This is a genomic window from Geodermatophilus sp. SYSU D01105 (genome assembly GCF_054050095.1).
Genome location: NZ_JBJGYR010000003.1, coordinates 1 through 113,069, shown reverse-complemented (window position 1 = coordinate 113,069; position 113,069 = coordinate 1). Strand labels below are relative to the sequence as shown.

At 75.6% G+C, this 113,069-nt stretch carries 111 protein-coding genes, 2 tRNA genes, 1 pseudogene and 1 riboswitch (1 of these 115 running past the window's edge); of the genes and pseudogenes, 63 read left to right on the top strand and 51 right to left on the bottom strand.

Features of this window, described 5'->3' with window-relative positions; genetic code table 11:
* Both radA and ACI79I_RS03505 read right to left on the bottom strand, forming a co-directional pair.
* On the bottom strand, nt 1-1,310 hold the 5' portion of the coding sequence (gene radA / locus ACI79I_RS03510; RefSeq protein ID WP_456990878.1) for a DNA repair protein RadA. Its footprint begins 55 nt before the window's first position; only the first 1,310 of its 1,365 coding nucleotides appear in the window; its start codon is at nt 1,308-1,310; the stop codon falls past the left edge of the window.
* 67 nt (nt 1,311-1,377) lie between these two features.
* Complete coding sequence (locus ACI79I_RS03505; RefSeq protein ID WP_456990877.1) at nt 1,378-2,079, bottom strand: hypothetical protein; 702 nt, start codon at nt 2,077-2,079, stop codon at nt 1,378-1,380.
* Between the two features lie 206 nt (nt 2,080-2,285).
* On the opposite strand from ACI79I_RS03505, the gene ACI79I_RS03500 reads away from it, so the two are divergent.
* Nucleotides 2,286-2,876: an RNA polymerase sigma factor gene (locus ACI79I_RS03500; protein WP_456990876.1), complete on the top strand. Its 591-nt coding sequence runs from the start codon at nt 2,286-2,288 to the stop codon at nt 2,874-2,876.
* Nucleotides 2,877-2,886: 10 nt separating this feature from the next.
* Nucleotides 2,887-3,834: a hypothetical protein gene (locus ACI79I_RS03495; protein ID WP_456990875.1), complete on the top strand. Its 948-nt coding sequence runs from the start codon at nt 2,887-2,889 to the stop codon at nt 3,832-3,834.
* Between the two features lie 21 nt (nt 3,835-3,855).
* Here the strand turns inward: ACI79I_RS03495 and ACI79I_RS03490 are convergent, their stop codons facing one another.
* Nucleotides 3,856-4,713, bottom strand: coding sequence for a UbiA family prenyltransferase (locus ACI79I_RS03490; RefSeq protein WP_456990874.1), 858 nt, complete (start codon nt 4,711-4,713; stop codon nt 3,856-3,858).
* A gap of 122 nt (nt 4,714-4,835) precedes the next feature.
* Between ACI79I_RS03490 and ACI79I_RS03485 the strand changes: the two genes are divergently transcribed.
* Genes ACI79I_RS03485 through rlmB form a run of 5 tightly spaced genes read left to right on the top strand, consistent with a single transcriptional unit; the run spans nt 4,836 to nt 8,938 of the window.
* Entirely contained in the window at nt 4,836-5,318 is a 483-nt protein-coding gene (locus ACI79I_RS03485; RefSeq protein WP_097206868.1) for a CarD family transcriptional regulator, read from the top strand.
* Between the two features lie 48 nt (nt 5,319-5,366).
* On the top strand, nt 5,367-6,029 hold the full coding sequence (gene ispD / locus ACI79I_RS03480) for a 2-C-methyl-D-erythritol 4-phosphate cytidylyltransferase (protein WP_456990873.1): 663 nt from the start codon (nt 5,367-5,369) through the stop codon (nt 6,027-6,029).
* On the top strand, nt 6,026-6,535 hold the full coding sequence (gene ispF / locus ACI79I_RS03475) for a 2-C-methyl-D-erythritol 2,4-cyclodiphosphate synthase (RefSeq protein ID WP_456990872.1): 510 nt from the start codon (nt 6,026-6,028) through the stop codon (nt 6,533-6,535). Before ispD ends, ispF begins: the two co-directional genes overlap by 4 nt.
* Nucleotides 6,536-6,560: 25 nt before the next feature.
* Nucleotides 6,561-7,967, top strand: coding sequence for a cysteine--tRNA ligase (cysS, locus tag ACI79I_RS03470; RefSeq protein WP_456990871.1), 1,407 nt, complete (start codon nt 6,561-6,563; stop codon nt 7,965-7,967).
* A complete protein-coding gene (gene rlmB, locus ACI79I_RS03465; RefSeq protein WP_456990870.1) occupies nt 7,949-8,938 on the top strand; it encodes a 23S rRNA (guanosine(2251)-2'-O)-methyltransferase RlmB in 990 nt (329 codons plus the stop codon). The genes cysS and rlmB overlap by 19 nt, the downstream gene beginning before the upstream one ends.
* A 31-nt stretch (nt 8,939-8,969) precedes the next feature.
* On the opposite strand, the gene ACI79I_RS03460 is transcribed toward rlmB, so the two are convergent.
* From ACI79I_RS03460 to ACI79I_RS03445, 4 genes are all read right to left on the bottom strand, one after another.
* Nucleotides 8,970-10,250: a DUF445 domain-containing protein gene (locus tag ACI79I_RS03460; protein ID WP_456990869.1), complete on the bottom strand. Its 1,281-nt coding sequence runs from the start codon at nt 10,248-10,250 to the stop codon at nt 8,970-8,972.
* Nucleotides 10,251-10,291: 41 nt separating this feature from the next.
* Nucleotides 10,292-11,524 carry a S1C family serine protease gene (locus ACI79I_RS03455; RefSeq protein WP_456990868.1) on the bottom strand — a complete coding sequence of 411 codons (1,233 nt, stop codon included), beginning with the start codon at nt 11,522-11,524 and terminating at the stop codon, nt 10,292-10,294.
* A 108-nt stretch (nt 11,525-11,632) separates the two neighbouring features.
* Nucleotides 11,633-12,409, bottom strand: a complete 777-nt coding sequence (locus ACI79I_RS03450) for an ABC transporter permease (protein WP_456990867.1) — start codon at nt 12,407-12,409, stop codon at nt 11,633-11,635.
* Nucleotides 12,410-12,484: 75 nt separating this feature from the next.
* Nucleotides 12,485-13,390 (bottom strand): universal stress protein, encoded by a 906-nt coding sequence (locus tag ACI79I_RS03445; RefSeq protein WP_456990866.1) that lies wholly within the window; start codon nt 13,388-13,390, stop codon nt 12,485-12,487.
* 175 nt (nt 13,391-13,565) lie between these two features.
* Between ACI79I_RS03445 and ACI79I_RS03440 the strand changes: the two genes are divergently transcribed.
* The 5 genes from ACI79I_RS03440 (at nt 13,566) to ACI79I_RS03420 (ending at nt 16,606) form a co-directional block, all read left to right on the top strand.
* Nucleotides 13,566-14,273 carry a hypothetical protein gene (locus tag ACI79I_RS03440; protein ID WP_456990865.1) on the top strand — a complete coding sequence of 236 codons (708 nt, stop codon included), beginning with the start codon at nt 13,566-13,568 and terminating at the stop codon, nt 14,271-14,273.
* Between the two features lie 210 nt (nt 14,274-14,483).
* Nucleotides 14,484-15,071: a hypothetical protein gene (locus ACI79I_RS03435; RefSeq protein ID WP_456990864.1), complete on the top strand. Its 588-nt coding sequence runs from the start codon at nt 14,484-14,486 to the stop codon at nt 15,069-15,071.
* Complete coding sequence (locus ACI79I_RS03430; RefSeq protein WP_456990863.1) at nt 15,068-15,568, top strand: hypothetical protein; 501 nt, start codon at nt 15,068-15,070, stop codon at nt 15,566-15,568. Before ACI79I_RS03435 ends, ACI79I_RS03430 begins: the two co-directional genes overlap by 4 nt.
* A 216-nt stretch (nt 15,569-15,784) precedes the next feature.
* Nucleotides 15,785-16,429, top strand: a complete 645-nt coding sequence (locus tag ACI79I_RS03425) for a TMEM175 family protein (RefSeq protein WP_456990862.1) — start codon at nt 15,785-15,787, stop codon at nt 16,427-16,429.
* A gap of 104 nt (nt 16,430-16,533) precedes the next feature.
* A tRNA-Thr gene (locus tag ACI79I_RS03420) sits at nt 16,534-16,606 on the top strand.
* Nucleotides 16,607-16,688: 82 nt separating this feature from the next.
* Here the strand turns inward: ACI79I_RS03420 and ACI79I_RS03415 are convergent.
* The gene (locus ACI79I_RS03415; RefSeq protein ID WP_456990861.1) at nt 16,689-18,170 is read right to left on the bottom strand and encodes a M20/M25/M40 family metallo-hydrolase; all 1,482 of its coding nucleotides are present in this window, start codon (nt 18,168-18,170) and stop codon (nt 16,689-16,691) included.
* A gap of 201 nt (nt 18,171-18,371) precedes the next feature.
* Between ACI79I_RS03415 and ACI79I_RS03410 the strand changes: the two genes are divergently transcribed.
* On the top strand, nt 18,372-18,587 hold the full coding sequence (locus ACI79I_RS03410; protein WP_456947805.1) for a dodecin: 216 nt from the start codon (nt 18,372-18,374) through the stop codon (nt 18,585-18,587).
* Nucleotides 18,588-18,591: 4 nt separating this feature from the next.
* On the opposite strand, the gene ACI79I_RS03405 is transcribed toward ACI79I_RS03410, so the two are convergent.
* Nucleotides 18,592-19,002, bottom strand: a complete 411-nt coding sequence (locus tag ACI79I_RS03405) for a DUF5313 family protein (RefSeq protein ID WP_456990860.1) — start codon at nt 19,000-19,002, stop codon at nt 18,592-18,594.
* An 85-nt stretch (nt 19,003-19,087) separates the two neighbouring features.
* Between ACI79I_RS03405 and ACI79I_RS03400 the strand changes: the two genes are divergently transcribed.
* From ACI79I_RS03400 to ACI79I_RS03375, 6 genes are all read left to right on the top strand, one after another.
* Entirely contained in the window at nt 19,088-19,519 is a 432-nt protein-coding gene (locus ACI79I_RS03400) for a CBS domain-containing protein (RefSeq protein ID WP_456990859.1), read from the top strand.
* A gap of 66 nt (nt 19,520-19,585) precedes the next feature.
* A complete protein-coding gene (rarD, locus tag ACI79I_RS03395; RefSeq protein WP_456990858.1) occupies nt 19,586-20,503 on the top strand; it encodes an EamA family transporter RarD in 918 nt (305 codons plus the stop codon).
* Between the two features lie 89 nt (nt 20,504-20,592).
* Nucleotides 20,593-20,955 carry a DUF3263 domain-containing protein gene (locus tag ACI79I_RS03390; RefSeq protein WP_456990857.1) on the top strand — a complete coding sequence of 121 codons (363 nt, stop codon included), beginning with the start codon at nt 20,593-20,595 and terminating at the stop codon, nt 20,953-20,955.
* Nucleotides 20,956-21,488: 533 nt separating this feature from the next.
* Complete coding sequence (locus ACI79I_RS03385; RefSeq protein WP_456990856.1) at nt 21,489-22,838, top strand: LytR C-terminal domain-containing protein; 1,350 nt, start codon at nt 21,489-21,491, stop codon at nt 22,836-22,838.
* Nucleotides 22,839-22,930: 92 nt separating this feature from the next.
* Nucleotides 22,931-25,852, top strand: coding sequence for an alpha/beta fold hydrolase (locus tag ACI79I_RS03380; protein WP_456990855.1), 2,922 nt, complete (start codon nt 22,931-22,933; stop codon nt 25,850-25,852).
* A complete protein-coding gene (locus tag ACI79I_RS03375; RefSeq protein WP_456990854.1) occupies nt 25,849-26,781 on the top strand; it encodes an ABC transporter permease in 933 nt (310 codons plus the stop codon). The genes ACI79I_RS03380 and ACI79I_RS03375 overlap by 4 nt, the downstream gene beginning before the upstream one ends.
* 41 nt (nt 26,782-26,822) lie before the next feature.
* Here ACI79I_RS03375 and ACI79I_RS03370 read toward each other — a convergent pair whose 3' ends face one another.
* On the bottom strand, nt 26,823-27,278 hold the full coding sequence (locus ACI79I_RS03370) for a hypothetical protein (RefSeq protein WP_456990853.1): 456 nt from the start codon (nt 27,276-27,278) through the stop codon (nt 26,823-26,825).
* Nucleotides 27,279-27,325: 47 nt separating this feature from the next.
* A complete protein-coding gene (locus tag ACI79I_RS03365) occupies nt 27,326-28,147 on the bottom strand; it encodes an HAD family hydrolase (protein WP_456990852.1) in 822 nt (273 codons plus the stop codon).
* Between the two features lie 59 nt (nt 28,148-28,206).
* Nucleotides 28,207-28,335: riboswitch (SAM riboswitch) on the top strand.
* Nucleotides 28,336-28,347: 12 nt separating this feature from the next.
* Here ACI79I_RS03365 and thrC point away from each other — a divergent pair.
* The 3 genes from thrC (at nt 28,348) to groL (ending at nt 32,003) form a co-directional block, all read left to right on the top strand.
* Nucleotides 28,348-29,649: a threonine synthase gene (thrC, locus tag ACI79I_RS03360; protein WP_456990851.1), complete on the top strand. Its 1,302-nt coding sequence runs from the start codon at nt 28,348-28,350 to the stop codon at nt 29,647-29,649.
* Nucleotides 29,650-29,855: 206 nt separating this feature from the next.
* Nucleotides 29,856-30,056 carry a cold-shock protein gene (locus ACI79I_RS03355; RefSeq protein WP_091218572.1) on the top strand — a complete coding sequence of 67 codons (201 nt, stop codon included), beginning with the start codon at nt 29,856-29,858 and terminating at the stop codon, nt 30,054-30,056.
* A gap of 318 nt (nt 30,057-30,374) precedes the next feature.
* Nucleotides 30,375-32,003, top strand: a complete 1,629-nt coding sequence (gene groL, locus ACI79I_RS03350) for a chaperonin GroEL (protein ID WP_456946168.1) — start codon at nt 30,375-30,377, stop codon at nt 32,001-32,003.
* 344 nt (nt 32,004-32,347) lie between these two features.
* Here groL and ACI79I_RS03345 read toward each other — a convergent pair whose 3' ends face one another.
* Both ACI79I_RS03345 and ACI79I_RS03340 read right to left on the bottom strand, forming a co-directional pair.
* A complete protein-coding gene (locus tag ACI79I_RS03345) occupies nt 32,348-34,360 on the bottom strand; it encodes a fibronectin type III domain-containing protein (protein ID WP_456990850.1) in 2,013 nt (670 codons plus the stop codon).
* A gap of 377 nt (nt 34,361-34,737) precedes the next feature.
* On the bottom strand, nt 34,738-36,159 hold the full coding sequence (locus ACI79I_RS03340; RefSeq protein WP_456990849.1) for a glucose-6-phosphate dehydrogenase: 1,422 nt from the start codon (nt 36,157-36,159) through the stop codon (nt 34,738-34,740).
* A 78-nt stretch (nt 36,160-36,237) separates the two neighbouring features.
* Here ACI79I_RS03340 and ACI79I_RS03335 point away from each other — a divergent pair, with 78 nt between their 5' ends.
* A complete protein-coding gene (locus tag ACI79I_RS03335; RefSeq protein ID WP_456990848.1) occupies nt 36,238-37,017 on the top strand; it encodes a DUF72 domain-containing protein in 780 nt (259 codons plus the stop codon).
* On the opposite strand, the gene ACI79I_RS03330 is transcribed toward ACI79I_RS03335, so the two are convergent.
* Together ACI79I_RS03330 and ACI79I_RS03325 are read right to left on the bottom strand one after the other, a co-directional pair.
* Nucleotides 37,018-37,851, bottom strand: a complete 834-nt coding sequence (locus ACI79I_RS03330; RefSeq protein WP_456990847.1) for a hypothetical protein — start codon at nt 37,849-37,851, stop codon at nt 37,018-37,020.
* 86 nt (nt 37,852-37,937) lie between these two features.
* Complete coding sequence (locus tag ACI79I_RS03325) at nt 37,938-38,936, bottom strand: Gfo/Idh/MocA family protein (protein WP_456990846.1); 999 nt, start codon at nt 38,934-38,936, stop codon at nt 37,938-37,940.
* Between the two features lie 36 nt (nt 38,937-38,972).
* On the opposite strand from ACI79I_RS03325, the gene ACI79I_RS03320 reads away from it, so the two are divergent.
* Entirely contained in the window at nt 38,973-39,275 is a 303-nt protein-coding gene (locus ACI79I_RS03320) for a DUF4031 domain-containing protein (RefSeq protein WP_456990845.1), read from the top strand.
* On the opposite strand, the gene ACI79I_RS03315 is transcribed toward ACI79I_RS03320, so the two are convergent.
* Together ACI79I_RS03315 and ACI79I_RS03310 are read right to left on the bottom strand one after the other, a co-directional pair.
* The gene (locus ACI79I_RS03315; protein WP_456990844.1) at nt 39,220-39,873 is read right to left on the bottom strand and encodes an HD domain-containing protein; all 654 of its coding nucleotides are present in this window, start codon (nt 39,871-39,873) and stop codon (nt 39,220-39,222) included. The genes ACI79I_RS03320 and ACI79I_RS03315 overlap by 56 nt on opposite strands.
* Nucleotides 39,870-41,144, bottom strand: coding sequence for an ArgE/DapE family deacylase (locus ACI79I_RS03310; protein ID WP_456990843.1), 1,275 nt, complete (start codon nt 41,142-41,144; stop codon nt 39,870-39,872). The genes ACI79I_RS03315 and ACI79I_RS03310 overlap by 4 nt, the downstream gene beginning before the upstream one ends.
* Nucleotides 41,145-41,206: 62 nt before the next feature.
* Between ACI79I_RS03310 and ACI79I_RS03305 the strand changes: the two genes are divergently transcribed.
* The 4 genes from ACI79I_RS03305 to ACI79I_RS03290 all read left to right on the top strand — a co-directional run bounded on the left by ACI79I_RS03305 (nt 41,207) and on the right by ACI79I_RS03290 (nt 46,947).
* Entirely contained in the window at nt 41,207-42,016 is an 810-nt protein-coding gene (locus tag ACI79I_RS03305) for a phospholipid scramblase-related protein (RefSeq protein WP_456990842.1), read from the top strand.
* A gap of 264 nt (nt 42,017-42,280) precedes the next feature.
* Nucleotides 42,281-43,585, top strand: a complete 1,305-nt coding sequence (locus tag ACI79I_RS03300) for an MFS transporter (RefSeq protein ID WP_456990841.1) — start codon at nt 42,281-42,283, stop codon at nt 43,583-43,585.
* Nucleotides 43,586-43,720: 135 nt separating this feature from the next.
* A complete protein-coding gene (locus ACI79I_RS03295) occupies nt 43,721-43,852 on the top strand; it encodes a hypothetical protein (protein WP_456990840.1) in 132 nt (43 codons plus the stop codon).
* 107 nt (nt 43,853-43,959) lie between these two features.
* Entirely contained in the window at nt 43,960-46,947 is a 2,988-nt protein-coding gene (locus ACI79I_RS03290) for an ATP-binding protein (protein WP_456990839.1), read from the top strand.
* Between the two features lie 205 nt (nt 46,948-47,152).
* Here ACI79I_RS03290 and ACI79I_RS03285 read toward each other — a convergent pair whose 3' ends face one another.
* From ACI79I_RS03285 to ACI79I_RS03265, 5 genes are all read right to left on the bottom strand, one after another.
* Nucleotides 47,153-48,955: a DEAD/DEAH box helicase gene (locus ACI79I_RS03285; RefSeq protein ID WP_456990838.1), complete on the bottom strand. Its 1,803-nt coding sequence runs from the start codon at nt 48,953-48,955 to the stop codon at nt 47,153-47,155.
* 263 nt (nt 48,956-49,218) lie between these two features.
* Complete coding sequence (locus ACI79I_RS03280; protein ID WP_456990837.1) at nt 49,219-50,904, bottom strand: DNA repair helicase XPB; 1,686 nt, start codon at nt 50,902-50,904, stop codon at nt 49,219-49,221.
* Between the two features lie 124 nt (nt 50,905-51,028).
* Entirely contained in the window at nt 51,029-51,919 is an 891-nt protein-coding gene (locus tag ACI79I_RS03275) for a class I SAM-dependent methyltransferase (RefSeq protein ID WP_456991056.1), read from the bottom strand.
* A 27-nt stretch (nt 51,920-51,946) separates the two neighbouring features.
* Nucleotides 51,947-52,309 carry a hypothetical protein gene (locus ACI79I_RS03270; RefSeq protein ID WP_456990836.1) on the bottom strand — a complete coding sequence of 121 codons (363 nt, stop codon included), beginning with the start codon at nt 52,307-52,309 and terminating at the stop codon, nt 51,947-51,949.
* A 53-nt stretch (nt 52,310-52,362) separates the two neighbouring features.
* On the bottom strand, nt 52,363-54,621 hold the full coding sequence (locus ACI79I_RS03265; protein ID WP_456990835.1) for a helicase-associated domain-containing protein: 2,259 nt from the start codon (nt 54,619-54,621) through the stop codon (nt 52,363-52,365).
* A 75-nt stretch (nt 54,622-54,696) separates the two neighbouring features.
* Between ACI79I_RS03265 and ACI79I_RS03260 the strand changes: the two genes are divergently transcribed.
* The 3 genes from ACI79I_RS03260 (at nt 54,697) to ACI79I_RS03250 (ending at nt 57,230) form a co-directional block, all read left to right on the top strand.
* Complete coding sequence (locus ACI79I_RS03260; RefSeq protein WP_456990834.1) at nt 54,697-55,269, top strand: hypothetical protein; 573 nt, start codon at nt 54,697-54,699, stop codon at nt 55,267-55,269.
* 90 nt (nt 55,270-55,359) lie between these two features.
* Nucleotides 55,360-55,578: a hypothetical protein gene (locus tag ACI79I_RS03255; protein WP_456946151.1), complete on the top strand. Its 219-nt coding sequence runs from the start codon at nt 55,360-55,362 to the stop codon at nt 55,576-55,578.
* On the top strand, nt 55,575-57,230 hold the full coding sequence (locus ACI79I_RS03250) for an AMP-binding protein (protein WP_456990833.1): 1,656 nt from the start codon (nt 55,575-55,577) through the stop codon (nt 57,228-57,230). Before ACI79I_RS03255 ends, ACI79I_RS03250 begins: the two co-directional genes overlap by 4 nt.
* A 42-nt stretch (nt 57,231-57,272) precedes the next feature.
* Here ACI79I_RS03250 and ACI79I_RS03245 read toward each other — a convergent pair whose 3' ends face one another.
* Entirely contained in the window at nt 57,273-58,040 is a 768-nt protein-coding gene (locus ACI79I_RS03245; protein ID WP_456990832.1) for an endonuclease/exonuclease/phosphatase family protein, read from the bottom strand.
* Between the two features lie 75 nt (nt 58,041-58,115).
* Here ACI79I_RS03245 and ACI79I_RS03240 point away from each other — a divergent pair, with 75 nt between their 5' ends.
* Together ACI79I_RS03240 and ACI79I_RS03235 are read left to right on the top strand one after the other, a co-directional pair.
* Nucleotides 58,116-58,685 carry a nucleotidyltransferase family protein gene (locus ACI79I_RS03240; RefSeq protein WP_456990831.1) on the top strand — a complete coding sequence of 190 codons (570 nt, stop codon included), beginning with the start codon at nt 58,116-58,118 and terminating at the stop codon, nt 58,683-58,685.
* Between the two features lie 154 nt (nt 58,686-58,839).
* The gene (locus ACI79I_RS03235; protein WP_456990830.1) at nt 58,840-59,235 is read left to right on the top strand and encodes a cold-shock protein; all 396 of its coding nucleotides are present in this window, start codon (nt 58,840-58,842) and stop codon (nt 59,233-59,235) included.
* Between the two features lie 108 nt (nt 59,236-59,343).
* On the opposite strand, the gene ACI79I_RS03230 is transcribed toward ACI79I_RS03235, so the two are convergent.
* Both ACI79I_RS03230 and ACI79I_RS03225 read right to left on the bottom strand, forming a co-directional pair.
* Complete coding sequence (locus ACI79I_RS03230) at nt 59,344-59,841, bottom strand: DUF2771 family protein (protein ID WP_456990829.1); 498 nt, start codon at nt 59,839-59,841, stop codon at nt 59,344-59,346.
* Complete coding sequence (locus tag ACI79I_RS03225; RefSeq protein WP_456990828.1) at nt 59,838-61,364, bottom strand: MFS transporter; 1,527 nt, start codon at nt 61,362-61,364, stop codon at nt 59,838-59,840. The genes ACI79I_RS03230 and ACI79I_RS03225 overlap by 4 nt, the downstream gene beginning before the upstream one ends.
* A 165-nt stretch (nt 61,365-61,529) precedes the next feature.
* On the opposite strand from ACI79I_RS03225, the gene ACI79I_RS03220 reads away from it, so the two are divergent.
* Complete coding sequence (locus ACI79I_RS03220) at nt 61,530-62,339, top strand: DUF3027 domain-containing protein (protein WP_456990827.1); 810 nt, start codon at nt 61,530-61,532, stop codon at nt 62,337-62,339.
* A gap of 158 nt (nt 62,340-62,497) precedes the next feature.
* On the opposite strand, the gene ACI79I_RS03215 is transcribed toward ACI79I_RS03220, so the two are convergent.
* Entirely contained in the window at nt 62,498-62,719 is a 222-nt protein-coding gene (locus ACI79I_RS03215; protein ID WP_456990826.1) for a DUF2530 domain-containing protein, read from the bottom strand.
* A 153-nt stretch (nt 62,720-62,872) separates the two neighbouring features.
* Here ACI79I_RS03215 and ACI79I_RS03210 point away from each other — a divergent pair, with 153 nt between their 5' ends.
* The 7 genes from ACI79I_RS03210 to ACI79I_RS03180 all read left to right on the top strand — a co-directional run bounded on the left by ACI79I_RS03210 (nt 62,873) and on the right by ACI79I_RS03180 (nt 69,025).
* Nucleotides 62,873-64,399: an NCS2 family permease gene (locus tag ACI79I_RS03210; protein ID WP_456990825.1), complete on the top strand. Its 1,527-nt coding sequence runs from the start codon at nt 62,873-62,875 to the stop codon at nt 64,397-64,399.
* Between the two features lie 37 nt (nt 64,400-64,436).
* Nucleotides 64,437-64,871 (top strand): MarR family winged helix-turn-helix transcriptional regulator, encoded by a 435-nt coding sequence (locus ACI79I_RS03205; protein ID WP_456946141.1) that lies wholly within the window; start codon nt 64,437-64,439, stop codon nt 64,869-64,871.
* Between the two features lie 23 nt (nt 64,872-64,894).
* Nucleotides 64,895-66,220 (top strand): MFS transporter, encoded by a 1,326-nt coding sequence (locus tag ACI79I_RS03200; RefSeq protein WP_456990824.1) that lies wholly within the window; start codon nt 64,895-64,897, stop codon nt 66,218-66,220.
* 70 nt (nt 66,221-66,290) lie between these two features.
* Nucleotides 66,291-66,683, top strand: a complete 393-nt coding sequence (locus ACI79I_RS03195; RefSeq protein ID WP_456990823.1) for a hypothetical protein — start codon at nt 66,291-66,293, stop codon at nt 66,681-66,683.
* Nucleotides 66,680-67,258, top strand: coding sequence for an RNA 2',3'-cyclic phosphodiesterase (gene thpR / locus ACI79I_RS03190; RefSeq protein ID WP_456991055.1), 579 nt, complete (start codon nt 66,680-66,682; stop codon nt 67,256-67,258). Before ACI79I_RS03195 ends, thpR begins: the two co-directional genes overlap by 4 nt.
* Nucleotides 67,259-67,314: 56 nt before the next feature.
* A complete protein-coding gene (locus ACI79I_RS03185; RefSeq protein WP_456990822.1) occupies nt 67,315-68,139 on the top strand; it encodes a thioesterase family protein in 825 nt (274 codons plus the stop codon).
* Nucleotides 68,140-68,215: 76 nt separating this feature from the next.
* On the top strand, nt 68,216-69,025 hold the full coding sequence (locus ACI79I_RS03180) for a TrmH family RNA methyltransferase (protein ID WP_456990821.1): 810 nt from the start codon (nt 68,216-68,218) through the stop codon (nt 69,023-69,025).
* Nucleotides 69,026-69,061: 36 nt separating this feature from the next.
* Here ACI79I_RS03180 and ACI79I_RS03175 read toward each other — a convergent pair whose 3' ends face one another.
* The 4 genes from ACI79I_RS03175 to ACI79I_RS03160 all read right to left on the bottom strand — a co-directional run bounded on the left by ACI79I_RS03175 (nt 69,062) and on the right by ACI79I_RS03160 (nt 72,987).
* Complete coding sequence (locus tag ACI79I_RS03175; RefSeq protein ID WP_456990820.1) at nt 69,062-69,535, bottom strand: general stress protein; 474 nt, start codon at nt 69,533-69,535, stop codon at nt 69,062-69,064.
* A gap of 57 nt (nt 69,536-69,592) precedes the next feature.
* Nucleotides 69,593-70,513, bottom strand: a complete 921-nt coding sequence (gene sepH / locus ACI79I_RS03170; protein WP_456990819.1) for a septation protein SepH — start codon at nt 70,511-70,513, stop codon at nt 69,593-69,595.
* Between the two features lie 195 nt (nt 70,514-70,708).
* On the bottom strand, nt 70,709-71,821 hold the full coding sequence (serC, locus tag ACI79I_RS03165; protein WP_456990818.1) for a phosphoserine transaminase: 1,113 nt from the start codon (nt 71,819-71,821) through the stop codon (nt 70,709-70,711).
* A 35-nt stretch (nt 71,822-71,856) separates the two neighbouring features.
* On the bottom strand, nt 71,857-72,987 hold the full coding sequence (locus ACI79I_RS03160) for a citrate synthase 2 (protein ID WP_456990817.1): 1,131 nt from the start codon (nt 72,985-72,987) through the stop codon (nt 71,857-71,859).
* A 145-nt stretch (nt 72,988-73,132) separates the two neighbouring features.
* Here ACI79I_RS03160 and pdxH point away from each other — a divergent pair, with 145 nt between their 5' ends.
* Complete coding sequence (gene pdxH / locus ACI79I_RS03155) at nt 73,133-73,789, top strand: pyridoxamine 5'-phosphate oxidase (RefSeq protein WP_456990816.1); 657 nt, start codon at nt 73,133-73,135, stop codon at nt 73,787-73,789.
* The gene (locus ACI79I_RS03150; protein ID WP_456990815.1) at nt 73,786-75,201 is read left to right on the top strand and encodes an MFS transporter; all 1,416 of its coding nucleotides are present in this window, start codon (nt 73,786-73,788) and stop codon (nt 75,199-75,201) included. The genes pdxH and ACI79I_RS03150 overlap by 4 nt, the downstream gene beginning before the upstream one ends.
* Nucleotides 75,202-75,232: 31 nt before the next feature.
* Here ACI79I_RS03150 and ACI79I_RS03145 read toward each other — a convergent pair whose 3' ends face one another.
* Nucleotides 75,233-75,910, bottom strand: coding sequence for a UdgX family uracil-DNA binding protein (locus ACI79I_RS03145; protein ID WP_456990814.1), 678 nt, complete (start codon nt 75,908-75,910; stop codon nt 75,233-75,235).
* A gap of 127 nt (nt 75,911-76,037) precedes the next feature.
* Between ACI79I_RS03145 and ACI79I_RS03140 the strand changes: the two genes are divergently transcribed.
* The 4 genes from ACI79I_RS03140 (at nt 76,038) to ACI79I_RS03125 (ending at nt 80,191) form a co-directional block, all read left to right on the top strand.
* Nucleotides 76,038-76,655 carry a hypothetical protein gene (locus ACI79I_RS03140; protein WP_456990813.1) on the top strand — a complete coding sequence of 206 codons (618 nt, stop codon included), beginning with the start codon at nt 76,038-76,040 and terminating at the stop codon, nt 76,653-76,655.
* Nucleotides 76,656-76,912: 257 nt separating this feature from the next.
* Nucleotides 76,913-77,833: an ABC transporter ATP-binding protein gene (locus tag ACI79I_RS03135; RefSeq protein ID WP_456990812.1), complete on the top strand. Its 921-nt coding sequence runs from the start codon at nt 76,913-76,915 to the stop codon at nt 77,831-77,833.
* Nucleotides 77,830-79,014: an ABC transporter permease gene (locus ACI79I_RS03130; RefSeq protein ID WP_456990811.1), complete on the top strand. Its 1,185-nt coding sequence runs from the start codon at nt 77,830-77,832 to the stop codon at nt 79,012-79,014. Before ACI79I_RS03135 ends, ACI79I_RS03130 begins: the two co-directional genes overlap by 4 nt.
* 316 nt (nt 79,015-79,330) lie before the next feature.
* A complete protein-coding gene (locus tag ACI79I_RS03125; protein WP_456990810.1) occupies nt 79,331-80,191 on the top strand; it encodes a tetratricopeptide repeat protein in 861 nt (286 codons plus the stop codon).
* 95 nt (nt 80,192-80,286) lie between these two features.
* On the opposite strand, the gene ACI79I_RS03120 is transcribed toward ACI79I_RS03125, so the two are convergent.
* Complete coding sequence (locus ACI79I_RS03120) at nt 80,287-81,216, bottom strand: SMP-30/gluconolactonase/LRE family protein (RefSeq protein ID WP_456990809.1); 930 nt, start codon at nt 81,214-81,216, stop codon at nt 80,287-80,289.
* Nucleotides 81,217-81,272: 56 nt separating this feature from the next.
* Here ACI79I_RS03120 and ppc point away from each other — a divergent pair, with 56 nt between their 5' ends.
* Complete coding sequence (ppc, locus tag ACI79I_RS03115) at nt 81,273-84,071, top strand: phosphoenolpyruvate carboxylase (protein WP_456990808.1); 2,799 nt, start codon at nt 81,273-81,275, stop codon at nt 84,069-84,071.
* The gene (locus ACI79I_RS03110) at nt 84,064-85,176 is read left to right on the top strand and encodes an inositol monophosphatase family protein (protein ID WP_456990807.1); all 1,113 of its coding nucleotides are present in this window, start codon (nt 84,064-84,066) and stop codon (nt 85,174-85,176) included. The genes ppc and ACI79I_RS03110 overlap by 8 nt, the downstream gene beginning before the upstream one ends.
* Nucleotides 85,177-85,221: 45 nt before the next feature.
* On the opposite strand, the gene ACI79I_RS03105 is transcribed toward ACI79I_RS03110, so the two are convergent.
* Complete coding sequence (locus ACI79I_RS03105; protein ID WP_456990806.1) at nt 85,222-86,631, bottom strand: FAD-dependent oxidoreductase; 1,410 nt, start codon at nt 86,629-86,631, stop codon at nt 85,222-85,224.
* A 74-nt stretch (nt 86,632-86,705) separates the two neighbouring features.
* On the opposite strand from ACI79I_RS03105, the gene ACI79I_RS03100 reads away from it, so the two are divergent.
* Nucleotides 86,706-87,017 carry a putative quinol monooxygenase gene (locus tag ACI79I_RS03100; protein WP_456990805.1) on the top strand — a complete coding sequence of 104 codons (312 nt, stop codon included), beginning with the start codon at nt 86,706-86,708 and terminating at the stop codon, nt 87,015-87,017.
* Between the two features lie 3 nt (nt 87,018-87,020).
* On the opposite strand, the gene ACI79I_RS03095 is transcribed toward ACI79I_RS03100, so the two are convergent.
* The 4 genes from ACI79I_RS03095 to ACI79I_RS03080 form a co-directional block, all read right to left on the bottom strand.
* Nucleotides 87,021-87,842, bottom strand: a complete 822-nt coding sequence (locus tag ACI79I_RS03095; protein ID WP_456990804.1) for a hypothetical protein — start codon at nt 87,840-87,842, stop codon at nt 87,021-87,023.
* 61 nt (nt 87,843-87,903) lie between these two features.
* Nucleotides 87,904-88,713, bottom strand: a complete 810-nt coding sequence (locus ACI79I_RS03090) for an Fpg/Nei family DNA glycosylase (RefSeq protein WP_456990803.1) — start codon at nt 88,711-88,713, stop codon at nt 87,904-87,906.
* Nucleotides 88,714-88,797: 84 nt separating this feature from the next.
* The gene (locus tag ACI79I_RS03085; RefSeq protein WP_456990802.1) at nt 88,798-90,162 is read right to left on the bottom strand and encodes a cryptochrome/photolyase family protein; all 1,365 of its coding nucleotides are present in this window, start codon (nt 90,160-90,162) and stop codon (nt 88,798-88,800) included.
* Nucleotides 90,163-90,199: 37 nt separating this feature from the next.
* The gene (locus ACI79I_RS03080; protein WP_456991054.1) at nt 90,200-90,649 is read right to left on the bottom strand and encodes a GNAT family N-acetyltransferase; all 450 of its coding nucleotides are present in this window, start codon (nt 90,647-90,649) and stop codon (nt 90,200-90,202) included.
* An 88-nt stretch (nt 90,650-90,737) separates the two neighbouring features.
* Here ACI79I_RS03080 and ACI79I_RS03075 point away from each other — a divergent pair.
* Together ACI79I_RS03075 and ACI79I_RS03070 are read left to right on the top strand one after the other, a co-directional pair.
* Nucleotides 90,738-90,813, top strand: a tRNA-Arg gene (locus ACI79I_RS03075).
* Between the two features lie 274 nt (nt 90,814-91,087).
* Nucleotides 91,088-91,990 carry an anti-sigma factor RsbA family regulatory protein gene (locus ACI79I_RS03070; RefSeq protein ID WP_456990801.1) on the top strand — a complete coding sequence of 301 codons (903 nt, stop codon included), beginning with the start codon at nt 91,088-91,090 and terminating at the stop codon, nt 91,988-91,990.
* A 17-nt stretch (nt 91,991-92,007) separates the two neighbouring features.
* Here the strand turns inward: ACI79I_RS03070 and ACI79I_RS03065 are convergent, their stop codons facing one another.
* Genes ACI79I_RS03065 through ACI79I_RS03050 form a run of 4 tightly spaced genes read right to left on the bottom strand, consistent with a single transcriptional unit; the run spans nt 92,008 to nt 95,456 of the window.
* The gene (locus ACI79I_RS03065) at nt 92,008-92,847 is read right to left on the bottom strand and encodes an ABC transporter permease (protein WP_456990800.1); all 840 of its coding nucleotides are present in this window, start codon (nt 92,845-92,847) and stop codon (nt 92,008-92,010) included.
* Complete coding sequence (locus ACI79I_RS03060) at nt 92,844-93,815, bottom strand: ABC transporter ATP-binding protein (RefSeq protein WP_456990799.1); 972 nt, start codon at nt 93,813-93,815, stop codon at nt 92,844-92,846. Before ACI79I_RS03060 ends, ACI79I_RS03065 begins: the two co-directional genes overlap by 4 nt.
* A gap of 2 nt (nt 93,816-93,817) precedes the next feature.
* Nucleotides 93,818-94,894, bottom strand: coding sequence for a hypothetical protein (locus ACI79I_RS03055; RefSeq protein ID WP_456990798.1), 1,077 nt, complete (start codon nt 94,892-94,894; stop codon nt 93,818-93,820).
* Complete coding sequence (locus ACI79I_RS03050) at nt 94,878-95,456, bottom strand: sigma-70 family RNA polymerase sigma factor (protein WP_456990797.1); 579 nt, start codon at nt 95,454-95,456, stop codon at nt 94,878-94,880. The genes ACI79I_RS03055 and ACI79I_RS03050 overlap by 17 nt, the downstream gene beginning before the upstream one ends.
* Before the next feature lie 392 nt (nt 95,457-95,848).
* Between ACI79I_RS03050 and ACI79I_RS03045 the strand changes: the two genes are divergently transcribed.
* A complete protein-coding gene (locus tag ACI79I_RS03045; RefSeq protein WP_456990796.1) occupies nt 95,849-96,238 on the top strand; it encodes a hypothetical protein in 390 nt (129 codons plus the stop codon).
* Here ACI79I_RS03045 and ACI79I_RS03040 read toward each other — a convergent pair.
* The 3 genes from ACI79I_RS03040 to ACI79I_RS03030 all read right to left on the bottom strand — a co-directional run bounded on the left by ACI79I_RS03040 (nt 96,235) and on the right by ACI79I_RS03030 (nt 98,951).
* Nucleotides 96,235-97,053, bottom strand: coding sequence for an alpha/beta fold hydrolase (locus ACI79I_RS03040; protein ID WP_456990795.1), 819 nt, complete (start codon nt 97,051-97,053; stop codon nt 96,235-96,237). The genes ACI79I_RS03045 and ACI79I_RS03040 overlap by 4 nt on opposite strands.
* Before the next feature lie 93 nt (nt 97,054-97,146).
* On the bottom strand, nt 97,147-98,457 hold the full coding sequence (codB, locus tag ACI79I_RS03035; protein ID WP_456990794.1) for a cytosine permease: 1,311 nt from the start codon (nt 98,455-98,457) through the stop codon (nt 97,147-97,149).
* Nucleotides 98,454-98,951 (bottom strand): nucleoside deaminase, encoded by a 498-nt coding sequence (locus ACI79I_RS03030; RefSeq protein ID WP_456990793.1) that lies wholly within the window; start codon nt 98,949-98,951, stop codon nt 98,454-98,456. The genes codB and ACI79I_RS03030 overlap by 4 nt, the downstream gene beginning before the upstream one ends.
* Before the next feature lie 143 nt (nt 98,952-99,094).
* Here ACI79I_RS03030 and ACI79I_RS03025 point away from each other — a divergent pair.
* The 7 genes and pseudogenes from ACI79I_RS03025 to proS form a co-directional block, all read left to right on the top strand.
* Nucleotides 99,095-99,460: pseudogene (locus ACI79I_RS03025) on the top strand (PucR family transcriptional regulator ligand-binding domain-containing protein); the annotation flags it as partial.
* A gap of 121 nt (nt 99,461-99,581) precedes the next feature.
* The gene (locus tag ACI79I_RS03020; RefSeq protein WP_456990792.1) at nt 99,582-100,643 is read left to right on the top strand and encodes a PucR family transcriptional regulator; all 1,062 of its coding nucleotides are present in this window, start codon (nt 99,582-99,584) and stop codon (nt 100,641-100,643) included.
* Between the two features lie 56 nt (nt 100,644-100,699).
* Nucleotides 100,700-101,146, top strand: coding sequence for an SRPBCC family protein (locus ACI79I_RS03015; RefSeq protein WP_456946089.1), 447 nt, complete (start codon nt 100,700-100,702; stop codon nt 101,144-101,146).
* Nucleotides 101,147-101,186: 40 nt separating this feature from the next.
* Complete coding sequence (locus ACI79I_RS03010) at nt 101,187-102,053, top strand: NAD-dependent protein deacetylase (protein ID WP_456990791.1); 867 nt, start codon at nt 101,187-101,189, stop codon at nt 102,051-102,053.
* Complete coding sequence (locus ACI79I_RS03005; protein WP_456990790.1) at nt 102,050-102,427, top strand: biopolymer transporter Tol; 378 nt, start codon at nt 102,050-102,052, stop codon at nt 102,425-102,427. Before ACI79I_RS03010 ends, ACI79I_RS03005 begins: the two co-directional genes overlap by 4 nt.
* Nucleotides 102,428-102,458: 31 nt before the next feature.
* Nucleotides 102,459-103,379, top strand: coding sequence for an MSMEG_6728 family protein (locus ACI79I_RS03000; protein WP_456990789.1), 921 nt, complete (start codon nt 102,459-102,461; stop codon nt 103,377-103,379).
* A 37-nt stretch (nt 103,380-103,416) separates the two neighbouring features.
* Nucleotides 103,417-104,829 carry a proline--tRNA ligase gene (gene proS, locus ACI79I_RS02995; RefSeq protein WP_456990788.1) on the top strand — a complete coding sequence of 471 codons (1,413 nt, stop codon included), beginning with the start codon at nt 103,417-103,419 and terminating at the stop codon, nt 104,827-104,829.
* Here proS and ACI79I_RS02990 read toward each other — a convergent pair.
* Nucleotides 104,823-105,254 (bottom strand): PaaI family thioesterase, encoded by a 432-nt coding sequence (locus ACI79I_RS02990; protein WP_456990787.1) that lies wholly within the window; start codon nt 105,252-105,254, stop codon nt 104,823-104,825. The two genes, proS and ACI79I_RS02990, sit on opposite strands and share 7 nt — an antisense overlap.
* Nucleotides 105,251-105,682 (bottom strand): VOC family protein, encoded by a 432-nt coding sequence (locus ACI79I_RS02985; protein WP_456990786.1) that lies wholly within the window; start codon nt 105,680-105,682, stop codon nt 105,251-105,253. The genes ACI79I_RS02990 and ACI79I_RS02985 overlap by 4 nt, the downstream gene beginning before the upstream one ends.
* A 17-nt stretch (nt 105,683-105,699) precedes the next feature.
* Between ACI79I_RS02985 and ACI79I_RS02980 the strand changes: the two genes are divergently transcribed.
* Nucleotides 105,700-106,401, top strand: coding sequence for a YbaK/EbsC family protein (locus ACI79I_RS02980; protein WP_456990785.1), 702 nt, complete (start codon nt 105,700-105,702; stop codon nt 106,399-106,401).
* Nucleotides 106,402-106,405: 4 nt separating this feature from the next.
* On the opposite strand, the gene mscL is transcribed toward ACI79I_RS02980, so the two are convergent.
* From mscL to ACI79I_RS02955, 5 genes are all read right to left on the bottom strand, one after another.
* Nucleotides 106,406-106,843, bottom strand: coding sequence for a large conductance mechanosensitive channel protein MscL (mscL, locus tag ACI79I_RS02975; protein ID WP_456990784.1), 438 nt, complete (start codon nt 106,841-106,843; stop codon nt 106,406-106,408).
* Between the two features lie 43 nt (nt 106,844-106,886).
* Nucleotides 106,887-107,507 (bottom strand): Flp pilus assembly protein CpaB, encoded by a 621-nt coding sequence (gene cpaB, locus ACI79I_RS02970; protein WP_456990783.1) that lies wholly within the window; start codon nt 107,505-107,507, stop codon nt 106,887-106,889.
* A gap of 86 nt (nt 107,508-107,593) precedes the next feature.
* Nucleotides 107,594-107,926: an FmdB family zinc ribbon protein gene (locus ACI79I_RS02965; RefSeq protein ID WP_456990782.1), complete on the bottom strand. Its 333-nt coding sequence runs from the start codon at nt 107,924-107,926 to the stop codon at nt 107,594-107,596.
* Between the two features lie 329 nt (nt 107,927-108,255).
* Nucleotides 108,256-110,631, bottom strand: coding sequence for an ATP-binding cassette domain-containing protein (locus tag ACI79I_RS02960; RefSeq protein ID WP_456990781.1), 2,376 nt, complete (start codon nt 110,629-110,631; stop codon nt 108,256-108,258).
* Nucleotides 110,632-110,851: 220 nt separating this feature from the next.
* Nucleotides 110,852-111,262 (bottom strand): VOC family protein, encoded by a 411-nt coding sequence (locus tag ACI79I_RS02955; RefSeq protein WP_456990780.1) that lies wholly within the window; start codon nt 111,260-111,262, stop codon nt 110,852-110,854.
* Nucleotides 111,263-111,443: 181 nt separating this feature from the next.
* On the opposite strand from ACI79I_RS02955, the gene ACI79I_RS02950 reads away from it, so the two are divergent.
* Nucleotides 111,444-111,932 carry a MarR family winged helix-turn-helix transcriptional regulator gene (locus ACI79I_RS02950; RefSeq protein WP_456990779.1) on the top strand — a complete coding sequence of 163 codons (489 nt, stop codon included), beginning with the start codon at nt 111,444-111,446 and terminating at the stop codon, nt 111,930-111,932.
* A 39-nt stretch (nt 111,933-111,971) separates the two neighbouring features.
* Nucleotides 111,972-112,991 carry an LLM class flavin-dependent oxidoreductase gene (locus ACI79I_RS02945; protein WP_456990778.1) on the top strand — a complete coding sequence of 340 codons (1,020 nt, stop codon included), beginning with the start codon at nt 111,972-111,974 and terminating at the stop codon, nt 112,989-112,991.
* Nucleotides 112,992-113,069: the final 78 nt, after the last annotated feature.

Sequence of the window (113,069 nt, the reverse complement as noted above, 5' to 3'; positions counted from 1 at the left end):
CCCTTGGGAGCACCACCGGCGTCCTCGGGGACCAGCGCGACCCGGTAGCCCTGACGGGCCGCCTCGGCCAGCCGGCGACCGGTGCCCCCCACGCGGCGGATCTCCCCGGAGAGCCCGACCTCGCCGAGGGCGACCAGGCCCTGGGGGAGCGGGACGTCCTTGGCCGCCGACGCGATCGCCAGCGCCAGCGCCAGGTCGGCCGCGGGCTCGGTGATGCGGACGCCGCCCACGGAGGCGGCGAAGACGTCGGCGTCGGCCAGCCGCACCCGGCCGCGCCGCTCGACGACGGCGTTGACCATCGCCACCCGCTGCGAGTCCAGCCCGCTGACCGCGCGCCGCGGCGACCCGCCGCCGCTGTTGGCCGCCACCAGCGCCTGGACCTCGGCCAGCAGCGGGCGGCTGCCCTCCAGCGTCACTGTGACGCAACTGCCGGGTACCGGGGCGGTGCGCCGGGACACGAACAGGTGCGAGGCGTCCGGGACACCCACGACCCCGCGGTCGCCGATCTCGAAGCACCCGATCTCGTCGGCCGGGCCGAACCGGTTCTTGGTCGCCCGGATCAGCCGCAGGGTGGAGTGCCGCTCCCCGTCGAAGGAGACGACGACGTCGACCAGGTGCTCGAGGGTGCGGGGACCGGCGATGGCGCCGTCCTTGGTGACGTGGCCGACGAGGATCGCCGTCATCCCCCGGCTCTTCGCCACGCCGGTCAGCGCGCTGGCGACCGCCCGCACCTGGGTGGACCCGCCGTCGGTGCCCTCGACGGCGGGGGAGCGCACGGTCTGGACGCTGTCGAGGACCAGCAGCGAGGGGTTGACCTGCTCGACGTGGGCGAGGACGGCGGAAAGCTCGGTCTCCGCGGCGAGGTAGAGGTCCTCGTGCAGGGCGCCGATCCGCTCGGCCCGCAGTCGCACCTGGGCCGCGGACTCCTCGCCCGACACCACGAGGGCCGGGCCGTTCGCCGCGGCCACCCGGTGGGCGACCTCGAGCAGCAGGGTGGACTTCCCGACCCCGGGCTCGCCGGCGACCAGCAGCACCGCGCCGGGCACCAGGCCGCCGCCGAGGACCCGGTCGAGCTCGTCGATGCCGGTGGGGACGGCGCGGGCGGAGGCCAGCTCCACCTGGGCGATGGGGACGGCCGGGGCGGTGACCGGCCCGGCGGCGACCGACCGCAGCGGCGAGGCGGGGACGCCGACCTCCTGCAGCGTGCCCCAGGCCTGGCACTCCGGACAACGGCCGACCCACTTGGCCGCGCCGTACCCGCACTCGGTGCAGCGGTGGGCGGGTCGGGACTTCACTCCTGCAGTGGGCACCCGGCGACGCTAACCGCCGGGTACGACAGTTCCGGGGAGGACGCGGACCCCGTGCAGGGGCCCACGATCACTCGGACTCGGTGTCCTGCTCCGCGTCGCGGCCCTCCGCCGCCCCGTCGTGGAAGTCGAAGCCCTCCTCGCGGGGCAGCGCCCGGTCGGGGGTGGCGACCGACGCCTGGACGGGGATCTCCCCGGCGTTCTGGAAGGTCAGCGTGAGCTCGATGCTCTGGCCGGCCGTCAGCTCCTCCGACAGGTCGACGAGGTCGACGGTGAGCCCGCCGTCCTCGCCGACGTAGACGGTCGAACGGGCGGGGATGGGGATGTCCACCCGCGTGCTGGCCGACGGGGCGGCCGACGTCGGGGCAGCCGGGGCCGAGGGGGCCGCCGGGTCCGACGTGGCGGTCGGTGTGCTCCCGGTGGTCGGCGCGGCCGAGGGGGAGCCGGGCACGGCCGGCGAGGGCGTCGTCTGCCCGCTCACGACCACCCCGGTGAACGCGTCGCCCTCGATGCCGACGAGGGTGTCGGGCTCGTTGCTGCCGTTGACGATCGCCAGGGACAGCGGGGCGTCGTCGCCGGCCGAGTAGCGGCCCTCGGTGGGGTAGCCCAGGAGGATCTGGCGGAGGGTGATGTCGCCGGACTGGGCCTCGGGGCCGACCTTGTCCCGGTTCTGGGTCGCGGTCTGCGAGACCTGCCCGGCGCTGCACGCGCTCAGCGCGACCGGGCTGAGGAGCAGCACACCCATCGTGGCGGCGCGCAGTGCGCGGTTCACAGCCGTCGACCTCCAGGGACGTGCAGGCCACCGCACGTCGATGGCCTGGGTCGCGCCGAGCCTAACGCCCGCCCCCGGCGGCCCGCCCGGAGGGACGGGGTCCGCCGCGCCGCGTCCGCCGGCACCCGTCCGGGTGACGCCGGTGCAGTCGGCGCGGCCGCCTGCCGATGCACGGGAGGACGGCGGGGCCGGCGACGGGGGGCAGGATGCGCACGGGGTTGCCGTTCGACGACGTCCTGGCCGCGGCGCAGGCCGGGGCCGCCTGGGCGTTCGAGGTCCTCTACCGGGACCTCGCGCCGGCCGTGACCGGCTACCTGCGGCTGCACGGCGCCGCCGAGCCCGACGACCTGGCCAGCGAGACGTTCATCGGCGTCCTCACGGGGCTGGCCGGCTTCCACGGGAACGAGGACGCGCTGCGCGCCTGGGTGTTCACCATCGCCCACCGGCGGCTGGTCGACGACTGGCGTCGCCGTGGGCGCCGTCCGCAGGTGACCGACGACGCGCTGCTGGGCGAGCTCGGCGGGGGCGACGCCGAGGACGACGCGCTGGTGCGGATCGGCGCCGCGGACGTGCACCGGCTCTGCGCGACGCTGCCCACCGACCAGCGTGCGGTGCTCCTGCTGCGGATCCTCGGCGACCTCACCGTCGAGCAGGTGGGCCGCGTGCTCGGGCGGTCCACCGCCTCGGTCAAGGCGCTCCAGCGGCGCGGGCTGCGCAGCCTGCGCAGCGCCCTCGAGACGACGTCCCCCGAACGGGTGGGGACCGGCGCGCACCCTTCTGCGGCCCTCCGGCGATGACGAGGACGAGATGACCACGCCAGCTGACGACCGCGCCGTCGAGGAGGCCTTCGAGGCCGCCCTCGCCGGCCGCCCCGTGCCTGACGGCGCCTGCTCCCTGGTCGCGTTCACCGACGCGGTCCGGGCGGACGCCGCGGCGCCCGGGAGGCCCACCGCGGCCCTGGCCGAGCTGCTGGCGACCGGTCTCCTCACCACCCACCAGGAACCGTCCCCCGGGACGGCCGGGCGCCCCGCCCGGACCTCACGGAAGAGGCCTCGCATGCTGTTCGCCGCTCTCATCGCCAAGATCGCCTCCGCCGGCGCGGTCGCCAAGGCCGCCGCCGGGACCGGCGTCGTCGTAGTCGCGCTCGCCGGCGCGACCACCGCCGGTGCGCTCACCTCTCCGGAGGAGCCCACCCCCGTCGTCGAGACGGCCGTGCCCGCCCAGACCGCCGGGACCGACGAGGTCGTCGGGACGGACGACCCTGTCGTCCCGGCCGACGACGCCGCTGGGAACGCCCCCTCCGAGGGCGAGGGCCCCGGTGACACCGGTGACGCCTCCGGGGACGACACGACCGGGGACGACACGACCGGGGACGACACGACCGGGGACGACGCCACCGGGGACGACGCCACCGGGGACGACGCCACCGGGGACGAGCAGTCCCAGCCGGTGCAGGAGGACACCGAGCCCGCCCACCCGGGGGACTTCGGAGCGCGGGTGAGCGAGGACGCGCGTGACGGTGGCGTCGACGGGCAGGAGATCCGCGACGCCGCGCACGCCCGCAACGAGGCGCGCAAGGAGGCCCGGGAGGCCGCCCGGACCGAGGCGCCCGAGGTCGAGGACGAGGCCCCGGAGGTCGAGGAGGCCGAGGAGGAGACGGCCGAGGCGGCCCCGGCGCCCGTGGCGGAGCCCCGCGGCAACGCCGGGCAGTCGGGCCGCGGCAACGGCAACGGCAACGGCAACGGCAAGAACTGACACCGCCGGGCGGGGCCGCGTTCAGGTGAGCGCGGCCCCGCCCGCCAGCATCAGCACGACGTCCAGGACGGTCAGGAGCATGACCGCCGGGAAGGCCAGCCGCCGGAAACGCGCGGTGCCGGCCAGGGCAGCGACGGCGACGGCGGGCACGGCCAGTGCGAGACCGGTCCACCCGGCCGCCGTCGGGGGGCCCTCCGGTCCCAGGACCAGCACCAGCGAGGCCGCTCCCAGCAGTCCCGCACCGGTGACCGCCGAGGTCCGGGCCCCCAACCGGTGCGGCAGCCCGCGGACGCCGGTCGCCAGGTCGTCCTCGAGGTCCGGCGCGACGTTGGCCAGGTGGGCCGCGGCGCCCAGTGCGCCGCCGGCCGCCACCAGCCACCAGGGCGCGACCGGCGCTCCGGGAGCCGCCGCCACCACCCCGGCGGGGAGCGCCCCGAACCCGGTGACGTAGGGGAGCAGCGAGACGGCGGTGCGCTTGAGCCGGGCGTTGTAGGCCCAGCCGCTGGCGACGAGGACCAGCAGCAGCAGTCCCGGGACGACGCCGAGGAGCAGGGACAGGACGACGGCCGCGGCGGCCGACGCGAGGGCCAGCGAGCGGAGCAGGGAGGGGGCGACGGTGCCCTGCACGACCGGCTTGTCGGGCCGCGCGACGGCGCGGTCGCGGTCGGCGTCGAGCCAGTCGTTGCTCCACCCGATGGATGCCTGACCTGCGAGGACGGCGAGCCCGACCAGGGCCACCCGCCCCGCCGGCACCCCGGCGGCGACCGCCAGGAGGGTGGCCACGACGGTCACCGCGACCGCCGGGCCCGGGTGGGTGGCCATCGCCAGCGCCCGGGTCGTCGCTGCCGGCCGGGAGGGGTGCGCAGGCACATCCACCACGCCGCTGTCAACCCCTCTCGCCAAGTTGATACCGCCGCTGACCTGCGGGTTTACGAATCCGAGCCGTCCCGTTCGTCAGTTTCGCGTGGTAACCTGTGGACAGCGAAAGGGGTCACACACACATGGGCTTCACTGTCGGCGAGACCGTTGTCTACCCGCACCACGGTGCCGCGCTCATCGAGGCGATCGAGAAGCGGGTCATCAAGGGTGAAGAGAAGGCCTACCTCGTGCTGAAGGTCGCCCAGGGCGACCTCACCGTGCGCGTGCCGGCCGACAACGCAGAGATCGTCGGCGTCCGTGACGTCGTCGGTCAGGAGGGGCTGAACCGGGTCTTCGAGGTCCTGCGCGCCCCCCACACCGAGGAGCCGACCAACTGGTCGCGCCGCTACAAGGCCAACCTGGAGAAGCTCGCCTCCGGTGACGTCAACAAGGTCGCCGAGGTCGTCCGCGACCTGTGGCGCCGAGACAAGGACCGTGGCCTCTCCGCCGGCGAGAAGCGCATGCTCTCCAAGGCCCGCCAGATCCTGGTGAGCGAGCTTGCGCTCGCCGAGGGCACCAACGAGGACAAGGCCGAGGTGCTCCTCGACGAGGTCCTCGCCAGCTGAGCCCGGCTCGCGCGGCTCATCGCACTCCCGCACGTCCAGACCACTCCCGTGCACGCTGTCGGCATCGTCGCAGCGGCCGGGAGTGGTCTGCGTCTGGGGGCGGACCGGCCGAAGGCACTGGTGCCGCTGGGCGGCCGGGCGCTGGTCTGCTGGGCCGTCGACGCGCTGCGTGACGGCGGGGTGGCCGAGGTCGTCGTGGCGATCCCGGCCGCCGAGTTCTCCGCGTTCGCGACCGTGCTGCCGATGGACGTCCGGCTCGTCGCCGGCGGCGACACCCGCACCGCCTCGGTCCGGGCCGCGCTCGAGGCCGCCGGGAGTCCGGCCGACGCCGTCCTCGTCCACGACGCCGCCCGCCCGCTGACCCCGCCCGAGGTCGTGGCCCGGGTGCTGGCCGCGGTGGCCGCCGGTGCCCCCGCCGTCGTCCCCGTGCTGCCGGTGGTCGACACGACCGTCACCGTCGACCCCGACGGGCTGCTCACCGGCACTCTGCCGCGCACGGAGCTGCGCCGGGTGCAGACCCCGCAGGGCTTCGCCCGGGACGCCCTGGTCGCGGCCTACGGGCGGCTGCCCGACGACGCCGACCTCACCGACGACGCCGCCGTGGTGCGCGCGGCCGGGATCCCGGTCGCCACCGTGGCCGGCGACGAGCGGGCCGCCAAGGTGACCGTGGCCCACGACCTCGCGCTGGCCGAACTGCAGGTGCACGGGTGACCCTCCCGAGGGTCGGGCTAGGGGTCGACGTCCACCCCGTCGAGGCCGGCCGGGAGTGCTGGCTCGCCGGTCTCCGGTGGCCCGACGCCGACGGCTGCGCGGGGCACTCCGACGGGGACGTCGTCGCGCACGCCCTCACCGACGCGGTGCTGTCGGCCGCCGGGCTCGGCGACATCGGCGGGCTGCTCGGCACCGACGACCCGCAGTGGGCCGGTGCCCGGGGCGCGGCGGTGCTCGAACACGTCCGGGAGGTGCTCGCCGCGGCCGGCTGGCGGGTCGGCAACGCCGCCGTCCAGCTGGTCGGCAACACCCCGAAGGTGGGTCCGCGGAGGGCCGAGGCGGAGGCGGCGCTCTCCGCGGCCCTGGGCGCGCCGGTGAGCGTCACCGCCACCACGACCGACGGCCTCGGCCTGACCGGCCGGGGGGAGGGGCGGGCCGCGATGGCGACGGCGCTGGTGGTCCGGACCGACGACGGGTCGGCCTCCGGAGACTCCGAGCACAGCTGATGGTGCGCTCCGTAGACTCCGCACAGTGAGCCTCCGCCTGTACGACACGGCCGCGCGCGCGGTCCGCGACTTCACGCCCCTGCGTGCGGGACAGGCATCCATCTACGTCTGCGGGCTCACCGTGCAGGGCCCGCCGCACGTCGGCCACGTGCGGGCCGCACTCGTCTTCGACGTGCTCCGCCGGTGGCTGGACGCCGGCGGGCTCGAGGTCACCTACGTCCGCAACGTCACCGACATCGACGACAAGATCCTCGCCAAGGCCGGCGAGCACGGCGTGCCGTGGTGGGCGTGGGCGTACGCCAACGAACTGGCCTGCACCCGGGCCTACGACGTGCTGGGGGTGCTGCCGCCGACCTACGAGCCGCGCGCCACCGGCCACATCCCCGACATGGTCGCCCTCATGGAGCGGCTGATCGAGCGCGGCCACGCCTACGCCGTCGACGGCGACGTCTACTTCGACGTCCGCAGCTTCCCCGAGTACGGGGCGCTGACCGGGCAGCGGCTGGAGGACCTGCAGCCGGCCGCCGACACCGAGACCGACGAGCGCAAGCGGGATCCCCGCGACTTCGCCCTCTGGAAGGCGGCCAAGGAGGGCGAGCCGGGGACCGCGTCCTGGGCCACCCCCTGGGGCCGCGGCCGGCCGGGCTGGCACCTGGAGTGCTCCGCGATGGCCGAGCGCTACCTCGGGCCCGAGTTCGACGTCCACGGCGGCGGGCTGGACCTGCGCTTCCCGCACCACGAGAACGAGCAGGCCCAGTCGCGCGCGGCCGGTGACGGGTTCGCCCGCTACTGGTTGCACAACGGCTGGGTCACCCTCGGTGGCGAGAAGATGAGCAAGTCGCTGGGCAACACCGCGCTGGTCGACGAGGTCGTCAAGCGCGTGCGGCCGGTGGAGCTGCGCTACTACCTGATCGCCCCGCACTACCGGTCGACGATCGAGTTCACCGACGCCGCATTGGCCGAGGCCGGCGCGGCCTACCGGCGGCTGGAGTCGTTCGTCAAGCGCGCCGCCGAGCGGGTGGGGGCGGACGCCGGGAAGCCGGACCTGCCGCCGGAGTTCGTCGCCGCCCTCGATGACGACCTCGGCACCCCGGCCGCGGTCGCCGCCGTCCACGAGGCGGTGCGGCAGGGCAACACCGCGCTGGCCGCCGGGGACGACGGGGGCACCGCGGCGGCGCTGGGGTCGGTGCGGGCGATGCTGGCCGTCCTCGGGCTGGACCCGCTGGACCCGCACTGGGCGGCTGAGGGCGGCGGCGACGGCCGGCTCACCGAGGTGACCGACGGGCTGGTGTCGCTGGCGCTGGAGCAGCGCCAGGCAGCCCGCGCGCGCAAGGACTACGCCGCGGCCGACGCGATCCGCGACTCGCTGGCCGCGCTCGGTGTCCAGGTCGAGGACACCCCGCAGGGACCCCGATGGGAGCTGAGCCGCTGATGGCCGGCAACAGCCAGCGCCGGGGCCGCACCAGCGGCGCCGGTAAGAAGGGCGCCACCGCCGGCACCGGCGGCAAGGGCCGCAGGGCACTGGCCGGGCGCGGAGCGACGCCGCCGGCCGAGATGCGCCCCGGCCACCCCGCGCAGCGGCGGGCGCAGGCCGATGCCCGGCGTCGGGCCGACCGCGACCGCAGCCGGCAGCGCGCCGAGGAGGCCCCCGAGCTGCTGCTGGGCCGCAACCCGGTCGTCGAGGCGCTGCGGGCGCAGATCCCGGCGACCGCGCTGTACGTCGTCACCGGGGACAGCCGGGCGGCGACCGACGAGCGGATCACCGAGGCGCTGCACCTGGCCAACGACCGGGGGCTGCCGCTGCTGGAGGTCGGCAGGGCCGAGTTCGACCGGATGTCCGGGGGCGCGCTGCACCAGGGCATCGGCCTGCAGGTGCCGCCGTACCAGTACGCGCACCCCGACGACCTGCTCGACCTCGCCCGCGACTCGGGCCGGCCGCCGCTGGTGGTCGCGATGGACGGGGTCACCGACCCGCGCAACCTCGGCGCCGTGGTCCGCTCCGCCGCGGCCTTCGACGCGCACGGCGTCGTCGTCCCGCAGCGGCGGGCGGTGGGCATGACCGCCTCGGCGTGGCGGACCAGCGCCGGCGCCGCCGCCCGGCTGCCCGTCGCGCGCGCGGTGAACCTGGCCCGCGCGCTCGCCTCCTACCAGGACGCCGGGCTGATGACGGTGGGCCTGGCCGCCGACGGCGACGTCGACGTGTCGGAGTTCGACGGCTTCGCCGACCCGGTGGCGCTCGTCGTGGGCGCCGAGGGCGCGGGGCTGTCCCGGCTCGTGCGGGAGCGCTGCGACGTCGTCGTCAGCATCCCGATCGCCAGGGACACCGAGTCGCTCAACGTCAGCGTCGCCGCCGGCATCGCCCTGTACCAGGCCGCGATGACCCGCCGTTCCAGCGGGGTGTGAGGGGCGCGGGAACCGCGCCGTACGACTCCGCTCACCCGAGCAGCTGGGCGACCGTGTAGATCACCAGGCCGGCCAGCCCGCCGACGACGGTGCCGTTGATGCGGATGAACTGCAGGTCCCGGCCGACCTGGAGCTCGATCCGGCGGCTGGTCTCCTCGGTGTCCCAGCGGGCGACGGTGCTGCCCACCAGGTCGGCCACGTCGCCGGAGAACCGCTCCACGAGGTAGCCGGCGGCCGTGTGGGCGTGCCGCTGCACCAGTTCGCGGAGGGTGGGGTCGTTCTCCAGCTTGTCCGCCAGCGTGCGGATCATCGCGGTCATCCGTGCCCGCAGCTCGGACTCCGGGTCCGCGGCCGCGGTCAGGACGGAGTTCTTGACCGTGGTCCACAGCGACCCCGACCACGTCCGGACGGCGGGGTGCTCCAGGAGCTCCTTTTTCAGCTCCTCGACCCGCCCCGCGGTGGCCGGGTCGGTGCGCAGCGCGTGCACGTAGGCGCGCAGCCGGGCGTCGTAGACCCGGCGCAGCTCGTGCCGGGGGTCCTCGCCGACCTCCTCCAGGAACTCCTGCAGCGCGGCGAAGACCCGGTCGAACACCCGGTCGTCGACCCAGTCGGGCACCCACGCGGGGGAGGCGTCGCCCAGCTGGGCGCGGAACACCACCCGGTTGTCCTCGAGGAACCGGGCCAGCCCGCGCAGCGCCGCGGAGAGCACCTCCTGGTGGCGGTCGCCGCCCACGACCAGCTCCAGTGCGCGGGCGACCACCGGGGCCGCGGGCGTGGCGTGCAGCTTGCGGTCGACCAGCGCGGCGACGGCCGGCTGGAGGTCGTCGTCCCGGAGCAGGTCGGCCACGGAGTGCAGGACCGCCGCGGCGTCACCGGAGAGCCGCTCGGCCCGTCCCGGGGCGGCCAGGAACGCGCCGAGCCGGCCGGGGACGTCGATCGTGGTCAGCTTCTCCTCGACCACGGCGCGGGTCAGGAAGTTCTGCTGGACGAAGGTGCCCAGGCTGGCGCCGATCTGGTCCTTCTTGCGCGGGATGATCGCGGTGTGCGGGATCGGCAGCCGCATCGGGTGCCGGAAGAGCGCGGTGACGGCGAACCAGTCGGCCAGGGCGCCCACCATCGAGGCCTCGGCGGTCGCCCGCACGTAGCCCACCCAGGCCCCGGCCTCCGGGCCGAGCAGGACGCAGACGAGGAAGACCGCGGCGGCGGCCAGGAACAGCCCGGTCGCCAGCCGCTTCATGCGGGCGAGGTCACGGGCCCGCTCCGGGTCGTCGAGGGAGCGGGCCAGGGGAGCGGTCGGGCGGGGTGCCGGCACCTGACCGAGCCTAGGCACCCCGCCGCGCACCGCGCTGGGCGTCAGTCGGACGTGCTGCCGAGGGTGACGTCCACCGAGGAGGTGTCCGTGCCGCGCTGGACGGTGAGGGTGACCTCGTCGCCCGGCGTCGCGCTGCGCACGGCGGCGGTCAGCTCGGTGGAGGTGGTGACCACCCGGTCGCCGACGGCGGTGACGACGTCCCCGGCCCGCAGTCCGGCGTCGGCCGCCGGGCTGTTCGGCTGCACCTGCACGATCTGCGCGCCGGTGCCGATCTCGGGGTTGCCGTCGTCGGCCGCGGTCTGGGCGCTGACGCCGAGGTAGGTCGTCTGCGCCGAGCCCGAGGCGATGATCTCCTTCGCGATCCGCTGGGCGGTGTTGCCCGGGATGGCGAAGCCCACGCCGATGTTCCCGCTCTCCGACTGCTGGCCGGGCGCACCGGCGGCGACGGTGGCGATGGCGGTGTTGATCCCGACGACCTCGCCGGCGCCGTCGACCAGCGCGCCACCGGAGTTGCCCGGGTTGATCGCGGCGTCGGTCTGCAGCGCGTCGATGACCGTCGCGTCGTCCTGCGTGGACCCGGTGGCGACGGCGCGGCCGGTGGCGCTGATGATCCCGTCGGTCACGGTGTCCGACAGCCCGAGGGGGGCACCGATGGCGACCGCGAGGTCGCCGACCTGGACCTCGTCGGAGTCGGCGAAGGTGGCCGGGGTGAGGCCGGTGGCGCCGTCGAGCTCGAGCACGGCCAGGTCGTAGGTCGGCTCGGTGCCCACGACGGTCGCGTCGTACAGCCTGCCGTCGGAGGTGCGCACCGAGACGGTCGCCGAGCCCGTGCTGCCGTCCAGGCTCACCACGTGGTTGTTGGTCAGCACGTAGCCGTCGTCGGTGAGGACGACGCCGGAGCCGCTGCCCGAGCCCGAGGACGCGGTGACGTAGACGGTCACCACGCTCGGCGCCGCCTTCGCCGCGGCCGCGGTCACGGCGGTCGCCGTCTCGGGGTTGGTGATCGTCACGTTCTGCGCGGCCGCGGTCGCGGTGCCGGCCGTCCCGCCGTCGTCGGTGAGCGCCACCACGCCTGCTCCGGCGCCGCCGCCGATGAGCGCGCCGGCGAGCAGGCCGGCGACGCCCATCCGCAGTCGCCCCGACCGCCGGCGCGGCTCCTGGGGCTCCGGCGGGGTGGGGGGCAGGGAACCGGGCGGCGAGGGCGGAACGGCGGCCGGCTGCTGCCAGGCCGGGGGCGCCCACGGGGCGGCGCTGGGGGTGCCGTAGTGGTTCACGGGTCCTGAGTCCTCCTATCGGGCAGCGGTCCGCCGCCCTCGCGGAGACCACGATCGGCGCCCCGGCTGCCGCGGGGCTGACGGTCGGCTGTGAGGTCCCTGGACGCCTCAGCGGGGGATGCCGGACAGCAGCCGGCCGCGGGCCACCAGCTCGGTCGCCACCCACACCGCGACCACCTGGGTGGCCATCAGGCCGATCAGCACGAGCAGCTGCGCCGCACCGGCCTCCAGGGGACTGCCCCCGCCCAGCAGCACGCCGACGAAGGCGCCGGGGAGCGTCACCAGCCCGACCGTACGGGTCTGGTCCAGCCCGGGCACCAGGGCCGTCGCCGCGGCGGAGCGGCCGATCTCCAGGACGGCGTCCCGCCGCTGGAAGCCCAGCGCGAGGGCGGCCTCGACCTCGCCGCGCCGCCCGGTCAGCTCCTCCCGCAGGCGGCGGCCGGCCAGCGAGGTGGCCGTCATCGCCCCGCCGACGAGGATCCCCGCCACCGGGATGACCGCCTCCCCGCGCAGTGGCACGGTGCCGCTGGCCAGCACCAGCGCCACCACCGGCGCCGCCCCGCCGACGATCGGCAGCGCCGCGGCGCCCACCCGGCGCAGCGAGCCCGCGGCGCGCACCGGCAGCCCGGTCGCCCGGCCGGCCGCGGTGACCGCCGCGACGCTGACCATCAGCAGCACGAAGGCGGCCGACAGGGCCAGCGAGCGGACCACGGCCAGCAGGACGGCGGAGACCACCCCCAGCTGGACGGTGGCCCGCAGCGCGGCGACGGCGACCGGGCGGTCCTGGCCCAGCCCCGAGACCCGGCCGACGATCGCGGCCAGGGCGGTGAGCACGGCCAGCACCACGGCCAGCCGCGAGCCGAGGTCGACGACGGAGGAACCCACGGGCGCCGATCCTGCCGGGCGCCCCGGGTACCCCCGACGCGGGTCCGCCGCCGAGCTCGGGCCGCGGGCCGGCGGTCAGCCGACGGCGATGATCTCCTCGCGCGGCTCCGCTCCGGTGAGTCGGTGGACCGGCGGCACGAAGGCCATCGGGGAGGTGCAGTGCCGCAGCAACCAGCGGTGCAGCGAGTCCATGGGGCGGTGCAGCAGCCCGCCGTGTCCGGCAGTGAGCGCGAGCAACGGGGTCGGGCAGGCGGCGGCGAGCACCCGGCCGCCGGTGGGGTGGGGGAGCCGCTGGTGGGACACCTGCAGGCCGGGGAACCGCTCGGCCCACGCGTCGGCGTCCCCGGTCCAGCCGGCGTCGTCCGGCCGCGTGTGCAGGACGGTCAGCGGCACCGCCGACCGCCGCGCCTCGTCGGCGGCGAAGACGGCGACCGGCTCGTCGTCCTCGCGTTCCCCGAGGCCGAGCACCGCCACGTGCGGGCGCGTCCCGCCGGTCGGCCCGCGGTGCCGGGGCACGACGACGACCGGCTGCGGGCTGCGGGCCGCCACGCGCTGCGCGACCGAGGCGAGCACCATCTCGTCGGCCGCGCCGGTGGTGGAGATGCCGAGCACCAGGAGCGCGGCGTCCTCGGCGGCCCGGAGCAGCGCGGTCACGGCGTCGCCCGGGACGACCTCGGTCGAGGTCGAGACCGACGGCGCGGTGTGCCGGGCGACGGTGTAGGCCTGGGCGGTCACGCCGCGGGCCCGGGGCAGCTCGGGTGGTGCCGCGCCGGCGACCCCCGAGCGCCCGAGACGGCGTGAGGCGTAGACGATCCGCAGTGGCACCCCCCGGCGCGCGGCCTCCTCAGCGGCCCACCGGACGGCGCGCAGCCCGCACTCGCTGCCATCGGCGCCGGCCACCACGGGCAGCGGAGGGGGGCCGCCGTCCTCCGGCCGGGGCTCGGGCAGGGTGCCGGCGGGTGTGGGGGTCGTCGTGGACACGGGCACCTCCGTCGAAGTGGTCGCCCCCGTGCGTGACCGAAGCGTCCTCGCCCGGGCGCCGGCAGGGAAGACCCGACCGACACGGTGCGTGCAAGAGCCTGCTGTCTGGGTAGGGGACGGGTGAGGCCGCCCCGCGCGGCCCCGTCCCGTCCGGCCCCGTCCTGGAGGCTGCCCCGTGCCCACCCGCGGCCCCCTCACCCGTCTCCTCCTCGGCCTCGGACTGGTCGCCGGCGCCGCGTTCGCGGTCGTCGGCGGCCTCGCCCTGCCGCCCAGCGGCCTGGTCGCGGTCGCCCTCGCCGGCGTCGTCGCCGGTGCCCTGGCCTGGGGTGTCACCCGCGAGTCCAGCGGGCGGGACAGCCGCGCGACCGTCGAGGCCGCCTGGCGGACGGCCGCGGCGACCGTGACCGTGCTGATCGTGCTCTCCGGTGCCGCGACCCTCGGCGGTGCGCTGCTCACGCTGCTGGTCGCGGCGGGCGGAGCGGCCGTCGCGCTGGGGGTGTGGGCCGTGCGGGGAGGCCGGTCCGCCCTGGCGGGTCCGGGCGTCCCGGCGGCTGGCCCGTTCCGTCCGGCGGGCGGCCCGTTCCGTCCGGCGGGCGGCCCGTTCCGTCCGGCCGACGTCCCGGCCCGGCCGGCCGACGTCCCGGCCCGGCCGGTGGCGGACCTGTCGACCGGTGAGCTGGGCCGGGAGTGGGTCCGGACGACCACCGCGCTGGGCGGCCGGCTGGACCCCCGCACCCGGCAGGCACTGGTCACACGCCGGCAGGAGACCCTCGACGAGTTGGAACGGCGCGACCCGGCCGGCTTCGCCCGCTGGCTGGCCGCCGGGCCCCTCCCGGGCAGCGACCCGGCCGGTCACCTCCGGCACGGAGACCCCGCCGCCTGAAGCCGCCCCAGCGGGGTCGCGCCCGTCGCGGTCGTCCGGTGTGCGGCCGGGGGCGATGAGTCGCCCCGACGCGGTGGGGGCCGCGGACTCCTGCGCGGGGTCTCCCAGCGCTCAGGGGACGGCCCACCGTCGACGCCGCTCGACGCTCGGCCGGGTGAACCGCGTCGGTGATCGGTGGCGGCGAGGTGACGCCGTCCCGATGATCACCGGGTGACCGAGGGACGCCGGAGGCTGCGGTGGGGTCTCCTGGTGGTTCCCGGGGCCGCCGCAGGGACGTTCGTCGGCGGCCTCCAGCAGGCGGTGCGTGGCCTCGTGGGTGGCGAGCCGTGGAACTGGGCGGAGATGGCCGTGTACGGCTGGGGGTGGGCCCTGCTGGCGCCGCCCACCGTGTGGCTCGTCCGGCGAGCAGTCGACCGCGGCCGCCTCCCGCAGAACCCCGCCGCTCGGGTCCGTGCCCGGCAGTCGACGTCGGTCGCCCCCGCGATGAGGTCAGGCGTCCTCCCGTCCGATGCGGATCCCGACGTCTGGCGGCGGGCACTGCGCGCTGAGGTGCGCGAGTGGAACAGCCAGCGGTGGCTCGCCGTGGCGTTCGCCGTGGTGGGCGTCGGCGTCATCGGGGCCGCGGCGATCGTCGCCAACGACAACGCCTGGGGCGTGGGGACGGTGGCGATCGTGGTGACCGCCGAAGGCGTCGCCGCCCACCGCTGGTCCGGGCGGCGGCTCCGGACCGCGCGGGGACTCCAGGCAGGACTGCGGGCCCGTGAGGAGCGCCCAGGCGCTGGCGGTGGCCACCCGTGACCAGCGCGATCATGGTCGTGGTGGCGATCCTGCTGGGCCTGCCCCTGCTGGCCTGGTGGCTGGGGAACCGGCGGTTCTGGTCGCGTCTGCGCCCGGGGGCGGAGCGGGATCCGTGGGGCGATGCCATGCGGCGGTTCGGCCTGACACCGCAGGACGCGGCACGGGTGGAGTCAGCGGTCACGTGGGGCCGCCGGATGGACGACGAGCGGCTGCGCCGAGCCGCCGTCGCGTGGGCCAGGGACCTCATCGAGCAGGCGGAGGCTCGCCGCCGGATCCGGTCGCCGTGGGGTCGTGTCGCCGTGCTGCTCGGTTGGGCGGGTGTCGTCGCGGCCGGGCTGTACTGGGTGACCGTCCGGGAGGGTGGTGTCCCGTGGGACGCGGTCGCGTGGTGGCTGTTCTGGCCCGCGGTGTTCGCATGGCTCGTCGGAGGGCCGCGGCGCGCCATCCGCGTCAACTCGGACTCGCGCTCACCCGACGACCGGCACGGGGCGCCCTGACCCGGACAGCCCCCATCGCACCCCGGCCGACGGCGCGCGGCCGTCCGCTGCCGTTGCGGTCGGTGCCCGCACTGCAGGCGTGGGTGTCCCAGGTTCTCGCGTCGGCACCCCGTTGACCGTGCAGGACCGGAGCACCACGCTGGCCGGGTCGGCCCGACGGCGGGCTCGCCGCCGACCTCACCGCGCCCGGGCCGCTCCTCGTCCCCCGGGGTCAGCATGGGTGAACGGCTGGAACAGCACGGCGACCGCGTCGACCGCGTCCTGTCCACCGGGCGGCTCGAGGCGTTCAGCGACGGCGTGTTCGCCATCGCCATCACGCTGCTGGTGCTCGAGATCTCGGTCCCCGACGACTCCGAGCACGACCTGCTCGGCGCCCTGCTGGACCAGTGGCCCTCCTACCTCGCCTACGGCGTCAGCTTCGCCACCATCGGCGGTGTCTGGCTGGCCCACAACGTGGTCACCGAGTACCTGCGCCAGGTGGACCCGGTGTTCATCCGCCTCAACCTGCTGCTGCTCATGACTGTCTCACTCCTGCCCTTCCCGACGCGCCTGCTCGCCGAGCACATCCAGGAGACCCAGGCCGAGCGCGTGGCCGCCACCGTGTACGGGCTGACCCTGCTCGCGTCGGTGCTGCTGGTCTCGGGCCTGTGGCGGTACGCCGTGCGGCGACGGCTGGTCGATCCCGACGCCCAGGAGGCCGACATCCGTGTGCTCAGCCGCCGCCTCCAACCGGGCACGGTCGGCTACGCCGCGCTCATCGTCCTGGGCCTGTTCCTGCCGCAGGTGGCCCTCTTCGGCTACCTGCTCATCGCTGTCGGCCTCATCGTCCCGGTACGCAGACGGACCCGACGCCGCGTCTGATCCCCGAGGCGGCGCGGCCCGCCCGACGACGCCGGGTGACCAGGGCGCCGAGCCGTCCCGTGCGTTGTCCCTATCCTTGTGCCGGGAGTTGTTCCCGATCTCCCGCCGGCGTGGCGCAACTGGTAGCGCACCCGACTTGTAATCGGGCGGTTGGGGGTTCGAGTCCCCCCGTCGGCTCCGGGCCGTGCTGTGGGCGGGGGCGGCGTCCGCCCCCGCCCAGCACCTCGCGGCGGGACGTGGCTCCGCACCCGCCACCGGGCTAGGGAGCCCCGGGCATCGCCTCGGCCTGGGCGAAGACCAGCGTCGCGTGCGCCGCGGCGTCCCCGAGCTCGTCGAGGGCCTGCGCGGACACGTTGTCGAACCCGTCGCACGCCTGGTGGTAGCAGGCGTCGTAGGCGACGCCGGCCGTGCCGCCGTAGAGAGCCACCTGAGCCTCGGTCTTGACCCCCTCGGCCCCGGAGAACAGCCCCCCGGCGGGGATGCCCTGGGCGATGAACGGGCCGTAGTCCGACCGGCCGGTGAAGGCGGTGGCCTCGGCGGCCAGGCCCTGGGCGGCGAAGTGGTCGAGGAAGACCTGCTCGATGGCCCCGCTGCCCGCGGGACCGGCGGGCGGGGTCGTCGAGCCGTCGCCGTCGTAGACGAACCGGCCGAAGTTGGGGCTGCCGAGCATGTCGAAGTTGAGGTTGAGGGCGATCCGTTGCCGGTCGGCCTCGCTGAGCGTGGCCACGTAGTGGGTCGCGCCGAGCAGCCCGAACTCCTCCGCGCCCCAGAAGGCGAACCGGACGGCGTTGCGTGGTGCCACGTCGAGCTCGGCGAGCTGCTCGGCGATCTCCAGGATCGTCGCCGAGCCGCTGCCGTTGTCGTTGATGCCCGGGCCCTCGGGCACCGAGTCCAGGTGGGCGCCGACCACGACCACCTGGTCCTCGCTGCCCTGCGGGGTGTCGGCGAGGACGTTGGACGTCGTCCGTTCCTCCGACAGCGTCGCGGTCGTGATCTCCACCCGGACCTCGCCGGCGGCCAGCAGCGCGGTCAGCTCCTCGCTCACGGCGTAGCTCGTGCCCAGCACCGGGATGGCCGTGTCCTCCGGCATCGGGCCGCCCAGGGTCCCCTGCAGGACCTCGGTCCGCCCCTCCTGGCCCTCGTTGAAGATCACCAGGGCCGACGCGCCGGCGGCCACCGCGGCGGCCGCCTTCTCCCCGAACGTGCAGGTGCCGCGCTGCACCAGGGCGACGTTCCCGGGCTGGAAGCCCGCGTAGTCCTCCGGCTGGCACCCGGCGGTCGAGGAGTTGGCCGGCCCGGTCGGGGGGACGACGTTGTCGGCGACGGCCTGGACGGGAGCGCTCACCGACCCCGATCCCGAGAACGCGGCGACGGTGAAGTCCTCGGCGGTGTACTCGCGCTCGGTGGGCGCCGTCCGCCGGAACGTGGCCGGTGCGGTCTGCTCGAAGTACGGGAAGGTGAACTCCTGCATCGTGACCTGGTAACCGGCCTCCTCCAGCTGCGTGGCGACGTAGGCCCCGGACGCGTCGTACCCCGGCGTGCCACTCGCCCGGTTGCCGCCGTGGGCCTCCGCGATCGCCTGGAGTGCCGCCAGGTGCTCGCTGATCCCGTCGACGGTGACCGCCTCGCGCAGCGCCGCGGTGTCGGTCCCGGCCGCGGCGGCGGGGGGAGCGACCAGCGCCGAGGAGGCGAGGGCGAGCAGGGCCGGTGCCGCCCAGCGGCGTCGGAGTGGTCGGTGCACGGCTGCTCCTCCGTCCGGGACGCGTCGGCACGTCGACGTGTCGACACCGGGACCCAGTGTGACGGCTGCCACGTCGCTCCCGCGCGCCGACGGCGGGGGTCCGGCGCTCGCGTGGTCGCCGTCCCCGGACGCCGCTAGCGTTCGGTCGCGCCGGCCGTCGTCGGTCCGGCGTCCAGGAACAGCCCAGGTCAGGAGGCGGCCTTGAGCGACAACGACCACGTCTACCGGCTCAGCGAGATCGTCGGCAGCAGCAGCACGAGCATCGACGACGCGATCCGCACGGCGATCCGGAAGGCCGCAGCGACCGTCCGGCACATCGAGTGGTTCGAGACCAAGGAGATCCGCGGCCAGGTCGTCGACGGCGACGTGGGCTACTTCCAGGTCCGGCTGTCGATCGGCTTCCGGGTCGAGGACTGAGCCGTCAGTCGAAGCTGCCGGCCCCGTCGCGGCGGTAGGGGGAGCGGCGTTCCAGTCGCGCGCGCTCGGCCCGCTGCTCGCGCAGCCGGGCCGCCGTCCCGGCCGGGTACCCGGCCTTGGCCACCCGGTGCTCGGTCGTCTCGGTCATGAACGCCAGGGAGAAGAACAGCCCGAGGAGCAGCCCGCCGGCTGCCGCCGAGAGCCGGTAGCTCAGCGGCACGGGGACCACGGCCACGCACAGCACGATCAGGGGCAGCAGCTGGACGGCGGCCCGGGTGAGGTGCCGGCGGACCCAACCCGGCCCGGTCGTGTCGGCCAGCACCCACGGGGCGAGCTCCTGGGGCAGCCCGCCGCCGTAGGCGTAGCGCAGCCACTGCAGCGGCGTGGGCCGGCGCGCGGTGGAGGAGGTCTGCACACCTCGACGGTAGGCCTCCGGACGTTGCCGCAGGGGTGCGAGGGAGAGCACACTTCCCCAGCCGGTCGTCCCGAGGGAGGTCTGGGTGCACATCAAGCAGCTGCTCCGCCGCAAGGGGTCCGACGTGGCCACCGTGGAGGCCTCGACCAGCGTGCGGGACGCCCTGGCGGTGCTGGCCGAGCGCGGCGTCGGTGCGCTCGTGGTCTCCGCCGACGGCCGCCGGGTCGACGGCATCGTCTCCGAGCGGGACGTCGTCCGCGCGCTGCACCAGCGCGGCGCCGGGCTGCTCACCGACCCCGTGTCCAGCGTGATGACCGCCCGGGTGCACACCTGCCCGCCGTCCGCCGGGGTCGAGGAGCTCGCGCGCACGATGACCGACCACCGGGTGCGCCACGTGCCGGTGGTCGAGGGTGGCGTGCTGGTCGGCATCGTCTCGATCGGGGACGTCGTCAAGGCGCGCCTGGACGAGCTCGAGGAGGAGCGCGCCAAGCTCGTCGACTACATCCAGACCCCCTGACCGATCCTGAGCGCGGCTCAGGATCCGGCTGCCGTGCGCGGGCGCCGCGGGCGTACCGTGCGGGCCGTGGACGAGCGGCGTTCGGGGGTCGCCTCCGGGCTGGCCGCCTACGGACTCTGGGGCCTGTTCCCCCTGTACTTCCCCCTGCTGGAGCCGGCCGGCGGCGTCGAGATCGTGGCGCACCGGGTGGTCTGGTCCCTGGTCCTCGTCGCCGTCCTGCTGACCGCGGTGCGCCGCTGGTCACTGGTGCGGGCCGCGTTCACCGACCGCCGCACGGTGCTGGTGCTCCTCGGTGCGGCGGTGCTCATCGCCGCCAACTGGCTGGTCTTCGTCCTCGCCGTCAACTCCGGCCACGTCGTCGAGACCTCGCTCGGGTACTTCATCAACCCGCTGGTCAGCGTGCTGCTCGGGGTGGTCGTGTTCTCCGAGCGGCTGCGGGTGCTGCAGTGGGTGGCCGTCGGCATCGCGGCGGTGGCCGTGGGGGTGCTCACCGTCGACTACGGCCGTCCACCGTGGATCGCGCTCACGCTGGCGGCCACCTTCGGGCTGTACGGGCTGATGAAGAAGCTGGTGCGGGTCGAGGCGGCGCCCGGGCTCTTCGTGGAGACGGCGCTGGTCGTGGTGCCCGCGCTCGCCGTGCTCGTCGTGCTGCACGCGCGCGGGGAGGGGACCGCCGGAGCCGCGGGGGCCGGTCACCTGCTGCTGCTGCTGAGCTCGGGCATCGCCACCGCGATCCCGCTGCTGCTGTTCGCCGCCGCCACCCGGCGTGTGCCGCTGTCCACGGTGGGGCTGCTGCAGTACGTCACCCCGCTCATGCAGCTGGCCATCGGGGTGTTCGTCTACGACGAGCCCATGCCGCCGGCGCGGCTGGCCGGCTTCGTGATCGTCTGGATCGCGCTCGCCGTGTTCACCGTCGACAGCCTCCGCCAGGCCCGCGCCGGTGCCCGCCGGCGGGCGGAGGAGACCGCGCCGGCGCCGGTCTGACGTCCCGCCCGAAGGGCGCGAGGCGCACCGGGCGAGATGTCGGTGGGCGGGGCTACGGTCGAGTCCTTCCCACCACAGAAGGACCGTCGATGTCTACCGAACCTGCTCCCGCGGTCTCCCCGCCGGGGGGCGAGGTCTCCCCGCCACCCCCGCCCGACACGACCGCCTCGCCCGACGCCGGCTCCGCGGTCGGCGCGCTCACCCGTCGCGAGCACGAGATGCTCACCTTCGAGCGCCAGTGGTGGCGGCGGCCCGGCGCGAAGGAGACGGCCATCCGCGAGCGCTTCGGCCTCGCGCCGACCCGCTACTACCAGGTGCTCAACGCCCTCCTCGACCGCCCGGCCGCCCTCGAGGCCGACCCGCTGCTGGTCAGGAGACTGCGGCGGCTGCGGGCCGCGCGAGGATCGCGTCGCTCGTCTCACGTCCTGGGCAACGGGGGCCGTTCCGTTTAGATTTGGTGACCGTGGGCAGGCATGCCGCGTCAGGCAGTGACGTATCGGACCGGGGGACCCCGGTCCCGCACGGTCGTCGCCGGACGGACGGCCCCCGGTCGGGTCTCCCCGCCGAGCAGGACCTGAGCGACCACCCGACGACGCCCGGCCGCAGCCGCGCCGACCGTCGCCGGGACGGGCTGCTGGACGCCGGGGAGGACCCGGGTCGCCGGCGTCCCACGCCGCCCCGTCGGGTGCCTCCGGCCACCCCGCGGGCAGGAGTGCCCGGCTCGGTCCGTGCTCCCGCCCCGCAGGCGCCGCGCGTCACCGCCCCCGCCTCGCCCCGGACCACGCCCGCTGGGGGTGCGTCGCGCTCGACTCCTGCCGGGGGTGCAGCGCGGGTGACCCCCGCCGCGGGTGCGCCGGGTCCTGCTCCCGCCGCGGGTGCACCGCGGGTGACGCCTGCCGGGGGCGCGTCACGTCCGGCTCCCGACGGTGGTGCGGCGCGCTCGGCTGCCGCCGCGGGTGTCTCGCGCTCGGCTCTCGCGCCTCCCGTGCCGACCCCGCCGCGCGGCCGGCCCGCGCCGCCGGCCCGGCCGCGTCCCGTGGAGCCGGTCCCGGAGACGCGGCTGCGGCTCCCGGTCCCGCCCGCCGCCTCCGCCCCGCCGGCCCCCGCCGCGCCGTCGGGGCCGCGGACGACGGTCGCGCCCTTCCAGGCCGTGCCCACCCCCGGCTCCGGGTCGGACGAGCCCGCCTCCCCGGCCGGCCGGCTGGACCAGCCGGCCCCCGACGCCGGTCCCGACCGCTGGTCGGCCGCGTCCGCTGCCGCGCCGACCGGCCACCCAGCGGGCCCGGCACCGGCCGCGGAGACCCCACGGGGTCCCCGCGCCGCACCCTCCGCCGGCCACGGGGACGCCGCCCCCGGCTACCGCGACTGGACCAGCCCCTCGCGCACCAAGGACGCCTCGCCGCCGGCCACCGAGGCCATCCCGGACCGCACCCCGGCCCGGGACGCCGGGAGCTCCCGCCGGGCGCCCGCGCCGGCGACCGAGGCGATCCCCGACCGCACCCCCGCCCGGGGCCGGGCCGACGACCGCGACGACGACCCGTACCGCGACGACGACCCGTACCGCGACGACGACGTGTACCGCGACGACGACGTGTACCGCGACGACGACGTGTACCGCGACGACGACGTGTACCGCGACGACGCCCCCGAACCGGTGCGCGGTCCGGGCACCGGCCCCTCGACGGAGGTGGTCGGCGGCCGCGCCGCGTTCCGCGCCGAGCGCCAGGCCGCCGAGGCCGAGCGGCGCAAGGAGGCCCGCCGCAACGGCGTCTCGCCGGTGCCCTACCTGGAGGACGACGACGAGAGCCGCCGTCCCTCGGCCGTCCGCCGGGCCGCGACGGGGCTGCTCGCCGTCGCCGTGGTGGCCCTGGTGGTGCTGGGCGTCCACTCCTTCGCCGGGTCGGACGCGCAGGAGGCGGCGACGTCGCGCACCACCACGGCCGGCCCCTCCTCCACCGCCGTCGCCGCGCCGAGCTCGGCCCTGCCACCGCTGGAGGTCGCCCCGCTGCCCCCGGCCGAGGAGGCGCCCGGCACGCCGGTACGGGTCCCGGTCACGGTGCTCAACGCCACCGGGGTCACCGGTCTGGCCGCCGAGGTCGCCGGTGCCCTGGGCGAGCAGGGGTGGGAGTCGCAGGGCGTGGGCCAGTACCAGGGCGGGGACGTCGCGGTCACGACCGTCTACGTCACCGCGGGTGACGAGACCCAGCGGCAGGCGGCCCTCCAGCTGACGGAGCAGTTCCCGGAGATCACCGGCCCGGTGGACCGCTTCTTCGACGTCCCCGACGTCGCCGACCCGGGGCTCGTGGTGGTCACGACCGGCGAGTGGCGGCCCTGACCGCGGGGCGCGCCGCCACGGACCCGCCGTCGTCCCGGAACACCGGGGGACGATCGTCCGTTGGCCGCTCCGTGCGTCCCGTTCGCGGGCCCGTGCGTTCCCGCCCGCGCCCCGGCGCCCGTGCGACGCTCGCCGCCCTGCTCATCCCCCTGCTCTCCGGCGTCCTCGTGGTCGCCGCCCCGGCAGCACCGGCCGCCGCGGCCGAGGACGTCGCCACCGAGGAGGCGACGGTCCCCTCGGGGTCGGGTGCCGACGCCGTCGAGCTGGACACCACGCTCTTCGTCCCCGCGTCCGCGTCGGCCGAGGACCCCGCGCCCGCCGTCGTCCTCGCCCACGGCTTCGGCGGCAGCAAGGAGTCCGTCGCCGACGACGCCCGTGACCTCGCCGGACGGGGCTACGTCGTCCTCACCTGGTCCGCGCGCGGCTTCGGCCGCAGCACGGGACAGATCGGGCTCAACGACCCGCGGTTCGAGGTCGCCGACCTCTCCACCCTGCTGGACCGGCTCGCCGCGCGCGACGACGTCCTGCTCGACGGCGCGGGCGACCCCCGGGTGGGTGTCGCCGGCGGCTCCTACGGCGGCGCGCTGTCGCTGCTGGCCGCCGGGTACGACGACCGGGTCGACGCCATCGCCCCGCAGATCACCTGGAACTCCCTGACCGCGGCGCTGTTCCCCTCGCAGGTCGGGCAGCCCGGCGCGGACACCGTCGCGGCCACGCCGCAGGGCGACGGGGGCGTCTACAAGCGGTTGTGGTCGGGGCTGTTCTTCGGCGTCGGGTCGGCCCCCTCCGGCGGGCTGCTGGACGCGCTGGGCGGAGCCGGCGAGGACGGTGACGGCGGGGACGGTGACGGCGGGGGCGGCGGCGCCACCCCGGCGGGCGGTGCCGGCGGCGGGCTGCCGGCGATCGACCCGGCGACGATCGACCCGCAACTGGTGCAGCAGGTCCTGACCTGCGGCCGCTTCCGGGCCGACATCTGCGCCGCCTACCAGGCCGCCGCCGCGACCGGCACGCTCAGCCCCGAGGTCGCCGCGGTCCTCGACCGCAGCAGCCCGGCCACCGTCCTCGACCGCATCCAGGCGCCCACGCTGCTGGTCCAGGGCACCCAGGACTCCCTGTTCGGCCTCGGCCACGCCGACGCCAACGCCCGCGGCATCGCCGCGAACGGCACCCCGGTGAAGGTCGTCTGGTTCACCGGCGGCCATGACAGCCAGGCCTCGGAGCGGACCACCGAGCGGCTGCGCGAGCAGGTGGCCGGCTGGTTCGACTGGTACCTGCGCGACCCCGGCGACCCCGCCCGCGGCGAGGACCCGGGCACCGGCTTCGAGTTCCCGGTGCCGAGCGGCGTCGGGGCCGGCGTCGGCAGCGTGCAGGGCGGCAACCAGACCGTCGTCGCACCGGCCTACCCGGGCCTGGACGGCGCCGGGCCGGCGACCCGGGCGTCGATCCCGCTCGGCGGATCGGTGCAGCCGGTCGTCACGCCGGCCGGCGGCACCCCCGCGGCGATCACCGTCGTCCCCGGGGTGGGCGCGCTGTCGGCGGCGCTGTCCGGCGGCACGCTGGAGATCCCCGGCCAGTTCGCGGCCTTCGACAGCGCGCCGCTGGACAGCGCGGTCGAGGTCATCGGGGCCTCCAGCGTCGACCTCGCGGTCGCCTCGCCCAGCGGCACGGCGACGCTGTTCGCGAAGCTCTACGACGTCGGCCCCGACGGCGCGATGACCCTGCCCGCCGGCCAGGTGGCGCCGCTGGCGCTGAGCGGGCTGTCGGCCGACCCGACCGCGCCGACCGAGGTGTCGGTGACCCTGCCGGGGATCGTGCACCGCTTCGAGGCCGGCCACACGATGCGGGTCGTCGTCTCCTCGACCGACCAGGCCTTCGCCCTGCCGGCGCAGGCCGCGGTCTACTCGGTGGCCCTCGCCGGCGGGGACGGCGCCGCGGTCAGCGTGCCCGAGGTCGACGGCCGCACCCAGGCCGCCGACGGCACCTCCCGCTGGTGGGTGCTCCTCGGCGCGGTCGTGGCCCTGGGCCTGCTCGGCTGGCTGGCCGCGGTCCTGTGGGGTCGCCGGCGCCGCCGCCGGGTCTCGGCGGTGGAGCCCGACGGCGAGGACGTGCCGCTGCGGTTCACCGGCATCAGCAAGGCGTACAAGGACGGCTTCGTCGCCGTGCGGGACCTCTCGTTCGAGGTGCGCCGCGGCCAGGTGCTGGGCCTGCTCGGGCCCAACGGCGCGGGCAAGACGACGTCCCTGCGGATGCTCATGGGGCTGATCCGGCCGACGTCCGGACGGATCAGCGTGTTCGGCCACGAGGCCCGCCCGGGCGCTCCGGTGCTGTCCCGGCTGGGCTCCTTCGTCGAGGGCACCGGGCTCCAGCCGCACCTGTCCGGCCGGGACAACCTGCGGCTGTACTGGGCGGCCACCGGCCGGCCCGCCGAGGACGCGCACATGGAGGAGGCGATCGAGGTCGCCGGCCTCGGTGCCGCCATCGACCGGCCCGTCCGCCGGTACAGCCAGGGCATGCGGCAGCGGGTGGCGATCGCGCAGGCGATGCTCGGCCTGCCCGACCTGCTGGTGCTCGACGAGCCGACCAACGGGCTCGACCCGCCCCAGATCCACGCCATGCGCGAGGTGCTGCGCTCCTACGCCGCCACCGGCCGCACGGTGATCGTCTCCAGCCACCTGCTCAGCGAGATCGAGCAGACCTGCAGCCACGTCGTCGTCATGGCCAAGGGGCAGAAGATCGCCCAGGGCACGGTCGAGGAGATCGTCGGGACCGGCGGGGCGGTGCTCGTCGGCCTGCCCGACGACGCCGACACCGACCGGGCGGCTGCCGTCCTCGGGGCGCTGCCCGGGGTGACGGTGGAGCGCACCGACGAGGGCCTGGTCGCCGAGCTCGACGGCACGACCCGCGTTCGGGCGCTGCAGGCGCTGGTCGAGGCCGGCATCGAGGTGGACGCGTTCACCCCGCGCCGCCGGCTCGAGGACGCGTTCCTCGCACTCGTGGGGGAGGAGACCCGATGACTGCGACCCGCGAGCACGACGGCCGGGGGAGCGCCGGCGGCCGGGGAGCGGATCGAGCCATGGACGTGGCGCACGTGCAGCCGACCGGGGCGGTCGCCGGCTACCGGCCCGAGCGCACGCTGCGGCTGTCGGTCGAGCTGCGCCGGCAGTTCAAGCGGCGCCGCACCATCGGCGTCCTCGTCCTGATGGTGGCGCTGCCGCTGATCCTGATCGCCGCGCTGCAGCTGGGCGCGAGCGAGGAGGCGGCGGAGAACAGCCGGCTCAACCTGGTCGACGTCGCCACCTCCAGCGGCCTGAACTTCACCCTGTTCGTGCTGTTCGCGACGACGAGCTTCTTCCTGGTCGTCGTCTACGCGCTGTTCTTCGGCGACACCGTGGCCGCTGAGGCGCAGTGGGGGTCGCTGCGCTACACGCTGGCCACCCCCGTGCCGCGGATGCGACTGCTCCGGCAGAAGTGGTACGCCGCGCTGGTGCTCTCGGTCGGTGCGCTGCTCGTGCTGACCCTCACCGCGATCGTCGCCGGCGGCATCGCGTTCGGCTTCGAGTCCATCCAGACGCCGATCGGGGTGACCCTGCCCCAGGGCGAGGGCCTGCTCCGGCTGGCCGGGATGGTCGGCTACCTCGCCGTCCACCTGCTCGTCGTCGGCACCCTGGCGTTCTGGTTCTCCACGATCACCGACGCGCCGCTGGCCGCCGTCGGCGGCGCGGTCTTCACGATGTTCGTCTTCGCGATCCTCGACCAGGTCGAGCAGCTCGGCTCGATCCGGGACTGGTTCCCGACGGCGGAGGAGTTCGCCTGGACCGACCTGCTCCAGACGCCGGTCGACTCCGGGGACCTGTTCCGCGGAGTCGTCCAGTCGCTGGTCTACGCGGCGGTCTTCACGGCGCTGGCGTTCCGCCACTTCTCCCGCCGCGACGTCACGTCCTGACGGAGGGGGTCTGTGCGCGTCACGCGCACCGACCCCCTCCGTCAGCCGGCGCCGGGGTGCGGCGTGTCCGGGGACCGGCGCGCGAAGCGCATGTCCATCCAGAGCCGCCAGACCCCCGGGGCGACCTCCCGTTCCCATCGCGTGGTCATGAGGTCCTCCCCGGCGTGCAGGTCGAGCCAGGAGCGCACGCCCGCGCCCTGCAGCAGGAGGCGGCCGTCGGGGAGTGGCACGAGGGTCATGGAGCCGGGGGAGTCCGCGGAGTCGAACGCGTGCATCTGCCATCCCCCGGTCGCGGCGTCCCTGCCGCCGATCACCTCGTGGACGAGGACGTGCTCGTCGCCGATGACGACGTCGACCTCGTGGGCGATCCAGCAGCCGCCGGGGAGCCGGCGGTCGGTGTCGGTCCCGGTGACCGCGCCCGACTCGTCATGGACCGTGCCGGACGTCTGCCAGTGCCCCACGAGGGGTTCCAGGGGTGCGGTGTGCGGAGGGGCCATGGCAGTCCAGACCGGCCGGGCGCGCCCCGGTCATCGGTCGGCGCGCCTCACAGGCTCGCGCGGACGGCCTGGGCCCAGCCCTCGCCCATGGGGGCGTCGGTGACGGTCGCGTTGGGGACGGCGGCCAGCCGGTCGGCCATGCCCTCGACGGTGGCCCCGTTCGCGGTCACCCAGAGCCGGCCGACCGCGGGGGCCATCTCCAGGTCGCTCACGCTGTCGCCGATGGCCACCGCGTCGTCGGGCGTGAGACCGCGGCGCTCGAGGTCCCAGGCGATCGCCGCGCCCTTGGAGATCCCGCGCGGCATGAGGTGGTAGACCCGCGGCGGCAGCGCCTCCGGGTCCAGCGTCATGCGGGAGGTCGTCGGGATGGCGCCGTTGTCCTTCAGCGTGAGCCAGCCGGCGCCGCGGTCGGCCAGGTCGGCGTCCACGGCGAGCGGGTCGACCAGTCCGCGCAGCAGTGCGTCGGTCTCGTGCGTGGCGTGCCAGGGCGCGTGCCACTCCAGGCGACCGGGGTGGCGGGCCAGCAGGTCCTCGACGATGCCGAGCTCGGCCATCACCTCCATCGGGGTCCGCCCGGCGTACTCGGCCGGCAGCTGCCCGGTCAGCCGGTGCACCCCCCGGCCGACGTCCCAGCTGACCACCGAGCCGAGCTCGGCGATCGCGCCGTCCGCCGCGAAGATCCGCGCCGCCTCCACGACCTGCTCGTACGTGCGGCCGCTGACCAGGACCAACAGAGCGCCGGCCCGGTGCAGGTCGAGCAGCGCGGTGGCCGGGGCGGCGGTCAGGTCCCGGGTGGCGGTGTGCCAGAAGGAGCCCCGCGGGCCGACCATCGTGCCGTCGAGATCGGTGTAGACGATGCGCGCTGCCACGCCCACATCGTGGCCGGGCCGGTGCGGCCCGGGTCACGTGGGTACAGTCGCAGGCGTTCCACTCATCCAGAGGGGCAGAGGGACACGGCCCGACGAAGCCCCGGCAACCGCCGTCTGCGCGTCCGCGCAGCGAGAGGTGCCAATTCCGTCCCGCGCGGCTCGACGGCCCGCCGCGGGGAAGATGAGGAGGTAGTCGTCGCATGACCCTGACCGCTCCCGGTTCCGTCCAGGCCGACTCCAGCGCCGGCGGCCCGATCCCGCCGTGTCCGGCCCGCGGGCTGGTCTGCCGCAACTGCGGTGCCACCTTCGGCCTCATCGCCGAGCACGCCTGCGCGGAGTGCTTCGGCCCGCTGGAGGTCGACTACGACAAGGACCTGCTCAAGGCCGTCACCCGCGAGCAGATCGAGGCCGGCCCGCAGAACATCTGGCGCTACGTCGCCCTCCTGCCGGTGGGCCAGGACCCGGCCGACCGCGTCAGCCTGGACCCGGGCCTGACCCCGCTGGTGCGCGCCGACCGGCTGGCCGCCGAGCTCGGCCTCACCGGCGGGCTGTGGGTCAAGGACGACTCGGCCAACCCCACGCACTCGTTCAAGGACCGCGTGGTCAGCCTCGCCGCCACCGCGGCCAAGGGGCTGGGCTACAAGAAGATCGCCGCCGCCTCCACCGGCAACCTGGCCAACTCCGTCGCCGCGCACGCCGCCCGCGTCGGCCTGCCCTCGTTCGTGTTCATCCCGGCCGACCTGGAGCCGGGCAAGGTCGTGCAGTCGGCCGTCTACGGGCAGACGCTGGTCGCCGTCCAGGGCTCCTACGACGACGTCAACCGGCTGACCAGCGAGCTCGCCGAGACCGACGAGTTCGAGGACACCGCGTTCGTCAACCAGAACGTGCGGCCGTACTACGCCGAGGGCTCCAAGACGATGGGGTACGAGCTGGCCGAGCAGCTCGGCTGGCGGATCCCGGCGCAGGTCGTCATCCCGATGGCGTCGGGCTCCCTGCTGACCAAGGTGGACAAGGCCTTCCGCGAGCTCACCGCCGCCGGGATCGTCGAGGCCACCGAGTGGACGATCTTCGGCGCCCAGTCCGCCGGCTGCGACCCGATCGCCACCGCGTTCGACAACGGCTGGGACGTCGTGAAGCCGGTGAAGCCCACCGGCATCGCCAAGTCGCTCAACATCGGCAACCCCGCCGACGGTCCCTACGCGCTCGACGCGATCCGGCGCACCGGGGGCGCGGTCGGCCGGGTGGGCGACGAGGAGATCGTGCGGGGCATCCGCGACCTCGCCCGCACCACCGGCGTCTTCGCCGAGACCGCCGGCGGCGTGACCGTGGCGGTGCTGCGGCAGCTCGTCGAGGACGGCCGGCTGGACCCGACCAAGGAGACCGTCATCCTCAACACCGGCGAGGGGCTGAAGACCCTCGACCCGCTGGAGCCGGTCGTCGGGCCCACGCACGTGGTCGACCCGTCGCTGTCCTCGGTCCGGGCCGCGGGCCTCATCGGGTGACGGGGTAGGGTCGCGTGCGTCCGGGTGTGCGGGGCAGTGTCCCCCCATCCGGTGTGGCGCGTGCGTGAGGTTGCTCTCACCACGGCTTTCGTGCTGTACCTTCTCCCGCGGTTCCAGTTCCACGTTCGTGTTCGACGGGCGGAAGAGCTAGACCCGGCCCCCTGGTTGGCGGGGGTCGTCCGCAACGCACGAACGTGGGAGCACACGTGGCACAGGGCACCGTGAAGTGGTTCAACGCCGAGAAGGGCTTCGGCTTCATCGCCGTCGACGGCGGCCAGGACGTCTTCGTCCACTACTCGGCCATCCAGATGGACGGCTACAAGAGCCTCGACGAGGGCCAGCGGGTCACCTTCGAGGTCGTCCAGGGCGAGAAGGGGCCGCAGGCGGACGCCGTTCGCGTCGCCTGAGCTCGCGAAGGCGAGCACAGGCTCAGGGCCTGAGCTCGCAGGTCGTCACCGAGGCCCGGTCCCCTCCGGGGGGCCGGGCCTCCGTGCTGTCCGCCGTGCACCTCGTCGGGGAACAGTCGCCGGTCACACCCCGTTCTTGCACTCGGCAGGGTCGAGTGCCAGACTCGGGATTGGCACTCGACAGTGCCGAGTGCCAATCAGGTCGGAACGGTGAGGCACTGGTGTACGGGCCGACGGAGTGCCCGTGACCGCCGGTGTCGTCCGTCGCGGGCGCCGAACCCGGCCGTGCAGCGATCCATGCATGGAGGACATCACCACATGGCCAAGATGATCGCCTTCGAGGAAGAGGCGCGCCGCGGCCTCGAGCGGGGCATGAACACCCTCGCCGACGCCGTCAAGGTGACCCTCGGCCCGAAGGGCCGCAACGTCGTCCTCGAGAAGAAGTGGGGCGCCCCCACCATCACCAACGATGGTGTGAGCATCGCCAAGGAGATCGAGCTCGAGGACCCGTGGGAGAAGATCGGCGCCGAGCTCGTCAAGGAGGTCGCGAAGAAGACCGACGACGTCGCCGGTGACGGCACCACCACCGCCACCGTGCTCGCCCAGGCGCTCGTCCGCGAGGGTCTGCGCAACGTCGCCGCCGGCGCCAACCCGATGGCCCTGAAGAAGGGCATCGAGAAGGCCGTCGAGTCGGTCACCGAGTACCTCCTCTCGACGGCCAAGGACGTCGAGACCAAGGAGCAGATCGCCGCCACCGCGTCGATCTCCGCCGCCGACTCCGCCATCGGTGAGCTCATCGCCGAGGCGATGGACAAGGTCGGCAAGGAAGGCGTCATCACCGTCGAGGAGAGCAACACCTTCGGCCTGGAGCTCGAGCTCACCGAGGGCATGCGCTTCGACAAGGGCTACATCTCGCCCTACTTCGTCACCGACGCCGAGCGCATGGAGGCCGTCCTCGACGACCCGTACGTGCTCGTGGTCAACAGCAAGATCAGCTCGGTCAAGGACCTGCTCCCGCTGCTGGAGAAGGTCATGCAGTCGGGCAAGCCGCTGGCGATCATCGCCGAGGACGTCGAGGGCGAGGCCCTGGCGACCCTGGTGGTCAACAAGATCCGTGGCACCTTCAAGTCCGTCGCCGTCAAGGCCCCGGGCTTCGGTGACCGCCGCAAGGCCATGCTGACCGACATCGCCATCCTCACCGGTGGCCAGGTCATCAGCGAGGAGGTCGGCCTCAAGCTGGAGAACGCCGGCCTCGAGCTGCTGGGCCGCGCCCGCAAGGTCGTCGTCACCAAGGACGAGACGACGATCGTCGAGGGTGCCGGTGACAGCGACCAGATCGCCGGCCGGGTGAACCAGATCCGCGCCGAGATCGAGAAGTCGGACTCCGACTACGACCGCGAGAAGCTGCAGGAGCGCCTGGCCAAGCTGGCCGGTGGCGTCGCCGTCATCAAGGCCGGCGCCGCGACCGAGGTCGAGCTCAAGGAGCGCAAGCACCGCATCGAGGACGCGGTGCGCAACGCCAAGGCCGCCGTCGAGGAGGGCATCGTCGCCGGTGGTGGCGTCGCCCTGGCGCAGGCCACCGCCGTCGCGTTCGACAAGCTCGAGCTCGAGGGTGACGAGGCGACCGGTGCCAACATCGTGCGCGTCGCGCTCGAGGCGCCGCTGAAGCAGATCGCCGTCAACGCCGGCCTCGAGGGCGGCGTCGTCGCGGAGAAGGTGCGCAACTCCGACACCGGCTGGGGCCTCAACGCCGCCTCCGGCGAGTACGTGGACCTCGTCGCCAGCGGGATCATCGACCCCGCCAAGGTGACCCGCTCGGCGCTGCAGAACGCCGCCTCCATCGCGGCGCTGTTCCTCACCACCGAGGCCGTCATCGCCGACAAGCCGGAGAAGGCCGCCCCGGCCATGCCGGGTGCCGACGGCGGCATGGGCGGCATGGACTTCTGAGTCCCGCCCGCTCCTCGCACCGAGGGGCACTGCACCACCAGCACTGCCCGGCAGGGGCGGTCCCGCATCGCGGGGCCGCCCCTGTCGGCGTTCCCAGGACCTCACCCGACCGCGAGGACCCGACCGCGAGATCTGCACAGTGGTCGCCATCAGCGGCTGGCGGCGACCACTGTGCAGATCTCGCGGGGCTCGGTCGGGGGCGGGCAGCAGGACCCGCCGGCCGGCACGCGGGCAGGCCGAGGGCCCGTCACCGGGATGGTGGCGGGCCCTCGGATGGGTGTGTCAGTCGTGGTGCTCCCCGGGCGGGCTCACCCCTGGCTGGGGTGAGCCCGCCCGGGCCGGGCTCACCGGACCTCGACGGTGAACGGACCGGCGACGCCACCCAGGCTGGACTTGATCCAGATGGTGGTCGGCGCGGTCGCCGGCGCGGGGTCGAGGACGATGTCCCACGGCCCGGTGTTCTCCGGGGCCTCCAGCGCGCCCACCGTCCCCGAGGGGTACCCGGCGATCGGGGTGGCGGCCGGACCGGTGCCGGCGGTGTTCGGGCGGTGGACGGTGACCGTCGCGCCCGGCACGGTGCCCGAGCCGCTGATGCGGAACTCGTCGCCGGTCCGGAACTGGGCGAGGGTCAGGCCGATGCTGTCACCGGGGAGGACGACGTTCACGCCCGGGTTGGACAGCGCCGAGAACTGCGTCCCGGCCGGCGTCTTCGACTGGACCCGGAAGACCCACCGCGTCCCCGGCTCGGACCTCGGCAGACCGGTCACCTCAGCGGTGGTGCCGGTGACGACCACGTCGCGCGCGGCCTGCAGCACGTTGGCGTTCGTCGCGTCCGTCCGCAGGAACGCCCGCACCCGGTACTCGGTGGCGTCGGGCACCGGGTTCCAGGCCAGGCTGACCCGGCCGGCGTCGTTGTTCGGCCCGGAGCCGGCGATGCTGGTGATGGCCAGCCCGCCCGGGGCGACCGCGGCGGCCGCGGGCTTCGGTGACACGACGCCCGTGGAGTGCGCGACGGCACCCGTGGCGTCGATGACCGCGACGTTGACCCGCGTGTTGTCGGCCGTGATCGGGACCGGCGCCGTGTAGATCTTCGCCGTCGCCGACGGGACGTTGCCGTTCGGCTCGGTGGTGACCGCGCTGCCGTCGACGGTGTAGTAGATCGTCCCGGCGTTGGCCGACAGGGTCAGCTGCCGGTCCTCCGCGATGACCGCCGTGTCCCCGTTGAAGGCCGGCGTCGTGGTCAGCTGCAGCGCGGCGCCGTCGGGCGGCGTGGGCTCCGCGGTGCCCGCGAGGGCGAACGGTGCGCCGATCTCGCCGGCGACCATCGAGCGCACCTCGATGTCGTACAGCGAGCCGGCGTCCAGCCCGTCCAGCACGACCTGGGTGGCGTCCGCGCCGACTCGGGCGCCCTGTAGCTGCTGGGCGCCGTTCGCGCCGGCCGTCTGGTTGATGGCCTCGACGCTGTAGCCGGTGACGGCGGCGCCGCCGGCGACGGGTGCGGCCGACGCCCAGGTGACCGTGGCCTGGCTCTGGTTGTTCCACACCACCGAGAACTCGCCCGCGGGGGGCCGTGCGCCGTCCGGTCCCGGCGCGCAGCCGGGGGCGCCGCCGCCGACGAGTCCGTACTCCGACAGCGTCAGGCCGAGCTGGGCCTCGACCGTCGTGGCGTCGGCCATCCAGCTCAGCGCGACCTTCTCGCCGTCGAAGACCAGCTGCTGGTCGGACGGCGAGAGGCCCCCGAACGTCACCGAGAACTCGCCGTTGGCCGCGGTGCCCTGCACTGTGTAGCCCTGCGTGGCCGCGGGCGGCTCGTTCGGGCCCCAGCTGATGGCCCGCTCACCGATGGCGCTGCCGGCCTCCCGCATCTCCGGGTTGACCACCTCGACGGCGAACCGGTTCAGGTCGACGTCCGCGCCGTAGGTGCCGGTGATCGTGACCGTGTTGACGTTGCCCTCGGCCGGCGTGCTGGCGGTCACCCCGGTGACCTCGGCCGAGCTGACCTTCATCCCGTCGACCAGGGGCGAGCCGCTGAAGCGGACCGACACGTCGTCACCCGGCTGGATGTCGGGGGTGACGTCGGTGAAGCACCCGTCGAACCCGCCACCGGGCCGCGGGGTCGCCTCGTGGTTCCACTCCATGAAGCCGGTCGCGTCGACGACGCCCGTGGCGGTGCCGACGGTCTGGCCGCCACGGGTGACCGTCAGGGTCGCGGTCTGCCCCGCCTGGGCGGTGTAGCCCTCGATGGCCACCATGTCGCGGGAGGGGAACACCTCGATGTTCCCCGGTCCCGTCGGCGGGGTGCCGGCCGAGGCGCTGGTCGCGAAGCCGATGAGCCCGCCGGTGGCCGTGGCGGCCACCAGGCCGGCGGTGGCGAGGCGGGTCCGCGTGCTGTGCAGCGACGGTCGCGAGGAGGAGGGAACCGCATCTGCAGTCCCGCCCCCGCGACCGCCGTGGTGGGTCGGTCGTGTCCTGGTCATGGCCTCTCTCCGCAGTCCGAGCCGTGCTGGCTCCCTCCGGACACCGGAGGGTCGGTCAGACGGTCGTCGCAGGGACAGGTGTGCGGGGAGCCGCGACGAGGGGGGAGGCGCTCCCCCAATGCGTGGGGCGACGGAGGTCGTACGACCACGGTGGCACCGGCCCCCGGCGGCTCCGAGTCGCTTCCTGACCTGCACCGACGCGGGGAGGACGGGGCGGGGGTCGGCCCCCGGACGGGGGTCAGGCCGCGGACCGGGGGTCAGTCCCCGGTCGGGCCGAGGAGCCACCCGGCCGGCTCGGCCAGGGCGTCGGCCTCGGCCGGGCCCCACGAGCCGGGTGCGTACCGGTGCAGCCGTGGCGGGTGCTCCTGCAGCGGGGCGAAGGCCCGCCACGCGCTGGCCAGCCCGGTGCTGCTGGTGAACAGTGAACGATCGCCGACCAGGACGTCGTGCAGCAGCGAGACGTAGGGCGGCAGCGGCGTCCCGCCCGGGACGTCGGCGAGCTGGAGGGTCGCGGTCGCCCGGGCGAGGGCGAGGTCCGGGCCGGGCTCCTTGGCGACCAGCGTCAGGTCGACCGCGCCGGACCCGCTCAGGGACAGCGAGAGGACGTTGCCGTGCCCGGGGACGCCGGTCACCGGCCCCTCCGGCCTGCGCAGCAGGAGGCTGACCCGCTGCTCGCTGGCCGCCATCCGCTTGCCGGTGCGCAGCACGAACGGGACGCCGTGCCAGCGGTCGGTGTCGACCCACAGCCGGGCCGCGACGAAGGTGTCGGTCGTCGAGTCGTCGGCCACGCCCTCGATGTCGGTGTAGCCGTCGAACTGTCCGAGCACCACCTCGTCGGGGTCCAGCGGGCGGAAGGCGGCGAGCACGGCCTCCCGCGCCTCCAGCAGGTCGGCGGGGGAGAAGCTGGCCGGCGGCTCCATCGCCACCTCGGCGGCGAGCTGGAACAGGTGGGTGACCAGCATGTCCAGCGCCGCACCCGTGGCGTCGTAGAACTCCGCGCGCTGGGCGACGTCGAGGTCCTCCGGGACGTCGATCTGCACCTGGCGGACGTGCTCCCGGCTCCACAGGTGCTCGAACAGCCCGTTGGCGAACCGCAGCACGTGCAGGTCCTGGGTGCCCTCCTTGCCCAGGAAGTGGTCGATCCGGAACACCTGGTCCTCGTCGAGGACGGACAGCACCAGCTCGTCGAGCTCCTGGAACGTCTCCGGCGAGGTGCCGTAGGGCTTCTCGTAGACGACCCGGGCGCCCTCGGCCAGCCCGTGCTCCTGCAGCCCCCGGGTCAGCTTCTCGAACGCCGACGGCGGGACGGCGAGGTAGTGGACCAGCTGCGCGTCCCCGCCCAGCTCGCCCCGGGCCTCCTCGAGCACGTCGAGCAGGCTGCCGGGGTCGGACTCCTCGAAGCCGCCTCCCGCGAACCGCAGCCGGCCGGCGAACTCCTCCCAGGGCCCCTCGGGGTCGTCCCCATGCCCACCCAGGGGCCCGAACTCCTCGAGCGCCTCCCGGACGCGGCCGGCGAAGTCCTCGTGCGAGACGTCCCCGCGTCCGTTGCCGACCAGCCGCCAGTCCGGGGGCAGCAGGTCCTGCTGGGCGAGCTGGAAGAAGGCGGGCAGCACCATCCGGCGGGCGAGGTCCCCGGTGGCGCCGAAGAGCACGAAGACGGTGGGCGGCAGGTCGGTCACGCCGCTCCTGTGCCCCGTCCGCGGCGCGGTCACCCGTACGGGGCGTGCGGCGGAGGACCGGCCGGGTAGGGGCAGCCCGTGGTCGTGGTCATCGGGACGTCGGGCTGGCAGTACCGCGACTGGCGCGGCCGCTTCTACCCGCAGCGCCTGCCGCAGCGGCTCTGGCTGGAGCACCTCGCCGAGCACTTCGCCACGGTGGAGAGCAACAACGCCTTCTACCGGCTGCCGGAGCGGTCCACGTTCGAGGCCTGGCGGGCGCGCACCCCGGCCGACTTCCGGTGGGCGGTGAAGGCCAGCCGGTTCCTGACCCACGTCAAGCGGCTGCGCGAGCCCGAGGAGCCGGTGGGCCGGCTGATGGAGCGCGCCGCGGGTCTGGGGGAGCGGCTCGACGTCGTCCTCCTGCAGTTGCCGCCCACCCTCAAGGCCGACCCGGAGCTGCTGCGGACCTGCCTGGCGCAGTTCCCGGCCGGCACCCGGGTGGCCGTGGAGCCCCGGCACGACAGCTGGTGGACCGACGAGGTCCGCGCGCTGCTGGAGCGCTACGGCGCGGCGCTGTGCTGGGCCGACCGCGACGAGCAGCCGGTCGCCCCGCTGTGGCGCACCGCCGGGTGGGGCTACCTCCGGATGCACACCGGCGCCGCGTCCCCGTGGCCCCGCTACCGGCCGGAGACCCTGCAGCTGTGGGCCGACCGGCTGGCGGCCACGTGGGGCCCGGAGGAGGACGTGCTCGTCTACTTCAACAACGACCCCGGGTGCGCCGCGGTCGTCGACGCGGTGGGCTTCGCCGAGGCGGTCCTCCGCACCGGCCGGACGCCGACCCGCGTGCCGACCCGCGACCAGGCGACCGGGGCGGCCTAGTCAGTCGTCGTCCCCGCCGTGCCGGCTGCGGTCGTCGGAGTCGTCGTCCCCGCGGTCCCGGGTGCGCTCCTCGGCCTCCTCGCGGGCCCGCTCCTCGGCCTTGCGCGCCTCTTCACCGGCCTCCTCCGCGGCCTCCTCGGCCTCCTCGCGGGCCCGCTCCTCGGCCTCCCGCGCCTCCTCAGCCGCCTCTTCAGCGGCCTCGCGGGCCTCCTCCTCGGCCTCGCGTGCCTGCTCGGCGGCCTCCTCGGCGGCCTCGCGGGCCGCTTCCTCGGCCTCGCGCGCCACCCGGGCCGGGTCGTCGGAGTCGTCGGGGGAGTGGCTCGCGCCGCCGTCGCCCGAGCCGCGGTCGTCGGTCCCGTCGTCGTCCACGCCGTCGTGGTGCCGGCCGTCGTCGGGCGTGCCGTCGGCGCCGGGGCTCGGTGCGCCCTCGTCGCCGGAGCCCCGGTCCTCCGTGCCGTCGTCGTCGGTCCCGTCGGGGCCCGCGTCGCCTGAGCCCCGGTCGTCCGTGCCGTCGTCGTCCGTGCCGTCGCGGTCGGTGCCGTCGTCGTCCGTGCCGGTGGTGCCCTCGTCGCCCGTGCCGCGGTCGGCGGTGCCGTCGTCGTCGCGGCTGCGGCCGGGGTCGCCGGCCACGTCGTCGGAGGACGGGGCGTCGAAGGGGGTGACCGCCTCGATCGCGCCGGCCACGCCGTCCTGGACCGAGCCGGGCAGGACGCCGGCGGCGCCGGCTCCGGTCACGCCGGCCACGGCGATCCCGAGGCCGGTGGCGGTCTGGACGACGACCGAGGCGGAGCCGATCTTCGCGACGAGTGCAGCGATGCCGTGGAGCAGGAACACGGGGAGCCCCCTGAGGTGAGTGATGAGCGTCACTCCATCCATCGGCACCGGGGACGGGAACTTGAACGTTGCAGGAGATTCGTCCACTAACGGAGGACGGCGGGGTCCTCCGCGTGCCGGATGCCCAGCGCCTCGGCGGCCTGCCCCAGCACCGTCTGCACCGCCAGGGTGTCGGCCAGCGGCATGACCGCGCTCTCGGTGCGGCTGGCCCGCAGGCACTCGGTCACCTCGGCGATCTCGTGCGCGTAGCCGGTGCCCAGCGGCTCCCGGGTGATCGTCTCGGGCTCGGCGCCGGCCCGGTGCAGCACGATGGTCCGCGGGTGGTGGAAGCGGGGCAGGACGTCGATCCAGCCCGCCGTCCCGAAGACGCGGGCCTGCCCGGGCGTCGGGTACCGCAGCGAGGTGGTCAGCGTCGCCGAGCGCCCGTCGGCGTAGCCCAGCAGGAGCGCGGCCTCGGCGTCGGCGCCGGTGGGGAACACCGAACCCGTCGTCGTCACGGTGTCCGGGGTGCCCAGCAGCATCTGCGCGAACGAGACGACGTAGACCCCGAGGTCCAGCAGCGCCCCGCCGCCGAGCTCCAGGGCGAACAGCCGGTCGGCCGGGTCGTACGCGCGGGCGACGCCGAGGTCGGCCTGCACCGACCGGACCTCGCCGATCGCGCCGTCGGCCACCAGCTCCCGCAGCGCCACGACGGCCGGCTGGAAGCGGGTCCACATCGCCTCCATGACGAAGACCCCGCGCTCGCGCGCCCGGTCGACCACCTCGGCCGCGCCGGCGGGGGTGGCGGTGAAGGACTTCTCCACCAACAGCGCCTTGCCCGCGTCGATGGCGCCCAGCGCGACCGCGTGGTGCTGCGGGTGCGGCGTCGCGAGGTAGAGGACGTCGACCTCCGGGTCGGCCAGGACGTCGGCGTAGGACCCGTGCGCGCGGTCCAGGCCGTGCCGCTGCGCGAACGCGGCCGCACGCTCGGCCGACCGGGAGGCGACCGCCACCGGCCGCGCCCCGGGGACGTGCGCGAAGTCGCCCATCACGCTCTCGGCGATGCGGCCCGGCCCCACGATGCCCCAGCGGATCTCAGCGGTCACCGGCACGACGCTAACGGTGCGGGGAGACTGTCGCCCGTGACGCTGCTGATCGACCCTCCGGTGTGGCCCTGGCGTGGGCGGCGCTGGTCGCACCTGGTCAGCGACGTGTCCTACGACGAGCTGCACGCCTTCGTCGAGGCGGAGCTGGGCATCCCGCGCCGGGCGTTCCAGGGCGACCACTACGACGTCCCCGAGGAGCTGCACCAGGTCGCCGTGGCGGCCGGGGCGCTGCCGGTCGGCTGCCGCGAGCTGCTGTCACGCCTGACGGGCGCCGGCCTGCGGCTCAGGAAGCCCCGTCCTGCGGCGGAGCCGCGTCGGACCGCTCCCTCAGCAGGCTGAGCTCGGCGGCCATGTTCGCCCGGGCGCGGGGCGTCCACTCGGCGGCCACCGCCGGCAGCCGGTAGAGCTGCGGCAGCGCCAGCAGGTGCTCCAGGACGGCGGTGCGCCCGGCGGTGAACTCCGCGTCGGAGAGGTGCGCGTACTCCTCGCGCACCGCCGAGGCGTAGGCGGCGTAGGCGGCCGGGGGCCCGGCCAGGACGGCGAGGTCCGCGTCGCACAGCACCGCACCGTCGGCGTCGCCGGGCGCCGGGTCGTGGCCGGCGGTCAGCAGCACCAGCCGCACGACCTCCTCGACCCGCTCCTCGGGGACCAGCCCGCGCAGCCCGGCCCGCGCCCGCTCCGCGCTGACGTGCTCGTTGTCGGCGCGGCGCGGGTCGTAGACGGCGTCGTGGTACCAGGCGGCCAGCCGGACGGCGTCGGGGTCGGCCGCCGCGTCCGCCAGCTCCCCGACGAGCCCCAGGACGGCCGCCAGGTGGGCGAGGTCGTGGTACCGGCGGTGCGGCTCGCTCCACGCCGCGACGAGCGCCGCCCACTCGGTGCGCGCGGTGGGGGAGTCGCCGGCCAGGTGCGCCCAGGCCTCGAACCCGACGAGGCTCATGACACCCCGCAGGTGCGCAGGGTGAGCAGCGCGAACGCCCGCGCCGCGGTGACGACCTCGGCGACCGGCACCTGCTCCAGCGGCCCGTGCGCCAGCTGCAGGTCGCCCGGTCCGTGGTGCAGCGTCGGGATGCCGGCGGCGGCGTACAGGCGCAGGTCGCTGCCGGCGGGGATCGCCCGCTCCGGCGGGACCCTGCCGGTGCCGGCGTCCGCGACCGCCTCCTGGACGGCGGAGAGCAGCGGGGCACCCGCGGGCAGCGAGCCGCTGGCGAACGCGCCACCGGTCCAGGTGAGCCGGACGGGGTGCTCGGCGAGCCACGGGTGGGCCGCGCACGTGGCCGCCAGCCGCGCCTCGAACGCCGCGCGGGCCTCCGGCACCGGCTCGCCCAGCCGGACGCCGTAGCGCCCCTCGGCGACCAGCCGGTCGGGCACCGAGCTGGCCCAGTCGCCGGCCTGCACCCGCCCGATGTTGATCCCGTAGGGGAAGCGGGCCCCGCCGAACCGGGGGTCGGCGTCCCGCTGCCGCTCGGCCTCGAACGCGCGCAGCTCGCCGTGCACCACCTCGAACAGCTCCAGCGCGCTCACGCCCTGGTCCCTGTGGGCGGCGTGCGCGGCCAGCCCGGCGACCTCCAACCGGAAGGTCAGCGCCCCGGCGTTGGCGGTGACGACCGCGCCGGCGGTCGGCTCGGGGATGACGCACAGGTCGCCGCGGTGCCCCCTCCGCAGCGTGGCCCAGGCGCCGAGGCCGCCGTCCTCCTCGCCGACCACGGCGTGCACCGCCAGCGGCCGGGCCAGCCGCACCCCCGCCGTCCGCACGGCGGCGAGCGCGGCGAGGGAGGCGACCACGCCGGCCTTCATGTCGCAGGCGCCGCGGCCGTGGACGGCGCCCCCGGCGACGCGCGGCTCGAACGGCGGGGCCGGCCACAGGGACCGGTCCCCGGGCGGGACGACGTCGGTGTGGCCGGAGAAGACCAGGGCGGGGACGCCGTCGTCGGCGGCCGGCGTGGTCCCGACGACGCCCCACGCCTCGGTGCGCGCCACCTCCTGGCCGGGCGCGTCCGGTGCGGCAGCGGCCTCGGCGAGGTCGATGGGCCACCGGTCGACGCGGCAGCCGAGCTCGTCGAGCCAGTCCCCGACGAGGTGCTGCACCTCGCTCTCGGCCGCGGTGCCACCGACCGACGGGACGGCGACCAGGGTCCGCAGCCGGTCGACGACCTCCCGCTCGTCGACGGCGGCCAGGACGCGGGCCTCGGCGGAGGTCAGGGCGGGCACGGCCGGAGTCTGGCACGCGGCCTGCCCTGTGACGGACGCCGCGGACGCTGGCGTGGCCCGCCGTGACCCCACCGCTCCCGCCGCCCGGCTGGTACCCCGACCCCGCCGGGAGCGGTGGCACCCGCTGGTGGGACGGTCAGGGCTGGACCGCGCACGTCCAGGCACCCGCACCTCCGCCCGCGCCGACGGTCGCCCCGCTCCCGCCGGCGCCCCCGGGCAGCGGCTCCCCGGGTGCGGTCCGGGCCCCGGCGCAGCGGGCCCCCGCCCGGTACGGGCCCTCGCTGTACGACCAGCCGGTCCTGCTGGTGGAGCAGAAGACCAAGCTGGTCGAGCTGACCAACGAGTACGCGGTGCTCGACGGTGGCGGCACCCGGATCGGCGCGGTCGTCGAGGTCGGCCAGAGCGGGCTGAGGAAGGCCGTGCGGTTCCTCTCGGACCTCGACCAGTTCCTCACCCACCGGCTGGAGGTCCGCGACGCCACCGGGGTCGTCCTCGTCCTGACCCGCCCGGCCAAGCCGGTCCGGTCCCGGGTGGTCGTCCAGCGGCCGACGGGGGAGGTGCTGGGCGAGATCGTCCAGGCCACGGTCTTCGGGTGGATCCGGTTCGACCTGGTCGTGGGCGGCCAGGTGATCGGGGCGATCCAGGCGGAGAACCGGCGGGCCTGGGACTTCGCGGTCACCGACGCCGCCGGCACCGAGGTGGCCCGGATCGCGAAGACGTGGGAGGGGCTGGCGCGGACGCTGTTCACCACGGCCGACCGGTACGTCGTCCGCGTCCACTCCCGGCTCCCCGAACCCCTGGCCAGCATGGTCATCGCCTCGGCCCTGACCGTGGACACCGCGCTGGAGCAGGACGACCGCGGTCTCAACTGACCGGCCCTCGCCCGTGTGAGCGGCCACGACCGGGGGTAGCCTCGAAGACGTCCGGGCCGGGTGCATCGTGCCCCCGGGTGCCAATTGGTTATCGCCTTCGCGGACCACCGCTCCGACTCCGGTCGGGGGTCTGGAGCCGCGTTGTGCTTCTCGCCGCGAGGCGGCCGTCATCCGGTCCGGACCCCAACACCCCGACGTGCCGCCGCCGGGGCTCCCGCCTACCGTCGTCCCACAGGTGTGACCGAGGCGACATCGGGAGTTCCCATGGCAGGCGCGGTGCAGCAGGGCCACGGCAGGACCGTCGACGAACGACACCGGCTGCCGGTCAAGACCCTCGTCTCGGCGAGCATCGGCAACGCCGTCGAGTGGTTCGACTGGACGGTCTACGCCACCTTCGTCGTCTTCTTCGCCGGCCAGTTCTTCCCGGCGGAGAACGAGGCGCTGGCGCTGATCGGGGCGACGTCGACCTACGCCCTGGCGTTCTTCTTCCGCCCGCTGGGCGGCATCCTGCTCGGCCGCTTCGCCGACCTGCGCGGCCGCAAGGCGGGGATGCTGCTGACCATCCTGCTGATGGCGGGCGGCTCGATGGTGATCGCGATCCTGCCCACCTACGAGCAGGTGGGCTGGCTGGCTCCGGTCCTGCTGCTGCTCGCGCGGATCGCGCAGGGCATGTCGCTGGGCGGCGAGGTGTCCAACGCCTCGGCCTACCTGGGCGAGATCGCCCCGCCGGCCCACCGCGGCCGCTACTCGTCGTTCTTCTACATCTCCACGGGGTCGGCGCTGCTGGCCGCCTCGCTGCTCGGCGTCCTGCTGACCAGCACGCTGGACGACGACCAGCTCCGGTCCTACGGGTGGCGGATCGCGTTCTTCATCGGTGGCCTGCTCGGCCTGATCGGCATGTGGCTGCGCCGCTCCCTGGTGGAGACCGAGCAGTTCGAGGAGAACGCGGAGAAGGCCCGCGCGACCAAGCACCCGCTGCTGCAGACCATCACGCACCACCCGAAGGCCGTGGTGCAGCTGTGCGCGTTCACGCTGCTGTCGACGCTGTCGTACTACACCTTCTTCAGCGCGCTGACGCCGTTCGCGATCACCTTCCGCGACGCCGACGAGACCGACGTCTTCATCGCGCTGTCCCTCGGCACGGCGTTGTTCGTGGCCCTGTGCTACCCGTTCGGGAAGCTGTCGGACCACATCGGGCGCAAGCCCCAGCTGCTCATCTGGTCGGGCGCGATGGCGGTGCTCATCGTGCCGCTGTCGTTCCTGGTGCGGGACAACCTGTTCTCGCTGATCGTCGTCTTCTGCACGGGGCTGGGGCTCTACGCCCTCATGGCGTCGATCGCCCCGGCGATCATGAGCGAGCTGTTCCCGACGGAGCTGCGGGCCATCGGCATCGGCTCCTGGTACAACCTCACGGTCGCCACGTTCGGCGGGACGGCTCCGCTGGTGATCACGTGGCTGTCCGAGGCGGACCGTCCGCTGTGGTTCTTCTGGTACGTGGCGATCGCCGCCGCGCTCGCCTTCGCCGTCATCCTCACCCTCCGGGAGACCAAGGGCACCGAGCTCCGCTGAGGGGTCGCCGGGGTCTCTGAGGGGCCTCAGACGCCGGGGCGGCGGGGCAGGACTGCCCGACCGCCCGATGCCGGGGTGCCACCCTCAGCACGACCGTCGACGTCGTCGGAACGGACGCGACGACGGGAGACGACCATGGCGACCTACCCGAACCCCGGCCTCGAGGCCGAGCTGGCCTACCGGCGGGAGGTGCTGCAGCAGATCGGCCGCCGCACCCGCACCCGCCGCGGCCCGTGGCTCCGCCGCCGTTCCCGGCGGGCGGCCTGAGAGAGGACCCCCTCTCCCGCACCGCTCGCGGCTGCCCTCCTGCAGGGACCCGCCGCGGGCCCGCGAGTGGCGAGGGGCAGGAGGACCCTTCTGACACGATCGGCCTCGTGCCGCAGTGGGACGACCGACCGTTGGTGGGGCGGGGCGAGGAGCTCGCCCGCCTGCTCGCGTCGGTCGACCGCGCCCTCGAGGGGCGCGCCGGGGCGGTGCTCCTCTCCGGGGACGCCGGGGTCGGCAAGACCCGCCTGCTCGACGAGCTCGCCGCCCGGACCGCCGAGCGGGGCGTGCGCGTGCTCACCGGCCACTGCGTGGACCTCGGCGACGTCGGGCTGTCGTACCTGCCGTTCGTGGACCTGCTCCGCCCGGTGGCCGCCGACCCGGCCGCCGCGGGTCAGCCGGCCCTGACCGGGCTGTTCACCGGTCGGGGGGCGGCCGGGGCGCCCGAGCTCCCCGCGGGGGACGCCGCCGACCTCGGCCGCCCGCTGCCGCGCCTGGCCCGCCCGGCCCTGGACGACGGCCGGCTGCAGCTGTTCGAGTCGGTGGCCGCGCTGCTGGTCGAGCTGGCCGCGACCGCCCCGCTGCTCCTCGTGCTGGAGGACGCGCACTGGGCCGACCGCTCCAGCCGGGACCTGCTGCGCTACCTGCTCGCGCGGCTGGCCGACGAGCCGATCGCCCTGGTCGTCTCCTACCGCGCCGACGACCTGCACCGGCGTCACCCGTTGCGGCCGCTGCTGGCCGAGCTGGTGCGCCTCCCCGGGGTCGAGCGGCTCGAGCTCGGCCCGCTGCCCGACGCGGCGGTCGGCGAGCTGGTCCGCGGGCTGGCCACCGGCGTCCCGGAGCGGACCGTCGAGGACGTCGTCGCCCGCGCCGAGGGCAACGCCTTCTACGCCGAGGAGCTTCTCGCGGCGGGACTGGCAGGGGAGTCGCTGCCGCTGGCCCTGACCGACGTGCTGCTGGCCCGCGTCGAGCAGGTGGGCGATGCGGCCCAGCGCGTGCTGCGGGTCGCCGCGGTCGCGGGCCGGCGGGTGCGGCACGACATGGTCGCCGCCGTCGCCGGCCTGGGACCGGCGGAGCTGGAGGCGGCGCTGGCCGAGGCGGTGCACCACCACCTGCTCGTCGTCTCCGCCGACGGCCGCTACCGCTTCCGGCACGCGCTGCTGCGCGAGGCCGTGCTGGCCGACCTGCTGCCCGGCGAGCGGGTCCGGCTGCACGCGGCGATCGCCGCCCACCTCGCCGCCACGCCGGGCGCCGGCACCGCCGCCGAGCTCGCCCACCACGCCCGCGCCAGCAACGACCTCGCGGGCGCCTTCTCGGCGTCGCTGGAGGCGGCCGCGGAGGCTGCTTCGGTCGGCGCCCCCGCGGAGCAGTTGCAGCACCTCGAGGCGGCACTCGCGCTCTGGCCGGCGGTCCCCGACGCCGCCGAGCGGGCCGGGCGGGACCACGCGGGCCTGGTCCTCGACACCGCGGCCGCGGCGCGGCGGGGCGGGGAGCTGCACCGTGCGATCGCGCTGCTGCGCTCGGCGCTGGACCTGCTCGGCGAGGACGGCGACCCGGTCGCCCGGGCGCGGGTGCACTACACGCTCGCGCAGGCGCTGGGCCGCGGCGAGCACCAGGCCACGGCGCACCGGGAGAGCGCCCGGGCAATGGCGCTCGTCCCGGCCGAGCCGCCGTCGGTCGTGCGCACGTGGGCGGCTGCCACGCACGCGCGGACCAGCTACGACCTGGGCCTGTGGGCGGAGGGCGACGCGGCCGCCGAGGAGGCCCTGGCCGCGGCCGACGCCCTGGGCCTCGACAGCGCCTGGGCCGACACCGCGGTCTCGCTGGCCCGGGTCCGCGGGGTCGGCGACCCCGCGGCCGTGCGTGCGCGGCTGCAGGAGGCCCTGGCCCGCGCCCGCCGCTCGGGCGACACCGACGTCGAGATGCGGGTGCTGTTCAACCTGGCGATCGTCCCGTACGAGGCCGGCGGGGTGACCGAGGCGCTGGAGTGGATCGACCTGGGCCTGGAGCGGGCGCGGGCGCTCGGGGTGGAGTGGGCGTTCTACCCCGCCGAGCTGCGTCACCTCGGCGTGGTGGCCCGATACGTCTCCGGCGACTGGGACGGCAGCCTGGCGCTGGCCGACCAGCTGGCGCGGGTGCCGGAGATGTCGGCGCACGTGCGCGCGGCGGGCCTGCTCGTGCAGGTGGGCCGCGGGGACCCGGCCGCGGCGGAGCGGGTGGCGTGGGCCCGGGGGCTGGTGTCGCGACTGGACGCGCACGTCCTGCTGCTCCTGACCACGGCCGGCGCCGAGATCGACCTCGCCGCGTGGGCGGGGGACGCCGCGGCTGCGGCCGACCGGGCGCGCACGGCCGCCGAGCAGGTGGAGTCCTACTGGGGCAGCGACCGGCTGGCCGTGGTCCGCCTGGCCGCGCTCGCGATGGCGCCGGTCGCCGACGCGGCCGCCGCCGCACGCCGGGCCGGGGACCCCGCCGCCGAGCACTGGGTGTCGACCGGCGAGGAGCTGGCCGGCCTGGCGCGCGCGGCGGTCGAGGACCACCTGCGGACCATCGGCGAGTTCGGCGTCGAGGCCGCCGCCTGGCGTGCCCGCGTCGAGGCCGAGGCGGCACGGCTGGCCGGCGACGACGCGGTCGCGCGGTGGCGGGAGACCGTCGACGTCTTCGGCTACGGCGACGTCTACGAGCAGGCCCGCTGCCGCTGGCGGCTGGCCGGGGCGCTGCTCGCGGCCGACGACCGGACCGCGGCCGCCGAGCAGCTGACGCAGGCCGGTGCGGTCGCCGACCGTCTGGGGGCGGCGCCCCTGCGGGCGGCGGTGCTCGCCCTGGCCCGCCGGGCCCGGATCACGCTGGACCTGCCCGGCGCCGGGCGGCTGCCGGACCCGGCGACCGTCTTCACCCCGCGGGAGACCGAGGTGCTGCGGTTGCTGGCCCAGGGCCGCACCAACCGGCAGATCGGCGCGGAGCTCTACATCAGCGAGAAGACCGCGAGCGTGCACGTCAGCAACATCCTGGCCAAGCTGGGCGCCGGCGGGCGGACAGAGGCCGTGGCGATCGCCGCCGCCCGCGGGCTGCTGCCCGCTCCTGACGCCGCGACGGGGTGACCACCGGGCCATCCCGGCCGCCACCCGCCAGCCTGCGTCGAGGCCCGCCCCACGCTCAGTCCTGCCGTCCCTGCCTGCGTCGAGTCATGCGAACTCGTGGCGATCGGCCGCTGATGGCCACGAGTTCGCACGACTCGACGACCCCAGGGGCGCGCTCGGCCCGGGGACGGCACGTGGCCGCGGTGGTCGGCCGGGGCCGACGGTGTCAGAGCATCGTGCGCAGGCGCTCGCGGCGGGCGCGGAGCACGTCGACCGACGCCGAGGCCGACGGCGGCCCGGGCACCGACTTGCGCAGCTGGGTGTGCACCACCGCGTGCGGCGTGGACGTCTTGGCCGACACCCGGCTGACCAGCCGGTTGATCTCCCGGCGCAGCTCGGCGGCGTCGCGCCAGGAGCGGCCGGCGTCGTCCTCGTCCGGGTGGTCCTCGACCGGGAAGAGGCCGCCGTCCTCGTCGTCCTCGTGGTGCGCGCGCTCGGCGATCCGGGCCCGCAGCTCGTCGTCCCGCTTGGCCAGCAGCGACGCGGTCTGCTCGGCGGTGAGCAGACCGGGGATGCCGAGGAACTCCTCCTCCTCGGCGCCCAGCGAGACGGTGGCCGGCCGGCCCTCGCCGGTGTGCGCGGTGCCGCCGTGCAGCACGTGCGCGAAGCGGGCGTCGGCCTCCAGCGCCTCGAACTGCTTGACGCCGTCGGGCGTCTCCCGCTCCTTGGGCGGCAGCGGGTCGAGGTCGAGCGCCTCCGGGTCCTGCGCCTTGGGCGGCGGCATGACGTGGTTGCGTTCCTTCTCCAGCGACGCGGCCAGGCCCAGCAGCGGCCGGACGGCGGGGAGGAACACGGTGGCCGACTCGTGGGCGGCCCGCGAGCGGACGACGCGGCCGACGGCCTGGGCGAAGAACAGCGGCGTCCGGTACGAGGTCATCCACGCGAGGACGGCGGCCCGCGGGACGTCGACCCCCTCGGAGATCATCCGCACGCAGACGGCGATGCGCGCCGACCCGGCCGCGAAGCGCTCGATCTTCTTCGAGGCCTTGGGGTCGTCGGACAGGATCAGCTCGGGCGCCTTGCCGGTCACCCGCTTGACGATGCGGGCGTAGGCGCGGGCGTCGTCCTGGTCGCTGGCGAGGATCAGCCCGGCGGCGTCGGGCATGCCGCCCTCCTCGCGCAGGTGCGTGATCCGGTCGTCCATGGCGGCGATCACGTGCGGCACCCACTGGCCCTTGGGGTCCAGCGCCGTCCGCCAGGCCTGCATCTCGACCGACCGGGTGCCGGCCTCCGACAGGGACGCCGCGACCACCTCGCCGGCCGAGTTCCGCCAGCGCGACGTCCCGGTGTAGGCAGCGAACACCACCGGGCGGACGACGTTGTCGGCCAGCGCCTCCTTGTAGCCGTAGGTGTAGTCGGCGCGGCTGACCAGGCCCATGCCGCCCTCGCCGTCGTCCCCCTCGAACCCGTCCTCCTCGTAGCGGACGAAGGGGATGCGCTCGTCGGCCTTGGTGCGGAACGGCGTCCCGGTGAGGCACAGCCGGCGCGCGGCGAAGCCGTAGGCCTCCTCGATCGCCTCGCCCCACGAGAGGCCGTCCCCGGCGTGGTGCACCTCGTCGAGGATGACCAGCGTCTTCACCGCGGTGGCACGGGCGGCGTGCAGCATCGGCTTGCCGGCGACCTGGGCGTAGGTGGTCACGTAGCCCTGGGTGCCGGCGCGCACCGGCCCGACGGCGTTGGTCAGCCCGGGGTCCAGGACGATGCCCATCCGGTCGGCCGCGTCGGCCCACTGCAGGCGGAGGTGGTCGGTCGGGCAGACGACGATGACGCGGGCGACCTCGCGGCGCTGCAGCAGGCGCGCGGCGAGGGTGAGGGCGAAGGTCGTCTTGCCCGCGCCCGGGGTCGCGGTGACGAGGAAGTCCTTCGGGGACTCCTGCTCGTACTTCTCCAGAGCGGCCTGCTGCCAGGCCCGGAGCGGTCGGCTGGTCCTCTGCGGGGCGACCGCCTCCGCACGTGCTGCACTCCCCATGTCGTGGGTCATCCTGCCTGGGTCCGAGGCAACACGCCCAACCGGTCACCTCCCGCGCGCCACCCGTCCGGCGGCGTATGGGCGCCGGGTGCAGGCTCCTGACCTGCGCGGATGCCCGCACGGGGTCGCGGGTGTGGCGATCGTCTCGGACGCGGGACGGGTCGTTCCGTCTCGCAGGCCCCAGGCGTCTCGCAGCCCGCGACCGGCGGCCCCCTGCAGGGTCCCGCCGCGAGCGTGCGAGCGGTGGGGGGCAGGGGCCTTCCTCAGTCGGCGGGCTCGTCCACCCAGTCGGGGCCGTTGACCTCGCCGGGGCCGGCCAGGTCGGCGGCGTCGACGATCGTGTAGGCGTAGCCCTGCTCGGCGAGGAACCGCTGCCGGTGGGCGGCGTACTCGCTGTCGAGGGTGTCCCGGCTGACGACCGTGTAGAAGTGCGCCTGCCGGCCGTCGGCCTTGGGCCGCAGCACCCGACCGAGGCGCTGGGCCTCCTCCTGCCGGGAGCCGAAGGTGCCCGACACCTGGACGGCGACGGCGGCCTCGGGCAGGTCGATCGAGAAGTTGGCGACCTTGGAGACCACCAGCGTGCGGATCTCCCCGGCACGGAAGGCGTCGAAGAGCTTCTCCCGCTCGCGGTTGGTCGTCGACCCCTGGATGACCGGCGCGTCCAGCGCCTGGCCGAGCTCCTCGAGCTGGTCGAGGTAGGCGCCGATGACCAGCTTCTGCTCGTCGGGGTGGCGCTCCAGCACCCGGCGGATCACCGGCAGCTTGGACGACGCCGTGGCCGCGATCCGGTACCGCTCCTCGGGCTCGGCGACCGCGTAGGTCATCCGCTCCTCGTCGTCGAGCGACACCCGGACCTCGATGCACTCGGCGGGGGCGATGTAGCCCTGGGCCTCGATGTCCCGCCACGGGGCGTCGTAGCGCTTCGGGCCGATGAGGGAGAACACGTCGTCCTCCCGGCCGTCCTCGCGCACCAGGGTGGCGGTGAGGCCGAGCCGCCGGCGGGACTGCAGGTCGGCGGTCAGCCGGAAGATCGGCGCGGGGAGCAGGTGCACCTCGTCGTAGACGATCAGGCCCCAGTCCTGCGCGTCGAACAGGTCCAGGTGCCGGTACTCACCCTTCCGGCGCGTGGTGATCACCTGGTACGTGGCGATGGTGACCGGACGGATCTCCTTGCGCTCACCGGAGTACTCGCCGATCTCGTCCTCGGTCAGCGACGTGCGCGCGATCAGCTCGCGCTTCCACTGCCGCCCGGCGACGGTGTTGGTCACCAGGATCAGCGTGGTGGCCTTGGCCTCGGCCATGGCCGCCGCACCGACCAGCGTCTTGCCGGCGCCGCAGGGCAGGACGACGACGCCCGACCCGCCGGACCAGAAGCCCTCGACGGCCTCCTGCTGGTAGTCGCGCAGGTGCCAGCCGCTCTGGTCGAGCTCGATGGGGTGGGCCTGCCCGTCGACGTAGCCGGCGAGGTCCTCCGCCGGCCAGCCGACCTTGAGCAGCGCCTGCTTGAGCCGCCCGCGCTCCGACGGGTGGACGACGACGGTGTCCTCGTCGATCCGGGCACCGAGCATCGGGGCCACCCGCTTGCTGCGGATGACCTCCTCGAGCACCGCGCGGTCGGAGGTGGTGAGCACGAGGCCGTGCACGGGGTTGTTGGCCAGCGTCAGCCGGCCGAAGCGGTCCATCGTGTCGGCGACGTCGACCAGCAGTGCGTGGGGCACGGGGTAGCGGGAGTACCGCACCAGCGCGTCGACGACCTGCTCGGCGTCGTGGCCCGCGGCGCGGGCGTTCCACAGCGCGAGCGGGGTGACCCGGTAGGTGTGCACGTGCTCCGGCGAGCGCTCCAGCTCGGCGAACGGCGCGATCGCCGCACGGCAGTCGCGGGCCAGCGGGTGGTCGACCTCGAGCAGCAGGGTCTTGTCCGACTGGACGATGAGGGGTCCGTCGCTCACGGGAACCTTTCGGCAGCGGGCGTCCTGTCGGCACGGGCGGCGCCGGCAGGGGGAGGGAGCGGCCGCGGGAGGGCCACCGTCACGGTAACGACGGGGACCGACAGGGCCTTCCCGGCGGCAGGTGTCAGATCCACTCACGCAGCCGCAGCGGCGGCGGGTCCCCGCCCGGCCGCTGCAGCAGCACCTGGTCGACCCCCATGCGCCCGGCCTCGAAGGCCAGCGCGCTCGCGGCCATGTACAGCCGCCACACCCGTGCCCGGCCCGGTCCGGTGAGCGCGACCGCGGCGTCCCAGTGCTTCTCCAGCCGCTCCACCCACGCCCGGAGGGTGAGCCCGTAGTGCCTGCGCAGGGCCTCGACGTCGAGCACCTCGAGGCCCTGGCCCTCGAGGGCGGCCACCGTGCCGGCCAGGCTGAGCAGCTCGCCGTCGGGGAAGACGAACCGGGTGATGAAGGTGTCGGGGTCGAAGTCGGGTGCCCCCGCGTTCCAGGCGATGGCGTGGTTGAGCAGCCGGCCGCCGGGGCGCAGCAGGTCGTGCAGCGCCCGCGCGTACCCGGGCATCCCGGCGGCGCCGACGTGCTCGGCCATGCCGATCGAGCTGATCGCGTCGAAGGGGCCGTCGGCCACGTCCCGGAAGTCCTGGACCCGGATCTCCACCCGGCCGGCCAGCCCGGCCCCGGCCACCCGGGACCGGGCCAGCTCGGCCTGCTCGGTGGAGAGCGTGACCCCGACGACCCGCGCCCCGTACCGCTGCGCTGCGTGCAGCGCCAGGCTGCCCCAGCCGCACCCCACGTCCAGCAGCCGCGCCCCCGGCGCCAGTGCCAGCTTGCGGCAGACGAGGTCGAGCTTGGCCTCCTGGGCGGCGTCCAGGCCGGTGGCCGGGGACTCCCACACGGCGCACGAGTAGACCATCGACGGGCCGAGCACCAGCGCGTAGAAGTCGTTGCTGAGGTCGTAGTGGTGGGAGATCGCGGCGGCGTCCCGCGCCTTGGAGTGCCGCCGGCCGAACCGTCGCAGCCGGACCTCCTCCGGCGGCGGGGCGGGCTAGGGCCCGAGGGCGCCGAGCGAGGCGGCGGTGCGCACGAGGTCCGCCCGCTCGCGCAGCGTCAGCGGCGGCGCGTCGTCGGAGGCCAGCCGCCCGGCCGAGGACAGCGCCGCGAGCGTGTCGAAGACGTCGCCCTCCAGGTCCAGTTCCCCGGCCACGTAGGCGCGGCCCAGTCCCAGCTCGCCGGGCGACCACACGAGCCGGCGCACCGCGCGGCGGGAGCGCACGGCGATCACCGGGGCGCCGTCCGGGCCGGCGAGGGAACCGTCCCACGCCCGCAACCGCACGGGCAGCTCGTCGACGCCCAGGACCCCCTGCACGGCCGCGCCCAGGCGGGCCGCGACGGTCTGCTCGATCCCCATGACCGGGCAGCGTCGTGCGATCCGTTGCGTGAGGCAAGCGGTCACGGCACCGGTCAGGACGAGGCGGCCTGCTCCTCGTCCTCGACCAGGGCCACCGAGGTGATGCGGTGGACGGCGAAGGTGCGGCTCTCCCCGCGGCGCTCGTCGTACCCCTGCAGGTACCCGCCGGCCAGCGACACCGGCTGGACGACCCGCTGGCTGCCGCTGCCCTGGGCGTCGACGTAGCCCAGCCACACCGGCACGCCCTCGCGGACGGCGCGGGAGAGCAGCTCCAGCGTGCCGGCGGTGGTCACGCCGGGCACCTGGCGCACCGCCTCGCCGCGGCGGGCGGCGAGCGCGGCGTCGCCGGCGCGGACCTCGCGGACGGTGGCGTCCACCTCCTCCCTGCTCAGCGGCCGCGGCGCCTGCGGCGCGGAGCTGCCGGGCCGGCGGCCGGCTGCACGCGGCCGGGCCGGGGGCCGGGTGAGGACGGCGCCGCCGGGGGACTCGCCGGCCGGGGCGTAGCCCGCCGCGCGCAGCACGGTGAGCACCTCGTCGGCGCCCAGCCCGCTGACCAGCACCCCCGGCGCCAGGCGGCGGAGCTCGGCCTCCGCCGTCCGCCGGTCGTTGAGCACCTGCGAGAGCAACCCGTGGTCGTCGGAGCGGACGTAGCTCTCGATCGCACCCACCCGCAGCCGGCCGTGCTGGCGGGCGACGTCGTCGACGAGGTAGTCCAGCGCCTGGGGCACCGGCGTCCGGGAGGCGCGGGCGAGGAACTCGTGCAGGTCGGTGGCCGACCACCCGGAGTCCAGCGCCCGCCGCACGCTGGACTCCGACACCCGGAACACCGTCGCCCCGCCGGAGGACTCGACGTCGGCGACGACGGCGAGGGTGTCGGCGAGCTCGGCCACCAGCGGCCCGGGGGCGATCAGCGACAGGTCGGGCTGGGCGAGCACGTGGTCGACCGGCTCCGGGAGCAGGCCGCGCACCCCGTCTGCCGCCCCGTCCTCCCCACCGGTCAGCAGCCCGCGACCACCCGTGGAGAGCACCCCGCCGACCAGCACCCCCAGCCGGGTGGCCTCGGTGAGGACGTCGGGCACCGGGGCCAGCCGGTCGGCGCGGCGCGGGGTCCGCCAGCGCAGCAGCGCCACCAGGTCGTCGGCGGCCAGGCCGGTGCCGGGCGGGTACTCGGCGAGGGTGGCCAGCGCCGACCGGCGGATCGCCGGAGCGGTGTGCCGTACGAGGTCGGGGGAGAGGGCGTTGACCGCCTTGCCCGAGACGTCGCGCTGGCCGGCCAGCGAGGGCAGCCGCACGGCGTCCAGCCAGCCGGCGGCGAGCGTCGCCCACCGGTCGTGGAGGTCCTGCTCCCGCCACAGGTCGTAGGCCCGCGTGGGCAGCCACTCGTCGCGGTGCGGCCCGCCGACGTCGAGCAGCCCGGCGACGTGCGCCAGCTCCAGCAGCCAGCCGGCTTCCGGTTCGGTGACGTGCAGCGCGCGGGCCAGCCGCTTCTGGTCGCGGACCCCGATCCCGCCGCTGCGCAGCAGCCCGGCGGGCTCCTCCTCGAGCAGGACCAGCAGCTCGCCGACCCGCCCGATCGTCTCCAGCGCCGCGCCGGCCGACTGCCGGTCCACGACGGCCGGGTCGCGCTCGACGACCCCGGGCTCCGGACGCAGCCGTGGTGGGCCGAAGGGGCGGCCGCCGCGCAGCACCAGCCCGACCTCGCGCGGCAGCTCCACGTTGAGCGCGTCGATCCGGGCGAGCAGGCCGCGCTGCAGCAGGCGCCGGGCCGGGGAGCTGCCGTTGCCGGGGGTGTCGGGCAGGTGGCCGACCGGACGGTCCCCCGCCAGCCGCTCGAGGACCTCGCGCTCCTCGGCCGACAGCTCACCGAGTGCCGCGGGCAGGTCGGCGGGCAGGGTCAGCCGCAGCTCGGCCGCCCGGCGGCCCAGCCCCGCCGGGTACCGGACGGCGCGGCGCACCGGGTCGGGCGCGTGCAGGACCTCGTCGCCCCACAGCAGCGCGCGGGTCGCCAGCCGGCCGAGGCCGGTCTCCAGGACGTCGTCGGGGACCTCCGGGAGGGCGGCGGGCAGCTCCGCGGCGTCCACGCCGTCGGTGTCGGCCAGCAGCACGACGTCGAGCACCTGCAGCGTCGCGGCGTCCAGCTCGTCGAGGGCGCGGTCGACCGACACCGGCACCGCCAGCCGGCTGGCCAGGGCGACGACGTCGGAGGGGGCCGGCCGGGCGACGTCGGGGCGGGCCGCCAGGAGCGCGGCCAGCTGCTCGTCGCTGCGGGTGCGCAGCCACGCCGAGAGCGTGGCGGGGCGTTCGGCAGGCATCCGGTCCACGCTACGACGTCGCGGCCGGGTCCCGCCGACGTCGTCCGGACAGCCCGCCCCCGCCAGGTGGTCGCGGTGCGCCAGCATGACCGGGTGCACCCGGCGGCCGAGGACCCCCAGACCCAGGCGGCGCTCACCGGCTACCAGGCCGGCGCGTGGCGGTGGCTGGCCGGCGGGGTGATCGCGGTGGTCCTGGGGGTGCTGCTCGGCGCGGCCGCGGTCGGCATCGCCGAGGACTCCGGCCGGCGGGTCCCCGGCGCCGGGCTGCTGGTCGTCGTGCTGGTCGTCGCCGGGACGGTCGCGGCCGTCGCAGGCGCCGGTGCGCTGCTGCGCCACCGGCGGTGGCAGCGGGCGCTGCGACGGGTGCCCTGGCAGACCGGGGTGCTGCGGGTCGCCGGCCCGGCGGTGCTCGCGTTCGAGCCGGAGGGGTACGACGAGACCGACCCGTACGACGCCCCGGTGCGGCTGCGGCTGGCCAGCACCGCGGTGTGGCGGACCCGTGCGGTGCAGCAGCTGCACGACGCGGTGGTCCGTGCCGCGCCCGTCGGACCGCGCGAGTGGGTGCTCACCGCGGACGGGCTGCCGACCGTCTACGGCGCCCGGGTGACCGGCCGGCGTCCGGCGCCCGGCTCCCCCTCCGAGGCGTAGTGCGTGCGTTCGGGGTATCGCTTCCGCGAAGATGTCCCCCGACGCGGCACCGCGCGGTGCCCGCACCAGAACGACGAGAGGCACGGCGAGATGGCCAAGCGGAAGACCAAGCACGCGCACCTGGTGGAGCCCACCTGGGGTCAGTCGGTGGACGGCGGCCCGCCGCTGACGGAGTTCACCGCCGAGCCGGCCGGCCCGCTCTCGCCCTTCGGTGAGGACCACGGGTTCCCGCTGCCGCCGAGCAAGATCCGGTACGCGCACCCGACCGACAAGCCGAACCGCGCGGGCGTGCAGGCGGTCGAGAGGTGAGCGCCCCCGCGCTGCCGTCCTACAGCAGCGGGACCTCCACGGTCCCCCTGCTCGGCGACACCATCGGGGCGAACCTCGACCGGACGGCAGCGCGGGTGGGTGACCACGAGGCGCTGGTCGAGTGCGCCACGGGTCGCCGGTTCAGCTACCCGCAGTTCGTCGCGGAGGTCGACGCGGTCGCCCTCGGGCTGGACGCGCTGGGCGTCGCCAAGGGTGACCGGGTCGGCATCTGGGCGCCGAACTGCGCGGAGTGGGCCTTCGTCCAGTACGCGACGGCGAAGCTCGGCGCGATCCTGGTCAACATCAACCCGGCCTACCGCACCCACGAGCTGGCCTACGTCCTGCAGCAGGCCGGCATCTCGGTCCTGGTCAGCGCGCCGGAGTTCAAGACCAGCGACTACCGGGCGATGGTCACCGAGGTGCGGGACTCCTGCGCCGACCTGCGCGAGGTCGTCTTCCTCGGGTCGCCGGAGTGGGACCGGCTCGTGGCCACCGGGCGGGACGGCGACCGCGGCCTGCTCGCCGAGCGGGAGACCCAGCTCTCGGCGGACGACCCGATCAACATCCAGTACACGTCGGGCACCACAGGCTTCCCCAAGGGCGCCACGCTCACCCACCACAACCTGCTCAACAACGGGTTCTTCGTGGGGGAGGGCTGCGGCTACACCGAGGCCGACCGGATCTGCATCCCGGTGCCCTACTACCACTGCTTCGGCATGGGCATGGGCAACCTGGCGGCCACCTCGCACGGCGCGACGATGGTGATCCCGGCGCCCGGCTTCGACCCCGCGGCCACGCTGCAGGCGGTCCAGGACGAGCGGTGCACGTCGCTGTACGGCGTCCCGACGATGTTCATCGCCGAGCTCGCGCTGCCGGACTTCGCCTCCTACGACCTGTCGAGCCTGCGGACCGGGATCATGGCCGGCTCGCCGTGCCCGGTGGAGGTGATGAAGCGGGTGGTCGCCGAGATGGGCATGACCGAGGTGACCATCTGCTACGGGATGACCGAGACCTCACCGGTCTCCACCCAGACCGGGGCCGACGACGACCTCGACCGGCGCACCTCCACCGTGGGCCGGGTGCACCCGCACCTCGAGGTGAAGGTCATCGACCCCGAGACCGGGCTCACCGTCCCGCGCGGCACGCCCGGCGAGTTCTGCACCCGCGGGTACTCGGTGATGCTCGGCTACTGGAACGAGCCGGAGAAGACCGCCGAGGTCATCGACGCCGCCCGCTGGATGCACACCGGGGACCTCGCGGTGATGGACGGCGAGGGCTACCTCAACATCGTCGGCCGGATCAAGGACATGGTGATCCGCGGCGGCGAGAACGTGTACCCGCGGGAGGTGGAGGAGTTCCTCTTCACCCACCCCGACATCATCGAGGCGCAGGTCATCGGGGTCCCCGACGAGCGCTTCGGCGAGGAGCTCATGGCCTGGGTGCGGCTGCGCGAGGGCGCCGAGGAGGTGACCGTGGAGTCGCTGCGGGAGTTCTGCGCGGGCAAGCTCGCCCACTACAAGGTCCCGCGCTACGTGAAGGTCGTCGACGGCTTCCCGATGACGGTCACCGGCAAGGTCCGCAAGGTCGAGATGCGCGAGGTCTCCATCGAGGAGCTCGGCCTGCAGTCCGCCGCCGCCATCCGCAACGCCTGAACGGAGTGCCGGAGTGCAGGATCCCTGCGCTCCGGCACTCCGCTAGACGGTCGCGGGCACGACGAGGGCCCGGTGGTCCGACAGCGGCAGCCGCACCACCTCGGCCGGCCCGCCGGCCCTGATGGGGCCGCGGGCGAGCACGTGGTCGAGCTGGCGGGTCGGCGCGTCCACCGGGAAGGTCGGGGCACCCGCGGCCAGCGGCTGCAGTCCGCTCACCCGCACCGCCTGGGGTGTCTGCATGTTGAGGTCCCCCATGAGGACGAGGGGCTCGCGGGTGCCGGTGAGCGACCGCACCAGCTTCGACAGCTGCAGCGCGCCCCACCCCGGGACGAACGACAGGTGGGTGTTGCAGACGGTGAGCTGGCCTGCGGGCCCTTCGAGGACGGCGGCGACGGCGACCCGTGGCTCGTCGTCCACCATCCTCGGGCGCGGCATCCCGCGGAGCCACACCGGCACCCGGCTGCGCAGCGCCGGCAACCGGACCACCCGCCACGACACCACCGGGTACCGGGACAGCAGCGCGATCCCGTAGCTGGCCGACCCCGGCTGCTCGTCCCCGGTGGCCGCCATCCAGGTCCCGCCCGGGGTGCCCGACAGTGCCGCCACGAACTGGGAGTCCACGGCGCCCATCGCCTCGGCGGCGACCGCCGTCAGGTCCGCGCCCATCGACCGCGGCTGGTCCCGGTCGACCTCCTGCATGCCGAGGACGTCGGCGTCGAGGCTCTTCACCGCCGCGGCGAGCCGCTCGACGTCGACCCGGTCGTCGACGGGGGAGCGGCCGTGGAGGATGTTGAACGTCGCGATCCGCACGAGGCTCCTGTGCCCCGGACGCCGCCGTCCACACCGTCACGTTCCGACGACCCACCGCCGGGTAGCAGGTACCGCGTGCAGCCCTCCGACCGGGACGAGATCCGTGACCTCCTCAAGCGCGTCGCCGTCGCCCTGAAACAGGGCGACGTCCCCTTCGCCCTGTGCGGTGGGTACGCGGCCTGGGTCCGCGGGGCCCCCGAGCCCGACCACGACGCCGACTTCCTCGTCCCGGCCGCGGAGGCCGAGCGGGCGGCGAAGGTCATGGCGGAGGCCGGCCTGGAGGTCGTCGACCCGGCGGAGGACTGGCTGACCAAGGTGGTGCAGGGCAACTCGTTCGTCGACGTCCTGTGGCGCACCTGCGGGAACCCGGTCGAGATGGACCTCATCGAGCGGGCCGAGGAGCTGCCCGTGCTGTCGGTGCACATGCCCGTCCTCGAGGCGACCGACATCCTCGTCACCAAGCTCATGGCGCTCGACGAGCACTACTGCGACTACTCGCGGCTGCTCCCGGTGGCCCGCGCGCTGCGCGAGCAGGTGGACTGGGACCGCGTGCGCCGGGACGTGCAGGCCAACGACTTCGCCGTGGTCTTCCTCGTCCTGCTCGACCGCCTCGGGGTCGTGGAGCAGCCGGCCGGCGAGGACTGAGCGCGGCGACCTGCGCGCCGGCGTTCCCCGGGGTGCTGTCGAAAGGGGGCGTGGTCGCCGACCGCGACGACTAACCTGGGGTCAGCGGCGTCCGTGCCGTGCCCGTCCTCCCGGCCCGGTGCCGGGTCCGCCCGCGACCGACTGAGGGATCAACGTGCCCACCGGCAGAGTCAAGTGGTTCAACCCGGAGAAGGGGTTCGGTTTCCTCTCCCGCGAGGACGGGCCCGACGTCTTCGTGCACAAGGACGCCCTGCCGACCGGGACGAGCGAGCTCAAGCCCGGTCAGCGGGTGGAGTTCGGCATCGTCGCCGGCCGCCGGGGTGACCAGGCGCTGCAGGTCCGGGTGCTCGACCCGCTGCCCTCGGTCGCGGCCGCGCACGCCGAGCGGACCCGCAAGAAGCCCGACGAGCTGGTCCCGATCATCGAGGACCTGATCAAGCTGCTCGACGACGTCTCCAACGGCCTGCGGCGGGGGCGCCACCCCGACCGGCAGGTGGCCCGCAAGGTCGCCTCCGTGCTCCGCGCCGTCGCCACCGACCTGGAGCACTGAACAAGGGCCTCGTCCCGGGCCCCGCCCCTCGCTCTGCTCGGGGCGGGGCCCGGGACGGTGGCCGTTCCGTCACGTCATCGGGCTGAGGCGGCCCTGCGGGGTCCCGCCTCAGCCGGCGGGGGGCTGCTCGGGCGTCGCGGTCGCCGTCCCGCCGGCGGAGCCGCCGCTGCGGAAGAACCCCACCGGCCACGCCCCGCTGAAGCCGTCGCACTCCTCGCCGGCGTCCTCCACGACGACCAGGTAGAACGCCGGCGGGACGACGTCGTCGGAGTTGATGTCGTCCAGGACGGTCGTGCCGGCTTCGGCATCGACCGTCCCGAGCTGCTCCTCGAGCCGCTCGTCGAAGACCTGGACGCTCCAGCCCCGTTCGGCCACCACCTCCGGCACGGTGATGCGGATCGTGGTGTCGGCGGGGACCTCGATCCTCGGCGGCCTGCGGTCGTAGCGCTGCCCCTCGCCGTCCAGGCAGTACTGGGTCGGTGCGACGTCGACCTGCTGCGTCCCCGCCTGGACGACGACGTCCACCGGGCCCGCCGGCTCATCGGAGCCGCAGCCGGCCACCCCGGCCACGAGCAGCAGCGCCGCTGGGGCGGCAGCGCGCCTCACGCCGGCCACCGGTCGGCGGGCGCGGGCACCACCGGGTCGGCGACAGCGGCGGGCGAGGGCGCGGGCCGGCGGCGAGGCCCCCACAGCACCAGGCCCATGGCCAGCACGAGCAGGCCGGCGGCCACCGCGAAGCCGAGCCAGCCGGTCGGTGGCAGGGCGATGCCGAGCGCGCCCCCGACGACCCAGGCCAGCTGCAGCATCGTCTCGGAGCGGGCGAACGCCGACGCCCGCAGGCTCTCGGGCACCTCGCGCTGGATGATCGCGTCGAGGGCCACCTTGCCGAGGGCGTTGGCCACGGCCGCGACGCCGGCGACCAGCGCCGCCATGGGGAGGCTGAAGAACACCGCCGCGACGACCGTCACCGCCGCCGCCGTGCCGGCCGACCACAGCACGATCGGGTCCGGGGCGACGCGGTGCAGCCGGGAGCCGACCGCGGTGCCGACCACGCTGCCCACCCCGGCGGCCGCGGCCACCGCGCCGAGGGCGAGGGTGGCCTGCCAGCCGCCGTCGACGGTGGCCTGGACCAGGAACGCGGAGAAGATGGTGAGGAAGCCGCCGAGGCCCCGCAGGGCGGCGTTGGCCCGCAGCGCCAGGACCACCCGGGGGTTGACCGGCCGGCGTCGTCGGCCGGGGACCACCACCGGCACCGGCGCGGTCGTGAAGACGTCGGCGGGCAGCTCCCCGGTCGGGACGTCGACGTGGCGGGGCAGCCGCACCGCGAGGACCGCTCCGGCCGCGAACACCGCCGCGGTCACCCACAGCTCCGGCGGGAACCCGAAGGCCCACGCCAGCCCGCCACCGAGCCCGCCGAACACCCCGGCGGTGAGCAGCCCGAAGACCGACGTCCGGGAGTTGGCCGAGGTCAGCGACATCGCGCTGGGCAGCACCCGCGGGACGACGGCGGCGCGCAGCACGTTGTGCGCCTTCGACAGCACCAGCACGCCGAGCGCCGCCGGGTAGAGCACCAGGTCGTCGTAGTGCGCGGCCATGACGAGGGCGAGCACCGCCCTGCCCAGCAGGCTGGCGGCCATCGCCCAGCGGCGGCCGCGCTGCAGCTTGTCGAGCAGCGGCCCGATGACCGGCGCGACGACGGCGAAGGGCGCCATGGTCACCAGGAGGTAGAGCGCCACGTTGCTGCGCTGGGCATCGGTCGTGGCGGCGAAGAACAGCGTCCCGGCCAGGGACACGGCGATCATCGCGTCCCCGGCCATGTGGAGGGCGTTGACCCACAGCAGGTGGGTCAGCCCGCTCTCCCCGGCTCCGTCGGCACGGCTGGCCGTGTGCACCCGGCGCACGGCCGCACCGGTCAGTTGCCGCGTGCGGGCGGCGGCGACCCGGGTGACGGTCAGCTTCCGGGGCATCGGGGGCGGCGGGGGAGTGGCGGCCGGCCGCTCGTACCCACCGGGCAGGACGGCGGTCGGCGGCTGCGACTCGCCTGCGGGGGGACCGCCGGCCCAGGGCGGCGGCGCGGCCGGCTGTGGCCGGGTGCCGGGCCGGCCCACCCCGAGCGGTGTGGTGTCCATGCCCTCCGCGCCCGATGGCAGCGGGTGCCGGCGCGGGGCGCCGCGACGGGCACCGAAGGGGCGTGAGCTGGGCACCTCCCCATCGTGCCGCACCTCCCTGGACGCGCGGTCGAGCGTCCGCCCCCGTGCCGTCGGCGTCGCCGTCGCGTCAGGGACAATGGTGCCGTGGCCGACTACCCCCACCCCGCCGGCGCGGGGCGCGACGTGCTGTCCGCGGCGGTCGAGCAGGCCCGGGCCGCGGCGGTCGACACCGCCGGTTCCCCCGACCTGGTCGGCGAGCACCTGGGGGTCTCCCCCGAGCCGCTGGCCGACGGCACCGCGCACCCGGTCGACCCCGCGGCGCTCGGCGAGGTCGTCACCCACTCCTTCGCCAGCGAGGTGCCCGGGTACGTCGGCTGGCACTGGGCGGTCACGCTGGCCCGGGTGCCCGGCGAGGACGTCGTCACCGTCGACGAGGTGGTCCTGCTGCCCGGCGAGCAGGCTCTGCTGGCCCCCGCGTGGGTGCCGTGGCACGAGCGCCTGCGGCCCGGCGACCTGTCGGTCGGCGACGTGCTGCCCTCGACCGAGGACGACCCGCGGCTGGTGCCCGCCTACACGACCGACGACGACGCCGACGACGACCCCGAGGGTGCGGTCGTCGCCCGGGAGGTCGGGCTCGGCCGCGAGCGCGTCATGTCGCAGCAGGGGCGCAGCGAGGCGGCGGCCCGGTGGAGCGCCGGGGAGTACGGCCCGCGCTCGGCGATGGCCCGGCACGCGCCCGGCCCGTGCGGCACCTGCGGGTTCTTCCTCCCGCTGGCCGGCTCGCTGCGGCACGGCTTCGGCGCCTGCGGCAACGTCTACGCCCCGGCCGACGGGCGCGTGGTCACCGTCGACTACGGCTGCGGTGCGCACAGCCAGGCGACGCTCCTGCCCGACGACGCCACTGAGGTCGTGACGTCGGCGCGGTACGACACGGGCGCCTTCGACGTGCTCTGACACGGCGGTCCTCGGGACCGCACCGCGGCCACCTGCCGTCCCCGGCCGGCGTCGGGCCCATCCGGCCCTCGTCGGGGACCCTCCGGGCCCCGCTCCTCACGACCACCGCGGCCGGGTGCCGTCCCCGGCCGGGCGCTGAGCCCCCCGGCGCCGGAGTGTCAGTCCTTGCGGCCGAGCTGGCCCTGCAGGCGCATGACGGTCAGGCCGACGCCGGCCAGGGCGATGCCCGCGACGCAGGTCCAGGTCCACACCCGGTCGACGCGGTCGCCGAGGAGCAGGAGGACGACGAGGGCGACGACCCACAGCGCCGTGCAGGCGAGGACCACGCGGACGGTGTCCACCCGCAGCGGTGGTGGGGCCGGTTTCGTCGGAGCGGGCACGTCCCGACCCTAGGCCCCGGCTGACCGCCCGGCGTGCACGCGCCCGAAACGTGCGTGTGGCACGCTGTCGCCGCTCGTTGCAGTCCGCACTGGTCGGCCGGCGCGCGCTTCCCCCGCCGCCCGCCCGCCCGCCACCCGCCTGTGGAGTCCCTCATGCCCGACAAGTCCCGCCCCTCCGGGGCCAGCAACGCGACCGCGGGGAACGGCGGCACCCCGGCCGACGTCGCCGCGTCGCGGACGCCCCGCCGCAGCGAGGGGCCGCGGGTGAAGCCCAGGAACGGCCTGGACCGCTACTTCTCCATCAGCGCCCGCCGCTCCACGGTGGCCCGCGAGATGCGCGGCGGCGTGACCACGTTCTTCACGATGGCCTACATCGTGGTGCTCAACCCGATCATCCTGTCCGGTGCCGACGTCACCGGTGCGTCGCTGCCCTTCGCCTCCGTCGCCGCGGTCACCGCGCTGATCGCCGGGGTCATGACGATCGTCATGGGCATCGTCGGCCGGTACCCCCTCGCGCTGGCCACCGGGCTGGGCATCAACGCGATCGTCGCGGTCTACGCGACCACGCAGCTGTCCTGGCCCGAGATCATGGGCCTGGTCGTGCTCGAGGGCCTGCTGATCACCGTCCTGGTGCTCACCGGCTTCCGGCGGGCGGTGTTCGAGGCGATCCCGCCGCAGCTGAAGACGGCGATCGCGGTGGGCATCGGCTTCTTCCTCACGATCATCGGGCTCGCCGACGCCGGCGTCATCCGCCCCGGCAACCCGCTGATCAGCTTCGGCGTGGGTGGCCAGCTGGCCGGCTGGCCGCTGCTGGTCTTCGTCGTCGGCCTGCTGCTGACCAGCGTCCTGGTGGTGCGCAAGGTCAAGGGCGCGCTGCTCATCGGCATCGTCGTCGCCACCGTGCTGGCCATCGTCATCGAGGCCGTTGCTGACATCGGCCCGCGCTTCGGTGCCGACGGCGCCGAGAACGCGCGCGGCTGGGCCCTCCAGGTCCCGACGCTCCCCGACGACGTGGTCAGCGCGCCCGACCTGTCCCTGGTCGGCAACTTCTCGCTGTTCGGCGGCTTCGAGCGGATCGGCGTCATCGCCGCGCTCCTCATCGTCTTCTCGATCATGATCGCCGACTTCTTCGACACCGTCGGCACCGTGACGGCCGTCGGCGCCGAAGGTGGCCTGCTCGACGAGAAGCGCAACCTGCCGGGGTCACAGCCGGTCCTGCTCGTGGACTCCCTGGCCGCCGCGGCCGGTGGGGCGGGCAGCGTCTCGTCCAACACCACCTACATCGAGAGCGCCTCCGGTGTCGCCGACGGCGCCCGCACGGGCCTGGCGAGCGTGGCCACCGGCGTCCTGTTCCTGCTGGCGATGTTCTTCACGCCGCTGGTCCAGATCGTCCCCTCGGAGGCGGCGGCCCCGGCGCTGGTGATCGTCGGCGCGCTGATGATCAGCCAGATCCGGCACCTGGAGTGGGACGACATGTCCCTGGTGATCCCGGCCTTCCTCACCATCGCCCTGATGCCGTTCACCTACTCGATCACCAACGGCATCGGCGCCGGCGTGGTCAGCTACGTGCTGCTGCGCGTGGCCACCGGCCGGGCGCGGCAGGTGCACCCGCTGATGTGGGTCATCACCGTGCTCTTCCTCCTCTACTTCGCCCTGGAGCCGCTGCAGCAGCTGTTCTGAGCCGCGCGGCCCAGGATCATTAGCTAGGCTGAGGATCGTGAGCCGGACGACGCTGGACACCGCGGCGCTGGCCCACGACCTGCGGCTCGCGGTGATGCGGTTCTCCCGCAGGCTGCGCAACCAGCGGGTCGACGAGTCGGTCACCCTCACCCACCTGGCCGCGCTGTCCACGCTGAAGCGGCACGGCCGGATGAGCCCGGGGGAGCTGGCGGCCCACGAGCGGGTGCAGCCGCCGTCGATGACCCGGGTCGTCGTCGCGCTGGAGGGGATGGGCCTGGTCACCCGGAGCCCCCACCCCACCGACGGCCGGCAGGTGGTCATCGAGCTCACCCCGGCGGCCGAGGAGCTGCTGACCGTCGAGGCGCGGGCCCGGGAGGCGTGGCTGGCCGGGCGGCTGCACGAGCTCACGGCGGAGGAGCGGGCGGTGCTCCGCGAGGCGTCGGCGATCATGGACAAGCTGGCGAGTGGGTGAGCCGACGACCCGACCGTGGAGGGGTGTTCCGGTCCCTGCGGGTGCGCAACTACCGGATCTACGCCTCGGCCAACCTGGTCAGCCTCACCGGCACGTGGATGCAGCGGATCGGCCAGGACTGGCTGGTGCTGCAGCTGTCCGGCGACAGCGGCGTCGCCCTGGGCCTGATCACGGCGTTGCAGTTCGGGCCGACCCTCCTGCTGAGCATGTACGGCGGCGTGCTGGCCGACCGGTACGCCAAGCGCCGGGTGCTGGTCCTCACCCAGGCCCTCATGGGGCTGCTGGCGCTGGTGCTCGGTGTCCTGGTGGCCGCGGACGGGATCGCGCTCTGGCACGTGTTCGTCCTCGCCGGGGCGCTGGGCGCGGTGTCCGCGATCGACGCGCCGGTGCGGCAGTCCTTCGTCTCGGAGATGGTCGGGCCCGAGTACCTGGCCAACGCCGTCAGCCTCAACTCCACGATCTTCAACGGGGCACGGCTGGTCGGCCCGTCGGTCGCGGGGCTGGTCATCGGCGCGGCCTCCGGTGACACCGCGCCGGCGTTCCTGGTCAACGCCGCCAGCTTCGCCTTCACCATCGGCGCGCTGGTGGCCATGCGAGCCGACGAGCTGCACCCGAGCCCGCCGGTGGCGCGGGGGAAGGGGCAGCTGCGGGAGGGGCTGACCTACACCTGGGCGCACCCGGACCTCGTGCTGGCCATGGGCCTGGCCTTCGTCCTGGGCACCTTCGCCTTCAACTACCAGGTCACCATCGCGCTGATGGCCCGTGAGGTCTTCGACCTGGGGGCGGAGGCGTTCGGGCTGCTCTCCACCTGCTTCGCCGTCGGGTCGCTGTCCGGCGCCCTGCTGTCCACCCGGCGCAGCGCGCGGCCGCGGCAGCGCTTCCTCGTCGGAGCGGCGATCGTCTTCGGCCTGCTCACCATCGCCTGCGGCCTGATGCCCGGGTACTGGTCCTTCGCGGTGCTGCTGGTGCCGACCGGGGCGGCCGGCCTGGTCTTCAGCGTGGCCAACAACAGCTTCGTGCAGCTCGGGGTCGACCCCCAGGTGCGCGGCCGGGTGATGGCGCTGTACTTCATGTGCTTCATGGGTGGCACGCCGCTGGGTGCGCCGCTGATCGGCTGGGTCTCCGAACACCTCGGCGCCCCCTGGGGCCTGATCCTCGGTGGGGCGGTCGCGGTCGTCGCCGGGGTCGGGGCGGCCGCCTGGCTGGCGCGTGGGCGGCGGGTGCGCCTCGAGGCACGGGTGTCCCCGCCGCGGCTGCACCTGCACGTGGGTCCTCGGCCCGGCGTGCCCCCGGTGCCGGTGCGCACCGCCGCGGGGCAGGCAGCCGACCAGCCCGCAACGAGGGGCTGACCTCGTGACCGCCTCCGCTCGCGGACGTACGGTGTCGCCACGCGCCCGTCGAGTCGTCCGCGGAGGCGGCATGGCTGCTTCGTTGCTCACCCTGGGGTCGATCGTCGCCGGGGTGGTCGGTGCCGTGGGGCTGCTGGGCTGGCTCGCCCGCCTGGTGTTCGGCGGTGCCCGGCTGCCGGTACGGCGCCAGCGGGTCGCGCCGGTGCCGCAGCACCGGCCGATCGAGGTCGTCGCCGCCGACCTGCGCCGGCTCGCCGCCCTGCTGGCCCGGGTGCCCGCCGGCGCGCCGATGGCCCGGCGCCGTGGCCTGCAGGCCGCCTACGACGACGTCCTGGAAGAGGCCGCGCTGATCCTCGAGGTGCCGCACACCCTGGCCGGCCGGCCTCCCGGGACGGCGCGCGACACCGAGCGGCTGCGCCTGCAGACGGCCCTGACCGACGCGGGACTGGCGGTGCGCGACTGAGCGCCGCCGACGCCGGCCCGCGGGGACCCCGGCTGTTCTTCGCCGTCACGCCGCCGGCTGCGGCGCGCGAGGACCTCGACCGCGCGCTCGAGCCGCTGCGCACCGCCCCGGGCGGACCCCGGTGGACCGCACCCGAGCGATGGCACCTCACCCTGCTGTTCCTGGGCCGGGTCCCCGACGAGACCGTGCCGCCACTCGTCGAGGGGGCCGGTCCCGCGGTGGCGGCCACGCCGCCGCTCACGCTCCGGCTGGCCGGGGGCGGCCGGTTCGGCTCACGGCGCCGTCCCTCGGTGTGCTGGGCCGGCGTCGCCGGGGACGGCGACGTGCTCGGTGCCCTGGCCGCGCGGCTGGCCCGCGTGGCCCGCTCGCTCCGGCTGCCGGTCGAGGACCGGCCGTTCCGGGCGCACCTCACGCTCGGCCGCTGGCGACCCGGACGCCCCGGCGACGGCGACCTGCCCGACCGGCTGGCCGGCTACCGCGGCCCGAGCTGGCCGGTGACCGAGGTCGAGCTGCTGGAGAGCCACCTCGGCCCCGCACCGCGCTACGAGCGCCGGGCGGCCTGGCCGGTCGGCTGACCGCGGTCGACGCTGCGGGCGGACGACCCGAGAGGCGCCCTGGCAGTCTCGGGGCCGTGCCGCAGACCCGTCCCGAGATGTCCGAGTTCGACGCCGCCACCGCGGTCACCCGCACGGAGGGCGGTGGGCTGACCGCCGAGCTCGACGAGGGGTGGGACGTCGGCCCCGGCATCCTCAACGGCGGCTACCTGCTCGCGGTGGTCGCCCGGGCGGCGCTGACCGCGAGCCCGCACGAGCACCCGGTGGCGGTGTCCGCGAGCTTCCTGCGGGCCACCGCCCCCGGCCGCGCCTCGCTGACGGTCACGCCCGGCCCCGCGGGCCGGACGCTCGCGCACGCCGCCGTGCTCCTCACCGGCGCCGACGGCCCCACGCTGTCGGTCCAGACGACGACGGCGACGCTCACCGACGAGCCAGCCGCGTACTCCGCCGCCCCACCGCCGGAGGCCACCCCCGTGCAGGACTGCCTCCCCGCCGTGGACGACGGCACGTCGGTCCACCCCCTGCCGCAGGTGGGCCTGCGGACGCGGGTGCACACCCGGCTGGACCCGACGACCGCCGGCTGGGCGACGGGCCGGCCCGGGGAGGAGCCGGTCGTGCGGGGCTGGGTGCGGCTGGCCGACGGCCGGGAGCCCGACCCGCTCGCGCTCCTGCTCTTCGCCGACGTCCTCCCGCCGACCAGCTGGGCGGTCGGGCGGTTCGGGTGGGCGCCGACCGTGCAGCTGCAGGTGCTGGTCCGCGCGCTGCCGGCGCCGGGGTGGTGCCTGGTCGAGGCGCGGGCCGGCGAGGTCGCCGGAGGCTGGCTCGACGAGGACTACCGCATCTGGGACTCGACCGGCCGGCTGGTCGCGCAGAGCCGCCAGCTCGCCCGCCTGCCGCGCTGACCGTGCTCGGCGGTTCCCCCGCCACGGTCCCGACGCCCTGATCGTGGGCGGAGCGCGCCTTGGCAGGATCGACCGCGTGCCCGCCGCGCCTGAGCTCATCACCGACCCGGACGACGAGCGGGTGGCCGACTTCCGCGACCTGAAGTCCGGTGACCGCCTGCCGGGCACCGAGCGGGGGACCGGGCCGGTGATCGTGGAGGGGGTCCCGGCGGTGGAGCGGCTGCTGGCCTCCCCGTACCGCGTCCGGGCGGTCTTCGGCGTGCCCGGCCGGGTCGCCGCGCTGGGCCTGCCCGAGGGCGTCCCGGCCTACGAGGCGGACAAGTGGGTGCTGTCGGAGGTGATCGGGTTCCGGCTGACCCGAGGGGTGCTGGCCTCGGCCGACCGCCGCCCTCCGGCCGACCTCGATGCGCTGCTGTCGGGTCCGGACCCGGCCGCGCCGCGCCGGCTGGCGGTCCTCGAGGCGCTCAACGACGCGGAGAACCTGGGCTCGATCGCCCGGTCCGCCGTCGCGCTCGGGGTCGACGGTCTGCTGCTGGACCCGCGCTGTGCCGATCCGCTCTACCGGCGCTCCGTGCGGGTCTCCATGGGGCACGTCCTCGCGCTGCCGTTCGCCGTCCTGCCCGACTGGCCGGCCGGGCTCGGGCGACTGCACGAGGCGGGCTACCTCACCGTCGCGCTCACCCCGGCGCCGGACGCCGTGGACCTCGCCGAGGTCGACCCGCGCGCCCACCCGCGCACCGCCGTGCTGCTGGGCGCGGAGGGGCCCGGGCTCAGCCCCGAGGCGCAGCGGGCCGCGCGGGTCCGGGCGCGGATCCCGATGCGGGCCGGCGTCGACTCCCTCGGCGTGGCCGCGGCGGCCGCGGTCGCCTTCGCCACCCTCCGTTGAGCCGGGGTCCCGTGCTCGCCGTCAGGTGGCCTGCTGTCAGCCGCGCAGGCTGAAGCGGGCCAGCAGGGCGCGGGCGTCCTCGGCGCGGGCGGGGTTGCACATCACGTCGTAGCGGCCGGCGATGATCGCGCTGGTGCTGGTGAAGTCGCGCCGTCCGCGGGTCGCCGCGTAGCCCATCGCGCCGAACAGGGCGCCGAAGACCAGGCCGATGAGCAGGCCGGACAGCACCGAGCCGACCCAGTTGCTGCCGTCGACGGCGAAGATGCCCAGCAGCAACCCGACGAACAGGCCCCACCACGCACCGGCCGCCGCGCCGGCCCCGATCGCCCGGCCCCAGGTGAGCCGGCCGGTGACCCGCTCGACCTGCTTGAGGTCCGAGCCGATGATCGTGACGTTCTCGACCGGGAACTTCTCGTCGGCCAGGTAGTCGACGGCGGCCTGCGCCTGCTCGTAGCTGTCGTAGGACCCGACCTGCACGCCGCCGAGCGGCATGGACACCGACGCTGACATGGGCACCTCCTACCCCTCGGGGAACGGCGGACACGTCCACCCTGTTCCGGAGTGGGGTCAGCGGTGGCGGCGGACCCCGAAGACGATGTCCTCCCAGGCCGGGATGCGGGCGCGCGGGTCCTCGTCCTCGTCCCCGCCCGGTCGGCCCAGGACGACCGTGTCGTGCTCGGCGATGTCGTCGTCGAACTCCGGGTCGGTGCGCCGCTCGCCGGTGCGGGAGTCCTGCGGCAGGACCGGGCGCACGTGCTCGTCGTCGGCGTCCTCGTCCGACGCCAGCCGCGAGGAGGCCGGGGCGGCGACCCCGTCGTCGTCGGGGACGACGGCGACCGGCCGGCTCCGGTGCCCCGGGGGGGTCCGCTCGGCCGGCACGTGCGGGACGACGCGGACCAGGCGGGTGCCCTCGGCGAAGTCCGTGGTGGCCGCGTCGACGGGGGTGACGGTACGGGCGGCGGTGTCGTAGGCCCAGCGGGTGAGGCCGGACTTGGCGCCGGCCTGCCAGGCGGCGGTGACCTGCCAGGCGCCGTCGGAGGCGCGGAAGGCGTCCCAGCGGACGGCGTCGAGGTCCGCGCCGAGCAGCCGCAGCCGCTCGGACATGAACTGCTGCAGGGGGACCGCCGGCGTGCCGTCGGAGAGCCGGACGCGGGCGTCACGGGCCTGCTCGGCGACCCGCTCGCGCTCCTGCAGCACCGGGTGGGCGAACCGCATGATCCGCTCGACCCGGATGCCCGAGGCCTGCGCGACCTGCTCGGGGGTCTCGCCGGCGCGGATGCGGGCCTGGATGACCCGCGGGGGCAGGCTGGCGCCGATCTCGACGTCGATCTGGCCCAGCCGGCGGGCGTCGCCGCGGGCGGCGGCGCGGACCCGCTCGTCGATGGGCAGCTCGAACCGCTCGCCCTCCTCCCCGGGCTCGGCACCGTCGAGGGCCAGCACCAGGCTCTTCCCGTCGTCGGAGAGCGCCACGAGCCGCAGCGTGCGCATGGGCGGCCTCCTGGTCATCTGCACGGGTCGGGCGGGTCGGCCGGCTCGGGAGAGACGGCTCCGGTGCACGAGGCTATCCGCGCGCGCGGGGACCCGTCGGCAGGCTCGCCCGGCGTGGCGCGACTACGCCACTCCCAGCGGAGTGCAGGAGCGCAGGAGACCCGTACCGTTGCACTCCGCTGCGACAGGGTCCCCTCAGAGCTCGCCGACGACGAAGTCGATGCAGGCGGTCAGCGCACTGACGTCGTCCGGGTCGACGGCCGGGAACATGCCCACCCGCAGCTGGTTGCGGCCCAGCTTCCGGTAGGGCTCGACGTCGACGACGCCGTTGGCCCGCAGCACCTTCGCGACCTGCGCGGCGTCGACGGACTCGGCGAAGTCGATCGTCCCGACGACGAAGGAGCGCTCGTCGGGGTCCGCGACGAACGGCGTCGCGAACTCCGACTGCTCGGCCCAGCCGTACAGCCGGCGCGAGGACTCCTGCGTCCGGGCCACGGCGCCGGAGAGCCCGCCCAGGGACAGCAGCCAGCGGATCTGGTCGGCCAGCAGGAACAGCGTCGCCACGGCGGGGGTGTTGTAGGTCTGGTCCTTGCCGGAGTTGTCGATGGCGATCGACAGGTCGAGGAACCCGGGGACCCAGCGGCCCGAGGCCTTGATCTCGGCCACCCGCGCCAGGGCGTCGGCGGACATCAGCGCGACCCACAGCCCGCCGTCCCCGCCGAAGTTCTTCTGCGGGGCGAAGTAGTAGACGTCGGTCTGCGAGACGTCGACCGGCAGCCCCCCGGCGGCGCTGGTGGCGTCGATGAGCACCAGTGCGTCGTCGGCGCCCGCGGGCCGCTGCACCGGGGCCATCACGCCGGTCGAGGTCTCGTTGTGCGCCCACGCGTAGACGTCGACGCCGTCGGCCGCCTTCGGCAGCGCCAGCGACCCGGGGTCGGCCTTCGCGATCACCGGGTCGGCGAGGAAGGGCGCCTCGGCCACCCCGGAGGCGAACTTGGCCGAGAACTCGCCGTAGGTGCCGTGCGCGCTGCGCTCCCGGATGAGCCCGATGATCGCCGCGTCCCAGAACGCCGTCGTCCCGCCGTTGCCGAGCACGACCTCGTAGCCGTCGGGCAGGTCGAACAGCTGGGTCAGCCCCTCACGCACCTGGCGGACCAGGCCCTTGACCGGCGCCTGGCGGTGGGAGGTCCCCATGAGGGTGGCGCCGCTGTCGGCGAGTGCCTGGAGCGCCTCGGGGCGGACCTTCGACGGACCACAGCCGAACCGGCCGTCGGCCGGCAGCAGGTCGGCGGGGATGGTGATGCTCATCCGGGGGGAGTGCCTCTCGGGGTCGGGGTCCTCTGTCAGGCCGGCGCGGCCTGGTCGACGGCCTTGGTGCGGATGGTGTCCCAGCCCTCGACCTCGTCGGGCCGGCGCGGGGCCGGGCCGACGTAGCGCGCCGAGGGGCGCACCAGACGGCCGGTGTTCTTCTGCTCGAGGATGTGAGCGCACCAGCCGGCGGTGCGGGCACAGGTGAACATCGAGGTGAACATGTGGCTGGGCACCTCGGCGAAGTCCAGGACGATGGCCGCCCAGAACTCCACGTTCGTCTCGATCGGCCGGTCGGGACGGCGCTCGCGCAGCTCCTTGAGCGCGGCCTGCTCCAGCGCGAGGGCGGCGTCGAACCGGGGGGCGCCCAGCTCCTGGGCGGCCCGGCGCAGCACGCGGGCGCGCGGGTCCTCGGCGCGGTAGACGCGGTGGCCGAAGCCCATGAGCCGCTCGTGGCGGTCGAGGAGGTCCTTGACGTACCGCTCGGCGTCGCCGCTCTGCTCCACGCCGTCGAGCATGTGCAGCACGCGGGAGGGGGCGCCGCCGTGCAGCGGGCCGGACATGGCCCCGATCGCGCCGGAGAGGGCGGCGGCGACGTCCGCGCCGGTCGAGGCGATGACCCGGGCGGTGAAGGTGGAGGCGTTCATGCCGTGCTCGGCGGCCGACGTCCAGTAGGCGTCGACGGCGGCGACGTGCCGGGGGTCGGGCTCCCCGCGCCAGCGGACCATGAACCGCTCGACGATCGTCGAGGCCTCGTCGATGCGCTTCTGCGGAACGGCGGGGACGCCGATGCCGCGCGCGGACTGCGCGACGTAGGACAGCGCCATGACCGCGGCGCGGGCCAGCTCGTCGCGTGCCTCCTCGGCGCTGATGTCCAGCAGCGGCTTGTAGCCCCAGATCGGGGTCAGCATGGCCAGCGCGGCCTGCACGTCGACCCGGACGTCACCGGTGTGCACCGGGATCGGGAACGGCTCGGCCGGCGGCAGGCCGGGGCCGAACTTGCCGTCGACCAGCAGCGCCCACACGTTGCCGAAGGTGACCTTGCCGACGAGGTCCTCGATGTCGACGCCGCGGTAGCGGAGCGCGCCGCCGTCCTTGTCCGGTTCGGCGATCTCGGTCTCGAAGGCGATGACGCCCTCCAGCCCCGGCTTGAAGTCGTCGGCCATCTCGCATGCTCCTCTGCGCGCGGGACTCGTGACCCATCGGGATGGGCACACGACTACGAGCAGACCCTAGGCCGTGCCGACACGCCCAGGACAGCCGGGGCGGGGGCTCGCGGTGTGCGCGCCGGTGGGGACGGCCAGTGACAGCATGGGCCCCGTGCCCGACCTCTCCCGCATGCGCAGGGACTACGAAACCCGGGGACTGCGCGAGTCCGACCTCGCCCCGACGTGGGTGGAGCAGTTCGACCGCTGGTTCGCCGACGCCGTCGCCGCCGAGCTGCCCGAGCCCAACGCGGTCGTGGTGGCGACCGCGGACGCCGACGGCGCCCCCGACGCGCGCATCGTGCTGGTCAAGGGCTACGACGAGTACGGCTTCGTCTTCGGCACCAGCTACGCGTCGGCGAAGGGCGCCCAGATCGCGGTGAACCCGCGGGCGGCGCTGGTCTTCCCGTGGCACGCCCTGCAGCGCCAGGTGCGGGTGACCGGCCGGGTGGAGCGCATCGGGAGCGCCGCCTCCGACGACCTGTGGGACCCGCGGCCGCGCGGTGCCCAGCTGGCCGCGGTCGCCTCGATCCAGTCGACCGTCGTGGACTCCCGCGAGGAGCTGGAGGAGCGGCTGCGCCGGCTGGACGCCGAGAGCGCGGAGGGTGGGCTGCCGCGGCCGGAGGTCTGGGGCGGGTACCGGGTGGTGCCCGAGCGCGTGGAGTTCTGGCAGGGCGGGGCCGACCGGCTGCACGACCGGCTCCGCTTCGTGCGCGACGACGAGGAGGGGGGCGGCTGGGTGGTCCAGCGGCTCGCCCCGTGAGCGGCCCCGGGAGCGGCCCGTCGCCGGTCGACCCCGTGGAGGGCGGCGGCCCGGTCGAGGAGCCGGTGCCGGTCGAGCCGAGGAGCCGCCGCGGCTGGGCCATCGACACCACCCCGCTGCGCAACCCGCACTACCGGCGGCTGTTCTGGGGTGTCGCGGCGACGATGATGGGCCAGCAGATGACGCTGGTCGCCGTCCCGTACCAGGTCTACGACCTCACCGGCTCCTCCCTGCTGGTGGGCGTGACGTCGATGGTGGCCCTGGTGCCGCTGATCGTCTTCGGCCTGCTCGGCGGCGCGATCGCCGACGCGATGGACCGGCGCCGGCTGATGCTGGTCACCGGCGCGGGGTCGGCGGTGACCAGCGCGCTGCTCGCGGTCCAGGCCCTGCTGCCCGGCGGGGGCAACCTCTGGCTGCTGTGGGTGCTCACCGCCTGCGTGTCCGGGTTCACCGCCGTCAACCAGCCGGCCCGCAGCGCGGTCATCCCGGCGCTGGTGGGGCCGGAGGGGGTGCCCGCGGCCAACGCGCTGGCGATGACGGTGCGTCAGGTCGGGGTCATCGCCGGGCCGCTGCTGGCCGGTGTGCTGATCGGCTTCGGGGAGCTGTTCCTCACCTACGCCGTCGACGCCCTGGGCTTCCTGGTCGCCGTGCTCCTCCTGCGCGGGCTGCCGCACCTGCCCCCGGGGCGGGACGCCGGCCCGCTGCGGCTGGGCGCGGCCGTGCGCGGGGTGGGGGAGGGGTTCGCCTTCCTCCGGACGCAGCCGGTGCTGCTCATGACCTTCGTCGTCGACGTCATCGCGATGCTCTTCGCCTGGCCGCAGGCGGTGTTCCCGGAGCTGTCGGAGGGCCGCTACGCCGGCTCGCCCAACAGCCTGGGCTGGTTGTTCGCCGGCGTCTCCATCGGTGCGCTGGTCATGGGCCTGACCTCCGGGTGGGTGACGCGGGTCGACCGGCAGGGCGCGGTCGTGCTGGGGGCGGTCGCCGTCTGGGGCGTGGCGATCATCGGCTTCGGGTTCGCCCCGACGCTGTGGCTCGCGGTGCTGTGCCTCGCGGTCGCCGGCGCGGGCGACATGGTCAGCGCCGTCCTGCGCTCGTCGATGCTGCAGCTGGCCGCGCCCGACCACATGCGCGGCCGGATGCAGGGCGTGTTCATCGTCGTCGTCACCGGCGGCCCCCGCCTGGGCGACCTCCGCGCGGGGGCGATCGCGAGCGCGGCCGGGGTGAGCGCCGCGATGGTCTCCGGCGGCGTCGTGGTCGTCGTCGCGATGCTGCTCGTGGCCCTGGTCGTGCCCTCGTTCTGGCACTTCCGGGCCTCGCGGTCGACGTACGCGACGGTCCCGGCGGGCGGGGCCCGGCCGGCCTCGCCCGCCCCCGAGAGCGGCGAGGACCGGCCCGGACCGGCTGCTCCATGACCGGTCCCCTCCGGACCCGCTCGGACAGGGGTCAGGCGAGCGCGCCGGCGACCACGCGGAGGTCGGCGACGAGGGCGGCGTAGGCGGCGTCCCGGGCCTCGTCGGGTGTCCGCAGGACCGCCGAGGGGTGCGTGGTGGCCAGCATCCAGGTCTGGTGCGGGGCGTCCTCGTCGTCGTCGGCCGGCTCTCCCTCGGCGGCGGCCACGCCGGGTGCCGTCCAGGGGAGGAGCTGGCCGCGGTCCTTGGTGATGCGGAAGGACGGCGAGATCAGCGCCTTGGCCGCCGTCGCGCCGAGGCAGACGACCACCTCCGGCTGGAGGACGGCGAACTCGGCCTCCAGCCACGGGCGGCAGGCGCGCAGGTGCTCCGGGCCCGGGGTCTGGTGGATCCGCCGCTTGCCCTTCTGCGTGAACCGGAAGTGCTTGACGGCGTTGGTGACGTAGGCGTCACGGCGGTCGATGCCGGCCTCGGCGAGCGCCTTGTCCAGCAGCCGTCCGGCCGGGCCGACGAACGGCTCGCCCTTCCGGTCCTCCTGGTCGCCGGGCTGCTCGCCGACGAACACGATGCGCGCGGTCTCCGGCCCCTCCCCGAAGACCGTCTGCGTGGTGCCCTGCCACAGCTCGCACGCCGTGCACCCGGCGGCGGCCGAGCGCAGGCCCTCCAGCCCGACCCCGGTCGGCGGCTGCGCGGGGACGTTCTCCTGGCTCATGGCCCGATTCCACAGCAGTCGGGCCGGAACCGCAGGGCCCGGGCGCATGACAGCCCCGTGACAGCGGCCCGCGGACGGTGACCCTCGCCGGCGCCCGACCGGGCGCCCTGCTGGAGAGGACCTCCGCGTGACCATCCGCACCGACCCCGTCCGGCGGGCGCTCACCGCCGGGACGTGGGCCCTGCCCGTGTCCACCGCGCTGCTCGCCGTGGGCACCCTGACCCACCAGCCCGACCCGCGCACCGACTTCGCCGGCTACGCCGAGTACGTCACCGGGCCGGCGTTCCTGCCCAGCCACCTCGGCGCCAGCATCCTCGGCGCGGCGGTCGGCATCGTGGGGACGGCGAGCGCGGCCCTGCTGGCCGCGCGGCCGAGCGGCCGGCCCGGCCGGACCCTCGCCGGTGCCGCCGCCACCGTGCTGGCCACCGTCCTCAACACGGCCGTGTTCGGGGTGGCGGCGTTCGCCCAGCCGGCCATCGGCCGGGCCGCCACCGCCGGCGTCGAGGGCATCGAGGCCGTGGACGCCGACGTCTACGGCCCGGAGCTGTTCACCACCGCCGCGGTGGCGTTCGTGGCCTGGACGGTCGGGGCGGTGCTGCTGGGGGCGGGGATCGGCCGCAGCAGCCCGGCACTGCGCGTGCCCGGCGTCGTCCTCGCCGCGGCGCTGGTCGTCTTCCACCCGGCCGGCATCGTGGGCAGCGTCGTCCAGCCGGTGGCGGCTGTCACGGGCCCGACAGCACCGTGACAGCCGGGTGCGGAGGGTCCGGGACGTCGCGGCAGCCCGCCGCGGTCCCGACGTCCCAGGAGCTCGTGATGACCCAACTGCTGCACATCTCGTCCTCGCCCCGCGGCGAGCGCTCGGAGTCCCTTGCCATCGCCCGCACGTTCCTCGCGACCTACCGGGAGCTCCACCGGCGGAGGTCTTCTGAACCGCCTCCAGGTCTGCCGGGGTCCGGCCGATAGTTTCGGTGACCACCGGTAGACGACGTCCTGGGGAGTGCGGTGCTGGAGTTCGACGGCCTGGTCAAGACCTACGGGTCCCACCGGGTGCTCGAGGGGGTGTCGTTCACCGTCGCACCGGGCTCGATGTTCGGGTTCTGCGGGGCCAACGGCGCGGGCAAGACGACCACGATGCGGATCGCCATGGGCCTGGCCCGCGCCGACGCCGGCGAGGTCCGGTGGCGGGGCCGCCCGCTGGACCAGGCGGTGCGCCGGCGGATCGGCTACATGCCCGAGGAGCGCGGGCTCTACCCGAAGATGCGGGTCGGCGAGCAGCTGGCCTACTTCGCCCGGCTGCACGGGCTGGACGCCGCCGCGGCCGGCCGCGCCGCCGAGCACTGGGCCGAGCGGCTGGGGCTGGGCGCCCGGCGCCGCGACCAGGTGGAGAAGCTGTCACTGGGCAACCAGCAGCGGGTCCAGCTGGCCGCGGCGCTGGTCAGCCGGCCCGAGGTGCTCATCCTGGACGAGCCCTTCTCCGGCCTGGACCCCGTCGGCGTCGACGCCCTCGCCGAGGCGCTGCTCGAGCAGGTCCGCGACGGCGTCCCGGTCGTCTTCTCCAGCCACCAGCTCGACCTGGTGGAGCGCCTGTGCGACGCGGTCGGGATCCTCGCCCGCGGGCACATCGTCGCCTCGGGCACGGTCGCCGAGCTGCGCCGGCGGGAGGCCGGCCGCCTGCTCCGGGTGGTCGTGCCCGACGCGCCGCAGGGCTGGGCGTCCGTGCTGCCGGGGGTGCGCGTGGCCTCCCAGCAGGCCGGGGACACGCTGCTCGAACTGGACGGCGGCACCGACGACCAGGCCGTGCTCGCCGCCGCACTGCGCACCGGCCGGGTCACCCACTTCGCCTGGCGGGAGCCGACCCTGGTCGAGCTCTTCCGCGGGGCCGTGGCCGATCCGGCCCCCGCGCGCGAGGAGGTGGCCGCGTGAGCGAGCCGCGCACGCCGTCGAGCGCCGCCCTGGTGCGGCTGGTCGCCGGCCGCGAGATCAGCAGTCGCATCCGCGACAAGAACTTCATCATCAGCTCGATCGTCATCATCGTCCTGCTGCTGGGTGCCATCGCCTTCAACGTCGCGGTCAGCTCCGGCGGCAACGAGGGGCGTCTGGGCATCGTCGGTGACGGCGACCGGCTCGGCCCCGCCGTCCAGGCCCAGGGCGAGGCGGTCGGCGTGGACGTCGAGGTCGTCGAGTACGCCGACGAGGCCGCGGCCCGGGCCGCGGTCGAGGACGACGAGGTCGACGGCGCGCTGGTCGAGGGCGCCGGCACCGACCCGCAGCTGATCGTGCGCGAGCGCGACGCGACCATGGAGGCCGTCGTCACCAGCGCGGTCAACAGCGTGGGCATCTCCGACCGGCTGCTCGAGGCCGGCGTCGACCTGCAGACGTTGCCCCAGGTCGCGGTCACCCCGCTCGAGGGCAGCGAGGACGACGGCCAGGCGGTGGTCGTCGCGATCATCGGCGTCGGGGTCCTCTACGGCCTGCTGATCCTCTTCGGGCAGTTCGTCGCCCAGGGCGTGGTCGAGGAGAAGTCCAGCCGGGTGGTGGAGCTGCTGCTGGCCACCATGCGCCCCTGGCAGCTGCTGGCCGGCAAGATCCTGGGCCTGGGCGTGCTGGGGCTCGGCCAGATCGTCGTCATCGGCGTCGTCGGTGTGGCCGCGGCGCTGGCCTTCGACATCGTCACCGTCCCCGGCGACCTGATCAGCACCGTGGTCACCGTCGTGGCGTGGTTCGTCCTCGGGTACGCCTTCTACGCATCGGTCTTCGCCGTGGCGGCGTCCCTGGTCAGCCGGCAGGAGGACCTCGGCAGCGTGCTCACGCCGACGACGATCCTGCTGGTGGTCGGGTTCATCGTGGCCATCCAGGCCGCCGGCGACCCGAGCAGCACGCTGGCCACGGTGACCTCCTACGTGCCGGGGCTCTCGCCGACGGTGATGCCGGTGCGGCAGGCGGCGGGCGAGGTCGCGGCCTGGGAGGTCGCGCTGGCCGTCGTCCTCATGCTGGTGGCGATCGCGCTGATCGTCCGGCTCGGCGGCCGGGTGTACGCCGGCGCGCTGCTGCGCACGAGCGGCAAGACCAGGATCCGGGAGGCCCTGCGGGCCGAGGGCGCCTGAGGGAGGACCTCCTCCAGGGCCCGGCCTCGCACGCGCGGGGCCGGGCGCTGGGCGGGCAGCGGGCACGTCGTCGGTGCGGGCTGGCCGCCGGCCGACGTGCGGCGGGAGGTGCTCGTCGAGGCGCTGCAGGTCATCGGCGACCTGACCCCGCGGCGTTCGACCCGGCCGGCCAGTTCGTCCGCGAGGAGGACGTCGCAGAGGGCATCCCCTCCGGGACCGACGAGGCCGCGGGGGTGACCCGGCGCACCGCCTCCGAGGGGTGAGACGCCACGGTCGGGGGACGACGCCGCCGCCGGCCGCCGCCATGATCGCCGGCATGGGGAAGGACCTCGACGGGCGCCTCCGGCGGCTGCGCGCCTGCCGGGACGCCGACGTGATCATCGAGCTGGGCTGCGACCTGGCCGAGGCCGGGCGGGACCGGGACGCCGAACGCTGCTTCCGCCGCGCGGCCGAGCTCGGCGCCCCGCTGGGCTGGTTCAACCTGGGCAACTCGCTGGCCGCGCGCGGCCAGGTCGAGGAGGCCGCGCAGGCCTACGAGCACGCCCTCGCCGGCGGTGAGCGCGACGCCTGGGTCAACCTCGGGCTGGTGCTCGAGGAGCTCGGCGACCTCGCCGGGGCCATGCGGGCCTACCAGGGTGCCGGCGCGGCCGGAGACCCCCAGGGGGCGCTGCAGCTGGCCTTCCTGCTGCACGAGCAGGGGGAGCGGGTCCAGGCGCTCGAGGTGGCGGTCGAGGTGGCCGTGAGCGGTGACGCGGTGGCCGCCGCGGTCGTCGCCGGCTGGCGGTGGCGGGAGACCCAGGACCCGGCCCTCGAGGCGGACCTGCGCGCCGGGCAGGCGCACTACCCCGGCACCCGCGTGGCCCTCGCCCACCTCCTGCGCGAGACCGGCCGGCCCGCCGAGGCGCGGTTCGTCCTGGAGCGGGGGGCGAAACTGGGCGAGGCCCAGGCCTGGCTGCCGCTGGGCAACCTCTACGCCGACGAGCTGCACGACGAGGAGGCCGCCGAGGAGGCCTACCGGGCGGGCATCGCGGCCGGCGACACGTACTGCCACCACAACCTGGCGGTGCTGCTGGCCGAGCGGGGCGACCTCGACGGGGCCGTCGAGCACCTGCGGCTGGGAGCCGCCGACGGGGACGACCTCGCGGCGCAGGCGCTGCGCGACCTCGACGGCTGCTGACGGACCTGCGAGATCTGCACAGTGGAGGCCATCAGAACCGCGACGGGCGCCACTGTGCCGATCTCGCGGGTGGGGGCGAGTGCCGCAGGCGGCGGTCAGACGACCTGGCGGAGGCCGCCGAGCGGGCCGCGGTAGGGGAACGCCGGCGGGCCGGTGACCCCGGGCCGGGCCGTGAACAGCCGGCCGGCGTCCGGCTCGGCCGCCCGGGCGGCGTCGTCCATCCCCTCCGTGGAGGTGCTGATCACCAGCAGGTCGCGGCCCGGACCGGCGAAGGCGCAGCTGGAGGTCTGGCGCACCGGCACGTGGACGACCGCCAGCAGGTCGCCCTCCGGGGACCACCGGCGCACCTGCCCGCCGCCCCACAGCGCGGTCCAGATGCACCCCTCGTCGTCGACGGTCAGGCCGTCGGCCACGCCGTCCTCGCCGGAGAACTCGAGCAGCACCCGGCCGTTGGTGAACGCCCCGGTGGCGGGGTCGTGGTCGAAGGCGTGCACCACGCCGGGCCCGGAGTCGGCGAGGTAGACGGTGCGGTCGTCGGGGGACCAGCCGATGCCGTTGGAGACGGTCAGCCCGTCGAGCACCGTGGTGACCGTCCCGTCGAGGTCCAGGCGGTACAGCGCGCCGGCACCGGGCCGCTGGTCGAAGGCCATGGTCCCGGCGAGGAAGCGCCCGGCCCGGTCGCAGGCGGCGTCGTTCATCCGGGTGCCGCCGTCCTCGGGGCTGCCGCCCTCCCCGGCGAGGGTGACCAGCACGCGTGCGGTGCCGTCCTCGGACAGGTGCGTGAAGCCGCCGTCCGCGGCCAGCAGCCAGCCGCCGTCCGCCGCCGGGACGACGGCGCCGACGGTGCGTCCCCCGCGGTGCGCGGCGACCTCGGTGAGCGTGCCGTCCTCGGCGACGGTGGCCCGCCGCACCGTCCCCGCGGAGATGTCCACCCAGAGCAGCTCACCCCGGTCGTCGTCCCAGGTGGGGCCCTCCCCGTGCTCGGCGGCGGGCGGGGCGGCGGGGGAGGCGGGGAGGCGTTGCACGAAGGGGGGAGTCCCCAGGACACGCACCCGTCACACGGCCGGTCGATACTGCACCGGTGTCGGAAGCCACCGTCGACGTCGCCGACCTGCGCCACCACGGGGCAGCCGAGGAGGACGCCACTGACGCCCCGCTGCGCGAGGACATCCGGCTGCTCGGCCGCGTCCTCGGAGAGGTGATCGGCGAGCAGTCCGGGGACGACGTCCTCGCCCTCGTCGAGTCCACCCGCGTCGAGGCGTTCCGCGTGCGCCGCTCGGAGGTCGACCGGGCCGAGCTGGCCGGGCGGCTCGGTGACCTCGACGTCCGGTCGGCCAACCACGTGATCCGCGCGTTCAGCCACTTCTCCCTGCTGGCCAACCTGGCCGAGGACATCCACCACGAGCGCCGGCGGCGCTTCCACCGGCGCGAGGGCTCGCCGCCGCAGAAGGGCAGCCTGGCCGCCACCTTCGCGCTGCTGGACGCCGAGCACCTCGACCCGGACGTCGTCGCCCGGGAGCTCGACGGCGCGCTGGTCTGCCCGGTGGTCACCGCGCACCCGACCGAGGTGCGGCGCCGGACGGTGTTCCGCGTGCAGCGCCAGGTCACCGAGCTGATCCGCCGCCGCGACCGCTCGGCTCCCGGGGAGGCCGAGGACCGGGAGTGGGCGGCGGAGCTGCAGCGGGCGGTGCTCACCCTCTGGCAGACGGCGCTGCTGCGGTTGTCCCGGCTGCGGCTGGCCGACGAGATCGACGAGGCGCTGCGCTACTACGAGCTGTCGCTGTTCGAGGTGATCCCGGCGATCAACGCGGAGCTGCGCCGGGCGTTGCGCGAGCGCTGGCCCGGGGCCGACCTGCTGCCCCGGCCGATGCTCCTGCCCGGCTCCTGGATCGGCGGGGACCGCGACGGCAACCCGTTCGTCACCGCCGACGCCGTCCGCCGGGCCAGCACCCGGCAGGCCGAGACGGCGCTGGGCCACCACCTCGCCGAGCTGCTCGTGCTGCACGACGAGCTGTCGATGTCCGACCGGCTGGTGACCCCCACCCCGGCGCTGTACCACCTCGCCGAGGCCTCGCGCGACGACTCGCGCTTCCGCGCCGACGAGCCCTACCGGCGCGCCACCTACGGCATCCACGCCCGCCTGGCCGCCACCGCGCAGCGGGTGCTCGGCACCGTTCCCGGGCCGCCGCCGCACGCCCAGCTCGAGCCCTACCAGACCCCCGACGAGCTGCTGGCCGACCTGGCCACCATCGACGCGTCGCTGCGCACCCACGGGGCCGGCGCGCTCGCCGACGACCGGCTGGCGCGGCTGCGCGAGGGCGTGGAGGTGTTCGGCTTCCACCTGTGCGGGCTGGACATGCGGCAGAACTCCGCGGTGCACGAGGAGGTGCTCGGCGAGCTGCTGGCCTGGGCGGGCGTGTGCCCCGACTACGCGGCGCTGGCGGAGGACGAGCGGGTCGCGCTCCTGATCGGTGAGCTGCGGATGCGCCGTCCGCTGGTCCGGCCGGACGCGGAGCTCTCCGACCTGGCCAACGGGGAGCTCGACCTGCTCCGCGCCGCCGCCGCGCAGGTGGTGGCCCTGGGTCCGCGGGCCATCCCGAACTACGTGATCAGCATGTGCGAGTCGGTGAGCGACGTCCTCGAGGTCGCCGTCCTGCTCAAGGAGGTCGGCCTGCTCGACCCCGACGGGGAGGACGGGCCCACCTGCCCGGTGGGCATCTCGCCGCTGTTCGAGACGATCGAGGACCTCCAGCGCGCCGCCGGGACGATGCGCGCCGTCCTCGACCAGCCGCTCTACCGGGCCCTGCTGGCCAACCGCGGCGACGTGCAGGAGGTCATGCTCGGTTACTCCGACAGCAACAAGGACGGCGGTTACCTCGCCGCCAACTGGGCGCTGTACCGGGCCGAGCTGGCACTGGTGGAGCTCGCCCGGACCGAGGGCATCCGGCTGCGGCTGTTCCACGGTCGCGGCGGCACCGTGGGCCGGGGCGGCGGCCCGAGCTACGACGCGATCCGGGCCCAGCCGCCGGGGGCGGTCGCGGGGGCCCTGCGCATCACCGAGCAGGGCGAGGTGATCGCCGCCAAGTACGCCGAGCCCGACCGCGCCCGGCGCAACCTCGAGGCGATGGTGGCGGCCACGCTGGAGGCGACCCTGCTCGACGTCGAGGGCCTGGGCGACCTGGCGGAGGACGCGTACACGCTCCTCGACGACCTGGCCGAGCGCGCCCGGGCCGCCTACCGCGGGCTGGTGCACGAGACGCCCGGCTTCGTCGAGTGGTTCCGGGCGGCCACGCCGATCGGCGAGCTCGCCGAGCTCAACATCGGCAGCCGGCCGCCCTCGCGCAAGGCCGGCGACTCCATCGCCGACCTGCGCGCGATCCCGTGGGTGTTCAGCTGGTCGCAGGCGCGCATCATGCTGCCCGGCTGGTACGGCACCGGCACCGCGCTCGAGTCCTGGGTGGCCGGCGACGACGCCCGGCTGGCCCGCCTGCGGGAGCTGCACGAGCGCTGGCCGTTCTTCCGCACGATGCTGTCCAACATGGGCATGGTGCTGGCCAAGACCGACCTGGGGCTGGCCGCCCGCTACGCCGAGCTGGTGTCCGACGAGGAACTGCGGCACCGGGTGTTCGACCAGGTCACCGCCGAGCACGAGCGCAGCTGCCGGATGCTGCTGGCGGTCACCGGCGACGACCACCTGCTGGCCGACAACCCGGCGCTCGCCCGCTCGATCCGCAACCGGTTCCCCTACCTGGAGCCGCTGCACCACCTGCAGGTGGAGATGCTGCGGCGGCGTCGGGGCGGGGACGACGACGAGCTGGTCCGCCGCAACATCCAGCTGACCATCAACGGCATCGCCACCGCGCTGCGCAACAGTGGCTGACCTCCTGCCCGCCCGCGCTGCCGCGCCGGCCGACGGACGACCGCGCCCGGCCACCGGCGGCCCCGAGCTCGTGGCGGCGGCGTCGGCCCTCGGGCTCGCACCCGCCGCCCTCGCCCCCGCGGTCAGCGACCCGGCCTACCGGGTCCTCGCCGACGGCGACGGCGCGGCGGTGCTGCTGCGCCGGCAGTGGACCGTCGAGGGGACGCCGGAGGCCGTGGTGCTCGCCTCGGCCGGCCTCGCGCCCGACGCCCCGGCGGTGCTCGCCACCGCGGCCGGCTGGGGCTGCGAGCGGGTGCGCGACCGCCCCGGTGGCCGCGGTGTGGTGCCCGTTCCCGAGCCGCCGTCCACCGCCTCGTCCGCCGAACGGTTCCTGCACCTGGCGGCGCTGGCCGCCACCCGCGTCGAGACCGCCGTCGCGCTCGCCCGCGAGGAGGGCGGGGACCGCGTCAAGGCCGACGGGAGCCCGTCCCTGGCCGCCGACGAGGCCGCGCACGTGGCCGCCGTCGGCGTGCTCGGTGCCCTCGGGGTTCCGCTGCTGAGCGAGGAGCGGCCGGACCGGCCGGTCGACCCGACCGCGCCGTGGGTCGTCCTCGACCCGCTGGACGGCACCGGCAACTTCCGGGCGGGCCTGCCGCCGTGGGCGTTCTCGGCGGGGCTGGTCCAGGACGGGCAGCCGGTGGCCGGGCTCGTCGTCGACCTCTCCTCGGGCCGGCGCTGGGCCGGCGCGGGCGGTCAGGGGGCGGTGCGCGACGGGGTGCCGGTGCGGCCGCGGGCCGGGGGCACGGTCGTCGTCCCCAGTGCCCCGCCCGGGGCGGTGGTCACCGTGCCGCCCGGCGCCCGGCGGGTGCGGGTCACCGGCTGCACCGCGGTCGAGCTGTGCCTGGTGGCCGACGGGTCGGCGGGGGCGTGGCACGACCTCGACCGCAGCGGCACCCACGTGCACGACGTGGCCGGCGCGCTGGCGGTGCTCACCGCGGCCGGGGGCGTGGCGCTGACCGCCGACGGCGCGCCGGTCCGACTCCGCCCGGACACCGACGCCCTCATCCGCTTCGTCGCGGCCGGCACCGCGGAGGATGCCGCGGAGCTGGTCCGGACCATGGGCTGAGCGCGGCCCGGTCGACGAGCGGGTGGGCACCGGGCCGCCCCGGCGTCAGTCGACCCGGGCGGCCGCCTCCCGCACCGCGGCCATGAGCGACTCCCAGTCGTGCAGCGTGGTGCGGGCCCGCCCGCGGGTGGCGCCGAGCGCGACCTCCGCGGCGTCGATGGCCCGCCAGTCCGCGAGCAGCACCGGGTCGGCGCCGCGGGCCCGCAACTCCGACACCAGGTCGTCGGCCCCGCCGCCGCCCGGGCGCAGGACACCGGAGGCGACGTCCTCCAGCAGCGCGGCGACGGTCTCGCGGGCGTCGTGCTTGTTGGTGCCGACGACCCCGGTGGGGCCGCGCTTGATCCACCCGGCCACGTACTCGCCGGGGGCGGGCGCCCCGTCGCGCAGCACCCGGCCCGCCTCGTTGGGCACGACGCCGCGGCGCTCGTCGAGCGGCAGCTGCGGCAGCCCGTTGCCGCGGTACCCCACCGAGCGGACCACCAGGTCGGCCGGGAGCAGGCTGGTCTCCCCGGTGCCGGTGACCCGGCCGTCGGCGTCGACGACGGTGCGCTCCACCTCGACGGCGGTCACGCGGTCCTCGCCGAGCAGCCGCACCGGCCGGGCGTAGAAGCGCAGCCGGATCGGTGTCCGGCCCGGCTCGAGCGTGTGCTGCGCCCACTCGTGCAGGACGGCGAGGTTGCGGTGCACCACCCGGTCGGCGTCGGCCCGCTCCTGCGCGGCCGGGTCGAGCTCGAGGTCGGCCGGGTCGACCAGCACCGTGGCCTGTGCCAGCTCGTCGAGCTCGCGCAGCTCCTGGGTGGTGAAGGTGGCGTTCGCCGGGCCGCGGCGGCCGAGGATGGTGACCTCCTGCACCGGCGCCGCGGCGAGCGCGTCGAGCACGTGCTGGGGCATGTCGGTCGGCTCGAGCTCGGCCGGGGTGCGGGCGAGCACGCGCGCCACGTCGAGGGCCACGTTGCCCACCCCCACCACGACGGCCGACCGCGCCCGGGCCAGCGCGGCCTCGACCGTCGCCCGGTCGGCGTCGGGGTGGCCGGTGTACCAGGCGACCAGGTCGGTGGCGGCGAGGCTGCCCGGCAGCTCCTCGCCGGGGATGGCCAGGTGGCGGTCCAGCGCGGCGCCGTAGGTGTAGATGACCGCGTCCACGGCGCCGGAGAGGTCGGCGCAGGAGATGTCCCGGCCGATCTCGACGTTGCCGACGAAGCGAACCGCGGGGTGGTCCAGCGCGCGGTGCAGGGTGTCGCGGATGGCCCGCATCTTCGGGTGGTCCGGCGCGATGCCGTGCCGCACCAGGCCGAACGGGGTGGGCAGCCGGTCGATCAGGTCGACGGTGACCGGCACGTCCTCCTGCCGGGTCAGCGCCTCGGCGGCGTAGATGCCGGCCGGGCCTGCGCCGACGACGGCCACCCGCAGGGGCGGCGCGGGGGACGGGGGACCGGGGTCTTCGTCGACCGACACGAGAGGCATCCTGACCCCGTCGGGTGGGAATGCACCAGGACATCCGTCCCCTCCCCGACCCCAGGAGCGCACCCGTGGCCGTCGTCGTCGTCGCGACCATCAACCCCCAGCGCGAGCACCGCGCCGCCGTCCGGGAGGCGGTCCTGGCCGCGATCCCGCAGGTCCACGACGAGCCGGGCTGCCAGCGCTACGCGCTCCACGAGGGGCGGGACGACCGCCTGGTGATGATCGAGCAGTGGGAGAGCCCCGAGGCGCTGGCCGCCCACGGCAAGGGCGAGGCGTTCACCGCGCTCAGCCGGGCGCTGGAGGGCAAGCTCACCGGCGAGCCGGAGCTGCAGGTCCTCAGCGCCGTCCCGGCCGGGGACGACGCCAAGGGTGCGCTGTAGGGCTCAGCCGCAGGCGACGTCGTGGTCCAGCGCGGAGTCGACGTACTGGGTGAGGACCACCTCGCCGCCGTCGGTCAGCGGCGGCCGCCGGCAGGTCGCCTGCGCGTGCTCCCGGGACGTCGAGCCGGCCAGCCAGCTGTCCAGGTCGTACAGCGGGGTGTCCTCGGGGACCTCTCCGGCGATCCGGCCCCACTGCCGGCCGGTGGAGTACAGGCCCACCTCCGCGCCCCGGCCGGTCAGGTACGCCGTCATCCCCTCCAGCGACGCCCGGTTGCGGGCGAGGGCCTCCGGCGATCCCGACTGCCAGGTGTTCATCGTCTCCACGTCGAGCCACCAGCGGTGGGCGCCCGGGTGGGGGTCGATCCCCGCCTCCTCGGCGGCCGGGGCGAAGAACGCCTCGACGTCGACGTAGGCCCGCAGCCAGCCGTACTGCCACGAGCAGGCCCGGCTGTTGTCGCCCTCGCAGCTCCCGTAGGGCGTCTGGCCGCTGAACGGCCAGGTGTGCACCTGGTCGAGGACCTCGCCGGGGTTGGCGGTGTTGACGTAGAGCTGCACCGCCGGCTGGCCGCGCACCTCGCCGGTCGCCGTCGCGGCCCACTCCAGCTGCTCGGCCAGGCAGGGGTTGGGGCGGGTGGCCACGCCGCCGTTGACCCCCACGATCGCGAAGGGGAAGTGCTCGGGCAGGTCCCGCCCGCACTGCGGGTGCGAGACGTCGTAGCCGACGCCGGCCTGGTCGTCGGTCGAGGCTGCCGCCGTCGGCAGCCCGACCACGAGGAAGGCGCACGCGAGCACGGCTCCCGCGAGGGCGCGCAGCGTGCTCGCCATCCTGGGAACGGTACCGGCGGCACTGCCGCTGGTCACCCGTCCGCGCAGCGGTGCCGACCGGTCAGACGGCCTGGCAGACCGGGCACCAGTGCAGGTTGCGGCCGACCATCTCCTGGGTGCGCACCTCCGTGCCGCAGATGCGGCAGGGCAGGCCGGTGCGGCGGTACACGTAGTGGGCGTCCTCCCGCGTGACCGCACCCCGCTTGCGGGTGCGGTCCTCCGGCCGGGTGGTCACGATCCGCCCCATCCGGACCCCGGCGCGCATGAGCACCACCAGGTCCGACCACATCCGCGCCCACAGCTCGGCGTCGACGTCCCTGCCGGGACGGAACGGCGACACCCGGTGCCGGAACAGGATCTCGGCGCGGTAGACGTTGCCGACGCCGGCCAGCACCGACTGGTCCATGAGCAGCGCGCCCACCGCGGTGCGGCTGCCGGCGATCCGCCGGTGCGCCGTCGCCCCGCCACGGGGTGACCGCAGCGGGTCCGGGCCCAGCCGGGCGAGGATGCCGTCGACCTCCGCGGTGGTGATCACCTCGCAGGCGGTCGCACCGCGCAGGTCGGTCCACACCCCGCCGCCGTCGGGACCGTCCCCGACCCACCGCATCCGCAGCGCGCCCCTCGCCGGTGGCGGCGTGCCGGTGCCGGCCGTGTAGCTGCCGTACAGCCCGAGGTGCACGTGCAGGGTGTCGCCGCCGAAGCAGGCGAACAGGTGCTTGCCGTAGGAGGTCACCTCGTCGAGCACCCGCCCGTCGAGCAGCGCCGCGCCCTGGGCGAAGCGGCCCTGCGGGCTGGTGACGTGCACCGGGCGGCCGGCGAAGGCGAGCGACTGGTCCCGGGCGAGCCGGAACAGGGTGTGGCCCTCAGGCACGGGCGGCTCGGCAGGTCACGCCCTCCAGCTTCCCCCGTGACCTGCGGCCCCGCCACGACGAGGCCGCGACGGGGGCGCCGCGCGTCAGCGGCCGCGGACGCGGGCGTAGCGATCGAGGGCGACCCGGCGCTCCTCGGCGTGGTCGACGACCGGCAGCGGGTACCCCTCGGGGACGCCGTCCGGGGCCGTCCACGGCTCGTGCACGTACCGGGCCGGGACGTCGCGCAGCTCGGGCACCCAGCGGCGCACGTAGTCGCCGTCGGGGTCGAACTCCCTGCCCTGCCGGACCGGGTTGAAGACCCGGTGGTAGGGCGAGGCGTCCGTGCCGGTGCCGGCCACCCACTGCCAGCCGTGGTTGTTGCTGGCCAGGTCGCCGTCGACCAGGTGCTGCAGGAAGTACCGGGCGCCGCGCCGCCAGTCCACGTGCAGGTCCTTGACCAGGAAGGACGCCACGATCATCCGGACCCGGTTGTGCACGTAGGCCTCGCCGGCCAGCTGGCGCATCCCGGCGTCGACGATCGGGTAGCCGGTGCGGCCCTCCGTCCACGCGGTGAACCGCGCGTCGGCGTCCGGGCCGGAGTCGTAGGTCATCGCCCGCATGCTCTCGTCCAGCGGCTCGCGGGCGGAGTCCGGGCGGTGCCACAGGACGTCGGCGTAGAAGTCCCGCCAGGCCAGCTCGGTGCGGAACCGGTCGGCGGCCTGCGAGTCGAGGCCCCCGAGGTCGGCCAGCAGCGTCCGCGGGTGCACGCAGCCGTACTTCAGGTACGCCGACAGCCGGCTGGTGCCGTCGGTGCCCGGGGTGTTGCGCGTCCGCTCGTAGTCCTCCAGCCGCTCCGCGCGGAAGCGTCGCCAGGCGTCGCGGGCGGCCGCCTCACCGGCCGGGGGCAGCCGGACGCCGTCCAGGTCGGGGGCCTCCGGCGGGGCCTCGGAGGCGATGCCGACAGCCCACGGGACCGACTGCGGCCGCGGCGCCGGAGCGCGCCACCCGTGCTCGCGCCAGGCGCGGGCGAAGGGGGAGAAGACGCGGAACGGCGTCCCGTCGGACTTCGTGACCCGGCCCGGCGTCACCGCGTAGGGCGAGCCGGTGCGCACCAGCGGGACCTCGCCGAGCGCCCGCTCGACCGCGGCGTCGCGCTGCCGGCCGTAGGGACCGGCGTCGGCCGAGACGTGCACGCTGTCCGCGCCCACCTCACGCACCAGCTGCGGGACGACGCGGGCCGGGTCCCCCGAGCGCAGCACCAGGGCACCGTCGACCGCAGCGCCGAGGTCGGCGAGGCAGTCGAGCAGGAAGCGGCGGCGCGGCCGCCCCGAGGGACCCCACAGCCGCGGGTCGACGACGAACAGCGGCAGGACGGCGCCGTCGGGACCGGCCGACTCGATCGCCGCCAGCAGTGCCGGGTGGTCGGCCAGCCGCAGGTCGCGGCGGAACCACAGCAGGGCGGTGGGCACCCGCGCCAGCGTAGGGAGGGACCGGCCGGCCCGCAGGTCAGCGGTCGGCGGTCTCCAGGCCGAAGTGCGGCCGGTCGGCCTCGGCGACCAGGTCGAGCTCCTCGGGGTGCCGCTGGATGTAGTGCCGGACGAACGAGCAGTAGGGGAGCACGTGCAGGCCGCGCTCCCGCGCGGCGTCGAGGACACCCTTCACCAGGACCTTGCCGATCCCCCGACCGCCGACGGAGGGATCCACCTCGGTGTGCGGCAGCGCCATGGTGCCGTTCTCGACGTGGTAGCTCGCCAGGCCGACCACCTGGTCGCCGAGCCGCACCTCGAACCGCCCCCGATCGGGGACGTCGACCACGCTCGTCTCCATGCTCGTGCTCCACCTCCGCTCGCCCCGGCGCCGTTGCCGGGGTTCGACATGCGTACTGGAACGGTAACGCCTCGCAGCCCTCCCGGGTTTCGCCTCGCCGGGGGAACCGGTGTGTCCCGGGTGCCGGATCCCGGCCGTCCGGGCGCCCTCCGCGGGCCGGGACGGCGGCGTGCCAGGATGGGTGCGGCGTCCGGGCTGCGTGCTCCGGGTCCGTCACGGCCCCGTAGCTCAGGGGATAGAGCAACGGTTTCCTAAACCGTGTGTCGGAGGTTCGAATCCTCTCGGGGCCACCACCGGGCGCGGGCCGGGTCGCGCTGCACCCCTGCACGGATCGCCGACGGCCCTCGTCGGGGCCCACGACCCTCGTCCCCGCGGGCGCGGGGCAGCGGCATGGAGCGCCGGGATGGGGTACACCGGAGAGTGCGGGGGTACCGAGACCGACATCGGCCCGCATCGCGGACGACCGGCAGCACGGGGGGCGGAGCAGTGGATCGCAGGGACCCTGCGCGATCCGGCCCCGGCGCCGGTGCAGGAGGCGCGACACCGGGGTTCCGGCACGACGGCCTGGTGTACTCCTCGGCCGAGGAGTTGACCGCGGTGGCCGCGCCGTTCCTCCTCGACGGCCTGGCCGCCGGGGACGCCGCGGTGATCGCGACCGGTCCCCGGACCGCCGGCCTCCTGCGTGAGGCGGTCGGCGCCGACCCGCGGGTGCTCGTGGTCGACCGGCACGCCCTCTACCGGGCCCGGACCCCCACGGCCATCACGGCCTTCCGCGGGTTCGCCTCCGAGCACGCCGCTCCCGGCCGGCGGGTCCGAGTCGTCGGGGAGACCGACTTCGGCACGACCGCCGCCGACCGGCGGGAGTGGCAGGCCTACGAGGCGGTCGTCAACGTCGCCTTCGCGCCGTACCCGCTGTGGGGCCTGTGCGTGTTCGACGCCGCCCTGCCCGAGCCGGTCCTGACCTCGGTCCGGCACACCCACCCCCAGCTGGTCACCGCCGGCGGCCGCGTGGCCAACCCCGACGTCGTCGACCCGGCGGCCTACCTGCGCGCCCTGCCGGTGCCCGAGGAGCCGCTGGAGAGCACCGCGCCGGCCCTGGCCGACGACGACATCACCGACTACACCAGGCTCCGCCACGCCGTCCGTGACCGCCTCGACACCGTCGACGGGCCCCGGGACCTGCTCGAGGACTTCCTCATGGCCGTCGACGAGATGGCCTCCAACGCCGTCCGGCACGGCTCCCGGCCCGCGAGCCTGCGGCTGTGGACCGCCCCCGGCCGGCTGGTGTGCACGATCCGCGACTCCGGCTGCGGCTGGGACGACCCGTTCGCCGGCTACGGGCCGGCGCACGGCGATGACCTCTCCCACGGCGGCATGGGCCTGTGGCTGGCCCGGCAGCTGTGCGACCACGTGGCCATCCGGCGAGCCGACGACGGCGTCAGCGTGCGGCTGTCCACCGCCTGGCCCTGACCGGCGGGCCGCCCCCGTCAGACGTCGCGGCGGGTGAACACCAGGGCGGTCAGCCCCCACACCATGGCCACCCAGAACGCCGCCCACAGCAGGTAGGGGACGGTGAGCGGTCCCTCGCTGAGGAAGGGTGAGCCGGCGAAGTCGAGCCCGAGCGGGGTCGGGTCCTGGAACGCGTGCATCGCCCCCCGCCACAGCCCGTCGGTCGGCAGCAGGACCCGGGACACCGTGCCCACCCGGGTCACGCCCTCGTTGCCGACGACCTGCCCGACGCTGCCGACCACGCCGGCCACCCAGGTGGCACCGAACAAGCCGACCGCGACCACCCCGGAGGCCATCGGCGAGACGACGGTGGACAGCAGCAGCCCGAGGGTGAGCAGCACGACCGTCTGGCCGGCGAGCAGCGCGAGCCCCTGCACCGGCTGCGGCGGCCAGTAGCCGACCGTCCAGCGGACGACGAGGAACAGGGCCACCCCGGCCACCGCCACGTACCCGCAGCCGACGACGACCAGGCCGAGCCACTTGCCGAACAGGACGGCGGTGCGCCGCACCGGCCGGGCCAGCACCGCCAGCGCCATGCCGGACTCGACCTCACCGGCGACGGTGGGGCCGGCCAGGAACGCGGTCCCCAGCGCGGCGATCAGGCTCAGCCCGAACACCACCAGGTTGACCAGCTGCGAGGCGAACAGGCGGGCCTGTCCGGAGGTGAGCTCGCCGAACTCGGTGTCCAGGCCGGCCAGCCGGGAGAAGCCCCAGCCGCTGAGCGCCAGCAGCGCGACGGTGAGGACCGCGAGCGCCCACAGCACCCGCCGGCGGGCGGCCTCGCGCAGGGTCAGCCCGGCGATGGTCAGCACACTCACGGTGCACCGTCCTCGTGCCCGGCCCGCAGGATGCCCAGCAGCCGCTCCTCCAGGCTGATCCGCGCCGGCTCGACCGCGTGCACCGAGACGCCGAGGGCCACCAGGTCGGCCACGAGGCCGGGCACGGCGCCGCCGTCGTCGTCCGGGGGCAGGACCACCGTGAACCGGTCGCCGCCGCCGGAGACCTCCCCGGCCGCCCGCAGCCGCGCCTCGGCGCGGCCGTCCACCCCGGTGAGGTGCAGCCGGACCTCTCGCCGGCCGAGCAGCTCGGCCAGCGTGCCGGACGCCGCCACCCGGCCGGCATCCAGGATGACCACCCGGTCGCAGACCCGCTCCACCTCCCCGATCAGGTGCGAGTTGAGCAGCACCGCCACGCCCCGCGCCTTCAGGGACAGCACCACGTCGCGGACGTCGGCCCGCCCGATCGGGTCCAGCGCGCTGGTCGGCTCGTCGAGGACGACCAGCTCGGGTCGCCCGGTCAGCGCGACGGCGAGGCCGAGCCGCTGCTGCATGCCCTTGGAGAACCCGCCCACCCGGTCCCCGCCCCGCGCGTCCAGGCCGACCGCGGCCAGCCGGTCGCGCACCTCGGACTCCGCCGCCGGGGCGTGCACCAGGCGGGCGTGCAGGGTCAGCACCTCGGCGGCGGTGAGCCACGGCTGGTAGCGGAACAGCTCGGGCAGGTAGCCGACCCGCTGCCGGGACTGCGGGTCGCGCCCCGGTCGGCCGAGGAGCAGGACCTCCCCGGCGTCGGGACGGACCAGACCCAGCAGCATCTTGATCACGCTGGTCTTGCCCGCCCCGTTGGGACCGAGCAGGCCGACCACCTCGCCGCGGCCGACGGTGAACGAGACCCCGTCGACCGCGGTCCGGCGGCCGTACCGCTTGCGCAGCCCGGAGCACCACACCGCCGGGGAGGCCGGCAGCTCGGCGACGAGCTGGGCCGCGCTGCGGGTGTCCTCGGCGGTCACGGTCAGCGCAGGCCGTTCGCCACGGCGAGGACCTCGTCGGTGCTCACGGCACCGGCCACCCCGGTGACGACGCCGTCCTCCACCCACACCACGCCGGCCATGGTGCCGTCGCGGGAGGCGAGCACGGTCGCCGGCTGCCCGGCGACCTCGGCCGTGCTGGTGGTGACCAGGTCGGCCGGCACCGGCAGCGGCAGCGTCGTCGGGTCCTCGGTGAAGTCCCGCAGCTGGTCGGCGACCCCGGCGGGCAGCCCGGGCAGGGACAGCAGGTAGTCGCGCACCGTCTCGAACGGGACGCCGTCGGAGAACGCCGTCGGCGCGACCGCCCGCCCGACCGCCAGGACCGGCAGGCCCGAGGGCTGGGTCCAGACCGCGGCGGCGGCCGGCCCGGCCTGCAACCGCACGCTGGCGCCGTCCAGTCCCGGCGGCGGGGCCGGGAGGGGCTCCCCGGTCGCGGCCGCGGCCTGCGCGGCCTTCTCGGCCGAGAAGGCGAACACCGCGCTGAGCTGGTCCACCACCTGGTAGGTGGGGTCGCCGGTCACCCCGGTCGGCAGCTCGCCGACCTCGGGGACCGCCAGCCCGGTGCGCTCCTCCGCGGCGGCGGCGTCGGGCACCTGCGCGGGCTCGCCCTCACCGGTGACCTGCACGTCCCCGAACGCGGAGAGGTCGGGCAGCGCGACCAGGTCGGTCGTGGGGACGGCGACCGGTGCGACCCGCTCGGTGTGGAAGATCGGCAGCCAGTCGTTGGCCGCGGCCACCCCCGCGCCCGACAGGACCAGGACGACCCCGAGCGCCGCGACCGCCGGCCGGCGGATGGCGGTCGTCCACCGGCCGCGGCGGGCCGGGGCGGCCGCCCCTCCCGCGGGGCCGGCGACGGCCAGCCGGGTCCACGCGCGGTCGACGTCGACCGCGGCCGGTGCCGCGCCCCCGAGCGCGGCGCCGGCCGTCCGGGCGTCGGCGCGGGCCGCCTCCAGGCCGGCCAGGCAGGTCGGGCACGTCGCGACGTGTGCGCGGTCGGCGTCGGCGACGCCGTGCGGCTCGTCGAGCAACCGGCGCAGCACGCCCTCAGTCGGATGACGCATCGGGGATCAGCTCCTTGCGCAGGGCGGACTCGGCGCGCCGGACGGTGGTCCCGACGCTGCCGACGGACATGTCGAGTGCGGCTGCCACGTCGGCGTAGGCGAGGCCGCTGTGCCGGAGCACCAGGACCACCGCCTGCTTCCGTGGCAGCCGGGCGAGGGCGGCGCGCACCCGGCTGTGCTCCTCGCGGGAGACCACCGTGTCGGCGATGTCGGGGACGACGGCGGGCTCCCGGCCGGCGACCTCCTCGCGTGCGGTGCGGCGCCGGCCGGACCGCAGCAGGTTCAGCGCGGTGTGGGCGGCGGCCACGGTCAGCCAGCCGCCGGCCTCCCGCGCCGGGACCGAGGAGCGGCCGAAGGCGAGGAACACCTCCTGGGCGACGTCCTCGGCCTGGTCCCGCGACCCGAGCACCCGGGCGGCCACGCCGACCACCCGCGGGTACTCGGCCCGGAAGACCTGCTCGAGGTCGTCCCGGACCCCGGCCGGCCGGTGCGCCCGCTCGGCCGCGCCGCCCCGCACCGCGGGTGCGGCCAGGGCGGGCGCCGTCCAGGGCTCGTGCCGCACCAGGTCCACATCGGGAGAGCACCGCGGGGGCGCCGGATGTGACACCCGTCGAGGATGCACCGGGACCCCGGCCCGGCGGGGCCGGCCGGGCTCCGGTCACCGCCCTCCGGGAGCCCGGTCGTCGGAGCGCGGGCCGTTCACGCGGATCGCGCGCTCGGGTCCGGTCCGCCGGCGCCACCCGACGACGGCCGCGGCTCCCCAGCCGGCCACGGAGACCCGGTTGACGTCGCCCCAGCGACCCGCCGCAACGGCGAACGCGACGGAGCCCGCGGTCACGGCACCCCAGACGACCACCAGGACGACCAGCCACGGTGCGGGCGCCGCCCGCCGGACCTCCGGCCCTCCGGCCCCCGGAGGCCCCCGGACGGCGGACGGCGCACTACCGTCGGGGCATGGTGGTCGCGGTGGCCGAGCTGCTGCTCCTGCTGCTGCTCGCCGGCCTGCTGCTCTACGCACTCGGCGTGTGGTCGACCCGCCCGGCGCTGCGGACCGGGGCGGGTCCGGCCCGGCTGCCGGCCCGCGCGCGGGCGGAGGTCGCCGCGGCGGTCGCGCAGGCCCGCTGGACGGCCGCCCACGACGAGGTCGACGGGGTGACGCGGGTCCTGCTGCGCCGCTCCTACACCGGCCTCGACGGGTTGCCGGTGGTGCTCGAGGAGCGGGTGTTCGACACCTTCCCGGCGACCGACCCCGCGTGGGAGGCACGCTTCACCGAGGCGATGTCCCGCGCGCGGTTCCGCTGCGCCTACCTCAACGCCGAGGAGTCGCCGGGGGAGGGGGGCTAGGCGACCGCGCGCAGGGTCGGCGTCCGGGCCGCCGCGCGCTCGGCCGTCCGCTCCACCAGTCGCACGATGGTCGCCGGCCGGTCGGACTGCGGCGCGTGGCCGGCCATGAGCAGCGGGGTGAAGCGGGAGCCGGGGACGAACGGCAGGTAGCGCACCGTCTGGCCGGAGGCGACCCAGTCGGCCACGCCCTGCACGAGCGTGACCGGGCAGTCGATGCGGTCCACCCCGCGGGGGACGTCGAGCAGGAGCGCCCACAGGACGGTGCGCCAGAAGTCGCGCGACTCGCCGAAGCCCTCGCGCGCACCCATCGCCTCCTCCGGTGAGGTGCTCCACGGGCGCGCCTTCAGCGGGGCCAGGAGCGCGGCCCGCCCGACCGCCGATCGCGACACGGTGGCGATCAGCGGCTCCACCGTCCGCACCACGACCCGGGCCATCCCCATGCCGATGCCCTGGACGACCCGCTCCTGCGGGACGTTGAGGCCGGACGGCGCGATGGCGACCACCGACCGCGCCCGGCCCCGGACGGCGAGCTCCAGCGCGACGCGCGCACCCAGCGAGTTCCCGAGCACGTGCGCCGGCCCGACACCCTCCGCGTCGAGGGTCCGCTCGACGGCGTCGGTGATGGCGGCGACGGTGGGGCGCTGCTCGAGGGACGGCGACCCCCCGATGCCGGGCAGGTCGACGTTGAGCACGTCGAAGCGCTCGCGCAGCGCGGGGAGGACGGCGGTGAAGTCACGGCGTGAGCTGCCCATGCCGTGCAGCAGGAGGAGGGGCTCACCGGCGCCGGTACGGGTCAGGGACAGCGGGGAGGTCACTTCTCCGTCGTACCCGGCGGGGCAACGGGTGTGGCGTGAGTCCTGTCACGCCCCGGCCGTGGGGCGCGGGGTGCGCCCCACGGCCGGAGGGGGTCAGCGACCGGCGCCGACCGGGTCGGCCGACCGGGTGCCGACCCGCGAGAGCCCCATCGACAGGGCGACGGCCACGACGATCCCGATCACCGGGGGGATGCCGATGCCGAGTTCGCCGGAGAGCCAGGCGAGGAACGCCGCCACCGCGTAGGCGAGCAGGTTGGGCCACCGGACCGCGGGCGGGGTGCTCCCGGCGGGGATGCCCCGCCGCCGCCAGCGGGCGAGGAAGTCCCCGATGATGACGCCGCCCAGCGGGGGGATGAACGTGCCCAGCAGCCCCAGGTACTCGACCAGGTGGTTCTGCACCCCCGTGAGCGCCAGCACGGTGCCGATCGCGGCCCCACCGATCACGAACGGGCCCTTGCTCGGGCGGTCGAACAGCTCGGCGCCGGCCACCCCGAAGGCGTAGGCGGTGTCGGCGTTGCTCTTCCACAGGTTGCCGAACAGCAGCACCAGGCCCCAGCCGACCAGGCCGAGCTGGTAGAGGACCAGGACGAAGTCGCCCTCCCCGAACGTCAGCGCCCCGATCGCGCCGAAGAAGACCATCAGCCCGTTGCCGACGAGGAAGCCGATGACGCAGGCCCAGACCGCGTGCGAGCTGCGGCGGGCGAACCGGGTCCAGTTGGGTGCCTGGGTGCCGGCGGACACGAACGTGCCGACGACGGTGGTGATCGCCACGGCCACCGCCATGGACGCCGTCGGCTGCACGCCGGTGAGCCCCTCGAGACCACCGACCTCCTGCACCGACCTCCAGACCACCCAGAACGCCAGGACCAGGATCAGCGGCGTGGACACCAGCGACACCCAGTACATGCCGCGGTAGCCCCAGTAGGCGGTGGCGCACATCAGCGCGCTGGTGACCACCATGACCGCGGCCCGGGCGCCGTAGGAGCGCCAGTCCAGCGCCTCGGCGGTCAGGTCGCCGATGGTGCCGACGACGACGCCGTACCAGCCGATCTGGGTGCCGCCCAGCAGGATCGAGGCCAGCTTGGCCCCGCGGGTCCCCAGCGTGTAGCGGGACATCACCACGGTGGTGAGGCCGGTCCGCGCCCCCACCCAGCCCATGACGGCCACGTAGGTGCCGAGGATCAGCGAGCCGGCGAGGATGACCAGGACGAGCTCGCCGAAGCCGAACGCCGGCCCCAGCGTCGCCCCGGCCAGCATCGTCGGGGTGAAGACGGTGAACCCGAGCAGCACCACCGCGATCGAGAAGAACGACTTGCGGGCGTGCGCGGGGACCGGCGTGACCGGGTAGTCCGGGTCGACGACGTCGGCCTCGACCGCGGTCGCCGCCCGGTCCGGCGCGGTCACGACTCCTCCCCGATGTCCTCGAGCCACAGCTCCGGCCGCTCGGCGAGCATCCGCTCCATGAGCGCGATGCAGTCCGGGTCGTCCAGGACGTCGACCTGCACGCCCTTGGACCGGAGCAGGTCCTCGGAGGCCTGGAAGTTGCGGTTCTCGCCGATGACGACGCGCGGGATGTCGTAGAGCAGCGCGGTCCCGGCGCACATGAAGCAGGGCGAGAGCGTCGTGTAGAGGACGCTGCGCCGGTAGACCGCCGCCGGCAGCCGGCCGGCCCGCTCGATGCAGTCGGTCTCCCCGTGCCGGATCGCGCTGCCCATCTGCACGCGCCGGTTGCGGCCGACGGCCAGCACGCGGTCGCCGTCCACCAGCGCCGCGCCGATCGGGACCCCGCCCTCCTCCCAGCCGATCCGGGCCTGCTCGACGGCCAGGCCGAGGAAGAAGCGGTCGCGTTCGGCGGGGGAGAGGTCGGGCGGGACGGTGGGCAGGTCGGCTGTGGTCACGGGTCCTCCTGGCGAGGGCGGGGGCGGGGCGGGGACGCAGGTCAGCGAACTCGGGGACGACGGTGCGCGACAAGGGGCGCTGTGTCCGGTCTCGTCGTCCCGCGGCTTGACGCGGTGTCTCCCGCTGCCCACGCTGCATCCCCGTGCTGCCCACCGTCTCGGAGGTCCTCCAGCTGCCGGCCGTCCGCGCCGCCGACCCCCTGGTGCTGGCGGGGGACCCGGACGCCGCCGTCGTCCGCTGGGTGCACTCCTCCGAGGTGTACGAGATGGGCGGCCTCCTGGCCGGGGGTGAGCTGCTGCTGACGACGGGCCTGGGCCTGCACGGCCGGTCGGCGCAGCAGGTCGTGGACTACGTCGAGCGGCTGGCCGACGCGGGGTGCGCGGCGCTGGCCCTGGAGGTGGGGCGCACCTTCTCCGTCGTCCCGCCCGAGCTGGTCGACACGGCGCGGCGGCGGGACGTCGTCCTGCTGGCGCTGCGCGAGGTCGTGCCGTTCGTGCGGATGGTCGAGGACTTCGCCGACCTGCTGCTGCGCCGCAAGCTGTCCTGGCGGCACGCCGGCGAGCCGGTCTGGCAGGAGCTGCTCGGGCTGGTGGTCTCCGGGGCAGGGGCTGGCCGGGCTGCTCGACGCGGTGGCGCGGCTGGCCGACTGCCCGGCCGAGCTGGTCGACGTCGACGGCCGGGTGGTGGAGCGCAGCCGCCTGCCGGGGCAGGCGCACCCGACCGACCGGACGATCGCGGAGGTCCGCGGCCCGCACGGCCCGGTCGGCCGGCTGGTGCTGCTGGGCCGGCGGACCGCGCGCCGGACGGGGGTCGCCGACCGGGCGGCGGTGGCGGTCGCCCTGGAGCTCGGCCGGCACCCCGACGTCGGTTCCCGGCCCTCGCTCGCGCAGGCGGTGGTCACCGACCTCGTCGCCGGCGTCCTGGTCTCGGAGGGGGAGCTGCGGGCCCGCCTGGCCGCCGCCGGGTGGGTGCCGGCACCGGGCGTGCCGGTCCTCGTGGCCGCGGTCGAGTTCGACCGCCGGACCCCGGCGAGCGAGGCCGTGCCCGCGGTGCGGCAGGCCGCCGAGGAGGTCCTCGGGCAGTGCCTGGTGGGCGCCGCGGGCAGCGCGGTGCTCGTGCTCGCCCGCGGCCGGCCGCGGGCCGAGCTCCGGCGGCAGCGGGAGGCGGTCGCGGGCCTGCGGGACCGGCTGTGCGCGGGACCGCTGGCCGCGGCGATCCGCACCGTCGGCGTGGCCGACGCGGTCGGGGCGCTCGCCGACGTCCCGGCGGCCGTGGCCGAGGCGCGGGAGGTCGTGGCGCTCAGCCGGCGCATCGGCAGCCGGCAGCCCGTCGTCCTGGCCCGGGACGTCGCCATCCACCGGTTGCTGGCGGCCGGCACCTCTGCCGCCGAGGTGGGCCGCTTCGTCGCCGGTCAGCTCGGGCCGCTGGTCGACCACGACGCCGCGCACGGCACCGAGCTGCTGCGCACTCTCGACGCGCACCTGGCCACGGGGCTGAGCAAGACGCGCACCGCGGAGCTGCTCGGCATCCGCCGGCAGTCGCTCTACGCCCGGCTCGACCGCATCGAGCAGCTGCTCGGAGCCCCCGTGGAGGACCCGGCCCAGCACGTGGGCCTGGGCGTGGCCCTGGCCGCCTGGCGGCTGCGGACCGGGCTGGACCCGCAGGCGGTGCCCGGGCACACCCGCGGCTGAGGCCCTCGCGGTCCCCTGGCGCCGGGGCCGGTGGGGACGACGGCAGGATGGAGGGCATGGGACAGGTCGTCGCCACCGCCGAGCACGTGGTCCGAGCACCGGCCGAGCGGGTGCTCCCCGCCCTCGCCGACTACACCGAGACCCGCCGCCGCATCCTCCCCGAGCAGTTCAGCGACTACCGGGTCGAGGCCGGTGGCCAGGGTGCGGGCACCCGCGTCGCCTGGCGGTTCGCCGCCACCTCCAAGCGGGTGCGCGACCAGCTCGTGGAGGTCAGCCAGCCCGACGCCACGACGCTGGTGGAGCGCGACACCCGCTCGTCGATGGTGACGACGTGGACGGTGCACCCGGCCGACGCGGGGCTGAGCACCGTGCGGGTGCGCACGACCTGGAACGGGGCCGGCGGCATCGGCGGCTTCTTCGAGCGCACGTTCGCCCCGAAGGGGCTGCGCCGGGTGTACGAGGACCTGCTGGGGCGGCTGGACCGGGAGCTGTCGGCGTCCTGAGCCGGCGGCGCGAACCGGCGTTCGAGGGGACGATGGCCCGGTGACCGCAGTGCCCACCGCCGTCGAGCCGCCCCCCGTGGACCCGGCCGGCCTCGACGCGCTCGCCCGCCTCGTGGGGGACGGCGACGTCGTCGTCCTCTCCGGGGCGGGGCTGTCCACCGACTCCGGCATCCCGGACTACCGCGGCGCCTCGGGGGCGCTGCGCCGGCACACGCCGATGACCTACCAGACCTTCCTGCGCGACCCCCGCGGCCGGCACCGGTACTGGGCGCGCAGCTTCGTCGGCTGGCGGCAGATCCGGGCGGCGCGGCCCAACGCCGGGCACCGGGCGGTCGCCGACCTGCAGGACGCCGGACTGGTCGCCGGGGTCATCACGCAGAACGTGGACGGGTTGCACCAGGCGGCCGGCGCACGGGACGTCGTCGAGCTGCACGGCGGCCTGGACCGCACGATCTGCCTGGCCTGCGGCGACGTCGCCGACCGGGCCGAGCTGGACCGACGGCTGCGGGTGGTCAACCCGCACTTCGGCCCGCACGTGGACGAGGTCAACCCCGACGGCGACGCCGAGCTGCCCGACGAGCTCCTCGACGGCTTCGTCATGGTCGACTGCCTGGCCTGTGGCGGCGGGCCGCTCAAGCCCGACGTCGTCTTCTTCGGCGAGACCGTCCCGAGGGACCGGGTGGACGCCTGCTTCGCGATGGTCGAGGAGGCCGGCGGGCTGCTCGTGCTCGGCTCCTCGCTGACGGTCATGAGCGGCTACCGGTTCGTGCTGCGCGCCGAGAAGCTCGGCATCCCGGTCGGCCTGGTCAACCTCGGCGCCACCCGCGGGGACGCGAAGGTCGACGTCCGCGTCGACGCGCCGCTGGGGACGGTGCTGCCCGACCTGGTCCGGCGCCTGGCCGCGTGACCCGCGAGGCGGAGGACCTCCCCGCCCCCCAGCACTCGCCGGCTCGCGCCGGGGCCCTGCAGGGAGGTCACCCGGCGGGTGAGGACGACGGCCGGTGGCTCGTGGTCGACGGACGGCGGTGGCGCCGCGCCGACCCCGCGCTCCCCCAGGACGTGCGGGCGCGGCTGCTGCACCACCTGGGGGTGGCGCGGGCCGCCGTCCGGACCGCCGGGTCGGCCGGGGACGACGCCGCCGTGGCCGCCGCCCGCGCGCGGGTCCGGCTGGCGAAGACCGGGCTCGGCGAGCGGGGCAACCCATGGTGGGAGCAGGACGACGCCGAGCGCTGCGAGCGGTGGACCGCGGCGCTGGCTGCGCTCGAGTCGTCGGGCGGTTGACCCCGCGTCGGCCCGGGAAGGAGGAGCCGCGATGCAGACCTTCCTGCCCGTCGCCGACTTCGAGGAGAGCGCCCGGCTCCTGGACTCCCCCCGCCTCGGCAAGCAGCGGGTCGAGACCCTGCAGGTGCTGCGGGCGCTGGAGCTGCCCGACTACGGCTGGGTCTCCCACCCCGTCGTCCGGATGTGGCGCGGCCGCACCCCGGCGCTGGTGGCCTACGGGCTGGCGATGGTCCGGGTGTGGCGCGAGCGGGGCTTCGCCGACAGCACGCACACGCTGATCGCCGAGTTCGCGCCCGACGTCGTCGGCGTGCCCCAGGAGGAGCTGGCCCGCGCCGGGCTGCTGCCCTCGTGGGTGGGGGACGAGGCGCTGCACCTGTCGCACCGGTCCAACCTGCTGGCCAAGGAGCCCGACTTCTACCGGGCGCGGTTCACCGAGCGCTTCGGGCCCGAACCCGACGACCTGCCCTACGTCTGGCCGGAACCCGACGACGTCCCGCCCGCGCCGCCGCCCGAGGGCGTCCGGGTCTGGGTGGTGCGCCCACGCGCGCACAACGAGCTCGGGGCGTGCCTGGCCGCCGGCGTCGTGGGGCTGGGCACGCAGTCGGGCATCGACGTCGACGCCACCGGCCTGGGTCCCGCGGAACTGCGGGCCCTGTCCAAGGAGATCTCCGGCCGGCGCCCGGCCAAGGACCTCCGCCAGCTGTCGACCTTCCTCGACGAGGTGCGCCCCGGTGACCGGGTCGGGCTGCCCATCGAGCACGGCGCCGGGCTGCTGCTGGGCGAGGTGGTGGGGGAGTACCTCTTCGAGGGCCGCGAACTGCTGCCGCACCGCCGTCCCGCCCGCTGGGACCGCGTGGTGCCCCGGTCGGCGGCCCGCCCCCCGGCGACCCTGCAGGACCCGCGCGCGCTGTTCTCCGTCGTGCTCGACCCCGCGCACGTGCCCGGCAACTGAGCGGCGCGCGGCCCGCCCGCTGTGCCAGGGTGCCGACGTGGTCCGACCCGCCGTCCTCACGAGCCAGTCCGCCGACTTCCCGCGCTGGTATCAGGACGTCGTGGCCAAGGCCGAGCTCGCCGAGAACGGCCCGGTCCGCGGGACGATGGTGATCCGGCCCCACGGGTACGCGATCTGGGAGCGGCTGCAGCGCGAGGTCGACGACCGGATCAAGGCCGCCGGCGCCCACAACGCCTACTTCCCGCTGTTGATCCCCGAGCCCCACCTGCGCCGCGAGGCCGAGCACGTCGAGGGCTTCAGCCCCGAGCTGGCGGTGGTCACGCACGCCGGCGGCAAGGAGCTGGAGGTCCCCGCAGTCGTGCGGCCGACCAGCGAGACGGTCATCGGCGAGTACATGGGCAAGTGGGTGCAGAGCCACCGCGACCTGCCGCTGCTGCTCAACCAGTGGGCCAACGTGGTCCGGTGGGAGCTGCGGCCCCGGGTCTTCCTGCGCACGACCGAGTTCCTCTGGCAGGAGGGACACACCGCGCACGCCACCGAGGCCGACGCCGCCGCCTACGCCCGGCGGATCCTGCGCGAGGTCTACGCCGACGTCATGACCGAGGTGCTGGCGATCCCGGTCGTACCGGGGCGCAAGACCCGTCGGGAGCGTTTCGCCGGCGCGGTGAACACGCTGACCTGCGAGGCGATGATGCGCGACGGCAAGGCCCTGCAGATGGGTACCAGCCACGAGCTGGGGCAGAACTTCTCCCGCGCCTTCGACATCGACTTCCTCGGTGCCGACGGCCGGCGGCGGCTGGCCTGGACGACGTCGTGGGGGTCCTCCACCCGCATGGTCGGTGGGCTCATCATGAGCCACGGCGACGACGCGGGGCTGCGGCTGCCGCCCCGGCTGGCACCGGTGCAGGCAGTGGTGATGGTGGCCCGTGCGGGGGAGGGCGTGGAGCAGGCCGCCCGGGCGGTGGCCGACGAGCTGCGGGCCCGGGGGGTGCGGGTCGCGCTGGACGACCGGGCGGACGTCCCCTTCGGGCGCCGCGCCGTCGACTGGGAGCTCAAGGGCGTCCCGCTGCGCGTCGACCTCGGGCCCCGGGACCTGGCCGAGGGCCGGGCGACCGTCGTCCGCCGGGTCCCCGGCGAGACCGCGCCGCTGGAGCTGGGCGCGGTGGCCGAGCAGGCCGGGCGTGCGCTCACCGACGACCAGGAGCGGTTGCTCGCCGAGGCCCGCGCCCGGCTGGCCGGGCGCACGGCGGACGTGGGCACGGCCGACGAGGCCCTGGCCGCCGCCCACGACGGGTGGGCCCGGGTCCCCTGGGCGCGGCTCGGCACCGCGGGCGAGGCGCGCCTGGCCGAGCACGGCGTGACCGTGCGCTGCCTGGTCACGCCGGACGGCGGCCTGCCGGGCAGCGACGACGAGCCGGGCGCCCTGGCCGTCGTCGGCCGCGCCTACTGAGACCCGCCCGGCAGGGGCACGTTCTGCAGCCGCACCTGGCCGCGGGCCACCGGCTTGCCGTCGTCGCTGCGGGTCAGGGTGACCAGCCACAGCTGGAGCGTGCGGCCCTGCTGGATCGGCTCGGCCAGGACGTCGACCCGCCCGGTGGTCACCGGCCGGAGGAAGTCGGTGCTGTTGTTGACCCCGACCGCGAACTGGCCGCGGTCGACCACCGCGGCGCTCGCGCCGATGCTCGCGGCCGACTCGACGACGGTGCAGTAGACCCCGCCGTGCACCACGCCCCACGGCGTGTGCTGGTCCGGCCCCAGGTCGACGTGCCCGGCCACCCGGGTGCCGCTGGTCTCGGTGACCTCGAACCCCGACGCGGCGACGAACCGGCTGGCCGCGGTGAGGTCGACCGGCGGCAGGGCGCTCTCGGCGCTCACGCGTCCCACACCAGGCAGAAGGGGTGGCCCACCGGGTCGGCGTAGACGCGGAAGTCGCCGCCACCGCCGGGCAGTCGCCGGGCACCGAGGGCCAGCACCTGCGGCTCGGCCTCGTCGACGTCGGCGACCCGGACGTCGAGGTGGAACTGCTGCGGTCGGCCGGGGTCCGGCCAGTCCGGTGGCTGCAGGTCGGGGGCCTGCTGGAAGGCCAGCCGGTGGCCCTGGCCGGTCACGACGACCCAGTCGTCGCCGGGCTGGCCCTTGCTGACCTCCATCCCGAGCAGCCGGGCGTAGAACGTGGCGAGGGCGTGCGCGTCGGGTGCGTCGATGACGACGGAGTGCAACTGGCCGATCATGGCCTCATCCTGCGGGTCCGCACCGGCGCTGACCAGCGCGGTCCGGGCCGGATGCCGCAGCGTTCCGGCCATCGGGGCAGGATCGGGACGTGGCTGCGACTCCCTCGACCGCTCCCCAGCTCGGCTCCCTGACCTGGGTCCCCGCCGCCGACCGGCCCGAGCTGCTGGCCTCGCCGGTGGCCGCGGCCCTGGGGGACCTGCCCGGGCCGGCCTGGGTGGCCGAGATCGACGACGACCTCGCCGACACCGCCGAGTTCACCGAGGCCTACGGGGTGCCCCTGGCGGCGTCGGCCAACTGCGTGGTGGTGGCCGCCCGCCGGGCGGGGCAGACGACGATGGCCGCCTGCCTGGTGCCGGCGAGCACCCGCGCCGACGTCAACGGGCTGGTGCGCCGGCACCTGGGGGCCCGCAAGGCGTCGTTCGCACCGCAGGACGTCGCCGTCGCCGAGAGCGGGATGGCCTACGGCGGGATCACCCCGATCGGGCTGCCGCCGTCCTGGCCGGTGCTCGTCGACGCCGCGGTGGCCGCCGCGGACCTCGTCGTGGTCGGGTCGGGCACCCGCGGCAGCAAGCTGGCCGTCCCGGGGGCGGCGCTGGCCGCGCTGCCCTCGGTGGAGGTCCTCGAGGGGCTGGGCCGGGAGCCGGCCGAGCCCTCCCAGCCGGTGCCGGCCGCGGTCGCCGAGCGGGCACCCGACGACCGCGACGTCGGCTGGGGCGAGCGGCCCGACGACCGCACCGCCGACGACCGCCGCTACCTGGAGGACCGGCCTCCGCACTGGGGCGGCGACTGAGGTCTCACAGCTGCCCCGGCAGCGACGTCGTCCCCGGGCCGGACGGATCCCGGCCGGGACCCGCGCCCTGCTGGGCGCGCAGCAGGTCGCGGATCTCGATGAGCAGCTCGACCTGCGTCGGCTCGGCCGGGCCGGGCTCCTCGCCGCGCTTGCGCCGCTCGGTGAGCGTCTTCATCGGCAGCACGACGAGGAAGTAGACGACCGCGGCGGTGATCCCGAAGGTGATGACCGCGTTGACGAACGCGGCCCAGTCGAAGACCTGGCCGTTGACGGTGAACGTCCCGCCCTCGATGCCCCCGCCGCCGAACAGTGCGATGAGCGGCTCCAGGAACGACGCGGTGAACTGGCTGACGACCGCGGTGAACGCCGCCCCGATGACGACCGCGACCGCGAGGTCGACGACGTTGCCGCGGAGCAGGAAGTCCTTGAAGCCCTTGATCATGGCGGTATCCACCCACACCGGGGCGCGCCCGTCCACGCGCCACTCAGGGCGGGGGTGGGAGGCTCAGGGTCAGCGTCGCGGTGGTGGCCGCGGCGGCCAGGTGCGCGGCGGTGGTGTCGTCCACGGCGAGCAGGAGCAGGCCGTCGTCCGCGTCGCCCGCCCCCGGCGCGGCCAGCACGAGCGCGCCGGCGGCGACCACCTCGGCCCGCTCGGCGCCGGCCGGGGTCGCCAGGACGTCGACCCGGTCGCCGGCCCGCACAAGCCCGCTGACCGCCAGGTCGGCCGGCCGCACCGGCGCGGCGACCTGGCCCTCGGCCAGCTGCGCGGTCAGGCCGGCACCGACCAGGGCGGCGTCGGTGAGCGGCTCCCCGGCGCGCGTGCTCCCGGCGAGCGTGCCGCCGACCAGCGCCGCGGGGTCGGCGCTCGCCCCGGCGGGGCGCAGGGCAGCCGGGTAGCGGGCCACGGCGAGGTCGTCGGCGGTGAGCACCGACCCCGGGGGCAGGTCGGTCGCGGCCACGACCACCGGCACGGTGGCCGGAGCGCGCGCGGCCGCCGGGGCGGGGGCCGGCCGCAGGGCCAGCACGAGGGCCGCAGCGGCCAACAGCCCGGCGAGGGCCCGCCGGGCCGAGTGCACCGGCGAGCGGGGACGGCGGAGTCGCACCATGGGGCCCACCCTCGCCGGTCGCGCACGTCCGCGGAGCGGCTAGCGCCGGGTTGTGGAGGGAGCGGGGTCCTGTGGACCCGCGCGGCTCAGCTGGCGGCGGCCTTGCTCGACGAGGAGCCCGACGTCGAGGAGCTGCTGCTCGACGACGACGAGGTGGACGAGGACGAGCTGGTGCCGCTCGCGGCCGGGGCCGTCTCCTTCTTCTCGGCGCTCGTCGACTCGCCCGACGTGGAGCTCGACCGGCTGTCGGTCCGGTAGAAGCCCGAGCCCTTGAAGACCACGCCCACCGAGCCGTAGACCTTGCGCACGGTGGTGCCGCAGGTCGGGCACTCGCTCACCGGCGCGTCGGTGAAGGACTGCACGACCTCGAACTCGTGCTTGCCCTCGGGGTTGGTGCAGGCGTACTGGTACGTGGGCACGGCGGGAGCTCTCCTCGTCGGGACGGGCCGGGCTGGCACTCTCGCCCGGCGACTGCCAATGATGCGCGCTGTCGCGCCCCGCGTCCACGTGCCGCCGGTGAGTGTCCCCCCGGTGCGCGCGGAGAGGCCGACGCGATCCGCCGCGGGCGGCTCGCCGCGGTGCTGCTCGACCCTCCGACACCGCCGTCGGACCGCGGGCGCTCGGGCCTGCCGGCCGAGCACCTGGTCGCCGACGGCCACGACGAGCACGAGCACCGCCGCGGCCGACACCGGCACGGCGGGGGTGAGCGCGCCGGTGACGGGACGGGACCCGGGACGGATCGAGCCGGTCAGCGACCGACGTAGGCCGCGAGGTGTTCGCCGGTGAGGGTGGAGCGGGCGGCGACGAGGTCCGCGGGGGTGCCCTCGAAGACGACCCGTCCGCCGTCGTGGCCGGCGCCCGGGCCGAGGTCGATGATCCAGTCGGCGTGCGCCATGACCGCCTGGTGGTGCTCGATCACGATGACCGACTTGCCCGAGTCGACCAGCCGGTCGAGCAGGCCGAGCAGGTTGTCGACGTCGGCCAGGTGCAGCCCGGTGGTCGGCTCGTCGAGGACGTAGACGCCGCCCTTCTCGGCCATGCGGGTGGCCAGCTTGAGCCGCTGCCGCTCGCCCCCGGACAGCGTGGTGAGCGGCTGACCGATGGCCAGGTAACCGAGCCCGACGTCGGCGAGGCGGTCCAGGATGGTGTGCGCGGCCGGCGTGCGTGCCTCCCCGGCGCCGAAGAACTCCTCGGCCTCGGTCACCGACATGCCGAGCACCTCGGCGATGTCGCGGCCGCCCAGCGTGTACTCCAGCACCGACGCCTGGAACCGCCTGCCCTCGCACTCCTCGCAGGTCGACTCGACCGTGGCCATGACGCCCAGCTCGGTGTAGATGACGCCGGCGCCGTTGCAGGTCGGGCAGGCGCCCTCGGAGTTGGAGCTGAACAGCGCCGGCTTCACGCCGTTGGCCTTGGCGAACGCCTTGCGGATCGGGTCGAGCAGCCCGGTGTAGGTCGCGGGGTTGCTCCGTCGCGACCCGCGGATCGCCCCCTGGTCGACGACCACCACGCCGTCCCGGGTGGCGACCGAGCCGTGGATCAGCGAGCTCTTCCCGGAGCCGGCCACGCCGGTGACCACGCAGAGGACACCGAGCGGGATGTCCACGTCGACGCCGCGCAGGTTGTGGGTGTCGGCGCCACGCACCTCGAGCGCCCCCGACGGCGTCCGGACCGAGGACTTGAGGGCCGCCCGGTCGTCCAGGTGCCGCCCGGTGAGCGTGCCGCTGGCACGCAGCCCCTCGACGGTGCCCTGGAACACCACCTCGCCGCCGGCGGTGCCGGCACCCGGGCCGAGGTCGACGACGTGGTCGGCGATCGCGATCGTCTCCGGCTTGTGCTCGACGACCAGCACGGTGTTGCCCTTGTCCCGCAGCTGCAGCAGCAGGTCGTTCATCCGCTGGATGTCGTGGGGGTGCAGCCCGATCGTCGGCTCGTCGAACACGTAGGTGACGTCGGTGAGCGACGAGCCGAGGTGGCGGATCATCTTGGTCCGCTGCGCCTCTCCTCCGGAGAGGGTGCCGGCGGGCCGGTCGAGCGAGAGGTAGCCCAGGCCGATCCGCGCGAACGAGTCGAGGAGGTGCTGCAGCCCGGTCAGCAGCGGGGCCACCGACGGCTCGTCCAGGGCCCGGACCCAGTCGGCCAGGTCGCTGATCTGCATGGCGCAGACGTCGGCGATGCTCTTGCCCCGGATCTTCGACGACCGGGCCTCCGGGGCCAGCCGGGTGCCGTCGCACTCGGGGCAGGTGGTGAAGGTGATCGCCCGCTCGACGAAGGCCCGGACGTGCGGCTGCATCGCGTCGACGTCCTTGGACAGCATCGACTTCTGGATCTTGGGGATCACGCCCTCGTAGGTGAGGTTGACCCCCTCCACCTTGATCTTCGTCGGCTCCCCGTAGAGGAGCGTGTGCAGCTCCTTCTTGCTGAAGCTCGCGATCGGCTTGTCCATGGGCAGCCCGGCGCCGCTGAAGATGCGGCCGTACCAGCCGTCCATGCTGTAGCCGGGCACCGCCAGCGCGCCCTCGCTCAGCGACTTGCTGTCGTCGTACAGCGCGGTCAGGTCGAAGTCGGTGACCGAACCCATGCCCTCGCAGCGGGGGCACATGCCGCCGAGCCGGGTGAAGGTCGCCTTCTCGGCCTTGGTCCTGGCCCCGCGCTCGACGGTGATCGCACCGCTGGCCCGCACCGTGGGGATGTTGAACGAGAACGCGTTCGGCGGGCCGATGTGCGGCTGCCCGAGCCGGCTGAAGAGGATGCGCAGCATCGCGTTGGCGTCGGTGGCGGTGCCGACGGTGGAGCGCGGGTTGGCGCCCATCCGCTCCTGGTCGACGATGATCGCCGTCGTCAGGCCCTCCAGCAGGTCGACCTCCGGCCGGGACAGCGACGGCATGAACCCCTGTACGAAGGCGCTGTAGGTCTCGTTGATCATCCGCTGCGACTCCGCGGCGATCGTGTCGAACACCAGCGAGCTCTTGCCCGACCCGGAGACGCCGGTGAACACCGTCAGCCGGCGCTTCGGCAGCTCGACGTCGACGTCCTTGAGGTTGTTCTCCCGCGCGCCGTGCACGCGGATCAGGTCGTGGCTGTCGGCGACGTGCAGCGCGGGCGACTGCGTGTCCGTGCTCATGGGTCTCCATCCGTCGGGCAGGCCTGCGGGGTCTGTCGTCGGCGACGCGGGGCTCGGCCGGGTCGGCGTGGAGCGGTGCGTCCGGTCGCCGGCGCGGTCTGGGCACCGGTGCGTTGTCTACCGGATCGGGGCAACGGCCGGGAGGCGCGACGCCCGTCCGGATGACGCCGGGCGGGCGCCGCAGCCGGCCGGGGGGTCGGGCCAGTGGTCGGCCGACGGGTCAGGGCCGCTCCTGGATGCGGACGGTGTTGCCCGCGGGGTCGCGGAAGGCGCAGTCGCGGATCCCGTACGGCTGGTCGGCCGGTCCCTGCAGGACCTCGGCGCCGCTGGCCTGCACCTCCCCGAACGTGCCGTCGAGGTCCTCGGTGGCCAGGACGATCGAGGCGTAGGTGCCCTTGGCCATCATCTCCGCGACCACCCGCCGCTCCTCGTCGGTGGTGCCGGGGTCGGCGGTCGGCGGGTGCAGGACGACGGACGTGTCGGGCTGGTCGGCCGGACCGATGGTGAGCCGGCGCATCCCGCCGTAGCCGACGTCGTTGCGGACCTCGAAGCCGAGGGCGTCGCGGTGGAAGGCCAGCGAGGCGTCGGGGTCGGCGTGCGGCAGGAAGGTGTGGTGGATGGTGGTGTCCATGGCGGTCACGCCAGGGACGACGCGCTGACCGGGGCTTCTCGATTCCTGACCGGTCCGGGCCCGCCTCGACGCCGCCGGCCCGGGGGGCGTTCCCCACGACCCGCTCGCGGGCCCAACGTCCCCTCGCCGGGGCGCCGTCCGGCCCGCTGGCCTGCTGGTCCGCGCCAGTACGGTTCCGTCCGTGGCTCCGCAGTGGCTCGACGAGCAGCAGCAGCAGACGTGGCGTGCCTGGCTGACCGTGGCCGAGCTGCTCCCGCGGGTCCTCGACTCCCAGCTGCAGCGCGACGCCGGCCTCACCCACGCCGCCTACGTCGTCCTCGCGATGCTGTCCGAGGCGCCCGGGCGCAGCCGCCGCATGAGCGACCTGGCCCGGCGGGCCAACCAGTCGCAGAGCCGGCTGTCGCACACCGTGGCCCGGCTGGAGGAGCGCGGCTGGGTGCGCCGGGAGCGCTCGCCCGAGGACGGCCGCGGCAACGTCGCCGTCCTCACCGACGAGGGGTGGGAGGTCGTCCGCTCGGTCGCGCCGGGCCACGTGAACGCCGTCCGGGCCGCGCTGTTCGACCCGCTCACCGACGAGCAGGTCGCGGCGCTGGGCGAGGCGCTGCAGGCCGTCGTCGACCGGCTCGACCCCGACCACAGCATGCGGGTCGAGCACGGCGCGGACGTCTAGCGGGGAAGCGACCGACGGCGTGCGGCGTTGCCGCCGGTGATGACCGAGCCCCTGCCGCTGTCCGTCCTCGAGCTGGCCACCGTCGGGTCGGGGCAGTCCACCGCCGACGCGCTGGCCGCCACCACCCGCGTGGCGCAGGCCGCCGACCGGCTGGGGTACGTCCGGCTGTGGGTCGCCGAGCACCACAACATGCCGGCGGTGGCGAGCACCAGCCCGCCGGTGCTCATGGCCCACCTGGCCGCGGGGACCGAGCGGATCCGGGTCGGCTCCGGCGGAGTGATGCTGCCCAACCACGCGCCGCTGGTCGTCGCCGAGCAGTTCGCGCTGCTGGAGGCGCTGCACCCCGGCCGGATCGACCTGGGCATCGGCCGGGCGCCGGGCACCGACCAGCAGACGGCGATCGCCCTGCGCCGCGACCCCGCCGCGCTCTCCGCCGACGACTTCCCGCAGCACCTGGTCGACCTGCTGGGCCTGTTCGGCGACCCGCGCGTGGAGGGCGGCCTCGCCGAGCGGTTCCGGGCCACCCCGGCGGCGTCGTCCGTGCCGCAGGTCGTGCTGCTGGGCTCCAGCGGGTTCTCCGCGCAGCTGGCCGGCCAGCTCGGGCTGCCCTTCGCCTTCGCCCACCACTTCGGCAGCCCGCACACGCTGACCGCCGTCGGCCTCTACCGGGACACCTTCCGCCCCTCGCCGGCCCTCGAGCGGCCGTACACGATCGTGACGGCGAACGTGCTCGCCGCCGAGACCGAGCGGGAGGCCCGCCGGCTGGCGCTGCCCGGGCAGCTGATGCGGCTGTCGATCCGCCTGGGCCGGCTGCGTCCGGTGCCCACCATCGAGGAGGCCGAGGTCGACCCGGAGCGGGCCGCGGCCGAGGCGATGCCGAGCAACGCGATCGTCGGGGACGTCGACTCGGCGGTGCGGCAACTGCGGCAGCTGGCCACCGACACCGGTGCCGACGAGCTCATGCTCTCGGCGTCCACCCACGGCGTCGAGGAGCGGGTGCGCAGCCTCGAGCTGGTGGCGCGGGCGTGGGGGCTGACCGCGCGGGAGCCCGCCGCCTGACCCCGCGGGAGTCCGCCGCCTGACCTCACCGGGAACCGCGGTGTGGTCGCCGGAGCCGTGCTCTGACGCGGCTCCGGC

Bases quoted from the DNA above. Each gene is read 5' to 3' on its own strand.
- ACI79I_RS03500 (WP_456990876.1), top strand. From the start codon at position 2,286: ATGCGCACGGGGTTGCCGTTCGACGACGTCCTGGCCGCGGCGCAGGCC.
- ACI79I_RS03495 (WP_456990875.1), top strand. From the start codon at position 2,887: ATGACCACGCCAGCTGACGACCGCGCCGTCGAGGAGGCCTTCGAGGCC.
- ACI79I_RS03485 (WP_097206868.1), top strand. From the start codon at position 4,836: ATGGGCTTCACTGTCGGCGAGACCGTTGTCTACCCGCACCACGGTGCC.
- rlmB (WP_456990870.1), top strand. From the start codon at position 7,949: ATGGGAGCTGAGCCGCTGATGGCCGGCAACAGCCAGCGCCGGGGCCGC.
- ACI79I_RS03425 (WP_456990862.1), top strand. From the start codon at position 15,785: ATGGGTGAACGGCTGGAACAGCACGGCGACCGCGTCGACCGCGTCCTG.
- ACI79I_RS03390 (WP_456990857.1), top strand. From the start codon at position 20,593: ATGTCTACCGAACCTGCTCCCGCGGTCTCCCCGCCGGGGGGCGAGGTC.
- ACI79I_RS03375 (WP_456990854.1), top strand. From the start codon at position 25,849: ATGACTGCGACCCGCGAGCACGACGGCCGGGGGAGCGCCGGCGGCCGG.
- ACI79I_RS03370 (WP_456990853.1), bottom strand. From the start codon at position 27,278: ATGGCCCCTCCGCACACCGCACCCCTGGAACCCCTCGTGGGGCACTGG.
- thrC (WP_456990851.1), top strand. From the start codon at position 28,348: ATGACCCTGACCGCTCCCGGTTCCGTCCAGGCCGACTCCAGCGCCGGC.
- groL (WP_456946168.1), top strand. From the start codon at position 30,375: ATGGCCAAGATGATCGCCTTCGAGGAAGAGGCGCGCCGCGGCCTCGAG.
- ACI79I_RS03315 (WP_456990844.1), bottom strand. From the start codon at position 39,873: ATGAGCCTCGTCGGGTTCGAGGCCTGGGCGCACCTGGCCGGCGACTCC.
- ACI79I_RS03300 (WP_456990841.1), top strand. From the start codon at position 42,281: ATGGCAGGCGCGGTGCAGCAGGGCCACGGCAGGACCGTCGACGAACGA.
- ACI79I_RS03295 (WP_456990840.1), top strand. From the start codon at position 43,721: ATGGCGACCTACCCGAACCCCGGCCTCGAGGCCGAGCTGGCCTACCGG.
- ACI79I_RS03285 (WP_456990838.1), bottom strand. From the start codon at position 48,955: ATGGGGAGTGCAGCACGTGCGGAGGCGGTCGCCCCGCAGAGGACCAGC.
- ACI79I_RS03270 (WP_456990836.1), bottom strand. From the start codon at position 52,309: ATGGGGATCGAGCAGACCGTCGCGGCCCGCCTGGGCGCGGCCGTGCAG.
- ACI79I_RS03265 (WP_456990835.1), bottom strand. From the start codon at position 54,621: ATGCCTGCCGAACGCCCCGCCACGCTCTCGGCGTGGCTGCGCACCCGC.
- ACI79I_RS03255 (WP_456946151.1), top strand. From the start codon at position 55,360: ATGGCCAAGCGGAAGACCAAGCACGCGCACCTGGTGGAGCCCACCTGG.
- ACI79I_RS03225 (WP_456990828.1), bottom strand. From the start codon at position 61,364: ATGGACACCACACCGCTCGGGGTGGGCCGGCCCGGCACCCGGCCACAG.
- ACI79I_RS03210 (WP_456990825.1), top strand. From the start codon at position 62,873: ATGCCCGACAAGTCCCGCCCCTCCGGGGCCAGCAACGCGACCGCGGGG.
- ACI79I_RS03195 (WP_456990823.1), top strand. From the start codon at position 66,291: ATGGCTGCTTCGTTGCTCACCCTGGGGTCGATCGTCGCCGGGGTGGTC.
- ACI79I_RS03175 (WP_456990820.1), bottom strand. From the start codon at position 69,535: ATGTCAGCGTCGGTGTCCATGCCGCTCGGCGGCGTGCAGGTCGGGTCC.
- sepH (WP_456990819.1), bottom strand. From the start codon at position 70,513: ATGCGCACGCTGCGGCTCGTGGCGCTCTCCGACGACGGGAAGAGCCTG.
- serC (WP_456990818.1), bottom strand. From the start codon at position 71,821: ATGAGCATCACCATCCCCGCCGACCTGCTGCCGGCCGACGGCCGGTTC.
- ACI79I_RS03160 (WP_456990817.1), bottom strand. From the start codon at position 72,987: ATGGCCGACGACTTCAAGCCGGGGCTGGAGGGCGTCATCGCCTTCGAG.
- pdxH (WP_456990816.1), top strand. From the start codon at position 73,133: ATGGGCCCCGTGCCCGACCTCTCCCGCATGCGCAGGGACTACGAAACC.
- ACI79I_RS03145 (WP_456990814.1), bottom strand. From the start codon at position 75,910: ATGAGCCAGGAGAACGTCCCCGCGCAGCCGCCGACCGGGGTCGGGCTG.
- ACI79I_RS03125 (WP_456990810.1), top strand. From the start codon at position 79,331: ATGGGGAAGGACCTCGACGGGCGCCTCCGGCGGCTGCGCGCCTGCCGG.
- ACI79I_RS03095 (WP_456990804.1), bottom strand. From the start codon at position 87,842: ATGGCGAGCACGCTGCGCGCCCTCGCGGGAGCCGTGCTCGCGTGCGCC.
- ACI79I_RS03055 (WP_456990798.1), bottom strand. From the start codon at position 94,894: ATGCGTCATCCGACTGAGGGCGTGCTGCGCCGGTTGCTCGACGAGCCG.
- ACI79I_RS03045 (WP_456990796.1), top strand. From the start codon at position 95,849: ATGGTGGTCGCGGTGGCCGAGCTGCTGCTCCTGCTGCTGCTCGCCGGC.
- ACI79I_RS03015 (WP_456946089.1), top strand. From the start codon at position 100,700: ATGGGACAGGTCGTCGCCACCGCCGAGCACGTGGTCCGAGCACCGGCC.
- ACI79I_RS03000 (WP_456990789.1), top strand. From the start codon at position 102,459: ATGCAGACCTTCCTGCCCGTCGCCGACTTCGAGGAGAGCGCCCGGCTC.
- ACI79I_RS02985 (WP_456990786.1), bottom strand. From the start codon at position 105,682: ATGGCCGGAACGCTGCGGCATCCGGCCCGGACCGCGCTGGTCAGCGCC.
- mscL (WP_456990784.1), bottom strand. From the start codon at position 106,843: ATGATCAAGGGCTTCAAGGACTTCCTGCTCCGCGGCAACGTCGTCGAC.
- cpaB (WP_456990783.1), bottom strand. From the start codon at position 107,507: ATGGTGCGACTCCGCCGTCCCCGCTCGCCGGTGCACTCGGCCCGGCGG.
- ACI79I_RS02960 (WP_456990781.1), bottom strand. From the start codon at position 110,631: ATGAGCACGGACACGCAGTCGCCCGCGCTGCACGTCGCCGACAGCCAC.
- ACI79I_RS02955 (WP_456990780.1), bottom strand. From the start codon at position 111,262: ATGGACACCACCATCCACCACACCTTCCTGCCGCACGCCGACCCCGAC.
- ACI79I_RS02945 (WP_456990778.1), top strand. From the start codon at position 111,972: ATGACCGAGCCCCTGCCGCTGTCCGTCCTCGAGCTGGCCACCGTCGGG.